The organism is Reichenbachiella sp. (assembly GCF_039944555.1).
Taxonomy (GTDB): Bacteria; Bacteroidota; Bacteroidia; order Cytophagales; family Cyclobacteriaceae; genus Reichenbachiella.
Genome location: NZ_JBDUYN010000001.1, coordinates 115,344 through 230,686, shown reverse-complemented (window position 1 = coordinate 230,686; position 115,343 = coordinate 115,344). Strand labels below are relative to the sequence as shown.

At 40.7% G+C, this 115,343-nt stretch carries 100 protein-coding genes (2 of these 100 cut by a window edge); 28 read left to right on the top strand and 72 right to left on the bottom strand.

The genetic code is table 11. The features are described 5' to 3' along the window. The 3 genes from ABJD64_RS00925 to ABJD64_RS00915 all read right to left on the bottom strand — a co-directional run. Nucleotides 1-91, bottom strand: partial view of a glycosyl hydrolase gene (locus ABJD64_RS00925; RefSeq protein ID WP_348182167.1) — the 5' end (the start) only. The gene continues 2,768 nt to the left of window position 1, outside the view; only the first 91 of its 2,859 coding nucleotides appear in the window; it begins with the start codon at nucleotides 89-91; the stop codon falls past the left edge of the window. A 98-nt stretch (nucleotides 92-189) separates the two neighbouring features. Continuing rightward, nucleotides 190-1,248, bottom strand: a complete 1,059-nt coding sequence (locus tag ABJD64_RS00920) for a branched-chain amino acid aminotransferase (RefSeq protein ID WP_348182166.1) — start codon at nucleotides 1,246-1,248, stop codon at nucleotides 190-192. Between the two features lie 103 nt (nucleotides 1,249-1,351). Further along, entirely contained in the window at nucleotides 1,352-1,894 is a 543-nt protein-coding gene (locus ABJD64_RS00915) for a cob(I)yrinic acid a,c-diamide adenosyltransferase (protein WP_348182165.1), read from the bottom strand. A gap of 103 nt (nucleotides 1,895-1,997) precedes the next feature. Here ABJD64_RS00915 and ABJD64_RS00910 point away from each other — a divergent pair, with 103 nt between their 5' ends. Both ABJD64_RS00910 and ABJD64_RS00905 read left to right on the top strand, forming a co-directional pair. After that, nucleotides 1,998-3,692, top strand: a complete 1,695-nt coding sequence (locus tag ABJD64_RS00910) for an amidohydrolase (RefSeq protein ID WP_348182164.1) — start codon at nucleotides 1,998-2,000, stop codon at nucleotides 3,690-3,692. Between the two features lie 35 nt (nucleotides 3,693-3,727). Beyond that, on the top strand, nucleotides 3,728-4,066 hold the full coding sequence (locus ABJD64_RS00905) for a hypothetical protein (protein WP_348182163.1): 339 nt from the start codon (nucleotides 3,728-3,730) through the stop codon (nucleotides 4,064-4,066). Nucleotides 4,067-4,150: 84 nt separating this feature from the next. Here the strand turns inward: ABJD64_RS00905 and ABJD64_RS00900 are convergent, their stop codons facing one another. After that, on the bottom strand, nucleotides 4,151-5,998 hold the full coding sequence (locus ABJD64_RS00900; protein WP_348182162.1) for a glycoside hydrolase family 13 protein: 1,848 nt from the start codon (nucleotides 5,996-5,998) through the stop codon (nucleotides 4,151-4,153). A gap of 237 nt (nucleotides 5,999-6,235) precedes the next feature. Here ABJD64_RS00900 and ABJD64_RS00895 point away from each other — a divergent pair, with 237 nt between their 5' ends. Next, a complete protein-coding gene (locus ABJD64_RS00895; protein WP_348182161.1) occupies nucleotides 6,236-7,048 on the top strand; it encodes a LytTR family DNA-binding domain-containing protein in 813 nt (270 codons plus the stop codon). A 188-nt stretch (nucleotides 7,049-7,236) separates the two neighbouring features. On the opposite strand, the gene ABJD64_RS00890 is transcribed toward ABJD64_RS00895, so the two are convergent. Genes ABJD64_RS00890 through ABJD64_RS00875 form a run of 4 tightly spaced genes read right to left on the bottom strand, consistent with a single transcriptional unit; the run spans nucleotide 7,237 to nucleotide 10,661 of the window. After that, the gene (locus ABJD64_RS00890) at nucleotides 7,237-8,493 is read right to left on the bottom strand and encodes a metallophosphoesterase (protein WP_348182160.1); all 1,257 of its coding nucleotides are present in this window, start codon (nucleotides 8,491-8,493) and stop codon (nucleotides 7,237-7,239) included. A 30-nt stretch (nucleotides 8,494-8,523) separates the two neighbouring features. Further along, nucleotides 8,524-9,582 carry a hypothetical protein gene (locus ABJD64_RS00885; protein ID WP_348182159.1) on the bottom strand — a complete coding sequence of 353 codons (1,059 nt, stop codon included), beginning with the start codon at nucleotides 9,580-9,582 and terminating at the stop codon, nucleotides 8,524-8,526. After that, complete coding sequence (locus ABJD64_RS00880) at nucleotides 9,563-10,117, bottom strand: hypothetical protein (protein ID WP_348182158.1); 555 nt, start codon at nucleotides 10,115-10,117, stop codon at nucleotides 9,563-9,565. Before ABJD64_RS00880 ends, ABJD64_RS00885 begins: the two co-directional genes overlap by 20 nt. Then, nucleotides 10,107-10,661, bottom strand: a complete 555-nt coding sequence (locus ABJD64_RS00875) for an RNA polymerase sigma factor (RefSeq protein ID WP_348182157.1) — start codon at nucleotides 10,659-10,661, stop codon at nucleotides 10,107-10,109. Before ABJD64_RS00875 ends, ABJD64_RS00880 begins: the two co-directional genes overlap by 11 nt. Nucleotides 10,662-10,811: 150 nt before the next feature. Between ABJD64_RS00875 and ABJD64_RS00870 the strand changes: the two genes are divergently transcribed. Then, nucleotides 10,812-12,332 (top strand): FMN-binding glutamate synthase family protein, encoded by a 1,521-nt coding sequence (locus ABJD64_RS00870; RefSeq protein ID WP_348182156.1) that lies wholly within the window; start codon nucleotides 10,812-10,814, stop codon nucleotides 12,330-12,332. Nucleotides 12,333-12,631: 299 nt separating this feature from the next. On the opposite strand, the gene ABJD64_RS00865 is transcribed toward ABJD64_RS00870, so the two are convergent. Then, nucleotides 12,632-13,852, bottom strand: coding sequence for a molybdopterin molybdotransferase MoeA (locus ABJD64_RS00865; protein WP_348182155.1), 1,221 nt, complete (start codon nucleotides 13,850-13,852; stop codon nucleotides 12,632-12,634). 171 nt (nucleotides 13,853-14,023) lie between these two features. On the opposite strand from ABJD64_RS00865, the gene moaC reads away from it, so the two are divergent. Next, complete coding sequence (gene moaC / locus ABJD64_RS00860) at nucleotides 14,024-14,506, top strand: cyclic pyranopterin monophosphate synthase MoaC (RefSeq protein WP_348182154.1); 483 nt, start codon at nucleotides 14,024-14,026, stop codon at nucleotides 14,504-14,506. Continuing rightward, nucleotides 14,499-15,641: an NTP transferase domain-containing protein gene (locus tag ABJD64_RS00855; protein WP_348182153.1), complete on the top strand. Its 1,143-nt coding sequence runs from the start codon at nucleotides 14,499-14,501 to the stop codon at nucleotides 15,639-15,641. The genes moaC and ABJD64_RS00855 overlap by 8 nt, the downstream gene beginning before the upstream one ends. On the opposite strand, the gene ABJD64_RS00850 is transcribed toward ABJD64_RS00855, so the two are convergent. Together ABJD64_RS00850 and ABJD64_RS00845 are read right to left on the bottom strand one after the other, a co-directional pair. Beyond that, nucleotides 15,638-16,048 carry a molybdenum cofactor biosynthesis protein MoaE gene (locus tag ABJD64_RS00850; RefSeq protein WP_348182152.1) on the bottom strand — a complete coding sequence of 137 codons (411 nt, stop codon included), beginning with the start codon at nucleotides 16,046-16,048 and terminating at the stop codon, nucleotides 15,638-15,640. The genes ABJD64_RS00855 and ABJD64_RS00850 overlap by 4 nt on opposite strands. A gap of 29 nt (nucleotides 16,049-16,077) precedes the next feature. Next, nucleotides 16,078-16,329 carry a MoaD/ThiS family protein gene (locus ABJD64_RS00845; protein WP_348182151.1) on the bottom strand — a complete coding sequence of 84 codons (252 nt, stop codon included), beginning with the start codon at nucleotides 16,327-16,329 and terminating at the stop codon, nucleotides 16,078-16,080. A 76-nt stretch (nucleotides 16,330-16,405) separates the two neighbouring features. Here ABJD64_RS00845 and fdhD point away from each other — a divergent pair, with 76 nt between their 5' ends. Continuing rightward, nucleotides 16,406-17,251 (top strand): formate dehydrogenase accessory sulfurtransferase FdhD, encoded by an 846-nt coding sequence (gene fdhD, locus ABJD64_RS00840; RefSeq protein WP_348182150.1) that lies wholly within the window; start codon nucleotides 16,406-16,408, stop codon nucleotides 17,249-17,251. Nucleotides 17,252-17,263: 12 nt separating this feature from the next. Beyond that, nucleotides 17,264-17,617, top strand: coding sequence for a hypothetical protein (locus ABJD64_RS00835; RefSeq protein ID WP_348182149.1), 354 nt, complete (start codon nucleotides 17,264-17,266; stop codon nucleotides 17,615-17,617). Here ABJD64_RS00835 and ABJD64_RS00830 read toward each other — a convergent pair whose 3' ends face one another. Together ABJD64_RS00830 and ABJD64_RS00825 are read right to left on the bottom strand one after the other, a co-directional pair. Then, nucleotides 17,618-17,998, bottom strand: a complete 381-nt coding sequence (locus ABJD64_RS00830) for a hypothetical protein (protein ID WP_348182148.1) — start codon at nucleotides 17,996-17,998, stop codon at nucleotides 17,618-17,620. A 354-nt stretch (nucleotides 17,999-18,352) separates the two neighbouring features. Beyond that, complete coding sequence (locus ABJD64_RS00825) at nucleotides 18,353-20,461, bottom strand: M3 family metallopeptidase (protein WP_348182147.1); 2,109 nt, start codon at nucleotides 20,459-20,461, stop codon at nucleotides 18,353-18,355. A 167-nt stretch (nucleotides 20,462-20,628) separates the two neighbouring features. On the opposite strand from ABJD64_RS00825, the gene ABJD64_RS00820 reads away from it, so the two are divergent. Continuing rightward, on the top strand, nucleotides 20,629-21,396 hold the full coding sequence (locus ABJD64_RS00820) for a hypothetical protein (protein WP_348182146.1): 768 nt from the start codon (nucleotides 20,629-20,631) through the stop codon (nucleotides 21,394-21,396). 94 nt (nucleotides 21,397-21,490) lie between these two features. On the opposite strand, the gene ABJD64_RS00815 is transcribed toward ABJD64_RS00820, so the two are convergent. Continuing rightward, the gene (locus ABJD64_RS00815) at nucleotides 21,491-23,125 is read right to left on the bottom strand and encodes a M28 family metallopeptidase (RefSeq protein WP_348182145.1); all 1,635 of its coding nucleotides are present in this window, start codon (nucleotides 23,123-23,125) and stop codon (nucleotides 21,491-21,493) included. Between the two features lie 98 nt (nucleotides 23,126-23,223). Further along, on the bottom strand, nucleotides 23,224-24,498 hold the full coding sequence (locus tag ABJD64_RS00810) for an acetyl-CoA hydrolase/transferase C-terminal domain-containing protein (RefSeq protein ID WP_348182144.1): 1,275 nt from the start codon (nucleotides 24,496-24,498) through the stop codon (nucleotides 23,224-23,226). 240 nt (nucleotides 24,499-24,738) lie between these two features. Between ABJD64_RS00810 and ABJD64_RS00805 the strand changes: the two genes are divergently transcribed. The 3 genes from ABJD64_RS00805 to ABJD64_RS00795 are packed head-to-tail and all read left to right on the top strand — an operon-like array spanning nucleotide 24,739 to nucleotide 27,575. Continuing rightward, entirely contained in the window at nucleotides 24,739-26,142 is a 1,404-nt protein-coding gene (locus tag ABJD64_RS00805; protein ID WP_348182143.1) for a pyridoxal-dependent decarboxylase, read from the top strand. An 18-nt stretch (nucleotides 26,143-26,160) separates the two neighbouring features. Next, nucleotides 26,161-26,853, top strand: coding sequence for an NAD-dependent deacylase (locus tag ABJD64_RS00800; protein WP_348182142.1), 693 nt, complete (start codon nucleotides 26,161-26,163; stop codon nucleotides 26,851-26,853). Beyond that, a complete protein-coding gene (locus ABJD64_RS00795) occupies nucleotides 26,850-27,575 on the top strand; it encodes a hypothetical protein (RefSeq protein WP_348182141.1) in 726 nt (241 codons plus the stop codon). Before ABJD64_RS00800 ends, ABJD64_RS00795 begins: the two co-directional genes overlap by 4 nt. A gap of 34 nt (nucleotides 27,576-27,609) precedes the next feature. On the opposite strand, the gene ABJD64_RS00790 is transcribed toward ABJD64_RS00795, so the two are convergent. Next, entirely contained in the window at nucleotides 27,610-28,872 is a 1,263-nt protein-coding gene (locus tag ABJD64_RS00790; protein ID WP_348182140.1) for a cystathionine gamma-synthase family protein, read from the bottom strand. Between the two features lie 131 nt (nucleotides 28,873-29,003). On the opposite strand from ABJD64_RS00790, the gene ABJD64_RS00785 reads away from it, so the two are divergent. Together ABJD64_RS00785 and ABJD64_RS00780 are read left to right on the top strand one after the other, a co-directional pair. Next, nucleotides 29,004-29,480 (top strand): Lrp/AsnC family transcriptional regulator, encoded by a 477-nt coding sequence (locus tag ABJD64_RS00785; protein ID WP_348182139.1) that lies wholly within the window; start codon nucleotides 29,004-29,006, stop codon nucleotides 29,478-29,480. A gap of 195 nt (nucleotides 29,481-29,675) precedes the next feature. Beyond that, on the top strand, nucleotides 29,676-30,431 hold the full coding sequence (locus tag ABJD64_RS00780) for a hypothetical protein (protein ID WP_348182138.1): 756 nt from the start codon (nucleotides 29,676-29,678) through the stop codon (nucleotides 30,429-30,431). Here ABJD64_RS00780 and moaA read toward each other — a convergent pair whose 3' ends face one another. Further along, on the bottom strand, nucleotides 30,432-31,442 hold the full coding sequence (gene moaA / locus ABJD64_RS00775; protein WP_348182137.1) for a GTP 3',8-cyclase MoaA: 1,011 nt from the start codon (nucleotides 31,440-31,442) through the stop codon (nucleotides 30,432-30,434). Between the two features lie 143 nt (nucleotides 31,443-31,585). On the opposite strand from moaA, the gene ABJD64_RS00770 reads away from it, so the two are divergent. Then, nucleotides 31,586-33,037: a tetratricopeptide repeat protein gene (locus tag ABJD64_RS00770; RefSeq protein ID WP_348182136.1), complete on the top strand. Its 1,452-nt coding sequence runs from the start codon at nucleotides 31,586-31,588 to the stop codon at nucleotides 33,035-33,037. Nucleotides 33,038-33,081: 44 nt separating this feature from the next. On the opposite strand, the gene ABJD64_RS00765 is transcribed toward ABJD64_RS00770, so the two are convergent. The 6 genes from ABJD64_RS00765 to ABJD64_RS00740 all read right to left on the bottom strand — a co-directional run bounded on the left by ABJD64_RS00765 (nucleotide 33,082) and on the right by ABJD64_RS00740 (nucleotide 40,075). Continuing rightward, entirely contained in the window at nucleotides 33,082-34,608 is a 1,527-nt protein-coding gene (locus ABJD64_RS00765) for a serine hydrolase (protein ID WP_348182135.1), read from the bottom strand. A 131-nt stretch (nucleotides 34,609-34,739) separates the two neighbouring features. After that, nucleotides 34,740-35,819, bottom strand: coding sequence for a glycosyl hydrolase (locus ABJD64_RS00760; protein WP_348182134.1), 1,080 nt, complete (start codon nucleotides 35,817-35,819; stop codon nucleotides 34,740-34,742). An 18-nt stretch (nucleotides 35,820-35,837) separates the two neighbouring features. After that, nucleotides 35,838-36,110: a MoaD/ThiS family protein gene (locus ABJD64_RS00755; RefSeq protein ID WP_348182133.1), complete on the bottom strand. Its 273-nt coding sequence runs from the start codon at nucleotides 36,108-36,110 to the stop codon at nucleotides 35,838-35,840. 118 nt (nucleotides 36,111-36,228) lie between these two features. Then, nucleotides 36,229-36,663, bottom strand: a complete 435-nt coding sequence (locus ABJD64_RS00750; protein WP_348182132.1) for a GNAT family N-acetyltransferase — start codon at nucleotides 36,661-36,663, stop codon at nucleotides 36,229-36,231. A 9-nt stretch (nucleotides 36,664-36,672) separates the two neighbouring features. Next, nucleotides 36,673-39,072: a TonB-dependent receptor gene (locus tag ABJD64_RS00745; RefSeq protein WP_348182131.1), complete on the bottom strand. Its 2,400-nt coding sequence runs from the start codon at nucleotides 39,070-39,072 to the stop codon at nucleotides 36,673-36,675. 52 nt (nucleotides 39,073-39,124) lie between these two features. Further along, nucleotides 39,125-40,075: an ROK family protein gene (locus ABJD64_RS00740; RefSeq protein WP_348182130.1), complete on the bottom strand. Its 951-nt coding sequence runs from the start codon at nucleotides 40,073-40,075 to the stop codon at nucleotides 39,125-39,127. A gap of 176 nt (nucleotides 40,076-40,251) precedes the next feature. Between ABJD64_RS00740 and ABJD64_RS00735 the strand changes: the two genes are divergently transcribed. Beyond that, on the top strand, nucleotides 40,252-41,226 hold the full coding sequence (locus ABJD64_RS00735) for an alpha/beta fold hydrolase (protein WP_348182129.1): 975 nt from the start codon (nucleotides 40,252-40,254) through the stop codon (nucleotides 41,224-41,226). Between the two features lie 470 nt (nucleotides 41,227-41,696). Here the strand turns inward: ABJD64_RS00735 and ABJD64_RS00730 are convergent, their stop codons facing one another. The 7 genes from ABJD64_RS00730 to ABJD64_RS00700 form a co-directional block, all read right to left on the bottom strand. Further along, entirely contained in the window at nucleotides 41,697-42,521 is an 825-nt protein-coding gene (locus ABJD64_RS00730; RefSeq protein WP_348182128.1) for a hypothetical protein, read from the bottom strand. A 636-nt stretch (nucleotides 42,522-43,157) separates the two neighbouring features. Then, a complete protein-coding gene (locus tag ABJD64_RS00725) occupies nucleotides 43,158-44,210 on the bottom strand; it encodes an alkane 1-monooxygenase (protein ID WP_348182127.1) in 1,053 nt (350 codons plus the stop codon). A 54-nt stretch (nucleotides 44,211-44,264) separates the two neighbouring features. Next, nucleotides 44,265-44,951 (bottom strand): porin family protein, encoded by a 687-nt coding sequence (locus ABJD64_RS00720; protein ID WP_348182126.1) that lies wholly within the window; start codon nucleotides 44,949-44,951, stop codon nucleotides 44,265-44,267. Nucleotides 44,952-45,031: 80 nt separating this feature from the next. Then, nucleotides 45,032-45,154 carry a 30S ribosomal protein THX gene (locus ABJD64_RS00715; protein ID WP_348182125.1) on the bottom strand — a complete coding sequence of 41 codons (123 nt, stop codon included), beginning with the start codon at nucleotides 45,152-45,154 and terminating at the stop codon, nucleotides 45,032-45,034. Nucleotides 45,155-45,203: 49 nt separating this feature from the next. Beyond that, nucleotides 45,204-47,270, bottom strand: coding sequence for a M13-type metalloendopeptidase (locus ABJD64_RS00710; RefSeq protein WP_348182124.1), 2,067 nt, complete (start codon nucleotides 47,268-47,270; stop codon nucleotides 45,204-45,206). A gap of 148 nt (nucleotides 47,271-47,418) precedes the next feature. Beyond that, nucleotides 47,419-49,479, bottom strand: coding sequence for a M13 family metallopeptidase (locus tag ABJD64_RS00705; RefSeq protein ID WP_348182123.1), 2,061 nt, complete (start codon nucleotides 49,477-49,479; stop codon nucleotides 47,419-47,421). 160 nt (nucleotides 49,480-49,639) lie between these two features. Continuing rightward, complete coding sequence (locus ABJD64_RS00700; RefSeq protein WP_348182122.1) at nucleotides 49,640-50,956, bottom strand: sugar MFS transporter; 1,317 nt, start codon at nucleotides 50,954-50,956, stop codon at nucleotides 49,640-49,642. A 231-nt stretch (nucleotides 50,957-51,187) separates the two neighbouring features. Between ABJD64_RS00700 and ABJD64_RS00695 the strand changes: the two genes are divergently transcribed. From ABJD64_RS00695 to ABJD64_RS00675, 5 genes are all read left to right on the top strand, one after another. Next, the gene (locus ABJD64_RS00695; protein ID WP_348182121.1) at nucleotides 51,188-51,682 is read left to right on the top strand and encodes an HAD-IIIA family hydrolase; all 495 of its coding nucleotides are present in this window, start codon (nucleotides 51,188-51,190) and stop codon (nucleotides 51,680-51,682) included. A 150-nt stretch (nucleotides 51,683-51,832) separates the two neighbouring features. Further along, a complete protein-coding gene (sucD, locus tag ABJD64_RS00690) occupies nucleotides 51,833-52,705 on the top strand; it encodes a succinate--CoA ligase subunit alpha (RefSeq protein WP_348182120.1) in 873 nt (290 codons plus the stop codon). Nucleotides 52,706-52,862: 157 nt separating this feature from the next. Then, complete coding sequence (locus ABJD64_RS00685; RefSeq protein ID WP_348182119.1) at nucleotides 52,863-53,438, top strand: hypothetical protein; 576 nt, start codon at nucleotides 52,863-52,865, stop codon at nucleotides 53,436-53,438. Nucleotides 53,439-53,778: 340 nt separating this feature from the next. Then, nucleotides 53,779-55,344, top strand: coding sequence for a PepSY domain-containing protein (locus ABJD64_RS00680; RefSeq protein ID WP_348182118.1), 1,566 nt, complete (start codon nucleotides 53,779-53,781; stop codon nucleotides 55,342-55,344). 272 nt (nucleotides 55,345-55,616) lie between these two features. Beyond that, nucleotides 55,617-56,138 (top strand): NAD(P)H-dependent oxidoreductase, encoded by a 522-nt coding sequence (locus ABJD64_RS00675; protein WP_348182117.1) that lies wholly within the window; start codon nucleotides 55,617-55,619, stop codon nucleotides 56,136-56,138. A 117-nt stretch (nucleotides 56,139-56,255) separates the two neighbouring features. Here the strand turns inward: ABJD64_RS00675 and ftsZ are convergent, their stop codons facing one another. The 21 genes from ftsZ to ABJD64_RS00570 all read right to left on the bottom strand — a co-directional run bounded on the left by ftsZ (nucleotide 56,256) and on the right by ABJD64_RS00570 (nucleotide 79,935). Further along, on the bottom strand, nucleotides 56,256-57,800 hold the full coding sequence (gene ftsZ / locus ABJD64_RS00670) for a cell division protein FtsZ (RefSeq protein WP_348182116.1): 1,545 nt from the start codon (nucleotides 57,798-57,800) through the stop codon (nucleotides 56,256-56,258). A gap of 82 nt (nucleotides 57,801-57,882) precedes the next feature. Further along, nucleotides 57,883-59,193, bottom strand: a complete 1,311-nt coding sequence (ftsA, locus tag ABJD64_RS00665) for a cell division protein FtsA (RefSeq protein WP_348182115.1) — start codon at nucleotides 59,191-59,193, stop codon at nucleotides 57,883-57,885. A gap of 8 nt (nucleotides 59,194-59,201) precedes the next feature. After that, a complete protein-coding gene (locus ABJD64_RS00660; RefSeq protein ID WP_348182114.1) occupies nucleotides 59,202-59,966 on the bottom strand; it encodes a cell division protein FtsQ in 765 nt (254 codons plus the stop codon). Next, on the bottom strand, nucleotides 59,963-61,345 hold the full coding sequence (gene murC / locus ABJD64_RS00655) for a UDP-N-acetylmuramate--L-alanine ligase (RefSeq protein ID WP_348182113.1): 1,383 nt from the start codon (nucleotides 61,343-61,345) through the stop codon (nucleotides 59,963-59,965). Before murC ends, ABJD64_RS00660 begins: the two co-directional genes overlap by 4 nt. Continuing rightward, on the bottom strand, nucleotides 61,342-62,466 hold the full coding sequence (gene murG / locus ABJD64_RS00650) for an undecaprenyldiphospho-muramoylpentapeptide beta-N-acetylglucosaminyltransferase (protein ID WP_348182112.1): 1,125 nt from the start codon (nucleotides 62,464-62,466) through the stop codon (nucleotides 61,342-61,344). Before murG ends, murC begins: the two co-directional genes overlap by 4 nt. Beyond that, entirely contained in the window at nucleotides 62,467-63,630 is a 1,164-nt protein-coding gene (locus ABJD64_RS00645) for an FtsW/RodA/SpoVE family cell cycle protein (RefSeq protein WP_348182111.1), read from the bottom strand. Then, complete coding sequence (gene murD, locus ABJD64_RS00640; RefSeq protein ID WP_348182110.1) at nucleotides 63,627-65,003, bottom strand: UDP-N-acetylmuramoyl-L-alanine--D-glutamate ligase; 1,377 nt, start codon at nucleotides 65,001-65,003, stop codon at nucleotides 63,627-63,629. Before murD ends, ABJD64_RS00645 begins: the two co-directional genes overlap by 4 nt. After that, entirely contained in the window at nucleotides 65,004-66,218 is a 1,215-nt protein-coding gene (gene mraY / locus ABJD64_RS00635) for a phospho-N-acetylmuramoyl-pentapeptide-transferase (protein ID WP_348182109.1), read from the bottom strand. It abuts the gene before it with no gap. Nucleotides 66,219-66,221: 3 nt separating this feature from the next. After that, the gene (locus ABJD64_RS00630) at nucleotides 66,222-67,682 is read right to left on the bottom strand and encodes a UDP-N-acetylmuramoyl-L-alanyl-D-glutamate--2,6-diaminopimelate ligase (protein WP_348182445.1); all 1,461 of its coding nucleotides are present in this window, start codon (nucleotides 67,680-67,682) and stop codon (nucleotides 66,222-66,224) included. Nucleotides 67,683-67,684: 2 nt separating this feature from the next. Then, entirely contained in the window at nucleotides 67,685-69,784 is a 2,100-nt protein-coding gene (locus ABJD64_RS00625) for a penicillin-binding protein (RefSeq protein ID WP_348182108.1), read from the bottom strand. Further along, the gene (locus ABJD64_RS00620) at nucleotides 69,771-70,145 is read right to left on the bottom strand and encodes an FtsL-like putative cell division protein (protein ID WP_348182107.1); all 375 of its coding nucleotides are present in this window, start codon (nucleotides 70,143-70,145) and stop codon (nucleotides 69,771-69,773) included. Before ABJD64_RS00620 ends, ABJD64_RS00625 begins: the two co-directional genes overlap by 14 nt. Nucleotides 70,146-70,147: 2 nt before the next feature. After that, entirely contained in the window at nucleotides 70,148-71,056 is a 909-nt protein-coding gene (gene rsmH, locus ABJD64_RS00615) for a 16S rRNA (cytosine(1402)-N(4))-methyltransferase RsmH (RefSeq protein WP_348182106.1), read from the bottom strand. After that, nucleotides 71,053-71,496 carry a division/cell wall cluster transcriptional repressor MraZ gene (gene mraZ, locus ABJD64_RS00610; RefSeq protein WP_348182105.1) on the bottom strand — a complete coding sequence of 148 codons (444 nt, stop codon included), beginning with the start codon at nucleotides 71,494-71,496 and terminating at the stop codon, nucleotides 71,053-71,055. Before mraZ ends, rsmH begins: the two co-directional genes overlap by 4 nt. A 446-nt stretch (nucleotides 71,497-71,942) precedes the next feature. Continuing rightward, entirely contained in the window at nucleotides 71,943-72,101 is a 159-nt protein-coding gene (locus ABJD64_RS00605) for a hypothetical protein (RefSeq protein WP_348182104.1), read from the bottom strand. A 216-nt stretch (nucleotides 72,102-72,317) separates the two neighbouring features. After that, nucleotides 72,318-72,977 (bottom strand): hypothetical protein, encoded by a 660-nt coding sequence (locus tag ABJD64_RS00600; protein ID WP_348182103.1) that lies wholly within the window; start codon nucleotides 72,975-72,977, stop codon nucleotides 72,318-72,320. Between the two features lie 22 nt (nucleotides 72,978-72,999). Further along, on the bottom strand, nucleotides 73,000-73,332 hold the full coding sequence (locus ABJD64_RS00595) for a hypothetical protein (RefSeq protein WP_348182102.1): 333 nt from the start codon (nucleotides 73,330-73,332) through the stop codon (nucleotides 73,000-73,002). Nucleotides 73,333-73,361: 29 nt separating this feature from the next. After that, the gene (locus ABJD64_RS00590) at nucleotides 73,362-73,604 is read right to left on the bottom strand and encodes a hypothetical protein (RefSeq protein WP_348182101.1); all 243 of its coding nucleotides are present in this window, start codon (nucleotides 73,602-73,604) and stop codon (nucleotides 73,362-73,364) included. Nucleotides 73,605-73,634: 30 nt separating this feature from the next. Continuing rightward, nucleotides 73,635-74,198, bottom strand: coding sequence for a hypothetical protein (locus ABJD64_RS00585; RefSeq protein WP_348182100.1), 564 nt, complete (start codon nucleotides 74,196-74,198; stop codon nucleotides 73,635-73,637). A gap of 219 nt (nucleotides 74,199-74,417) precedes the next feature. After that, on the bottom strand, nucleotides 74,418-77,486 hold the full coding sequence (locus ABJD64_RS00580; RefSeq protein ID WP_348182099.1) for an AAA family ATPase: 3,069 nt from the start codon (nucleotides 77,484-77,486) through the stop codon (nucleotides 74,418-74,420). A 2-nt stretch (nucleotides 77,487-77,488) separates the two neighbouring features. Next, nucleotides 77,489-79,228 carry a hypothetical protein gene (locus tag ABJD64_RS00575; RefSeq protein ID WP_348182098.1) on the bottom strand — a complete coding sequence of 580 codons (1,740 nt, stop codon included), beginning with the start codon at nucleotides 79,226-79,228 and terminating at the stop codon, nucleotides 77,489-77,491. A gap of 245 nt (nucleotides 79,229-79,473) precedes the next feature. After that, on the bottom strand, nucleotides 79,474-79,935 hold the full coding sequence (locus ABJD64_RS00570) for a recombinase family protein (RefSeq protein ID WP_348182097.1): 462 nt from the start codon (nucleotides 79,933-79,935) through the stop codon (nucleotides 79,474-79,476). Between the two features lie 314 nt (nucleotides 79,936-80,249). Here ABJD64_RS00570 and ABJD64_RS00565 point away from each other — a divergent pair, with 314 nt between their 5' ends. Next, entirely contained in the window at nucleotides 80,250-80,891 is a 642-nt protein-coding gene (locus ABJD64_RS00565; protein ID WP_348182096.1) for a hypothetical protein, read from the top strand. Between the two features lie 336 nt (nucleotides 80,892-81,227). Here ABJD64_RS00565 and ABJD64_RS00560 read toward each other — a convergent pair whose 3' ends face one another. From ABJD64_RS00560 to ABJD64_RS00550, 3 genes are all read right to left on the bottom strand, one after another. After that, nucleotides 81,228-81,977 carry a DUF2807 domain-containing protein gene (locus ABJD64_RS00560; protein ID WP_348182095.1) on the bottom strand — a complete coding sequence of 250 codons (750 nt, stop codon included), beginning with the start codon at nucleotides 81,975-81,977 and terminating at the stop codon, nucleotides 81,228-81,230. Between the two features lie 355 nt (nucleotides 81,978-82,332). Continuing rightward, complete coding sequence (pbpC, locus tag ABJD64_RS00555; protein ID WP_348182094.1) at nucleotides 82,333-84,768, bottom strand: penicillin-binding protein 1C; 2,436 nt, start codon at nucleotides 84,766-84,768, stop codon at nucleotides 82,333-82,335. After that, complete coding sequence (locus ABJD64_RS00550; RefSeq protein WP_348182093.1) at nucleotides 84,731-90,388, bottom strand: alpha-2-macroglobulin; 5,658 nt, start codon at nucleotides 90,386-90,388, stop codon at nucleotides 84,731-84,733. The genes pbpC and ABJD64_RS00550 overlap by 38 nt, the downstream gene beginning before the upstream one ends. 474 nt (nucleotides 90,389-90,862) lie before the next feature. Between ABJD64_RS00550 and ABJD64_RS00545 the strand changes: the two genes are divergently transcribed. Then, nucleotides 90,863-94,546, top strand: coding sequence for a caspase family protein (locus ABJD64_RS00545; protein WP_348182092.1), 3,684 nt, complete (start codon nucleotides 90,863-90,865; stop codon nucleotides 94,544-94,546). Here ABJD64_RS00545 and ABJD64_RS00540 read toward each other — a convergent pair. The 4 genes from ABJD64_RS00540 to ABJD64_RS00525 form a co-directional block, all read right to left on the bottom strand. Further along, nucleotides 94,543-95,085 (bottom strand): hypothetical protein, encoded by a 543-nt coding sequence (locus ABJD64_RS00540; protein ID WP_348182091.1) that lies wholly within the window; start codon nucleotides 95,083-95,085, stop codon nucleotides 94,543-94,545. The genes ABJD64_RS00545 and ABJD64_RS00540 overlap by 4 nt on opposite strands. A 79-nt stretch (nucleotides 95,086-95,164) precedes the next feature. Continuing rightward, a complete protein-coding gene (locus ABJD64_RS00535) occupies nucleotides 95,165-96,733 on the bottom strand; it encodes a hypothetical protein (protein ID WP_348182090.1) in 1,569 nt (522 codons plus the stop codon). After that, complete coding sequence (locus ABJD64_RS00530; protein ID WP_348182089.1) at nucleotides 96,730-97,176, bottom strand: hypothetical protein; 447 nt, start codon at nucleotides 97,174-97,176, stop codon at nucleotides 96,730-96,732. The genes ABJD64_RS00535 and ABJD64_RS00530 overlap by 4 nt, the downstream gene beginning before the upstream one ends. Before the next feature lie 372 nt (nucleotides 97,177-97,548). Then, entirely contained in the window at nucleotides 97,549-98,211 is a 663-nt protein-coding gene (locus ABJD64_RS00525; RefSeq protein ID WP_348182088.1) for an NAD-dependent epimerase/dehydratase family protein, read from the bottom strand. Between the two features lie 234 nt (nucleotides 98,212-98,445). Here ABJD64_RS00525 and ABJD64_RS00520 point away from each other — a divergent pair, with 234 nt between their 5' ends. Beyond that, complete coding sequence (locus ABJD64_RS00520; protein WP_348182087.1) at nucleotides 98,446-98,859, top strand: hypothetical protein; 414 nt, start codon at nucleotides 98,446-98,448, stop codon at nucleotides 98,857-98,859. A 19-nt stretch (nucleotides 98,860-98,878) separates the two neighbouring features. After that, entirely contained in the window at nucleotides 98,879-99,406 is a 528-nt protein-coding gene (locus ABJD64_RS00515) for a Crp/Fnr family transcriptional regulator (protein WP_348182086.1), read from the top strand. Between the two features lie 161 nt (nucleotides 99,407-99,567). Here the strand turns inward: ABJD64_RS00515 and ABJD64_RS00510 are convergent, their stop codons facing one another. The 8 genes from ABJD64_RS00510 to ABJD64_RS00475 form a co-directional block, all read right to left on the bottom strand. Continuing rightward, on the bottom strand, nucleotides 99,568-100,839 hold the full coding sequence (locus ABJD64_RS00510) for a PDZ domain-containing protein (protein WP_348182085.1): 1,272 nt from the start codon (nucleotides 100,837-100,839) through the stop codon (nucleotides 99,568-99,570). A 365-nt stretch (nucleotides 100,840-101,204) separates the two neighbouring features. Next, on the bottom strand, nucleotides 101,205-101,489 hold the full coding sequence (locus tag ABJD64_RS00505) for a hypothetical protein (protein ID WP_348182084.1): 285 nt from the start codon (nucleotides 101,487-101,489) through the stop codon (nucleotides 101,205-101,207). A gap of 22 nt (nucleotides 101,490-101,511) precedes the next feature. Beyond that, a complete protein-coding gene (locus ABJD64_RS00500) occupies nucleotides 101,512-102,363 on the bottom strand; it encodes a hypothetical protein (protein WP_348182083.1) in 852 nt (283 codons plus the stop codon). A 144-nt stretch (nucleotides 102,364-102,507) separates the two neighbouring features. Further along, nucleotides 102,508-103,896 carry an NAD-dependent epimerase/dehydratase family protein gene (locus ABJD64_RS00495; protein ID WP_348182082.1) on the bottom strand — a complete coding sequence of 463 codons (1,389 nt, stop codon included), beginning with the start codon at nucleotides 103,894-103,896 and terminating at the stop codon, nucleotides 102,508-102,510. Between the two features lie 585 nt (nucleotides 103,897-104,481). Further along, complete coding sequence (locus tag ABJD64_RS00490) at nucleotides 104,482-104,757, bottom strand: hypothetical protein (protein ID WP_348182081.1); 276 nt, start codon at nucleotides 104,755-104,757, stop codon at nucleotides 104,482-104,484. Nucleotides 104,758-105,089: 332 nt separating this feature from the next. After that, nucleotides 105,090-105,725, bottom strand: a complete 636-nt coding sequence (locus ABJD64_RS00485) for a zeta toxin family protein (RefSeq protein ID WP_348182080.1) — start codon at nucleotides 105,723-105,725, stop codon at nucleotides 105,090-105,092. Continuing rightward, nucleotides 105,722-105,871 (bottom strand): hypothetical protein, encoded by a 150-nt coding sequence (locus ABJD64_RS00480; RefSeq protein ID WP_348182079.1) that lies wholly within the window; start codon nucleotides 105,869-105,871, stop codon nucleotides 105,722-105,724. Before ABJD64_RS00480 ends, ABJD64_RS00485 begins: the two co-directional genes overlap by 4 nt. 69 nt (nucleotides 105,872-105,940) lie before the next feature. Continuing rightward, the gene (locus ABJD64_RS00475; RefSeq protein ID WP_348182078.1) at nucleotides 105,941-106,180 is read right to left on the bottom strand and encodes a hypothetical protein; all 240 of its coding nucleotides are present in this window, start codon (nucleotides 106,178-106,180) and stop codon (nucleotides 105,941-105,943) included. A 162-nt stretch (nucleotides 106,181-106,342) separates the two neighbouring features. On the opposite strand from ABJD64_RS00475, the gene ABJD64_RS00470 reads away from it, so the two are divergent. The 3 genes from ABJD64_RS00470 to ABJD64_RS00460 all read left to right on the top strand — a co-directional run bounded on the left by ABJD64_RS00470 (nucleotide 106,343) and on the right by ABJD64_RS00460 (nucleotide 109,042). Continuing rightward, nucleotides 106,343-106,873: a hypothetical protein gene (locus ABJD64_RS00470; RefSeq protein WP_348182077.1), complete on the top strand. Its 531-nt coding sequence runs from the start codon at nucleotides 106,343-106,345 to the stop codon at nucleotides 106,871-106,873. Nucleotides 106,874-107,445: 572 nt separating this feature from the next. Beyond that, nucleotides 107,446-108,327 (top strand): HEPN domain-containing protein, encoded by an 882-nt coding sequence (locus ABJD64_RS00465; protein WP_348182076.1) that lies wholly within the window; start codon nucleotides 107,446-107,448, stop codon nucleotides 108,325-108,327. Between the two features lie 34 nt (nucleotides 108,328-108,361). Next, nucleotides 108,362-109,042 (top strand): M15 family metallopeptidase, encoded by a 681-nt coding sequence (locus ABJD64_RS00460; RefSeq protein WP_348182075.1) that lies wholly within the window; start codon nucleotides 108,362-108,364, stop codon nucleotides 109,040-109,042. Nucleotides 109,043-109,089: 47 nt separating this feature from the next. Here ABJD64_RS00460 and ABJD64_RS00455 read toward each other — a convergent pair whose 3' ends face one another. The 6 genes from ABJD64_RS00455 to ABJD64_RS00430 all read right to left on the bottom strand — a co-directional run. Beyond that, the gene (locus ABJD64_RS00455; protein WP_348195282.1) at nucleotides 109,090-110,610 is read right to left on the bottom strand and encodes a serine hydrolase; all 1,521 of its coding nucleotides are present in this window, start codon (nucleotides 110,608-110,610) and stop codon (nucleotides 109,090-109,092) included. 297 nt (nucleotides 110,611-110,907) lie between these two features. Continuing rightward, nucleotides 110,908-111,762, bottom strand: a complete 855-nt coding sequence (locus tag ABJD64_RS00450) for a hypothetical protein (protein ID WP_348182073.1) — start codon at nucleotides 111,760-111,762, stop codon at nucleotides 110,908-110,910. 128 nt (nucleotides 111,763-111,890) lie between these two features. Continuing rightward, entirely contained in the window at nucleotides 111,891-112,754 is an 864-nt protein-coding gene (locus ABJD64_RS00445; protein ID WP_348182072.1) for a DUF5777 family beta-barrel protein, read from the bottom strand. Further along, nucleotides 112,751-113,305, bottom strand: a complete 555-nt coding sequence (locus ABJD64_RS00440; RefSeq protein WP_348182071.1) for a YceI family protein — start codon at nucleotides 113,303-113,305, stop codon at nucleotides 112,751-112,753. Before ABJD64_RS00440 ends, ABJD64_RS00445 begins: the two co-directional genes overlap by 4 nt. An 82-nt stretch (nucleotides 113,306-113,387) precedes the next feature. Beyond that, on the bottom strand, nucleotides 113,388-114,173 hold the full coding sequence (locus tag ABJD64_RS00435) for a cytochrome c (protein WP_348182070.1): 786 nt from the start codon (nucleotides 114,171-114,173) through the stop codon (nucleotides 113,388-113,390). Nucleotides 114,174-114,452: 279 nt separating this feature from the next. Beyond that, nucleotides 114,453-115,343, bottom strand: partial view of an alpha/beta fold hydrolase gene (locus tag ABJD64_RS00430; RefSeq protein WP_348182069.1) — the 3' portion only. Its footprint extends 780 nt past the window's final position; only the last 891 of its 1,671 coding nucleotides appear in the window; its start codon lies off the right edge, out of view; its stop codon occupies nucleotides 114,453-114,455.

Sequence of the window (115,343 nt, the reverse complement as noted above, 5' to 3'; positions counted from 1 at the left end):
TGGTCGCTTCAGGTGCCTGAAATTTAGTTTGTGAAAAACACGGCAGAGATGATAAAGAAAATAAGATAAGAAGTGCTGTAAATCTAATCATGTCGAAACCGGTTACTTATTTTTAATTGAAATGAGAAATTTAGGCATAAAAAAAGTCCCGATCAATCGGGACTTTGCATTTCGTATCGATAGAGGAAGCTATACCTTATAAACCCATCCATGCGTATCTTCGATCTCTCCAAGTTTGATTTTATCCAGTGTGTCGAAAAGTTTGTCAGCTAGTGGCTTTGCTTCTGGTAGCACGTAATCCGTACCGTTATATCCAATTTTATGAATTTTTGCAATTGTTGCAGCTGTACCAGCACCGAACGCTTCTTTTACTTCTCCTTTTTTTAGAGCCTCCTCAAGCTCTTTTACACTCAGTCGTTTTTCTTCAACCTTCATACCCCAATCTTTGGCGAGCGTAAGTACACTGTCCCTGGTAATACCATCCAGAATAGAGTCTCCAGTTGGGGCAGTAATCAGAGTGTCATTGATATAAAACATCAAGTTCATTGTGCCTGCCTCTTCAATAAATTCATGATTCTGACCATCGGTCCATATGAGCTGATGATATCCTTCTTTCTGCGCCTGCAGGGCAGGATATAGCGATGCTGCATAATTACCAGCGGTTTTCGCATAGCCTACTCCACCAGCCACGGCCCTTGTATATTTGGTTTCAATTTTCACATTCACGGGTTCAGAATAGTAAGCACCTACCGGAGCGGTAAAAATCAAAAATTTATAGGTTTCAGATGGCCTGATTCCAACATACGGATCGTCAGCAAATACGACAGGTCTGATATACAATGAGGTATTGGGTTCATTTGGTACCCAAGCACTATCCAATTTCAACAACTCTGTTAATGCGGACATGAAAAATTCTTCAGATATTGGAGGTATACACATCCGTTCTGCACTAATGATCATTCTTCTGGCATTGGCCTCAGGTCTGAAAACCAAAATCTCCCCCTCCTGGTTTTTATAGGCCTTCAAACCTTCAAATACGGATTGACCATAGTGTAAAGTGGCATTGGCCGGGCTAATAGCTAAATCTCCATAAGGCTCAATTCTCAAGTTTTTCCACTCACCATCTGCATAGTCAGCTACAAACATGTGATCTGAATACACCTTACCAAACGGGATATTACTAAAATCCACTTCACTGATTCTAGACCTTTCGGTCTTTTTTATTTCAAACTCTGCCGTCTCAATCATTATCAACTCTTTTATTTTGGGTAGTATTATATGTACAAATCTAATTAAAATAGGTGTTTAAAACTGCTTCAATGTCCTATTTGAAAAGGATTTTAGCAACTTTTTAAGGTTTCCATGGAACCTCGGTTGCTTCCAGTTTTAAAGTCATCCATCTACACAACACAAACAGGTAATCAGATAACCTATTTAAGTACTTGGTTATGTTGTCATTGACAGGTTCGTTTTCGGCCAATGCAATTACTAATCGCTCTGCCCTCCGACAAACACATCTTGCGATATGACCAGTCGAAACGGACACGTGCCCTCCCGGTAATACAAAATTCCTCATTTCTGGCAATTCTGTATCCATTCTATCTATAGCCAACTCAATTTGTTCGATCTGATCTTGCGTAATATCGGGAATAACAACCTTTGACTTATTCGGATCAGATGCCAGATGTGATCCAATTACAAACAATGTATTCTGGATAATAATTAGTTCGTCAGCAATTGTTTCATTTACTGGCTGATCACGCACCATACCAACATGACTATTAAGTTCATCTAGGGTGCCATAGGATTCAATTCTCAAATGAGCCTTTGATACTCTTGTTCCTCCTAATAGCCCTGTGGTCCCCTTGTCTCCTGTTTTCGTATATACCTTCATACCTGAGAATTACCGTTGCCAAATATTTTTTTGATAATTAGCTACAAAAATGGTAAACTTAATGTTCTAACCGGTTTGAATAGTTACATTTTTAAGCAGCAAAATGCGCTCTACGTTTTATTTCTTAGCCTTTTTGGCTATTTGTCTTGAGTTATCATGCATTGACAGACATCCAAAGGCAGATTTGGTTTTATTCAACGGGAATATCTATACACTAAATGAAACGCAACCAAAAGCAGAAGCACTGGCAGTTGCTGATGGTAAGATCGTATATGTTGGGAACAATGTAAATGCCAATCAGTGGGTGGCAGACACCACCTCGATTATAGACCTGGAAGGAAAAACCCTTACCCCAGGGTTCATTGAGGGCCACGGCCATTTAATGGGAATTGGTGAGAATCTCTTGAATTTAGATTTGTTGGAAACCAGGAGCTTCAACGAAATTGTAGAACTGGTAAAAGCTAAGGTTGACAGCGCCAAAGATGGAGAATGGATACTTGGAAGAGGGTGGCATCAGGACAAGTGGTTTGTTCTTCCAGAGAATATGATTGACGGCTTTCCTACCCATCATAAACTATCTGAAATATCACCGAATAACCCCGTGGTGTTGTCGCATGCAAGTGGTCATGCAGTATTGGCGAATGCCAAGGCCCTCGAACTCGCAGGGATTACAAGGGATACACCAAACCCCGAAGGAGGAACTATTTTTAAAGATTTAGGTGGTAATCCAACTGGAATTCTAAACGAAACAGCTGAGCTCCTGCTGGAAGGAGTGATTCCGGAAGATACTGACGAACGAAGGATTCAGATACTTAATATGGCTATAGAAGAGTGCCTGAAGAATGGCATCACCAGTTTTCATGATGCCGGAGCAAAACAAAATACTATTGACCTTTATGAGTCTTTCTTAAACAACAGATTATTGAAAATCCGACTTTATGTAATGCTAGACGGTATGGAAGAAGACTTGTTGAAAAATTGGTTTGCAACTGGACCGAAAATCGGACTGGGAGATGATTTCTTAACCATTCGTTCGATTAAGCTATATGCTGACGGTGCACTTGGTTCTCGGGGGGCATTACTTTTGGAGGACTACTCTGATGCTCCTGGTGTCCAAGGTCTGCGCATTACACCTGCAGATCAAATTATGAGAGTGGCTGAACAAGGAACAAAGAATGGATTCCAGATCGCGACGCACTGCATTGGAGACCGAGCGAACCATGAAGTGCTGGACATGTATGAGATTATTCTCAAATCAGACACAACCATGACCAATCCTAGATTTAGGATAGAGCATGCACAACATATTGCCGGTAATGATATCGCTAGGTTTGGTCAACTAGGAATAATACCTTCCATGCAAGCCATACACATGAGTTCTGATCGACCATGGGCTATTGATAGGTTAGGAGAAACCCGAATTGTAGAAGGAGCCTACATGTGGCAAGAACTTATATCCACAGGTGCCAATGTAATGAATGGAACGGATGCCCCAGTAGAACCTTTAACTCCCCTGGCAAGTTTTTATGCGTCAGTGACGAGACAGACATTAGCTGGCAAACCTGAATCAGGCTATGAACCCGATCAAAGAATGACAAGAGAGCAAGCATTGAGAGCTTATACTATTAACAATGCATACGGAGCTTTCGAAGAGGACATAAAAGGTACCATAGAAATTGGTAAGGTTGCTGACTTCACCGTTTTGTCAAAGGATATAATGAAAATAGCGGCTCAGGAAATTCTAAACACAGAGATAGAATACACTATTGTGGATGGCGAGGTGCTTTTTGAGAAATAACTGAACTTAATTAACTACATCGTTGTTCACAATGTATGAAACCTGCAATTCTAATTACCACGTTTACATTGCTCTTGGTTTCATGCCAGGAGCAAGAACCTTTCACACCGAATTCAAGCGATCCGCAAATGGAAGTCTTCGCCCAAATCCATAATTCCAACCCTGATTCTTATGTGATTTATAGAAAGCTGAGTTCTGACGGAAGATTCACCAGAGAAACAGTACTGAACTTCGGTGAAACAAAGGAATTGATTGGATTTACTTCATCAAGTAGTTACTTCGTAAGAGCTTCCAGGGAGGGCAACTCTGCTGATGACTTTGACTTCGAGTGGGAAATTCAACCCAACGAGAGCAACATTTACATTTCATTTTAACCAAAAAAGAGGCCTGGGCCTCTTCAATTGTTAAGCTTATTTAGCCATCATAGACCCAACTTCTTTTTTTAGATCTACATCACTCTATTTCTTTAGTTTTAAAATCAGCGCGGTGTTCGCCTCCATATCGATATGATCAAGTGTTTCATGATATCTTCCGGTAATAATATCAGTGGCCGAAGTATACCCTAACAATTCTTCTTGAAATCGAGCCAGGCCATATCTATTTAATGATTCATGGCTATTGTTAATAACTACCATTGTTTTTTCATTGTCTGCATATCGGAAATACACATATACATTATTTAATGGTTGAAAATGAATCAGCTTGCCAAAGTGAATCTCTTTTGCATCCTTGCGCCATGCGAGAATCGCATTTATGTATTCATACAGTTCGTTTTCTTCTGATGTCCTTTCTTCTTTTGAAAACGCATTGCGGTCATCAGATTTCCATCCACCGGGAAAATCTTTCCGCAGATTCCCGTCAGGTTTATCTCCGGCAATTAAAATTTCATCACCGTAGTATAATTGTGGAATACCTCTTGTTGTCAATGTAAAGGCCATACTCAATTTTACTTTAGCCAAATTTTCTCCTAGTAAAGTATATAAACGAGGGACATCATGATTTCCATTGAATACTTTATTGTTTGAGGCATCTCCGTATACAAAATCCTCGGCCAGTGTCTCATATAGTTTATAGGTATTGCCTTCCGTACCAAATGCGGACAACATAGCATAATAGAGCGGATAGTCACAAACGCTGTTGATATGTGGCTCATAACCATCTTTGTTAGCGTTTTTTCTATTCCAGTAGGATAATGAAGATGCTTTACTCTCCCAGGTTTCTGCAACTATATAGAAATCGGGATATTCTGTTGTAATTCGGTTTACCCAATCGGACATCACATACTTATCAGGGTAAGGGTAGGTATCCATTCTTATGCCATCTAATTTTGCAAATTCTATCCACCAAATAGAGTTTTGGATCAAGTAAGTGGCTAAGAATTTATTCGACAGGTTTAAATCTGGTAGATTAATATCAAACCAGCCTTTGGTAAACAAATCATAATCCGCCCGTGAGGCATGAGGATCCGAAGCGGCAATATTGGTAAAGCTACTTCGTGTAAAAGAATCCCATTGATTGAGCCAGTCAGCTGCCGGTAAGTCATTCATCCACCAATGTCCTGCACCACAATGGTTGAACACCTGGTCCATGATAATTTTCAGTCCCTTTTTGTGGCACGACTCGGCTAGGTTTTTAAAATCATTATTTGACCCATATCTGGAATCCGTCTTATAAAAATCCGAAATTCCATAGCCATGATACGAGTATTTGGGTTGATCATTTTCCAAAAATGGATTTAGCCAAAGTGTGGTTACTCCTAGTCTTTCTATGTAGTCAAGGTGGTCGGCTATACCTTTTATATCTCCGCCGTGTCTTCCATCCAGGTCGGAGCGATTTGCAGATTCTAAAGTATCATCGGTGCTATCATTCACTGAGTCGCCATTAGCGAAGCGATCAGGTGTAATCAGATATAGAACATCCGACCCGTCTACAGTCTGACCATTCGCAGGCCTATCAGATTTAATGTTCAAATGATATTTGTAAGTCAGTATTTGTTTGTTTCGTTTACTAAAATTGAGATCAAAGGAACCTGGCTTGGTATCAGGGGAAATCTCAAGGTCCACAAATAAATAGTTTGCACTTTCTAAAGTTGTAACACTCTTTATTTCAACTCCATAATAATCTATACTCGGCTTTGTGAGGCTTATGTTTTTGCCATAAACCAATAATTGAAGTGAAGAGTCCTCCATACCAACCCACCAATTTGGAGGCTCCACCTTATTTAATTCAATGGATTGTCCTTGGACAGCTAACGCCAAAGAATTAAGGAGACAACCAATGAGAAATACTTTGCTTCTTGTAATCATACCAATCAGATTTAAAAATTAAACATGATGCTAGATGCCATGAAAGCTATCAATTAACAACTCATTTATATAGTCGCCCTTTTTTCTATTCAGATGACATGCAATCACCAAACAGGCCATTTGAGCACGCCATCCCTGAATCAGTCATTTTTCATATATGAAATCGTGTTATTTATACCAGATTGCGGGTTGTTCGTAATAATTTGTTTTAATATTTACTCATTTTTAAAAACATTTGTGTCTGTACCAAAATCGAATTACACACTGAAAGCCAAAGTTCTTAATAGAATCGCAAAACACTTCATTTATTGGATTGCTCTGATTGTGTTTTTTGGAGTGGTTTGGGGAACGTCAGACGATAACTATTATCGCAATTTTGCAATACAACTATACAGTTTGCCCTCTCGATTAATTCTGGTTTATGCTACTCTATATGTGCTTATTCCTCATTTCTTTTTAAAGAAGCGATTTATATCCTTTACCATATTCTACTTTTTATTGCTCACAATTGTAAGTCTAGCCATTCAGAGACCAGTAATGTTGTATCATGTGCAGCCCACTTATTTACCGGACTGGAATGTTTCAAATTTCTTTACCGTTACCGAGCTCATGAACACCATCCTGGATGTGAATCTGGCTGCTGTGATTCCTCTAGGCGCATCATTTTATAGAATCTGGCTTTCATCGAATTCACAAGATCAAAAACTAGAAAAAGGAACTGCTGAAAGTAGTGAAGAAGAGAAGTTCATCTACCTCAAGGTAGAAAAGAGACTAGAAAAGATTTTTTTTAAAGACATCGTCTACATAGAAAGTCTCAAAAATTATATAAAAGTAAAAACGACTGAAAAGGAAATAGTAGCTTACAAAAGCTTGACAGCCATGCAAAATTCTTTACCTGAAAGCAAATTTTTAAGAGTGCATAGATCTTTTATAATATGCCTTGATTTCGTGGATTCATTTTCTCCAAATCAAATCACATTGCGCGATGAAAATATTCCGATTGGAAGATCCTACAAGAAAAAGGTCAAAAAAATGTTAGGGTACTTTTGATCAACAAAGTAAGACAAAAAAAGAGGCCGAAGCCTCTTTATGAATACTTGCTTAATATCCCTTCTTTGTGTCTATCAACTAAAACCGAAGAGGCATTTCCGTTACTAATGATCAATACTCAACTTAATTGCTTAGCAGTACTCAACAAAATAACAGTTGGTACATTGAATGCCCTTACAAATATTCTGTCAGGCTTTTTTAAGCTCCAAAATAGTAATCTCAGGTAATATCCCTACTCTGCCAGGATAACCCAAAAACCCAAATCCTCTATTCACATACAAATGCTGATTGCCTACTGAGTAAAGATCAGCCCATTGCTTATAAAGGTACTGGGAGGGGCTCCATCTGAAATTACCAATCTCAACACCAAACTGAAATCCATGAGTGTGGCCTGAAAGTGTTAGGTCAATATCCTTATGTTCTGGGCGAATTTGCGCATCCCAGTGACTTGGGTCATGGGACAGCAATATCTTAGTATCGGCCTCAACATTCTCGGACGCCTTATTCAAATCGCCATATTTCGTAAAGCCTCTGGCTCCCCAGTTTTCTACACCCATAATGGCCAGGCGCTCACCATCAACCTCTACATAGCGATGTTCGTTCAACAAAATATCCCAACCCATATCGCGATGGGATTTTACTAGTTGCTCCAAATTCCTTTTTTTCTCATCTTTAGATCGCCATGCTTTATAATAACCGTAGTCATGGTTTCCAAGTACGGAAAATTTACCGGCCGTGGCGTTTACTTTAGAGAAAATATCAAGGTATTCGCTTACCTCCTTCGATTCATTATTTACCAAATCACCAGTGAATAGAAATAGATCTGGTTTTTCCGCATTGAGCATGTCCACTCCACCACTTACTGCAGTCTTATTATAAAAACTGCCGCTATGTATGTCAGAAAGCTGGCCGATCCGGATGCCGTCAAACGCAGCTGGTAAATTTTTCAATGCGATTGTACGGTGTCTTACACGATAATCATATGCTCCCGATAAAATTCCATAGCTCATGGCAGCAACAGGAACTGCTCCAGCGATTAGGGCTGATTTCGACAAAAATTCTGAACGTGAAATTCCGTTTTCGGAGGTGGAGTTAGGAGTTCCATTTTGAAATAACCCCTGATAGGCATATTTACCAAATCTTAGAATATCATCAGCAAAAACAAAAAGACCAGCAGTCATTTTGGCTAGAATGTTCATGAAAACTGCGGTAGCCAGAAAGGTACGCAGATTGGCATACTTAGCAGTATCCACACTACCAAATGCTAGTACAGCAAAGAGAGATAGCACGGTAAGAGACCAATAGAGAATATAAATAACCAACTTTCCTGTTGGAGTAAAATTACCCACCACTACTTTGACTGCCTGAAAGACATAGTAGTCCAGAAAAGAATAGATGATTAATACAACGATAAAAAAACTCAATCTATGCATAAGAATCCTCATACGCAGATTGAGTCTTTGAGTTATACTTTCTTATCGGAAACGAATATCTCCGTAGCTGGTATCTATTCGAATATAGCCTCCCTTGCCAGAACCCATCTTCCCTTTATATCGAGCTTTAAAGTCTTCCTTTATTTTGTAATCGAAGTCAAGCGGCAATCCCGAATAGCTAAAATCGCTAAAGCTGAGTTCCGTATCGAAAGTAAAGTTTGAGCCCTCTTCAAAGGATATTCTGAAGTCGCCAAACTTACCGTCAATGATTATTTCGCTGAACCCTTTTGCTACTTCGTCTATAGTAAAGCCTCCACTGTAGGAAGTTTCCATATCCATTTCAACCTCCAGTCTGGCAATGGAAAATTCTGAGTACCCCACATAACCCTTGATGCCCTGAACCACACCTATCTCAACATCACCATACTTGCTTGTAAGGTCTAAGGTGCCTGCCCTTTCGATTTCAACATCCGAAAAACCTTGCTCAAATCTGGCCATGCCGATTTCTTCAAACTCAACGTCTGAATATTTGATTTCGATTTCTCCTTTCTTCATCGATCGAATGGAGCCGTCGCTGAAAGATATCTTAATGTCGGATTCACCTGACAGGTTTTCAAAGCGTAAGTCTCCATATGAAATATTGATCTCATTGTCTCCATCCAAATCCCCAAGATAGTTTCCTCCAAAACTATTCCTAAGTTTAAGGGGGTTTGATTTTGGCATATTTACCTTATAGTTTATTTCAAACTCTTCCTTGTCTCTGTTTTTCAAATTGCCAAGTCTAGTCTCAAAAGAAATCTCGGAGGACGATTCTTCGATGTCTATTCGGATTCGGTCCAGAAGGTCCTGTGCCCGACTTTCATTGTGCATCCTGGCAATAATCTCAATATCCACCGTAATTGTATTCTTGTCCCAGGTATTGATATGTACCCGTCCAAAAGTATTATTAATATCAAGTTTCACGTCTGAATCCACTTGATAGGTCTTTGAAATTTTCTTGTTTTTTTCAAAATCCAAACCCTTGTCCCTGGCCTCAGTGTTGCCAGCTAGCAACCCAACCAGGGCTACTAATAATATCAGACTATACGCTAATTTTTTCATTTTCCTCTTGTTTACTTATCCGTTCTAAAATCCTCAATTGTTTGTTTAGAATTTCGACTCTCAATTGCAGATTTTGAATCATGGCATTAATCAGCCTTTCATCATTCTGATTTCTTTTTAGGTCATTTTTGAGATTGGCATACATCTCGTCCAATTGCTCCATGTCTTCGAGCAGCTCAATGTCTACAAATCCTTTCTTGTCAATCACACTTTTTATTTCTCCTCTTTTTTGTGCAATGAGCTGAGTATAGTAGCTCTCAACTTCAGTTAATTCTGCAGATGGACTCTTAACCGTTGACAAACCAGATGCTTCAGCCACTTGCTGGACTTCAGTACCCGTAGTCCGCTCTATTGCCAGAGCAACAGATAAACACAAAAACACAACTGCCGCCACTTTCCATATCCAGGTATAATCCTTCTGCTGCATCTCGTGATTCAGTTCATTTTGAATCCTGGTCCAGGTATTTTTTCTCGGCTCCAGGTCATCAAACTCTTGTCGGTGCACTTTGATGAAATCTTCTAAGTTATCTTTCATACTGATATCTCTCTTTTAAAATCTCTCTCAACTTCTTTTTCGCCCGGTTGAACTGGGACTTTGAGGTCGATTCTGTAATTCCTAAAACTTCTCCTATTTCCTTGTGATCGTAGCCTTCGAGCAAGTAGAGCGTCAAGACAGCCCTAAACCCCTCAGGTAGTTCCATTATGGCAGATTTGATGACTGGCAGGCTCAATGATTCTTCTTCTGTTTCGAAGTCATCATCAATCATTCCTCCTGCCTCATCTACATCAACAAAATCCAGTCTTCTTTTTTTGAGCAAGTTGATAGAGGCATTGATCACAATACGTTTCACCCAAGCACCAAAAGTAGATTCACCTCGATATTTGTCTATATTTTTAAAAATATTGACAAATGCCTCCTGGATTACATCCTCAGCTTCGTCACGATCATTCACAATCCTGAAACTCACATTCAGCATGGCTTTAACATACAAGTTGTAAAGCTCAAATTGAGCCGATTGATCGTAGCGTTTAGCTGCCTCAATCAGATGATAATGAATGTCCTTATTTCCTATTTCCAATGATTATCAAAATTCTATACCAAAGACTAAAGATTACTAGCAGGGTTGCATGCACCTTGAAATTAACCGGATTATTTATAATTTTCTCACAATATGTGCATGAGAGGGATAATTTGACTAATTTGAGTCTGTTCATTTTAACCTCAACTTATGAGAAACCAATTCATAGGACTATCCATTGTCACCTGCCTCACGCTTATCGCGCTTTCCTTATATTGGCCATGGGTATGGTGGAGTTTTGTTGTTGTCGGCCCCATTCTTTTTGTTGGAATATCCGACATATTGGACAAAAAACATACACTTAAGAAAAATTTTCCTTTTCTCGGTATGTTTCGATACATCATGGAGGATCTCCGCCCCAAAATTTATCAGTATTTCATTGAATCTGAGACCGACGGAGCCCCGATCAACAGAATGTACCGATCCATAGTTTATCAAAGGGCCAAAGGTGCACTCTCCACTAACCCCTTTGGAACCAAAATCAATGTTTATCATGAAGGTTATGAATGGGCCAATCATTCTGTTCACCCTTTAGATCACCATGATTTGGACCCTCATCCCAGAGTGATGATTGGTGGTTCGGATTGTAAGCAACCCTATAGTTCGAGTATTTTCAATGTTTCGGCCATGAGCTATGGCGCATTAAGTGATCGCGCAATCGAAGCATTAAACGGAGGAGCAAAAAAGGGAGGCTTTGCGCATAATACCGGAGAGGGAAGTATAAGTGGCTACCATATAAAACAAGGTGGCGATCTGATTTGGCAGATAGGTACCGGTTACTTTGGTTGCAGAAATAAAGAGGGTGCCTTCGACGAAGAAATGTTCAGAGAGAAGTCCTCTCAACCCCAGGTCAAGATGATTGAAATCAAGTTGTCACAGGGTGCAAAACCAGGTCATGGCGGGATACTTCCGGCAGTAAAAAACACCAAGGAAATAGCTGCCATCCGTGCGGTCGAACCATACACCCGGGTGGATTCGCCACCCGCACATAGCTCCTTTCATAATCCGGTAGAGCTCATGCATTTCATTAAGAAACTGAGAGACTTGAGTGGTGGAAAACCTGTAGGATTTAAGCTCTGTGTGGGTAACAAGCTGGAATTTACTGATATGTGCATTGCCATGCAAAATACCAACATCACACCGGATTTTATTACGGTGGATGGAGGAGAAGGCGGTACTGGAGCCGCTCCACTGGAGTTTTCTAACAATATCGGTATGCCCTTACGTGATGGTTTGGCTTTTGTCTGTGATTCTCTTAGAGGTTACGGCCTGAAAAAGGAAGTTAAAATCCTGGCTTCGGGTAAAATCCTGACGGGCTTTCATATTTTTCGTGCGTTTGCTCTCGGTGCAGATGCATGCTATAGTGCTCGTGGTATGATGCTGGCGTTAGGTTGTATTCAAGCGCTTGAATGCAACAGCAATCATTGTCCAACCGGAATTGCCACACAGAAACAGCATTTAATCAAAGGCCTGAATGTAGAAGATAAAATTAGTCGTGTAGCCAAATTTCATAATGAGACAGTCAAGAGTTTTGTCGAATTTATGGGAGCTACAGGGGTTGACACTCCGACCAAGGTTAAAAGACATCACGTCTATCGAAGGATAAGCCAGGAGCACATTAAAACCTACGCAGAAATATATCCCAACATAAAAGTTGGTGAATATGCCTAAGCATTGTACATTTGTCATGTATCAGATTCATTTATACAATAATTAATTGAATACTAATACAATAGCAGCACATCTAGCAAGTATATCTTGAAGAAAAATTTATTATACTTTAAACCAATTAGAATTAATAGACTCTAAGTGAGGAAGCGTTGGTTACAGGATAATTATTTGGAAATGAAGAATTTAGTACGGTATAAAAGATTTGTATTCAGTCTGACTTTTTACATCTTTTTTCTTAGCTTATTGGGCTGTAAAGAAGAGCTAATCTCACTTAATCCATTTAAAAGTGTAGACTTGATCTATGCCAAATTGGATATATCAAACGAGTAGTACTCGTAAGGTTTTCCTGGCTCAAAATGATCTTGTTCCGCAGGAAGGAAGAGAAACGCATCACTTCTGGCGAGATTCGCCAAATCTCCTGATCCATTTCCGGTTTCAGGAAACACATCAACCACACCATTCTCTCGCTCTTCGGAGCGAACCTGAAGAAAATATCCTAAGGAAGGTTTGAAAGCAAAACTCTCGCGTAAAGTGGCCTTTCTACAAGTGATTGCTTTCCCTATATTCTTTAACAACCAAGGCACGAAGTAAACCCGAAAGCAAGCATAAGTGGAAATCGGATTACCAGGAAACGCAAAAACCCGAGCTCCGTTCGGCTGGGCACCAAACCAAAAAGGTTTGCCAGGCCGTTGAGCCACATGATGAAACAGCTTTTCGATCCCCAGCTCTTCAAGTACTTCTGGCAAATAATCCGCTTTACCTTTTGACACCCCTCCGCTCAAAAGAACTACATCATATGACTTCAGGATGCCTTCAATTTTAAGCATCAGTGCCTCCTTATCATCCAAAAGATGAAACAGCCTATTTGGCACTTTCAATTGATTCAAAGAAGCTTCGATAGCCAAGGAATTGGATTTTCTAATCTGATGGGGTAATGGGCTATCAGCCACCTCGACCAGCTCATCTCCAGTGGACACAATTGCAACCTTTGGTTTCTTAAGTACCATTACTTCATCATAGCCCACCGTAGCCATAATGGCAACTTCAGCTGCAGTAATTGTCACTCCACCCTCAATGAGTAGCTCATCACTTTTCTGGTCACTTGCCTGACGATGAACGTTTTTCCATCGCTCTGTTGTATCTAAATTGATCCTGACCCACCTTTCCTCTTCCTGTTCAAAGAATTCGAGATCTTCATATCTAATCACCAGATCGCAACCTTTACTTAAAATAGCTCCGGTCATTATCTCGATTGCATTGGTTTTACTTTTCAATGAGGATGCTGGTACTCCGGCAAACTGCGTTTCCTGTATTTTAAATTCTCTTATTCCTGAATTGAAAGCATCGAAACTCAAAGTAATTCCATCCATGGTGACCCTATCGAAAGGTGGAAAGTCGCGATCAGCGTAAACATTCTCTGCCAACACTTCTCCTATCGTCTGACCTAAACCAACTTTGTGTTGGCCCCAATCAACTTGTTGCGATTGAATAATATTTTTGGCCTCTTCTACAGATATCATATCAGATTTTCTAATTTTACATAGAATCCATGAGGTAATCCGCATGGAATGTACACGAACTTATTCGTTAAAAAAGACATATTGCAAGATGGCAATCTGTTGCCCAATCGAATCCGTATAACTCAAGTTTTGTAAATTAAAAACAACTCTTCTCCTAATCGTACTTCAAAGATGAAAAACGACAAATTTTCTCATATAGATTCCGGAAACAATCCTGCCATGGTCAACGTTTCTGACAAGAAGGTCACCTTACGTACGGCCACTGCACGTAGCACCGTTCGGCTGACTGATGAAATCATGTCTGGATTGGAGGGTGGAGAGATTCAATCGAAAAAAGGACCGGTTTTTCAAACTGCGATTATTGCCGGTACGATGGCAGCAAAAAAAACAGGAGAGCTGATTCCTCTTTGTCATCCCATCGGGCTTGACGGCTGTGATTTCTCAATAGAAGTTGACGGACTAAATGTAGTGATAGAATGCACGGCCAAAATATCAGCCAAAACAGGGGTCGAAATGGAAGCACTAACTGGAGCTTCATTGGCCGCTCTGACTATTTACGACATGTGTAAGGCCCTATCACATGAAATTGTGGTTACCGAAACCAGATTGATATCTAAAACAGGTGGTAAAAAAGACTATAAATACAATGGGTAAGAAGCATCAAAAACATGCCAAAATTGCCAGACCTAACTTAGGTAAGTTCGCAAGAAACGAATATGCAATTCTTGGAACACCCTGCGGAGAAATTAAAAATCTGGCACAGCTGATAAGCACGAAACTATCTGATAAATACAAAATAGCATATGTAGATGCGGATCACAAAAGCGCAGATGATGCCTCTAATATGGAGGGCAGTTCATTAAACACTGGTAACAAACTAGAATATATTGATAAGATCGACTTTCACCGTTTTGACGAAATGGGTGATATTAATGAATTTGGTCATAAGAGAAAATTTATCGACCAGGATTTGGTACTCATCAACGGCAATCACTTTGAAGGCAACCAACAGATTCTTGTCATTGACTCCAGGAAATCATTGGAAAAAAAGCTTAGTAAACTGACCAACGTATCGCTGATTCTATTCCACAAAGGTGAAAGCAAGGTTCCTGACTACCTTCGTTCACATTTAACAGACTTTGACGATATTCCTCAATATTCGATTACCGATACTACAGCAGTTGCTTCTTTTATCCAACAAAAATTGGGAAATTCCCTTCCTCCGGTCCATGGGCTTGTACTGGCCGGGGGCCAAAGCACACGTATGAAAAGAGACAAGAGCCAAATCAATTATTTTGGTAAAGGTCAGAAAGAGCATATGTTTGACTTGCTCAACGAGGTAACCGACCAGGCTTACTATTCGGTAAGAGAGGATCAGACAGATGAGTCAAATACGCTTCAAATCCCAGATACTTTTGTAGGACTTGGGCCGTACGGTGCCATTCTCTCTGCTTTCAGATCCAATCCCAACACCGCTTGGCTGGTAACGGCTTGCGACCAGCCATTTCTGACTAAAGAGACTCTGGAATTGCTAAAATCAAGACGAAACCCTTCTAAGGTCGCCACCGCATTCTACAACCCTGAGACAGATTTTCCTGAACCACTTATAACTTTATGGGAACCCAGGGCTTATGCTCATTTATTACATTTTTTAAGCCTGGGCTATTCATGTCCCAGAAAAGTACTGATTAATTCAGATGTTGAGATTGTACATCTGAATGACCCTGTGGTACTTAAAAATGTGAATACACCTGAGGAATATGAGGAAGCACTAAAAATGCTGAGTTAAGGATGTGCGGCCACCCAAACGTCGCCGTCTTCAAAGATTTCTTTTTTCCAGATAGGTACCGTTTTCTTCAGCTCGTCTATGATAAACTTACACGATTCAAAAGCGGCTTGTCTGTGAGCAGTAGATACGGCTATGACCACGGCTTCCTCACCAATTTCTACGACACCGGTCCTATGAGAAATAGCATACTTTAGGATGGGCCATTGACTTTTTGCACGGTCTACTATTTTTTGTAGTTCTTTGATCGCCATGGGCTCATAGGCCTCAAAATCTAACTTCACCACTGCCTTACCCTGGGTCTTGTTTCTCGTAGTGCCAATAAAAACATCTATCCCGCCGGCACCAGAGTCGGACACCGCAGCTATTATCCTGGCAACATCTATTCTATCTTTTGTAATTTCTATCATTGAAGAAATGATTAATGAAAATTGAATAATTAACCTCCACTGACAGGCGGAATGAGCACGAGTTCATCTCCTTCTTTTATTGGGTGGCTATCCGCAACATATTCCTCGTTGATAGCCAGTTGAAGCGAAGACAATTGATCAAAAGCAGGAAACTGTTTCTTCAAAATGGACATGGTTTCCGATGCTGAAATCCCTTCAGCAAGACTCAGCGCCATTTCTTTCCCTCCGATTATATCACGGGCAATGCCATAAGCCACCACTTTAATTCGTATATCACTCATATATTTTCAAAGATATCTATTCAAATCTTACATATTCGAAACCTCTGCTAACTTTATACTTTTAATCCATACGAGAATGAGCACAATAGGTATATCCACTTCAAAAATTTGGAAAGTAAGAGCTCTCGAAGCAAAGTCTTCCGATGACTTGGTGGTTCGAGAAGAGCCCTTGGAGATCAGAATAGGATTTGGTTCTGAAACTAAAAGGGAAGAGTTTTCTTTAGCGGTAACTATGCGGACACCGGGTGCTGACGAAGAATTGGCCAGAGGTTTTTTGCTCTCAGAAGGTATTGTTGGCCATTCCGAAGACATTTTGTCTGCCAAATACTGCATGCAAGCCAAACAACCTGAAAATACACTCAAAGTGGAATTGGTAAATGATCTTCCCTTTGACGCTGAAAAATTTAAAAGAAACTTCTACGCCAGTTCAAGTTGCGGAGTTTGTGGAAAGGCCGTGTTAGAATCCATTTCAGCTCAACTGCCCGAGTATGTCAATCCGGCTGCTCAAGTAAAACAAGAAATAGTACTACAACTCACCGATCAAATTCAGGAGCATCAAAATACTTTTAAATATACAGGAGGGCTTCACGCCGCAGCTCTATTCGATTTAAGCGGAAACCTCTTAATCATACGAGAAGATATTGGTCGCCACAATGCACTAGACAAGCTAATTGGAGTTTGTGGTATGCAACGAATAAACCTTTCAGATAAAATACTCTGGCTAAGTGGGAGACTCGGTTTTGAGATGGTGCAAAAATCCGCAATGGCCGGACTAACAGCCGTGGTCGGCCTAGGTGCTCCCTCCAGTCTCGCTGTTGAACTAGCACAGGAAAATCAAATGACCCTCATTGGGTTCTTAAAAAAAGAATCATTCAATATCTACTCAGGAAAAGAAAATGTAATTTTGAATAGTGGCAACTAAACCAATTGAAAAATGAAAATAAGAATCAATGGTAATTTCATCAGACTTCGCCTGAGCCAAAGCGAAGTAGATAAATTTGCAACAGCCGGACAGGTCGGAGACGCCATCAACTTTGGTGACCGGTCACTGACCTATCAACTGGCAAACACGCCTAAACTTGACCAAGTTTCAGTAGATTTCGATGGCACCAACATCACAGTGCAAATTCCTCAATCTACCGCTAAAAACTGGACCAATACAGACCTGGTCGGGTTCGAAAATGCCGACCAGTCCCATGTCAGAATCTTGGTTGAAAAAGATTTTCAATGTTTGCACAAGCGTCCCGGTGAGGACGAATCTGATAATTTTCCTAATCCACAGGCTTAATCAAGCACAAGAAATCGTAACACTGTGTGTATGACCGGATGAAGTTGATTCCACGGTTACACTTGATCCGTCTTTTAGCGTAGTAAAATGATCTGCCGTCACTGTAACGCTGTGCGCATGGCTTGAACTTCCTGTAATGTCATATGTTTTTGCGGTTCCTGTGGTAACGTCATCTTTGGATACAGTCAAAGTGTGTCCATGATTACTCCCTATACTACTTGAGGTACCATTATCCACACAACTAGCTGTACTGCCATCCGGATCCATATCATCAGGAGTTGGGTCGTCTTCAGAAGATGACGAGCAATTCCACAGAGACAACAAAGGAACGCCTATGATAAAGGCTGCACTTATTTTTTTGAGAAATGATTTTCTATCCATCGATATTATTTTTAGGTTTCTTACGGTTCTACAATAAACAAAAAAAAACGCAAAGCGGTTCATTGTACAGACAAATTCATCATTTGGAACCACTATCTGGAGTTAGATAAAATTTCCTGCAAAAGGTTACAAAAGTGCTCAAATAAATTACGAAGCTCCAACTTAAGATAAATCCTATAGCCTGTGTGCTTAGCTGTCAAATAAGTAATGGAATAGAATTCCGGTTGGCGCCATCATTTCGAGCGCAACAAAATGCACCCATAAATCTTGTCGTTGAGACCTCTCCACTTCGGCGAACCCAGTCGTTCCTCGTTTGAGGTGGCGACCGAGTTTTCTATTCCATTTCTTCTAATATTATTTAAAACCTTTCTTTTCCAATAAAGGTCCTATCTCTGGAGTCTTACCACGAAACTCTACGTACAAGTCCATCCCTGGAGCCGAACCACCTTTGCTTAGCATAGTGCGGTATTTTTTTGCAGTTTCCTGATCGAAAAGATCCGTTTCCTTGAAAGCCTGGAAACAATCTGCATCCAGCAATTCTGACCACAAATAGCTATAGTAACCTGCCGAATACCCTCCTGCAAAAATATGATTGAAGTAGCCACTTCTGTATCTGGGAATAATCTGATCAATCAGACCAATTTTACTCATCGCTTCTTTTTCGAAAGATCTTGCTTTTATACCATCAGCGCTAGTCAGTGTATGCCAAGACAAATCCAAATAGGCTGCAGCCATATATTCAACTGTTCTGAACCCCTCATTGAAGGCATTGGCATCGTTCATTTTTTGGACCAGTTCGTCAGGAATGACTTCTCCGGTCTGATAGTGCTTCGCATACAATTTCAGTACCTCGGGCTCACTCATCCAATTTTCCATCACCTGCGATGGGAACTCTACGAAGTCTCTAGGCACATTGGTACCTGATTGTGAAGGGTAAGTCACATTTGAAAATAGTCCATGTAAAGCATGACCAAATTCATGAAACAAAGTCTGTGATTCTGAAAAAGACAGTAATGACGGCCCGTCGGCTGTTGGTGCTGGGAAATTAAAGTTATTGGTCACAATTGGGGTTACACTACCATCCATTTTTGATTGCGACCTCAATGCATTCATCCATGCTCCTCCCCGCTTACTTTCTCTCGCAAAAAAGTCCATGTATAAAATACCAATGTGAGTTCCATCCGCTTCAAGCACTTCGAACACCTGCTGATCCTCGTGCCATTTGGGCATGTCCTGAAGTTCTCTTACCTCAAGACCAAATAGCTTTTTAGCCAATGCAAAGGCCCCGTCTCGAACAGCGGTAAATTCGAAATAAGGGCGCATGGCATCCTCATCGAAATTGTATTTGGCTTTTCTCACCTTCTCCACATAGTATCTCCAGTCCGAACCTTTGAGCTCACCTTCAATACCATCTTTTTTCATTTCAAGCGTGAGTGCGTCTCTTTCTTCTTTAGCCAAACTCAATGCCGCTGGCCATACCTGATCCATGAAATCGAAAACTGCCTTTGGAGTTTGTGCCACACTTGATGACAATTGAATGTCTGCGTGCGTTTTGTATCCCAATAGATTGGCTCGTTCAATACGAAGTGCCGCTATTTCTTCAATGATTTCCTTGTTGTCGTTTTCATTGCCGTTGTCAGCGCGCATGGCATATCCCTCAAATAGTTTTTCCCTCAATTCCCGATTAGGAGAATATTGCAAAAAGGGGTTGATGCTCGGCCGCTGCAGAGTAAAGGACCAGCCCTCTTCATGTCCACGTTTTTTTGCTTCAGCGGCAGCTAGAGAAACCAAACTACTGGTCAAAGTACCGTAGTCATCCGGGTTTGTGGTATGAGCCTCGAAATTATTGGTTTCTGCTAAAACATTCTGACCAAACTTTGTCGTGAGTTCTGACAAGCGTCCGTTAATCTCTTGTAATCTCTCTTTTTCTGCTCCCTCAAGGCCAACACCTGATCGAACAAAACTTTTATATGACTCGGAGACGAGTCTTTTTTGTTGAGCGTTCAATTCAGAGCCTTCCAATTGATTGTAAATCTCTTCTACTCTTTCAAACAGTCCCTTATTCAGATTGATATAATCATAATGCTTTGATAGCATAGGAGAAATAACGGTTCTAACCGAATCCAATATATCGTTGGTATGTGCACCTGCCACGGCGTAAAATACCCTGCTTGTGTTTTGCAGTTTAGCTCCTGACCTTTCCAGTGCTTCCATGGTATTAGCAAAAGTTGCCGCCTCATTGTTATTCACAATAGCATCTATTTCAGCTTTGTTTTCAGTCATCGCTTGCTCAAAGGCTGGCAAGTAGTGTTCATTTTTTATTTGATCGAATGGTGGCACACCAAATGGTGTATCCCATTCAGCCAATAGCGGGTTATCGTTCATTGTTTTACCTGAATCGGTAGGTTGACAGCCGACCACGGATAAAAAGACCGCAGTCGTACTTATTAATATTTTTCTCATTTTAATTGTTGTTTATATGCTTTGGAAAAAATCGAGTTTTTTCAGAAAGTCGAAAATACCAAATTTAAATGACGCTGGGAAAACTATTAAATAAGCGGTAATATCAAAAAATGGAAGGTCGACAAAACCAAAATCAGTTAATATTGTATGCGATCCAATCTTTCCATATGAAAACTTTGACCAAAGTCGTGCTTTTGACCTTCTCTCTGTACACTGTACAATTGTTTACCTATCCATGTAAAGCCGGCATGCCCCAAAGCAGAAAAGAGGCAAGGGCACAGTATGTCACTCCTGATAATTTACCAGATATGCGTGAATTTCAAAAAAAGTGGTATTTCGGAGCTCAAGGAGGAATATCCTATCGCGTAGGTGCAAATCCAGAAGGTCTTTCCGCTGTGGCTGAAGACTATTTAGACAAGCTTAGACTGGGTTTACAAATCGGAGCAGAAGCAGCTTACTTTCCCAAAGCACGAATGTTTGGATATGGTATAAAATACAGCTACTTCCGTTCGAGTAACAGTGGCGAGTTTTATATCACTGATGATCAAGGAAATTCAAGGTTAGCGAACATAAGTGATCAAATTGAAATGCATTTCGGTGGACCTGCCTTTTTTGTTCGATTTACGTCCAAGAAAAATTTGAATGCTATTATACTCAGTGGCTCTCTAGGTGTGATGACATACAAGCAGAAATCTCACTACTTCGAGGACTTTACGCTTTCTGGTGTTACTGCTGGAATCTGTGTAACGGGAGGTTATGATATAGCTACATCCGATCAGTCAGCAATTAGTATTCAGCTTGCCATTCTCAGCGGATTCCTGGATGAAATAAAAGAAAAAAGAGGGTCTCAGACCCGCACCATCACGTTGGCAGAAGATGAATATGAGAGCCTGGCCAGGATAGAGCTCTCGGTGGGTTTTCGGTTTATGAAATAAGAGGCTGCCTCAAAAGGCAAAAAGTAAAGTCTACACGACCCGGTCTTTTCGAGGCATCGAGAAATGACGACTTTTGAGACAACCTCTTACTGATTTATTGTTGTTCTCTTATCGCCTTAAACTCAGAACCCTCTTTCCACTTTGGAAAAGTAGACTCATTGGCCAATGTATATCCAATATCGAAAAGTACCTGCGCATCCAATCTTACGCCTTCGGCATTAAAATCTTCTGAATACTCGTCTGAGGGTTTGTGATAGTTTTCGCTTGTGTATTTCTTGTATTGCTCCTCACCCCATGCTTTGCCATTGGCTTCACTGTCTGTGGCTCCTTTTCCATAAAGGGCCGGAATACCAATGCTGGCAAAATTGAAATGGTCTGAACGGAAAAATCCACCAGATTCCGGGTGCGGATCCGGGGTAATGTAACGTCCCTGTTTTTCAACTGCACGCTTGGCGTAGTCGTCGAGTTCTGACTGACCATATCCAACGATTGAGAAGTCATTGACTCTGCCAATCGGCCGAATGGCATCCACGTTCAAATTGGCCACTGTTTTGGCGGGTTCATAAATGGGATTGACTGAGTAATGCGCTGACCCAAGCAGTCCTTGCTCTTCTGCAGTTACCGCCATAAAGACGACTGACCTTTTGGTCGGTTGATTCAGTTTGGTAAAGGCCTCTGCCACTTGAATGATTGCTGCAACACCTGTCCCATTGTCCACCGCTCCATTATAAATGGAATCTCCATCTACCGGATTCCCGACGCCAAAATGATCCCAATGGGCACTGTATACGATGGTCTCCTCTGGCCTTTCAGACCCTTCATATCTGGCCACCACATTGTTCGACTTAGACCGCTTGATTTTGTTTTTGAGTCCGACTGATAGCTGCTGATTCATTGGAAAAGATTTGAACTCGCGACTCTTCGCTTCTGGGTAGAAATCATAATCATCCATTCCCATATTGGTAAACATCCGATCCGCACTTTCCTCGGATATCCACCCTTCAATGATACAACGAGACATGTTATTGTCTGGGTTTTCCAGATAAAGGTTGGCTCCTGACCAACCGCCCTGAACGACTTCGAAGGGATAACTGGCATGTTCCGTCTCATGAACTATGATAATTCCGGCAGCACCTTGTCTGGCAGCTTCTTCATACTTATAAGTCCAGCGGCCATAGTAAGTCATTTCATTTCCTTTGAAAAAAGACTTGTCCTCGGAGCCAAATCCCGGATCGTTGATCAGCACCATTACGGTCTTGCCTTTTACATCCAGTCCTTCATAATCATTCCAGTCATATTCCGGTGCTATCGTTCCATAACCCACAAATATGATTTCAGAATTTTCGATGCGGACGGAATCTGTCACTCTACGGGTCAATGCCACGAAATCATCCCAGTAATTCAGATTGATCTCTGCATTACCCCCCGTAATTTTCATTTGAGTATCTACGGTAGCTGTGAGTTCGACCAGTGGAACTTCTTGAAAGTAGCTATCCCCGTTACCCGGCTTCAAACCCAATTTCTGAAACTCTTCTTTCAGATAGTTTATGGTTTTGGTCTCCCCTTCGGTAAAAGGCATTCTGCCTAAAAATTCGTCGGAAGCTAAAGTCTCAATTCTGGCTTTTAGTCCTTCTTCGTTGATGCTGTCGTAAGCTTCCTGAAAATTTTGCTGAGGGGTACAGGCCAAAAGACCTACCCCTAAAGTGAGCGCAATTAGTGTTTTGTTCATTGGATTAAATCTTTTTTTTAAAAACCCAATTTAAACTTTTTCACTCAGGCAGAAATATTTCAGCACTGAAATTCGATTGAATTACAAAGCTGTCAAGCTCAAACCATCCTTCCGAATCTTTGATAGGCAGCCTTTTCCAGAGGTTCCCTGTGGTCAGGATGGGCAATATTGATCAGGAGCCTCGCTCTTTCCTGCAAACTTTTGCCATATAAATCAGCAATACCGTATTCCGTAGCTATGTAGTGTACGTTAGCTCTGGTAGACACCACACCTGCTCCCTCCTTGAGGACAGGCACAATTTTGGACGCTCCCTTATTGGTAGCAGAAGAAAGTGCTATGATGGGCTTCCCTCCCTCCGAATATGATGCTCCGCGGATAAAATCGATCTGCCCTCCTACCCCGGAATACTGTTTTGTTCCTATGGAGTCTGCGCAAACCTGACCGGTAAGATCTATTTCTATTGCGCTGTTGATGGAAGTCACTTTTGGGTTTTTTCTAATAATGGATACGTCATTGGTGAAAGCCACATCCATCATCAGAACGCCAGGATTGTCGTGAACAAAATCATAAAGCTTCTGTGTACCCATGATAAAGGCGGAAACTATCCTTTCCGGGTACAATTTTTTCATTTCTCCAGTGATAATCCCCTTTTCAACCAGTGGAATTACGCCATCAGAAAACATCTCTGTATGAATACCTAATTTCTTATGATTAGTCAGACTGGCCAGGACGGCATTAGGTATGGCACCTATTCCCATCTGTAGGGTAGCTCCGTCTTCGACCATACCGGCCACATAGCTGCCAATTCGAAGCTCAACATTGGATGGCTCCGGAACAGTTACTGTATATATCGGACAATCATGCTCTACCAAGTAGTCAAAGTTATTGATGTGCATGAGACCATCCCCATAGGTTCTAGGCATATTTTTGTTGACCTGAGCAATGACTAACTTGGCACAATCTACGGCTGTATGTGTGGCATCTACCGATACACCTAATGAACAGTACCCATGTTTATCCGGTGGTGACACTTGTACCAAGGCCACATCTATGGGTAGCGTTTCTCTGATCAGTTTGGGTATTTCACTCAAAAACACCGGGATATAGTCCGCATCTCCTGATTGCGTGGCCTTTCGAACATTGGCGCCTACAAAGAATGACTTGACCTTAAAACTTTTTCTAAATTCCTCTTCCAAATATTTTGCATTACACTCTGTATGCAAATGAACGATCTCCACATTTTCCAGATCCGGTGCTCTTTCTGTGAGTGCATCGATCAAAATTTGGGGTGCCGCGGCTACGCTATGAATAAAAATCCGATCATTTGATTTTACGTATTCCAGGGCCTCACTGGCTGACAAGTACTGACTCATGACTGTTTTTTTGTGTAAAACTAAAGGGGGAAATCTATGAGAAATATGATGTAAATCATCTAAAATGACAGCTCTTGTCACGTTTGATTTTGGTTAGCATCCACTTTAAGAAGTAGAACAATATTCTATTAACAATAGAAACAGATGATTTTATTCTTAAGTCTTGATAAAAATTTAAATTAGGAAACTCTTTATTTTGGAGACAGTTTATCTAAGCTTTACGAGACTAAAAATCAATTCATGCTAGACAAAAAATCATTTAGAGAAGAGGCACATAAACTTGTAGATTGGATGGCGGATTTCTATGAGAACATCGAAGACTATCCGGTAAAATCTCAGGCTCAGCCAGGCGATATCATAGGCCAGTTGCCAACAATCCCTCCAGAAAAAGGAGAGTCTTTTACTCAGGTTTTCAAAGACTTTGAAAACATCATACTGCCAGGTATGACTCACTGGCAAAGCCCAAACTTTCATGCCTACTTTCCAGGCAACTCCAGTTATCCTTCTGTATTGGGTGAAATGCTGACCGCTACTTTGGGTGCGCAGTGCATGATTTGGGAAACCTCCCCGGCGGCAGCTGAGCTCGAAGAACTGATGATCAATTGGCTTAAACCTCTGATGAGCATCCCTGATTCATGGACTGGATGTATTCAGGATACCGCTTCTACCGCAACCCTGGCCGCTCTCATTTCGGCGCGAGAGCAAAAGACCAACTGGTCCATCAATCAAAGCGGGTTTGATACTCAAAAGCTTCGCTTTTATTGTTCATCAGAAACGCATTCATCAATAGACAAAGCCGTGAAGGTTTTGGGAGCTGGAGTGGACAACCTGGTGAAGGTAGCTGTCGATGACCATCTTGCAATCATTCCAGAAGAGCTGGAAAGAATGATCAAAGAGGATTTGGATAGTGGATATATTCCGTGTGCGGTGGTAGCCGCCGTGGGTACTACAGGTACTTTGGCTGTAGACCCGGTAGAGGCCATTGGTAAAATTTGCCAAAAGCATGATGTTTGGCTGCATGTAGATGCAGCCTATGCTGGAACGGCATTAATGCTACCAGAGTACCATTATCTTATTCAAGGTATCGATAAAGCTGACAGTCTGGTATTCAACCCACACAAATGGATGTTTACCAATTTCGATTGTACAGTATATTTTGTACATGACGCAGAATCACTAATCAAAACCTTCGAAATACTTCCAGAATATCTTAAAACCAGTACCAGAGGCAAAGTTAAGGACTATCGGGACTGGGGTGTACCTCTGGGAAGAAGATTTCGTGCTCTGAAATTGTGGTTTGTCATTAGGGATTTTGGCATAGAAGGTATCCAGACTCGACTCAGAGAACATATCGGCTACGCAGAATGGTTTGCTGAGCAAGTAGAATCATCCAAAGATTTCGAAATAGTTATTACTCCGATCCTTAATGTAGTTTGCTTTCGATTCAATCCTGGCCTACAGGAAGAAAGCAAGTTGGATGAACTCAACGCAAGTTTAGTTGCAGGTATTAATGCCTCAGGGGATGCCTATCTTACACATACGAAAATCAAAGGCAAATATGCGCTGAGAATGGTCATAGGCCAGACCTATGTGCAGAAAAAACATGTGGAAAAAGCCTGGAGTCTGATTAAAAACCTGGCCTAGCTATCTTTAGTTAAAAAAATGAAAAAAATTGTAGTGCTTACAGGAGCTGGCATCAGTGCCGAATCGGGGATTCAAACCTTTCGAGACGCCGATGGTTTGTGGGAAGGTCACGATGTCATGGAGGTCGCTTCTCCTCAAGGCTGGAACGCTGATCCCGAGTTAGTACTTGATTTCTATAACCAGAGAAGAAAACAGGCGCTTAGTGCCGAGCCGAATAAGGGTCACCAGGCATTGGTTGAATTAGAAAAGGATTTTGACGTGACCATTGTGACTCAAAACGTAGATAATCTCCACGAAAAGGCCGGTTCGACCAACGTCATCCATCTGCATGGTGAATTGTTCAAATCAAGAAGCACGTTAGACGAATCATTGGTGTATGAGATGGACAGTTGGGAATTAAATCTCGGAGACCTTTGTGAGCAAGGCGCCCAGCTTCGCCCGCACATTGTCTGGTTTGGTGAGATGGTTCCTATGATGGATTTGGCCATTGAGGTAACAAGATCTGCGGATGTTTTTCTGATAGTAGGTACTTCGCTTGCCGTATATCCAGCAGCGGGACTGATGCATCATACCAAACCGAATACACCTAAGTATATTATCGACCCAAATATGCCTGAGGTATTGCCAGAGCCAAATCTTTTCTTATTCGAGGAAAAGGGAGGCTCTGGGGTAGCAAAAGTAGCTTCCATTTTGAAAGAAAAATTTCTATGAGCCTTGACAAAATCATTTCAAAAAAAATTGCTGCTAACCTAACCGCCTCCGTCATTAGTGCAGACCCCAGTACTGACCTGGAGCAACAACTTTGGGCGATCAACTGGTTTGACCTCAAGAGAAAATGGGTATATGACCTGTATAACCAGTTAGTCTTTAGTCATGTAAAGAAAATTGGTGCTACACCCATCTTTAAAGGTCAATTGAAGAGGTCTTTAATTGACAGCGAACGGTTGAGAAGAGATATGCTACTCATAGTGCAGTACCCAAAAGGAATTGCCTTTTTAAATATGATCTCTTCCAAATTATTTCAACTCAAAGGATTGTTAAGAGCTTCATCCGTACGTCATTTCCAATTTGGCTTTATGCAGCGTAAATCTCCTGTTCAAGACCATCAAGTGGCAGGAACTATATATCAGGGGAAGCTTAGGTATCTGGTACATGTATGTGAAGGAAGTCAGGCAGCTGATTTCCAGTCTTTGATAGATTTCGCCGCCAGTCAGGACGTGTTTCCACATTTCGTTGGGAACAAGTCGGCTATGCTCGGACTCCAAAAAAGTAATTCCGGATTAAAAACATTGGACTTCATGCTGAATCATGTCCTAGTGTTCAGTGGCTTTGATGATGAATCACTAGAGCTTTTTGTTCAGTCGGGTCCGTATCAGGAATTTCTGGCTTCAAAAACTAACAATTATGTGGGCCTCTTTGATAGAAAAATATGACCCCCGAGCACAACCCGGGAGCCATCACTTTGGGTTATGCTAAGTCTAATTTCAAATCGAGCGCCTGCTTCAGATCCCAGATCAGGTCTTCCGGATTCTCCACACCTACAGATAATCGGATCAAATTCTCTTTGATCCCAATTCTTAACTTTTCTTCAGGATCGACTCCGGCATGAGTCATCGTGGCAGGATGCTGAATAAGCGATTCCGTGCTTCCCAGGCTTACTGCCAGCTTTACCAATTTCAGTTGATTCATGAACTTAAATGCTTCAGCTTCTCCTCCATCGATTTCAAAAGAAATCATGGCACCCGCAGATGTACACTGTCTATGGAATAATTCATACTGTTCAGGATTGTCAACATCAATAAAACCCATATAATGCACCTTGGAGATGGCAGAATGAGAACGAAGGTACTCAGCGACCTTAGCGGCATTCAGTGCCTGAAGTTCCATTCTTGCTTTTAAGGTTTCGAGACTACGCATGAGCAGCCAGCCGGTCCATGGCCCCGCCATGTTGCCTAAGAAGGTACGGAGTCCTTTTATCCGTGTCATATTTTCTTTCGAGCCTAAACAAGCTCCAGCGATTACATCGCTGTGCCCACCGATATATTTGGTGGCCGAATACAGTACAAAGTCTGCACCATGCTTTAGCGGATGCTGCCACAATGGTCCCATGTAGGTATTGTCCACAGCCAAATACACAGGTTGGTCTTTGGTGGCAAAATGATCTGCAATTTCTCGGCACATTCGCATGTCAATCAGACTGTTCGTCGGGTTAGCAGGTGTTTCAATATATACCATAGCCAGTCGATCTGAATGCCCGGAATCGATGATGATCGATTCAATTTCTTCTTTGGTACTGTCCGGGTAAAATCCGACCACATGTATACCGAATTTGGTTAATATGTGATTGATAAAATGATCGGTACCCCCGTACACCGGCGAGCTAAAAAGCAAGAGGTCTCCCGGTTTTAGAAACTCCATTAGACAAGTAGAGATCGCAGACATGCCACTTTCAAATACGGCACAGTCCTCGGCCTGATCCCACAGGCAAAGGCGATTTTCCAGGATCTCAAGATCCGGATTATTTAGTCTGCTATAGATCAACCCTAACTTCTCTTCTTTCTCCTGCTCCCTGAGCCCATAGGCTACTTCAAAGAAGGCCTTTCCTTCTTCCGCAGAGTTGAAAACAAAAGTAGACGTTTGGAAAATAGGACACTTGATTGCTCCTTCTGATAATTTAGGGTCATATCCATGACTCATCATCAGGCTTTCGGGACTAAACTGATTTTTCATTTTGGATTTTACTTTAAATCTGACGCAAAAATCTATCTCATGTTATATCAATAGAATAGTACTCTAAAAATTATCATATTTGCAGATACTGTTTCTAATTTGTTTTATTACTATATCCTGAAAAAGAAAAAATGATTGATCAAACAGACCTGAAAATTCTCGATTGTCTTCAAGAAGACAGCAAGATGAAGATGAAGCAAATTGCTGAGCACATTGGTATGACAATTACACCTACTTACGAGCGAATTAAGAAAATGGAACGCCTGGGAATAATAGAAAAATACACCATACAGATTGATCCCAAAAGTCTTGGCTACGATTTGATTGCCTACTGTAGCGTAACACTGAAGGAGCACTCTCAACAAAACCTGAAACAATTTGAAGAGGGTGTTCAAAAACTTACCCAGGTCTTAGAATGCAACCATATGTCCGGAAATTTTGATTATTTACTAAAAGTAGTTGTCAAAGACATGAAGCACTATCAGCTCTTCATTTCTGATCACCTTGCAGCGCTTGATAATATTGGTCAGGTACAGAGTTACTTCGTCATGAAGACCATAAAGGAAAGCTCCTTCTCTTGTGGTGACGCATCTCTCGATCATAGGTAATTACCCTACCGATTGCAGTACTTTTACCTAAGAATTTATCGGCATTCTGCTTAATCTTTATCACCCCATCATAACACGCTGATATTAAGGCCTTTCGGTTTGGATAATTAAATTAATTTTTACATCTTAGTGTACGAGAAAAAGTAATTTAATGCCAGCGTTATACAACGTAACCATTTTCAACCACGATCCACTATGTCAAGAAATTTAGAATTGCGTAGCACTTTCCAGTTTTCCGGAGAGGGGCTAGGCACACTAGCCCAACCGCAGGAAACCAGATTCTCCTCGACCTCACAATCACCAGCTGAAACCAAAGAATCAATAACCAAGAACAATTTTGGAATAGCCACCCTAATTAGCAAGGCCATCTTCAATTCCCTGGATGAGGAAATGAGAGTAATGGCTGAGTCCTATAGCTCGAAACGACTGGCCTCGATGATCAACAAGGGATTTCCCACCAAAGAAAGCCCTTTATCTATGGGTGATTCTAAAGAAGAGCTTGAGCACTTTGAGTTCAACACTGAAAACCCATTTGAGTCTGGCGTTACTTCCAAGTTCTGTTTGCGAGAAGGTGCTCATAAAGGACACATGATTCTACATGTACCTGCTTTCATTCCCGAAAAAGAACTGAAGATTCCTTCTGACGCTACGAATTTTAAAATATGCGCACGATTGATTTCCATTTCAAACTTTGAAAGAAATGGCAACCAAGTCTCTATATCAAACAAAGTGCAACATGCCAAAGTTGGAATTTATGAGACCACCATGTTACCGGTTCTTCGTATTCCGACTCAACCATTGACCGCTCAGTTGTCTATCCCTGGGGTTGCAGCTGTACACGATGATGTCTCTACTTTGCTTGTGATGGGTATTAAGTTTTACTCTTATAAGAATTCAAAATTTAGTTTTATGCCAGAAAGTGGCATGATGAAGATCATGGCTGTGCATTGATCATCCTCCAATTGTAGACATGGACTCGGAAATGGATTTGTCCAATTTTCTATTCTTTTCTGCAGCAAATCCATCTTTTTCTCTTTTTTGAACAGTTGAGATGAGCACCTGACGAATATCCTCGTCACTTCTGTCTGATCTCAGCAGCTCCTTGACATCAAGCACGCCTTCGTCATACAGACAATTTTTGATCGTTCCGGTAGCGGTCAACCTGATTCTATTACAGGCCCCACAAAATGTCCTTGAATAGGCTGGAATAATGCCCAAATTTCCAATATGGCCGGGCACCTTGTACAAGGTAGCAGGATTACTTGGATCTGAATTCAATTTCTGAAGTGTACCAAAATGTGAATTTAACTCAGACAAAATTCTGGTATGATTCCAGTTTTGTTTGGAGGTCGACAGATTGGATCCGTTGAACGGCATTTCCTCAATAAATCGAACACTTACTTTTTTATCAACGGCTAGTTCCGCCATGTCAATCACTTCATGGGTATTCTTACCATGCATCACAACCATGTTAATTTTGGCATTCATCCCTCGCTCGAGCAGACCATTCAACGTCTTCATCACGGTTTCAAACTCATCCCTTCGTGTAATCTTATGAAAGTTCTCTTTATCCAGGCTATCTAAACTTAGATTGACACCATCTATTCCGATGGCTTTCATCTGATCCAAATGCTGAAACGTGAGTACCCCGTTGGTAGTGATATGAAGAGCCTCAATACCCGTAATTCGCTTGATGCTTTCAAGTAAAGACATGAAGTCCTTTCTAAGGAAAGGCTCTCCCCCCGTCAGTCTTATTTTTTTAATCCCCAGTGAAGAAAAAATCTCAATCAATCTTATGATCTCTTCATAACTCAGCAACTCCTTTTTTGGTAAATAATCAATTCCTTCGGCGGGCATGCAATAGAAGCATCTCAAGTTACAACGATCTGTAACTGCTATCCTCAGGTAATCAATTGTTCGATTCCAGGGATCAATTAGTGCACTTTTTGAGGAGTCTCTCATTTTTGATTTTTGTTAATTGAAGGCTATTGCTCAACAACCCAAAGATAAGACGGAATATTTTCGTTTTTGGTTGAATAGCTAAACTTCAATGGTTATTTTTAAGGATGGCCCGAACCCTTTTCTTTCTGATTTTGAGTCTTTTGATGCATTCACTATCGGCTCAACAACAGAGAATAGACAGCCTTGAACAGGTCGTTAAATCTTACTCAAGAGAGGATTCTGTCAAGGTTGATCTTTACAATTTGATCGCATTTGAGATCATTAACACTGATCCTGACAAAGGAAGGAAATATGCTACTCTTGGCTATGAATTAGGAAAAAAAATAGATTATTTAAATGGATATGCCAGAGGGCTCAATCTGGTCGGCAGTTCTCTTCTTACTATTGGCGAATATGATGGCGCTCTCGATTTTTATCTAAAATCTCTTGAAGTTTATGAAAATACGGGATTCCAAATGGGAATTTTCATTACATACAATAACATCGGAGAACTGTATGAGAAAAAGCTCCAGTTTTCTGAAGCTCTGCGCTATCATAAGAAGTCTCTCGATTTGAAAAATAAGTATCTGAAGGGGCGGTATCCCATTATGTCACATGTGAATCTTGGCGAAATCTATTATCGACTTCAACACCTCGATTCCGCAATCACTCATTTCAGAATAGCTGAAAAAATGGCTAAGGAGGAAAACAGGCTGAAAGCGATTGCACACGCCCAAACAGGAATAGGCAAGGTGTATGCCAAACAAACCAACTATTCACCGGCTTTTATCTACCTCAACTTGGCCAACCGGATCTGGAATTCTCTTGAAGATTATGTTGGCATGTCCAAAGTTGCATTAGAAAAAGCCCAAATTTCATTTGAAACCAATGATTACATTGTCGCTCGAAAGCATATCATTGATGCTATATCAAATGCAAGAACTATCAATGCAAAAGATCTTGAACTTGAAGCAATGAAACTTAGGTATAAGATTGATTCGGCACGACAAGATTTTACTACTGCATTCGCCTCTATGCATGCGTACGACAAGTTAAAAGACGAAATTTTTGATCTGGCCAAAGAACGTCAACTACAAACCATTCAAGCAAAGTTTGAACTTGATGAAGAAGAAAGAGTTCACCAAGAATTGATCAAGGAAAAGGAGCTGAGTGAGAAAATCGTTAGATATCAACGAACTATCATCGCTGGTATTGGGCTTATTCTTTTACTCATTTCAGTCACAGCTGTTTTGTTTTACAATCAGGTCAAGAGGCAATCCCGCTTGAATCGCTTGCTCAAAGACAAGAACGGTGAAATAAAAGAAAAGGCTCTTGAATTGGAAATTTTGAATAACAACCTTGAACAAATGGTTGAAGAGCGAACAAGCGTAATCCAAAAGAAAAACGTGAAACTCAAGGAGTACTCGTTCCTGAACGCTCACATCGTCAGAGGTCCTCTGGCCAATATTCTTGGTCTAACCAAATTGCTTAAGAGTGGCGTGCAAGAAGAGGAGAAGGCAGAGATGATTGATCACCTGCACTACTCTGCCGATAAGCTGGATGATGTATTGACAGATATAAAAAAGAAGCTCGAAAAAGGCGAGTTAATTAATTAGAATTCTATCGTTCCGGGTCCCTGCCGTACAATCATTCGTTAAGACTATTTGATTTTTATCGGCTTCAATTCTTCAAAAAAGATATCATCGTTGGGCACATCAAAAGTCATTTTTTCAATCTTAAGATTATTATCCATATTGAATTGTACCGTACCGAAACTGAACCAGGCATGTTCTATATCCCAATCAATTTCCCATACGTCATAATGCCAATGACGGAGTGTTGCAGATAAGGCCTTGGCGTGCTCGAAGTTCAACCTGAGTTCGCCGTTCTTTAATGACACGCTAATATCTCCATAGATATCAGCAAGGTATGTTCCGCTGTATTTTTCCAAATCTAGAGAAGGTAGTGTTCCTTCTACCCTGCTGGTTTTACGTTCGGCAATCCGGGTATCTTCATTGTTGGCAGATTGATTCAGGAGGTTCTTAGACCAATCCTGCTCATCTACGCCTAAAAACTTATCCAACGCATAGTAGGTAGCTGCCATCATCGGGCTTTTCATACCGTTGGTCAGTACAATTACCCCGAGCTTCTGATCAGGAATCATATTGAATGCGCTGAGCATGCCATCATAGCCACCCGTATGGCCCACCCTTAAATTGCCTTGATAGTCACTCAATCCCCAGCCCAATCCATAGCCGCTAAAATGACGATTGAAATCATTGGGGCTCGTATGATCTACAGTAAAGTTATTGTGTGGTTTCCACATCATATTTCTCGAGCGCCGGCTAAAAAGTGTGTCTGAGCCATTTAATCCATGATTCATATTCATGATCATCCATTTCGACAGGTCCTCAACACTTGAGATCAAACCACCTAATGCTCCTATTTCTTCCCAGTCCTCCCAAACGATAGGAACGTTTTTCTCCTCGCTTCTGGCATGAGGAGTGGCATAATTGCCCTTACTCTCCAGCTCCTTGGGCGTGGTGATGGTTCTGTCCATGGCAAGTGGTTTCAACAGACGTTCTTTCACATTATCCGCCCAACTCTTACCGGTCACCTTTCGGATGACTTCACCTGCGGTGATATACATGACATTGGAATAACCCCAACCTGCACGAAAACCATAGGCAGGAGGAATATTTTTCACTTTTCTCACAATTTCTTCTGCAGTCAGATCAGCTTTGTACCAGATTACATCTCCGCTGAAGGTACCCAACCCTACTCTATGACTAAGTATATCACGAATGGTAGTATTGGCACTTACCCAGGAATCATACAGTTCAAAATAAGGCAAATGATCCCGGACTTTGTCATTCCAATCGAGCTTGCCTTCTTCAACCAGTTGCGCAATAATAGCAGAGGTAAAGGCTTTTGAATTAGAGGCAATGGCGTATAGTGTGTTCTTATCCGGCTTTCCTTTCTTACCAACTTCTTTCACACCATATCCTTTCGCAAAGACTAATTCACCATCTTTCACGATACCGATACTCATACTTGGCACATCCCAATCTTGAGTCATTTTTTCAAAATAGGTATCCAACGCCTTGAGGTCCACTTCAATTGATTGCGACCTTACGGTAAAAGAAAATGCCAACGAGACGACAAAAGGTATGAACAGCTTCTTCATGAGGTTAATTTTGTTTCCAGCAAATTAGGAACTATCATCCTTAAAAACCAAAACGGGCATGGAAGGAGGTCTGAGAAAAGGATAGACGGTTTGTTATTGAAAAACGAACTCACATAAACCCTAAACAGCCGTCAGGCCAGCTCTACTGAGTAGACCATGGGCAAATCTGAAGATAACAATTGCCAGTTTTCTCCTAAGTTGTTGGAATAATACACATTGCCGGTGGTCGTACCAAATACGAGTGAATCATCGTCGATTGCCAAGCAGTGTCGATATACGATGTCGAAGCAGTTTTCCTGTGGCAATCCGATTCTTTGCTCTTTCCAGGTCTTGCCGCCGTCATCCGTCCTGCATACAGCTAAAGCCTGATCTACGGCTACACGAATCTCATCGCTGATTCCAGGTACGACCCAGGCTTGGTCGGGATTGTCTTCTTTGACTGCTACGGCGAAGCCAAAATTGGCAGGCCCATTTTCCTGGCTCACTTCTTTCCAGTTTTCTGCGCCATCTGCGGTTACAAAAATTCCACAATGGTTTTGCTGCCAAAGCACATCCGGATTGGATGGGCATGCTACGAGTATATGTGGATCCTGACCAATTTCAGAATTGGGATCAGGAAGAAAATCGGCTTTAAGTCCTTTGTTTGCAGACTTCCAGGTTTCTCCTGCATCATATGATTCGAATACCCCTGCGCAACTCACGGCTATATAGAGATGATCTGAGTTTCTTGGGTCTACGACGATTGAGTGAATTCCGGGATTGTCTCGGCCTCCACCAAACCATTTTTCCCGTGAAGGGTGATTCCAAAGAGACTCTACCAATTGCCAGGAGTCTCCATTGTCGTCGGAGCGAAACAAGGCCCCCGGATCTGTACCCAGGTATAAAACACCAGGTTTATCTTCACCACCATGTGCAAATGCCCACAGATACTTGACAGCAGCGGGCACGCCTTCTTTTATTTCCATCCCTTCATCAAACTTCGGTGCTTCTATCTCCTGCCAGGTAGTACCCTGATCTGAAGATCGGTGCAGCTTGCATCCCCAATGCCCGTGATCCAGGCAGGCCCACCAGGTGTCTGTGCGTTCGTCGACCAATGTGAGTGAGACAGGAATGCCCAAAAAATGGGTAGACTGATGTTTCCAGCTATCATTTTCTCTGTGGTAGGTAATTAGTCCTTTTCTTGTTCCGAGTAATAGGTTCTTTTTTGGCATGTTGATTTGGGTTTGATTTTAGCCTCCTGATAGAGCTTGCATGATGTATATTTCGTCGTTCGGACCAATGGTATCGCTTAGTGTCTCACGGTCACGAATGAGCTCATCGCCAATAAAAATATTGACATGTTTGCGGAGCTGCCCCTGCTCATCGACTACATAATCTTTGAGCCCTTTGTACCTGTTTTCTAGTTCCGTAAGAATTTCATTGAGATCTAAAGAATCCAACTTAACCTCAGACAGATCCGGGTAAAATCGCTTAAGGTTTGCAGTAAATCTGACGGTAGGCATATAACAGCATTTATGTATTCAACGAGTCGTCCGCTTCGCGAGCCTCAGTAGGACAATGTTAAATTTAATAAATGACGAATGAAAGATGAAATTCAGGACAGCCGTCTGTATAATTATCTCAGTTTAGTTCTAAATGTAATAGAGGATAAGGCTCCCCTTGTCCATCTAGCGGGGATCTGCCTACAATCTGAAATCCCATATACAAATAGAAATCTACGGCTTGTTGATTTTGCTCGTTCACATCTACTTTGGTACACCTCAGGGCATTGACGGCATGAAGTAATAGTGCTTTGCCGACACCTTTTCCTCTGGATTCGGGGTGAATGAATAGCATTTCTATATTTGTTTCATGGATACCAAGAAAACCGAGGACTCTACCTTCTTCTCTAACTCCACACAATTGAACGGCATCAAAGTATTGATCAAGAATCAAAGGTTTGAGCTCCAAAATTCTGGACTCAGGCAGGAAATCGTGCGTAGCTCTGACGGAGGCTTCCCAAACTTCTATCAATTCCTGGTATTCCTGTTTTTCTATTTGACTGATTACATGCATAGCATCAATTTAAAAAGTATATCTGGCGCTAATGATACCATTGATCCCCGGAGCGCTAATGCCTGAAGAATATGGACGGTAATGTTTGTCCAAAATATTTTCTACTGAAGCTGTCAGGCTCAGTTCATCATTTAGTTGGTATAGAGATCTTAGATTTATGGTATACCATCCCAGTGCCCCATCAGATGTATACAAATAAGCCTTATTTTGTTCACTAGGTGCAAGATCTTCCCAGGCTCTTTTGGCCTGAAAATCGGAATAGGCTTCTATGGTCAACTTGTCTGACCGATAACTTAAGGATACATTTCCGAACATAGGATTGGTGTGTCGGAGTGGTACGTGTTCGATCTCATCCTCTCCATCATTGTTGTTGACTCTTCCTTTCAATATAAAGTGCTCAGATAATTTGGCTGAAAGGCCTATAGAATATCCCCAGATGTGCGCCTCCCCTACATTGACAAGAGCCTCCACATCGCTAACCTCTCCATCATATATGATAGTTGATTGTCCGTCGAACAGAAATGATCGTCGAACCATAGCATCTCTTAATTGAATGTAGTACACACTCCCATCTAAGGTAACGCGATTGGCAATTTTCCAATTGATGCCTGTTTCATAATTGAAGGTGTATTCTGAGGATAAATCTTCGTTGGGAACAACGACACTACCAGGCTCAGAGTCAAACACTTTTCCAACATCATCCACATTGGGAGACCTAAATCCTGTAGAGAATAAGAGGTTCCATCTTAGGTTTTTAATTGGGCTCACAACCACCCCAAGAGATCCACTGAGTGCGCCATTTGTCAACTCAATTTCATCATAAGGAAAGTTATAAAATGTTTTGTCCTCAAACTTCGATTTCAAATTTACATATGTGAATCTCACACCAGAAGACAGTACCACCTTCTCGTTAATTCTGTGTTTAAGACTACCATATGCGGCGGCTGACAGATATTCGCTTCCACCATCAGGATACCTTGTGGCTTCGGCAGTTATTTCTTCTGTATCAATATCCTTGCGCTGAGCACTTGACGAAACGGTATTGGCCAGTAGCTCAGTGCCATAAAAAAACTCACTCTTATCAGAAATCTTTTTATCCAGGTCAATATTTAGAGCATAGACGTATACCTCTTCTTTTCGAGTTCTAAGGCTGGCAGACTGGTACCTTCTGTCATTCCGACTTTCTTCTACATATTGGTTTGACAAAATGACTCTTATCCCGTCATAAAAAAAATTAGCACTGTAGTTAGAAAAGGTAAGTGCATTAAGTAAAAATCTCTGAGGGCCATAGTACCAGCCCGCATTTTTCAAAACATCTGCATCATCCCTTTCAGTCAATCGGTCGTAGCGGGGAATATCTGACGAAGTGGTATAATACAAGGTATGCGTCAGAGTAGAGCCATTAGACAACCTATGACTCAACTTGTTCATCAGGTTGTATTGCTCATATCCGGAAAACCTTTGTTTATTTATTTTATCATTGATGACGACCATGTCCTGATCATTCATTCTTTCTACATATTCCAATCTTTTTCCGAAGTCGGGATATTTTGACGGGCGATTGCCTCCAGCTCTTAAATCACTGTAATTACCAAATGTGAATCCGAAGGTATTGCTCCATTTGTGGTTTTGAACATTTACATGAAAGTGTGCCGTACGCTCCAAATTGGCAGTAGAAAATCTCATCATTCCTGCTCCATGTGATTCAAGTTGCTTTTGATCTGTATATGAAGGTCTGATGGTGTGAAAATCCATCACTCCTCCCAACGCATCACTTCCATAAACAGAGGAGCCAGGTCCAAAAATAACTTCCGATCCCGAAAGAAGATTAGGGTCCAGCATAATTACATTTTGCAAATTACCTCCGCGATAGATGGCGTTGTTTATTCTGATGCCATCCATCATGATCAATACGGAATTGGCTGAGAAACCTCGAATCATCGGACTTCCTCCTCCCATTTGGCTTTTCTGTACAAATACCTGTCCGGTCTGACCTAACATATCTGCAGCGGTCTGTGGGTTGTTCTGTTCAATTTGCCTGGCACTGATGTTTAAAATTTCATTAGGTACTTCAGCTCGATCTTGCTCCCATTTATTGGCTGAGATGACAACCTCATCTATTTCAATCACTTGCTCTGTCAGATAGACGGTGCTATCTGCAAACACACCCTGGAGTAGTAGAGACTTATAAGCGGGATGATCAATGATTAATCTTTCATTCGCTTCTGATTTTACAAAGTTCACCTGGCCACTTGCATCACTAAAGTGTATTTTTTTTGAGTTTTGAAGGAGAATTGAGGCTTTATTAATAGGGTCCTTGGTTTTCTGGTCGCGCAGCGTCAGCTTCTGGGCCTGAATAGATGAAGTGAGTAAACAAAGAAGAATAATCCGGAGTAACCTGGCAGTCATAATATCAAGTAATTCTCCACAGCTTAAAGCAAAAATTACGCCAGCATGGCTATCATTTATCACCTAATTCATCCCAGGCAAGAGCCGCTGCCCCAAGAACCGCAGCGTTTTTGTCCATTAAAGCAGATGGAAGTAGTTTAACCGATTTTTTGAATGGTTTGAACATGAATTTTTCCATGTAATAAACAGCCGGATCCAGTAAATAATCACCAGCATTAACCAGTCCTCCAAATAAGAATATGGCTTCAGGGCTGGTATGAACAACGGTATCTGCTAATTTCTGTCCGAAAATTTGTCCCGTATATTCAAATGCTTTGATAGCAATATAATCATGCTCCCGTGCGGCATTGGTAATCATCTCTGCCGTCATGTCATTGTAACTCACGTCTCGTAAAACACTGGGCCGTGCGTAGTCGGCCATCATCTTAAATACAGTCTTTTTGATGCCCGTGGCCGAAACATAGGTCTCTAAACAACCCCGACGACCGCAACCGCAAAATCTCCCGTCCGGATTAACACTCACATGGCCAATCTCACCCGCAAACCCGCTGTTGCCATAAACCAGTTCGCCGTTCACCACAAACCCACTTCCTAATCCAGTTCCTAAGGTAAAAACAACAAAATTCTTCATGCCCTGAGCCCCTCCATATTTCATTTCTCCCAGGGCGGCAGCATTTGCATCATTAGTCAGCGCAGTTGGAAGGTCAAATACTTGCTGAATCAGTTTTTTCAAGGGCACATCATCTCCCCATTGAATGTTAGCTGCCTGCTTGATGGTTCCATCAAAATGATTAACGTTTGGGGCACCTACTCCTACTCCAATGACAGATTTACCTTCGACTACGGGTGATATATTTTTTTTGAGCTCTTTTAAGAAAATCTCGATTTTTTCTTTAGCATGAGTATTGAAAGCGCCTTCGTCAACCACTTTACCTTTTTTGTCTACCAGACCATACTTGGTGTAAGTACCCCCTATATCAATACCGAGAACAAAATCTGCCATATTTTTTCCTTTTGTGCTTCCAAAAATAGAGTAAGACTAGATGAGAAATGGAATTAAAATATACTTTTTTACCTCAAAAGCATAAGATAATGGCTTCGCAATTCTGTATAGACAATTATACCCTAATGTTTTATGTGAGATACCTAAGTAACTTTTTATAAATTGTAGCTAGTATTATGTCTTTGATTAAAAATTCGTCATATAGTAGGCCCGGGGATTTTTGGAAAAATGGGTATCTCCAAACCATCATTCCCAGTCTGTTTAGAAAGGTTCGTGGAGTACGTTATTCGCGCGAACGAATTGACACTCCGGACGAGGACTTTCTGGATCTGGATTGGATTCAGTCCGGTCATGAGCGCCTGGTTATTATTTCTCATGGCCTGGAGGGCAATTCCTACCGACATTATGTAAAAAGTTGTGCTCGCCATTTTAACCAAAATGAATACGATGTACTGGCCTGGAACTACAGGTCTTGTAGCGGAGAAATAAACAAAAACCTAAGACTTTACCATCATGGAGATACAGATGATCTGGAGCAGGTGATTACTCATGCCATTGCGACCCGGAGATATAAGAAAGTGGTACTCGTCGGTTTCTCCATGGGAGGTAGTACCACACTTAAGTACCTAGGTGAAAATGGCCCAAATGTTCCCGCTCATATTGTTGCCGCGGCTACCTTTTCGGTACCCTGCAATCTTTGGGACAGTGCTCATCAATTGACCTTCAAAGAAAATTGGTTTTTTAAGCAGCGCTTTTTGAAGAAGATGATTAAAAAGGTCAAACAAAAGCACAAGCAATACCCTAATGAAATCAACATTCGCGGCATTGACGAAATCGTTTCTTTTGGACAATTTGATGAACGATATACGGCTCCACTGCATGGGTTCAAAAACAGCAGGCATTTCTATCGGACAGCCACTTCGGATCTTCACTACCCCGGTATCAGAATTCCATCACTCATTGTAAATGCCAAAAACGACCCGTTACTTGGTAAGGAGTGCTATCCATACAAAGCATGTAAGTATCATGACTTTTTGCATCTGGAAACACCAAGGGCCGGGGGGCATGTTGGTTTTTATAAGCCAGGAGCTAAGACTTCATGGATGGATGAGCGTGCACTGGAGTTTGTAAGGAAGTTTGCGAGGCTGTAATAGTAATTCTTCGCCGATGAATTTTCTCTTTCCAAGTGATCCAATTCATTGAGAACCTTAGGTTAAAAATGGCATCACGATCAAGGATTTGCCTCAATGGGCAATGTAATTGTAAATAATGTGTCATGATGAAGTATCCTATGTTCAGGACCTCGGCTTGCTTCGACATAAATTCACATGTATTTTATTCGATTATCAAAATGTGAAGGGCCACAAATAATATCGCAGTATTGGATTGAGCATTAAAGGAGGGAGATAAAAAGCCTTATTTGACCTCTTCAATTTCCTGGATCAGAGGTTCAAGATTCATGGTGAAAGAAAGGCCGACGAACCATCTGCTCGCCGGCCACAATCCACTCTATTTCAATTACTGTTGCTATAAATCACATTTGAATTGAGTGAATCTCTCTACTTGCTTGCTGTATCTTAAAATAAGAAGGAGTCTATCCACTCCTTCTTATCCATGGTAATTAATTAACTACTAATAGTTTCTGATAGCTCCTTTTCTTTCCCTGCACCATTTGCATGTGGTAGATGCCTGGCTTCAATGGTTCGTCAAAGCCGATCTTTACATTAAGATTATTTAAGGTCTCTGCACTAATTGATTGATTAGCTATCACCCTGTCCGTAGTATTCATGACCTGGATTCTGAGATCTTCCTCCAGATTATTGGTCAATACCGATAGCCTAAACTCTCTACCGTCAAATGGCATCGGGTAGGTATAGGTAACCAAAAGTGGAATTAGATTGTCAGTCTCCACGGCTACCGTTTTGGAGTAATATACAGTGGTATCTATTGTTTGTTTTAACCTATAGAAAACCACTTTACTGAAATTGACTTCATCCATATGACTATCGATGTTGCCATTGTACCTGGCTATTTCGGTAAAATTCAGGCCATCTCTTGAACGTTCGAGCATGGTTTCATCATAGCTCTCATAGGACGCCCAGTTTACGGCTACTTCTCCGGTTTCTATCCGCTCTGCTGCTATGTCTGTAAGCTGCCGCGCACCGGCAGGTGGAGCGTAATTCGGATACATGGTAAAGAATTCTGCAAAATTGTTGAGAGTTCCGCTTTGATACTCAACTTCCAGCTCGTTACCCACTTCATCTACCAATGCCCTTACCTCGACCATAAGTTTGGCGTTATAATAAACGGACTGCGGATCCTGAACAGTATAGAAGGCCCTGAGTGACTGCGATGGCCAGACTTGAAGATTGCTGCCACTTGCCACCACATCGTACAAACTGGCATCTATTACACTCCTGGTACCATCGGTTGCTTCATTTTTCAAAATGATCTTTGTTGAATCGCCCAGAGCAATGCTCTCATTAAACGTAAACCCAATGAAATAGTCGGAGGCTTCTATCAATCCTCACTGTGGACACACCTGACCGAATATTACCTATGGTAAACACCAGGCGTCTGTCCTTCGCAATTAAAATATTACCATTCTGATCCTGAAGGTTTTTGATATGCAGTGTCAGCGTGTCTCCAAAATGAGCACCATGACCGATCAATTTATCAAAGTCAATTCGGTAACTCACATAGGCCGTACCCAAGGCCCCTACAAATGCATCGGATACATCCGTACCTCCTTCCCAATTGATAAGACTGCTAAGATAAACAGCAACTTATAATAACCATTTCCTATTCGAGTGCTCACAAGATATCACCGGTTTATGTGATAATTTCCAAATAAACAAATCGGTTAGGTCTATCTGTCGGGCCAACTGCTTTAAAATACAAAAACCCCATTTTTTTCTACCTGTTTTTTTATATTATTTGTTGAATGGATTGATTTTACTTTTGACAAGAACAAAAAAACCATCAAATTATTGTTTCGAGGTCTTTTCCTGAATCAGTTCCAAGATGTTGTGGATAGACAGCTCACCCTGGAGCTTGTCTCAAAGTATGTGAGGCGGTAATTCTACTCCATATCCGTCGAGATACCGGCTATTTGTCTGTGCATGACCCAAAACCAAAGTGGCGGCACCAGAGACAAAAGCATCATACCCGGATACCCTGTGGGCATTTGTGGGCTTTGATCATGATGCTGTAGGATTTGATATTTTTTACTAGCTAAAAAATGATGATCTGAATGTCTGGATAGTTCGAATAGAAACAGTCTGCCTAATGTATGATTAGAGTTCCAGGAATGCCAGGGTTGAACGCGTTCATATTGACCTGAGTCTTTTTGAATTCTGCTGAGACCATAGTGCTCTATATAATTTACCGTTTCCAATTGGATAATGCCTATCAGAGCTGCGGCTATAAAACAAAGCATGGATATTAATCCAAAGCTCCAATAGATAGCTGCTATGAACGCCAGTTGAATGATTTGAAATTTCAGCATTTCGTTTTGTAGGGAAATGACACCAACACTCATCTTTTTCAGTCTTGCGGCCTCTATTTTCCATGAGGATATGTAGCCCATCACCATCGACCGAATCCAAAAGAAATGCACCCACTCACCTCGTCGGGCTGAAGATGGGTCCTTGTGGGTTGAAACATTCTTATGATGACCGCGGTTGTGCTCAATATTGAAATGCATATATAATGAAGTGAGCAATAAGGCTTTTGCTAGAAACTGTTCAAACTTGCCCTTGCGATGCCCCAACTCATGAGCTACGTTGATGCCTAATGCCCCACAGGTAATGCCCATGGAAAAAATACGGCCAGCCAGTTCTAGTCCGGTGCTCTCAATAGTGCCTATGACAGAAACAAAGTAGTATAGCAAGGCAAATTGCACGGGTACCACCAGGTAGAGCAGATAATCATATACCCTGTCCTCAGCGACTAATTCCTCTTCTGCTTTATCTAAGTTCTTTTCATTGGGCTTAAAAAGAAATTCCAACAGCGGCAGCAATGCGTAAACCAATATTACCGTACTAAAAGTCCACCATCCTGATGAACTGATGGAAAAGTAAGCCACCATGGGTATAATAAAAACAATGGAATACTTCAGGAATCTTATATTCATGGGAATGTCGTCATTCGAATCACCTATAAAGATAAGCTGATGGCAGGAGGATTCCTACAGCTCTCCAAACGAGAACATATAGGCCAAAGAAAATCCGATAACCATATTTTTCGATGTTGTTGGGATGTGATCAGTAGATGTATGGGAACTCAATTGGCCTGCATCCATCATGTCACTCAAGCTATAGGTAAAGCTGCTTTCAAGTAAGATGGTCCCAAAATTAAAGTCATAGAACGTTCCGATGCCTCCACGGAATCCATATCCGAATTTGTTGTCTCTGGACTCCTCAAACGGAGAAAATTCTTGTCCACTTACATCCGACGGAGTCGCACTCTGTTTTACGTTGACCAGATATTCGACAAAGCAGCCCCCATTGGCAAAAAAGTGCAATCGATCTTTGCCAGAATAGATATTGACCAACAGTGGCAATTCGACGTAGCTGAGTTCGGTTACAAAATCCGGTTCACCATTGCTGAATTTCTGCCTCCAGCCCTTTTGGGAATAAAGTAACTCGGCTTGCAGACCTACGTGATTCCTAAGATAGTTCATGGCTATAATCCCACCCTGAAAACCGCTTTCAAACCCGGTAACTATATCAGAACCAAAAAAAGAATGAAAAAAGTAGGCCTTCGACAGGTTGTATCCGCCTTTCACGCCCAAATAGGTTTTGCGCTGAGCATTAGCCCCATTTGAAAGGGTAATCCCAAGAAAAACCAGGAAAATAAAAATAGCTTTTTGCATGGATACTTAAACGAACCGCTAAATTATCAAATTGCCATCGATTTTATGAGCGGATAAAAAAATAGTCCTGAAATTCAGGACTATTTTTTCTTTTTGGTCTTTGGTTTTTCTTCAACCACGGCTTTCTTTTTATGTGGTCGACTGACTCCAAAAGAGCCCTTACTAATTTTCCCTTTTTTGGTTTTGATGTCTCCTTTTCCCATACGATTGTGGTTTTGATGTAAAAGGAAAATCTAACGCAAAATCAGCGATTTACCAAATCACTACCCTTTCTTCTTCCGGTCTCCATAAAGCATCGCCTTCTTTGACGTCAAATGCATCATAGAATTCAGGCATGTTCGAAATGGGTCCATTGGCTCTATACATGCCGGGAGAATGAGGGTCCGTATTGATCAGGGTTCTTAAGTTATCGTCCTTGTATTTAGCGCGCCAGATGGTGCCCCAGCTCAAAAAGAACCTTTGCTCTGGAGTAAATCCATCGATCAAGCCAGGTCTTCCATTTTCTTTCAGATACTTCTGAAGGCCATAATAGCAGGCTTTTAGTCCACTCAAATCTCCAATATTCTCCCCGAGAGTAAATTCACCATTCACAAAAACGCTATCCAGAGGTTCGTAAGCATCGAATTGGGCAACTAGTTTGTTGGTCCTTTCTTTGAAATTTTTAGCGTCAGATTCTGTCCACCAGTTACTCAGGTTACCATCGGCATCAAATCGACTTCCACTATCATCAAAACAATGGGAAATCTCATGTCCTATGGCTGCTCCAATACCACCATAGTTCACCGCCTCATCCGCCATATAGTTGTAGAAGGGTGGTTGCAAAATAGCGGCAGGGAACGTGATGGAGTTGTACAACGGGTGATAGCCTGCATTGACCGTCTGAGGAGTCATTCCCCATTCGGTATTATCTACTGGTTTACCCAATTTGTTCAGTTCATATTCAAAATCAAATTTTCTTGCCGCGAGCACATTGTCGTAGTAAGATGATTTTTCAGGGTCACTGTTAATTTCCATGGTTGAGTAATCGATCCATTTGTCCGGATACCCAATTTTCACTGACATCTTATCGAGCTTCTCTAATGCCCTCGTTTTCGTTGAGTCTGTCATCCAGTCCAACGATTTAATACTCTCAGCATAGACCTCCATGACATTGGCCACCATGGCAGTCGCCTTTTCTTTGGCTTCAGGCGGAAAGACTTCTTCCACGTAAAGTTTTCCAATAGCTTCACCTAATACACCGCTGGTCATACCAATCACTCTTTTCCATCTTGGTCTCATTTGTTCAACAGCTCTTAGCTCCTTGCTGTAGAAATCAAAATCGGCTTTGACAACTTCATAATTCAAATATTCTGAAGCACGCCCAATACAATGCCACCTCAGATATTCCTTACAAACTGAAAGAGGAACTTCTTTAGTGATCAATTCGAATTCTTCCATGAATTTAGGTTGCATCACGATAAGTGTGTCCACGTTGCGTACACCCAAATCTGACAAATATGTCGGCCAATCAATAGATGGCACTCTCTGGCCCAATTCATTTAATGACATTTTATTATACAGGGCAGGCGTATTTCTTCTTTCCACATTCGTCATTGAGGCCTCCGCCAGACGAGTCTCCAGCGCCATAATTCTTTCGGCCTGAGCCATAGCATCCTCTTCTGTGTCTCCCAAAAACTGCAACATTTTAGCCACGTGCTGTAGGTATTTGGCCCTGATATCGACTGACTTAGTATCAGTTTTTGTATAATAATCACGGTCTGGCAATCCTAATCCTCCCTGGCTCAGATAGGCAGCCATCTCCTTGCTATTCTTTAAATCAGGGATAACGAAAAAGTTAAAAAAGATGCCTCCACCTCCATAGGTCTCCAGCCTTGACAAATATTTTTGAATGTCTTCTACATTCTCAATGGCCGCGATCATGTCGAGCCTGGGTTTAATTGGGTCCAAACCGACTTTTTCAGCCAATAGCGAATCCATTCCCACACTATAGAAGTCAGCTGCTTTCATTTGGTCACTTCCAGGCTCATATTTCCCGCTCTTTGCAGCCTTCTCCAATACTTCCAATACCGTTTTGCTGTTTACATCTCTTACTTCATCAAAACTATTCCATCTTCCACGGTCGCTTGGAATTTCAGCATTTTTGAGCCAGTTGCCATTGGCATATTTGAAGAAATCATCACCTGGATTGACCGTAGTATCCATCAATGAAATATCGATACCAGGTGCATTTTTTGAGCTATGAGTTGTTGGTTCACAAGCTAATATGAACACTAAGAACAGTACTCCGGCGGCGTTAAGTAGGGCTTTGAGTTTTGTCATGGTTAATTATTGATTTGTTCAGCCAGACAATTTAATATAAAAGTCAGCATTACCTCAAAATATATATACGATCGGTTATTTATCGTTATGAACAAAAAAAGCCGACCCAATTTTCATCGAGACGGCCTTAAATTCAAATATCTAGAATCTACCAAATATCAACTCTTTGCTCTTTAGATCTCCACAATGGATCTCCTTCGTTTATGCCGAAGGCTTCATAAAATGCGGTCATGCTTGAAAGCGGGCCGTTTACTCTGAATTTACCTGGTGAATGTGTATCTCCGATCAAGAGTCTTTGCTCTAATTGTGGTCTGTATTTGCCTCTCCACAATGTTGCTTGTGACATAAAGAACCTTTGCTCGGGTGTCATCCCATTTATGTTTTCGGGGCGACCATTCTTCTCGTAAAACATCTGCAAGGCATCATAGGCAATAAGCATCCCTCCCAAGTCAGCTATGTTCTCTCCGAGTGTCAGCTTACCATTGACATTGAGCGTATCCTGAACGGTAAATGCATCGTACTGCTCTACCATCACCTCTGCTCGTTTGTCGAACTCAGCCGCGTCTTCTTCCGTCCACCAATCTTTCAGTTCGCCTTCATGGTTGTATTTTCTTCCCTGATCGTCGAATCCGTGTGTGATTTCATGGCCAATAACTGCACCAATACCACCATAATTCACCGCCTCATCAGCCTTATAATTGTAAAACGGAGGCTGAAGAATACCTGCCGGGAAAACGATTTCATTGGCAGGAGGATTGTAGTAGGCGTTTACTTGTGAAGCAGCCATAAACCATTCGTCCTGATCAATAGGTTGACCAAGCTTTCCAAAGTTCTCTTTGTTGGCAAAAACATTAGCATTCCATCTGTTTTGAACATAGTTGTCCTTCGATATCTCGAGGCTGCTATAGTCTTCCCATTCTTCCGGATACCCGATTTTCACTTTGAGCTTATCCAATTTCATATGAGCTTCTTGCTTGGTCTCCTCACTCATCCATGTCAATTGGTCAATTCTTTTGTGCATGGCTGCCTTGATGTTGTTTACCATCTCCAAGCACTTTTCTTTTGCCTCAGGAGGGAATACTTCATCCACATATAGTTTACTCAAAGCATCACCAAGATTACGGTTGGTAGCATTCACCATTCTTTTCGCTCTGGGTCGCATTTCCTGTTGTCCCGATAGTTGCTTGCTGTAAAAGTCAAATCCTGCCATGACAAAGTCATTGGATAGATAGCCTGTACTGCTGCTTACAAACCTCAATTTTAGATAGTCTTTAATACTAGCAAGGTCAGTGGTAGCAATTATTTCAGGCATATTGGATATGTACTCCAACTGATTGACGTTGATCTCGCTGATTTCATCAACTCCTATTCCAGCAAAGAATGATTTCCAGTCTATCCAAGCGCTTCTTTCCTGAAGATCAGCCAGGGAGATGTTGTTGTAAGTAGTCTCAGGGTTTCTTCTTTCCAATCTTGTCATGGACTGCTCGGCCATCTTAGATTCCAAGGCAAATATATTTTCGGCTTGTGCTGACGCCGCTATTGAATCCTCTCCTACGAGGACAAACAGTTTGGCTATATAAGCTTTGTAGCCAGCGATAATATCCTTGCCTGTATTATCCTCCCGAAAGTAATAGTCTCTGTCTGGCAGACCGAGTCCTGACTGAGTCAGGTTCATGATGTATTTGTCGGTTTGCTTGTCGTCTATCCCCACAAAAATATTGAAGAATGGGGTAATGCCTATCATTTGCAAGGCAGACAAAGTCGACTCCAGATCAGCCTTGCTTTGCAACTCATCAATTTGTGCAAGCATAGGTTTAAGTGGTTCGGCACCCATCTTTTCAATCCCCAGTGAGTCCATAGCCGAGGTATAAAAATTAGCTGCCTTTATTTCATTGGAGTTCTCGTCGTAAATTTCTCCTTTAGTAGCCTCTTCAAGCACAAAGCTCAAGACCTTTTCATTGTTCTCGAACAATTCATGGAAGCTTCCCCATGCTGATCTGTCCGCAGGAATTTCCGTCTTATCCAGCCAGCCGCCATTGGCATATCGATAGAAGTTCTGATTGGGCGCTACGGTGGTATCGCGTAGAGAAAGGTCCAGGCTGGCCACTTCAGGTGTTTCCATTCCTGCATCCTTGTTCGGCTCACAGCTTACCAAAGCCATCGTGCAAAGTGCTGCTATGCCTATTACACAGGTATTATATCTTATCATTTTTATGTTGTAATTAGTTCAAAACCTGCAAGGTAGGAAAAATGGGGTGTTTTCGAACAAAAAAATGTGAATGAAGGCATTTCCAAATGCAAACAAAAAAAGCCGCCCTAATCTTTATCAGGACGGCCATCTAACCCAAAGTCTTAATTTGTCTTACGTCTTAAGCCTTCTTTAGACCCATTTTGTGGCCCGCAAAGGCATAGTATAATATCATTGCATAGCAAGGCAGAAGAATCCAATAGCTACTGGTCGCGGCAGTGGCATCAGCTGTTGATTCTAACACACCAGAGGCCAATAGTGCAGATTTTTTTGACCCCACCAGTGCTCCATATAGCGGAGGGATAACTGCCCCTCCGGATATGCCCATAATCAACAAGGCAGATGCGGTTTTTGTAAACTTACCGAGGCCGTTGAGAGCAAGCGGCCAAATGGCAGGCCATACCAGTGCATTCGCAATACCCAGTGAGGCCACGAATAGCACAGAAATGAAACCTGTTGTAGTAAGAATTGCAAAAGACAGGACAATTCCTAAGCCTGCGCTGATCTTCAACGCAGTTTCCTGTGTAATGTATTTTGGTATCAAAAATACACCGAGCAAATAGGTAATGATCATGGCGATGAGTGTGAATGATCCAAAAAATTCAGAATTTTCAAGACCTAGTGCAATGCCATATTTGATGATGGAATCGCCGGCAATTACTTCAGCCCCTACGTAAGTGAAAAGAGTTAATACACCCAACCAAAGGTGCGGGAACTGGAAAATGCTGGTCTTTACGGCTTCGCCTTCCACGGTCTCTTCCGTTGTCTCTAAATCGGTAATCGGGGCTTTTCTGATAAGTAGTCCGAAAAGGGCTAAAACAATGGCCATACCAACATAAGGTGCCACTACTCCGCTGGCCATGCTGTCCAGCAAGGCTTCTTTCTCAGCACCAGATACTGAAGCCAGAAGCTCATTTTTTTCCTTCATGCCAGCCAAAAGCAGGGTTCCGAAAATTACTGAGCCGATCGCTCCAGCTGCCTTGTTACATATTCCCATGATAGCAATTCTTTTAGCACCACTTTCAATGGGACCGAGAATGGTAATATATGGATTGGCCGCAGTTTGAAGCAACGTCATACCAGTGCCCTGAATAAATATACCAGCCAGAAATAAAGGATAAATTCTTGTCCAGGCGGCCGGAACAAAAACCAAAGCACCTGCTGCCATCAAAAATAAGCCGAGTGACATTCCGCTCTTATATCCAATTTTCCTCAATACATAAGAGGCCGGCAATGCCATGACACAAAATGAAATGTAGGAAGCAGAAGCCACGAGAAATGAGGCGGCATCGGACAATTGGCAAATAGATTGCATGGCCGGAATAAGTGGTCCGTTGACCCAGGTGATAAAACCGAATATGGCGAATAGGCCACCAATTATCATCATAGGCACCAGATTACTCTGATTTTCCTGACTCACTGTATTTGCTGTAGACATATGCTTACTTTTATTCTTTTTTTAAGCAGCACTTGATTAAGACTGGCTGCACACTCTTTTGAGTTTGCCAATATAGCAATAATTGTAATCGGTAAAACTTTTCTAGTCCAGCTCCTTATATTTTTTCGCTAAAGCGTAATGGTTAGCCTCTTAAATGCAAAGCAGCTTTAGTTTGAATTGCCAATATTGATGGTTTCTTTGTAATGAATTTGTGAACCAAAAAAACAACTCATGATTTATACTGCCAAAATACGAATGCTCATACTTGACGTAGACGGGACAATGACAGATGGCCGCATCAACGTTACTGAAGAAGGGCATCAATTCAAACAATTTCACGCCAGAGATGGACTTGGTATTCGAATGCTGGTCAAGAAAGGAATTCGAGTGGGTATCGTCAGCCACAGTTTTGCTGCTGGAGCCATTGAAGCCCGAGGTAAAATGCTGGGTATCTCACATGTGTACACTGGCCTCGATGAAAAAGACGAAATTATAGCACGATGGTGTACTGAGCTAGGGTTGAACATGGATGAGATCGCTTTCATTGGCGATGATCTAAACGACATTCCGGCGATGAAAAAAGTAGGGATTTCTGCCTGCCCAGCTGACGCAGCTAACGAAGTCATATCCTATGTGGATCTTGTCCTGGAATCCAATGGCGGACATGGCTGTGTTCGCGAGTTCATCGACAAATATATGGATGTGGTATACACGAAAATAAAGTAATTTCTTAGTCCAGTGACGGTTGTCAATAGTCGATTGTTGCTGGCTGGATTTGAAGATCAAATTGATACCCATTTCTAAGTTCAATTAACTCTTCTTCTTGCCTTTGGTTATGCCATATATTATCCTATTTTTGCACAAAATTGAAATAGCATGAGCGTATTAGTAAATAAAGATTCAAAAATCATAGTTCAGGGCTTTACAGGCACTGAGGGTACCTTTCACGCAACGCAGATGATCGAGTACGGAAGCAACGTAGTAGGTGGAGTGACTCCTGGAAAAGGTGGACAAACGCATCTGGACAAACCAGTGTTTAACACTGTAAAAGAAGCTGTAGATCAGGCTGGTGCTAATGTTTCAATTATTTTCGTACCACCGGCGTTTGCTGCGGATGCAATTATGGAAGCTGCAGATGCGGGCATATCGGTAATTATTACCATCACCGAAGGGATTCCAGTGAAGGATATGGTTGCTGCAAAAAAATATCTTGAAAACAAAGAGGTAACACTTATCGGACCGAACTGTCCTGGTGTAATCACTCCTGAAGAAGCCAAAGTAGGCATCATGCCAGGATTTGTTTTCAAAAAAGGAAGAATTGGTATCGTGTCTAAATCAGGAACTTTGACCTACGAAGCTGCTGATCAGGTGGTAAAAGCAGGTTTGGGTATTTCCACAGCGATTGGAATTGGTGGAGATCCTATTATTGGGACCTCTACAAAAGCTGCTGTAGAATTGCTTATGAACGATCCAGAAACCGATGCCATAGTTATGATCGGTGAAATTGGTGGTAATTATGAGGCTGACGCAGCCAGATGGATTAAATCTCAAGGTAATCCAAAGCCTGTGGTTGGTTTTATTGCGGGGCAAACAGCTCCAAAAGGCAAAAGAATGGGACACGCCGGAGCCATCATTGGTGGAGCTGACGATACAGCCGAGGCTAAAATGAAGATTATGGCTGAATGCGGTCTGCATGTGGTAAAATCTCCTGCGGATATCGGAGAGACAATAGCTAAGGCCATTGCTTAAGAACTAAAAGAATAAGGACCCATGCTATCATAAGTGTGGGTCTTTTTGCTTTATTCATATGTATTTAGGCCAATTAGGTGTTTAGCTCCTCTATCTTTTTTCTTATTCACTCAAGAAACCATGGCTACAACCCAAAAGACCCATAATATAAGTACACATGAAAAAAAACTTAACCGCAACAGTCCTAATTCTAATTTCCGTAATCCATGTAAATGCACAAAAGTTTCAAACTGGAATTATTAAGCTGAAAAATGGAACAACAATAGACGCCAAAATTCAGATCTATAAGAGAGATGTTATTCTCTCAGCCAGGAAAATTACCTATCAAACTGGAAAACAAATCCTAAAATTAAAATTGTCGGAAATAGATCACATTTCACTGGGTGAAAGTATCTATTCACCCTTCACCTCTTCTAGCGGCTCTACAAAATTAGGAAAGAGAATGGCAACCGGGCAGGTTGAATTGTACAGAAAATATGGTACACGACCTAGTACGGTGATGACAGGAGCACCTGGTAGCGCGCCTACACTTACAGGCCAGGATATGTTTTTCATGGATTATGTTGTTAACGAGAAAGAGTCGGTATGGATAAAAAAATCCAACTTAAAGGCAACCATTCTGAAGTTTTTTCCGGATTGTAGCCAACTCAAAGCCAGATTACGCCGAAATACTTCACTGGAGAGCAAATTCCCTGCGAAGGCCATTGAGTTCGGAAACAAAAACTGCAACTAGGCCTTCATAATCAATCTGACCAAATAGGTGAACTAACCCGATCAAACATTCCGGGCTCATATCCTACCGGACCCGAACAAGGCTTTCTTTCTGCAACAAGCAAAGTCTTGTAAAAATTTTGAGTATTAATATCAACTTTCACTTCATATTCTTACTTTATAATCTACCCATTGCCTACCCAATTATTGAGAATCGGAATACCCTCTCCGACCAGGTAGGGTTATGATAGCACTCCTCTTTCTATTCTTAAGGAAAACAGCCATTCTCATTGTCCGAAAACCAAGACTGTCTTTCTAAAAACAGAAAAATATTTCAGTTAAAATCAAACAAAACACATGCTATGAAAAAATTAATTATTTCCGGACTATTTGTCTTCTGTCTATTTGGTTGCGACGAAGATGAACTGATGTCTGACAATCCTACGGATGATAATACCGATGAACCCATTGAAGGGACTGAATTTGAGGCCTATGAAGAAGAAGTTTTTGAGGACCTTACACTTACCGACTTTGAGGAAATTAACACTCCTTATGAAGAAGAATTGAGTGCGCTCAGTGGAGCGAGAGTTTTAAACAATATCGACAAATTAGCAGAAATGATCACTCAGCTTTTCGACGCTACGTTGATTGAAGCCTACGAAGATGAAGCCCGTGGACTTTCCGTCTACGTGATAAAAGTACTCTTTGCAGACGGTACAGCTGTCAATGTCACAGTGGTACAAGATATCTTCGAAATTCTTTCAATCGAGGCTATTGTTGGTAGTGAAATATCTGATGAAGTATCTACAGATGGTTTTATTTCATTATCCGATGCTATCGAGGCTGCAAAAGCCCAGGTCGACGGCGATATAGTCAGGTGGGAAATCTCCATAGAAGAGAACAATACTCTTGAATATGAATTGCATGTAGTAAGTGCTGATGGCACAAGGTATGAAGTTGAACTCAATGGCACTGATGGAGAAGTATTGGCCATAAAAGTCTTTGAAGCAGAAGATGCCGTTTTGTTCGAAGAAGAGGCTGCAGAAGAAATCCCAGAGGTCACATCAGACATCAGTGATGCTGTCGCCAACTTCATCACTGGCAATGTTATTTTTGCCGATACAGAAACAGATGCTGCTGGTACTGAATATTGGAATGTGCTTTTGCAAACCTCTTCTGAAGCACTTGTAAGTCTAAAAATTAACTCAGCCACTTTAGAACTAACTGAGGCTGAAGGTACAGTCGGGCCATTTGACTACGAGATGAACTTCTTAGAAAATGGTGTTTCGTTCTCTGATCAACTCGCCACAGTAGAAGGGCAAATGTCAGTTGAAGTGACCAGCTGGACTTATACTTACATACAGAATACAGAATTTTCATATTGGGCTCTATCCTTCTATGCTGAGGATGAAGCCGACAATATCACTACGGTTGTTATTCATGCTGCATCGGGAGAATGGGTAGAAAGCAGCACTACCCCATCAGAAGATTTCGTAGAGCATTTGGCTACCTTTATATCAGGAGAAATAGGATATGCCTATAGATATGACAATGATGGAAATCCGTTTTGGGAGATCCAGATTTTGACGGCCTCCGGAGAAGCATTCAAATTACTTGTTTTTGAAACTACTTATGAATTACTTAGTGCTGATCCGTTAGATAATGACGGCGATGGAATCATCACACTTGACCAAGAGCTTAGTTTTGGGGGCTCAGCCGCCCTAACATCAACGGAAGCCATCACCAAGGCAGAGGAGGAACTTGCCGATGTAGATGCTGAAGCTTATGATTGGACCTATCACCATAATGTCGAGGTAGATAACGAATCATATCGTATTGTGACCATATCACTTTCAGATCCGAATTTCGGATTCTACGTAGTCTGGATAGATGTGGACACCGGAGACATAGTAAAAACAGAGTCGTAGTGAAAACGGAGTCATTCTAAAACCAAAAACTACAAGGCATTGGCTAGGCTAACCAGTAATTATGCTTTTCCAAGCAATGAATTAAGGGTTTAAGATTAGACAACTGCTCGAGCTTTGGATAAATAATATTTTTCAAATACATAGATTAAAAATCCGCTCAATTAGTTTGTGCGGATTTTTTTATTTGCTTTTACTAATTACTGCAAAAGCATTAAGTCTGGCTTTTCATACTTTCTTTATCTTGCGGCACAATTGACTAATAGACAGTAAACATGATTACCATCATCAGCAGCACAAACAGAAAAGATTCTGTTTCTAAAAAACTGGCCCACATTTATCGTGATATCCTTATTGAAAAGAATATAGATACTGAAATCATTTACCTGGAAGACCTACCCGCTGACTTTACAGAAACAGCACTCTATGACCAGGCAGGAAAAAATGAAGTATTCAATACTTTCAGAAAGAAAATGGTGGAGGCGGAGAAGATGGTCTTTATTGTTCCGGAATACAACGGATCGTTTCCTGGTGTGTTAAAAGCATTTATTGATGGGCTGGTATTTCCTCACACCTTTAGAGACAAAAAGGCCGCACTGGTAGGAATATCGTCGGGTGTTCAAGGCGCAGGTTTGGCCTTGAGCCACCTAACAGATATTTTCAACTATTGCGGGACGCATGTGCTTGCTCAAAAGCCCAAGCTATCCCGCATAGAAGAAAATTTGACAGAAAATAATCTTTCAGAGTTGTATCACAGTTTGCTCGAAGAGCAAGTGGATAAATTACTTGCCTTTTAGCCTCAGACCAGTGGTCAACGAGTACTAACTCTTACCTGATCGTTGGGTATTAAAGTGTTTGGTATTAAGTGTTTAGAAGAACCTAACACTATACACTTTACACTAGATCACCTAACTTCAATCCGGTCTATCGTGCAAAAATTTATTGTTACCCAATTCATTATCATCGTTTAGGTTGTACTTGGATACCAAGCTTTCAGATGAAGCGGGTACATTTTTCAAGTTTACCTTTTTACGTTGGTATGCGGGAACATCGAATTTTTCTTTATAACTATTGGTATCCACTGTTTCTTCTCCATTGATTCCATCCAGTCGACGTCGGCGTTCCTCAGACTGCTCCATCAACAAAATTTTCTTCGAAGGAGGATGAGCCATTCCGTCCAATTCCTCTAAGGGCTCGTCGACTACTACATTTTTAGACTCTTCAAAAAGCTGTCTCATCTCCACTTCAAATGGATCTTCCTCATCCACTGCCCTTGGCTCTGGCTCAGGGGATCTTTCCGGCTTTTCGAATGAAAAGGACCGCATTTTCAATTGAAAATCCTCTTCAAAAGTATCCTCTTTTACCTCTTGTGGCTCGCTGGTAAATAAGCTTGTTTGAACATCCCGATCCAAATCGAATACCTTGCGGGTTGCCTCTTGCTGGGTCTGAGTGGTCTGATCGTTTTGTGACTGTGGTATTTTGTCCTCATTTTCGAATCCCGTTGCAATAATGGTGACTCTGATACTGTCTCTCAATTCACTATCAACGCCATGACCAAATATCACCTCGGCATCGTCTCCTGCTAGTTCCTGCATAAAATCAGTGATCTCAGTCAGTTCGTCCATTTGCAGTTCGGCTTGATCTCCGGAAATAATGGAAAGCAAAATCTTATCTGCACCTTCTATATTCTGATTGTTGAGCAATGGAGAATTTATAGCTTCTTCTGCGGCTCTTCTCGCCCTGCTTTCTCCTGAAGTTTCTGCAGATCCCATCACTGCCCCTCCGGAATCTTTCATGACCGTTTTGACATCTTCAAAATCCACGTTGACATAACCAGGCACAGTGATTATTTCAGCTATTCCCTTTGCGGCTGTGGTCAAAACGTTATCGGCTTGTGCAAAAGCTTCATTGACAGATAAACTACCGAAAGCTTCAGTCAATTTATCATTAAGAATCATGAGCACCGTATCACAATTAGCCTTCAGGGAATCAACTCCTTCCATGGCCTGGCGCATTTTTTTCTTCCCTTCAAATTTGAATGGAACGGTTACGATACCTACAGTGAGAATACCTAACTCCTTTGCCACTTGAGCAATGACCGGAGCTGCACCTGTACCTGTACCACCACCCATACCTGCAGTGACGAACACCATTTTGGTATCCTCGCTGAGCATGTTTCTGATCTCTTCTTTGTTTTCTAAAGCCGCATTTTTCCCTTGTTCGGGATTCGCTCCGGCACCCAGTCCTTCTGTCAGGTTCACTCCAATCTGGAGCTTGTTAGGAATGGGACTGGTATTCAAGGCCTGTGCATCCGTATTGCAGACAATGAATTCTACACCGGTAATACCTTGGTTGTACATGTGATTGACAGCATTGCTGCCACCTCCGCCTACACCGATCACCTTGATGATCGATTTATGATGTGTAGGCAAATCAAATTTAAAACTACTTTCTGTCATGACGTGTTTTGTTTAATTTGTTCGTATTGAAATAGTCGAATAACAACTACCTACTTGTTAAGTATTAATATTTCGGGTCATCTTATCTAGTTGAACCGTCTTCAAAATCATCTATTAAAATACCTTTGGTTTTCTCCAATATTTTCTTCAAAATATTGTCTGAACCACCAGCTGGTTTTTTCCTTTTGTCGTAATCCTTGACTACTGAATCTTCAAGGAAATATCTATTGTCTCTATCGTCCAGTGCCTTGAAACCACAAAGTACAAGGCCTACAGAGGTAGCAAACATTGGGCTTTTTATAGCCTCAACTTTGCTCTTGCCCAAATGCTCATTGGGGAATCCCACACGAGCGTCGAGGCCTGTCATATATTCGAATAGTTGCTTGATAGATACCAGTTGGGAGCCGCCGCCAGTGACGACGATACCCCCGGCCAACCTATTCTCATAGCCACTGGTTATTATTTTTGTATGAACCATCTCGATGATTTCTTCCATTCTGGCTTCGATCACTCTTGCCAGATTTTTCACTGAAATCTCTTTTGGATCCCGGTTTTTTAAACCAGGTATGGATACTACTTCATTTTCGTTGGCCATTTCGGCCAAAGCCTGGCCAAATTTTGTTTTCAAAATTTCCGCCTGATGATTCAACACATTGCATCCATCTTTAATATCCGATGTGATGATATTACCTCCGAATGGTATCACAGAGGTATGGCGGATTATGTTTTCATGGAATATGGCGATGTCTGTAGTACCGCCACCTATGTCTACCAAGCAAACACCGGCTTCTTTTTCTTCATCACTCAATACCGACAAACTTGAAGCTAATGGTTCTAGAATCAAATTGTCAATTTCCAACCCTGCTCTTCGCACACACTTATTGATGTTTTGAATCGCGTTCGTTTGCGCAGTAATCACATGAAAATCTGCCTCCAAACGAACTCCGGACATTCCTACAGGGTCTTTTATTCCTTCTTCATAGTCTACTAGATAGTCCTGCGGCATGACATGAATAATTTCGCTCCCCGGAGGGATGACAATTTTATACATATCATTAGTGAGCCTATTTACATCCTCGATGGTAATCTCATCATCTGAAGAATGTCTGATGATCGACCCATGATGCACCGAACTCTTAATATGCTGTCCTGCAATGCCGACATTCACTACGCGTATGTCGATGCCTGATTGCTCTTCGGCTTCAGCTACCGCTTTCTTGATGGCATTTATGGTTTTATCGATATTGGTGACAATCCCTCGGATCACGCCATCGGACACTGCCTTACCCATGCCCAGTACTTCGAGTTTACCGAATTCGTTTTTTCTCCCAACTATTGCACAAATCTTGGTTGTACCTATGTCGAGACCTACAATGATTTCATTTGTTTCCATACCATTTATCATTTACAGACTATTTGATTCTTGAATTTGAGATTGACCGATGTATAAGAATTCCAGCCTTTATAGGGCAAGATTTGCTTATAAAAGATCATTAGTTTTTTAAATTTATTGTCGATATCCTCTGGCTTACCGAACATGATTTCTTGCTTTGTCACTTGCGGTTCTAACACCACTTCCTGGTTATTCTCTATTCTTATGGCTGCTATCTGAGCACTCCAAAACTCATCCTGACTGATGAAATTCAGAAGCTCATAGACCTCCTGCCCTTGTTGTGAGTTTTTGATATTTTCTCCATCAATCCAGCTGTCATTGTCAATGTGCATCAAAACTACCCTTGCGGTATAGTGCTCTGATTCTGGTAAAACATCTCCATCGACACTGATATAATAATCAGGTGCGTTGTTCACTACCACTCGAGCAATCGGCCGATTTTGGGTGACTTCAATAGACATATTACCTTCGAGATCAATATATGCCTGTGCCTTGTTGACGAACTGGTGCGACTCAATGCGATTTTCCAGCTCTTTGAGGTTGAGACTACCAAAATCACTACTAAGCAAATAATCTTTTCCTCTATCGTTAATGAGCGCAAGGACATCATCTTGATTGATAAAGTAGTTCTCAAACTGATTATCGATGAGAATATGCACATCATTGATGTATCGATCATTCTGACGTGAATTGGTAAATCCAATGATGATTACCAATGCAAATAGCATCAGTCCAATCTTAAAAGTATTCCATATGTTAATCAGCCAATTCATTTATTTTCTAACCTTTTTTTAATTGGTGAAACCAGCGTATCTATATTGCCAGCACCTATAGTGAGTAAGACCTCGGGTGTATGATTATCAAAATATTCTAGCACATCATCTTTGATATAAGTCCTGATGCTCTTATTAGTCATTTTTTCTTTGATCATTTCGGAATTCACACCCGGTATTGGTAATTCTCTTGCTGGATAGATATCCAGTAAAATCACATGATCCGCCATCGATAAGCTCTCTGCGAAACCATCAACAAAATCTCGGGTCCGCGTGAATAAATGTGGCTGAAAAATCGCCGTAATTTTCTTATTGGGGTAGAGTGCTCGTACGGATTCCAGTAAAGCCTTGATCTCTTCGGGGTGATGCGCGTAGTCGTCGATAAATACGATATCATCACTCTTGATCACATATTCAAACCTTCTTTTAACACCCAAATAGGTGTTGATTCCATTCACCAATTGCTCGTCTTGTTTTATCAAAGAACCGACTGAAGCAATAGCGGCTAACGCATTGGATACATTGTGATATCCCGGCATGGCCAGTGCAAATCCTTTAGCATTTCCTTCATGACTTTTAAAAGTAAATTCAAATTTGGCATTGGCAATTTTGAGATCGCTGATTGTAATATCGCCGCCATTCAGTCCATAAGTATTGACGTTGATGTTCCCATTTGGATTGAGTACCAACTCGGCTGCTACTTTCTCTTCGATAAATAGCTGACCGTTGGCCTTTATATTTTTTATAAACTCATTGAAGGAATCTTTCAATGAGTCCTTCGATCCATAAATATCCAGGTGGTCTGCATCTGTTGCAGTGATGATGGCTACATCCGGATGCAAGGTCAGGAAGGATCTATCAAATTCGTCTGCCTCTACCACCATTACCTCATTATTTACCCCAATGAGCAAATTTGAATCGTAGTTGGTCATGATACCGCCCACAAACGCCGAACAATCCACTCCAGCCGACTTTAATAGGTGTGCGATCATCGAAGAAGTCGTGGTCTTACCATGTGTACCTGCTACTGCTATGGTGTAACTTGACTTGGTGAGCATGCCCAATACCTGTGATCTCTTGTAAAGTTCAAATCCTTCATTGATAAAGAATTGGTACTCATTCAAATCGACAGGAACGGCCGGGGTATAAATGATCAATGCACCGTCCCGGTCTTTCTTTACTTTTTCAGGAATGTTTCTGACATGGTCTTCGTAATGAACAGCAATGCCCTCCTCGACCAATTTTTCGGTGAGTGAGGTGGCCGTTTTATCATAGCCGGTGACGGCATACCCGTTAGCATGAAACCAGCGTGCCAGCGCACTCATACCAATGCCTCCTATACCTAGAAAATAGACGCTATGTAGATTTTCTAAATTCATTTGATCATTGTAAATATTTCGTGAGCAATATCTTTGGCAGCATTTGGCTTAGCGAGCTCTTTGATGTTAGCTCTTATTATTTTTTGTTGCTCTTCATTCTTTAGCAACTTCAGAGTTTCTGTGATCAAATGCTCTCCTGCCTCGTCATCGCGAATCATCTCTGCTGCTTCACGGCTTACGAGAGCCATAGCATTTTTTGTCTGATGATCTTCTGCCACATTAGGAGAGGGCACAAATAGTACCGGTTTGCCTACCAGACACAGTTCTGAAATAGACAAGGCACCAGCTCTTGAAATCACCACGTCGGCCGCACCATACGCCCGATCCATGTCTTTTATGAAAGGCACAATTCTTAGCTTTTCAGAATCAATATGGACCGTTCTTTCCTTCATTTCGTCGAAGTAGAACTTACCTGACTGCCACAGCACCTGAACATCCTCATCAATCAGTCGTTCGACGCCTTCAGCCAAGGTGTTATTAATAGTCCTTGCACCCAGGCTTCCGCCTAAAATCAATACTGTTTTCTTATCACTTCTAAACCCGAATTGGGATAAGCCCTCAAGTCGGACATTGTCCGAATTCATGATATCGGTTCGAACTGGATTACCTGTTTCAACTAGTTTTTCCTTTTGAAAGAACCGTTCCATGCCAGGATAGGCTACACATATTTTGTTGGCTTTGCCGGCCAATAATTTATTAGTAATTCCGGGATAGGAATTTTGCTCTTGTATCAAAGTCGGAATACCCTTTTTGTTGGCCGCATAAAGCAGCGGACCGCTGGCATAACCTCCTACTCCGATCACCACATCCGGTCTGAATTTTTTCAACAAGCTGAAAGACTTCCAAATACTTGAAATAACCTTAAATGGAAAAGAAAGATTGCCCAGCGTCAATCTGCGCTGTAATCCACTAATCCAAAGACCTACAATATCATATCCGGCCTCAGGTACTTTTTCCATTTCCATTCGCCCGTTTGCCCCCACAAAAAGGAATTTGATGTCCTTTTGAATATCATTTAGGGCATTAGCAATAGCTATCGCCGGATAGATATGTCCTCCAGTACCTCCCCCGCTAATCATTATCCGCAATGGATTTTGGCGATATGTCTTCTCGTCTATCATCTATGCGTATTCTACTGCGGTGTCTTTTCTGTATTCATTTGAACCTGCCGTTCCCATTTCTTCAATTTCTCCTCGGCTTACGCTGAGAATAATCCCAATAGCCACACCCACAAATAGCTGCGAAGTACCACCCATGCTCACCAAAGGCAAGGTCAAACCGGTGATTGGTACCAACCCAACGGCTACGGCCATATTTACCATGGCCTGCATGACTAAAGCAAAACTCAATCCTGCAGACAGCAATCCTCCATATGTTCGCTCACTGGTAGCCACCACTCTGGTACCCCGGTAGAGCAAGGCCAGATACAGGAAGAGCACTATGACACCTCCAACCAGGCCATATTCTTCGATAATGATGGCATAGATAAAATCGGAGTAAGGGTGAGGTAAAAAGTTTTTCTGCTGGCTCTTTCCCGGAGCGAATCTTATTGTTCCTCCGTTAGCGATAGCGATATATGACTGCTCTGCCTGAAATGGTAGCTCATCCTCTAAGAAAAATGATTCTATTCGGCTAAATGCTGTATCCGCTCTCTGACCAATCGCCAAGGCAGCTGCTCCGGCAATAACCCCTATAAGTACAAGCATGGCCAGATATTTGACGGGTACTCGACCAACGAACATAACCACCATACACGTCCCAAATATGAGCGCTGCGCTGGAAAGGTTAGTCATCGCGATTAGCCCGCAAATCACCCCGATCCACAAAAGCATCGGTATCAATGACTCTTTGATGTTATCAATGTTTTCCTGCCGTTTGGCCAGCATGGAGGCCAATGTCACAATCAAGGCAAAATTGGCCAGATCAGAAGGCTGAAACGCCTGGTTGATAAATGGTACTGTAATCCACCTTGAAGCTTCGTTGATGTTGACTCCAAACTTCCAAGTAATAAATAGCAAAGGCACGGACACCCATAAGGCTAGTTTGGACAACTTTGCATAATATCTATAATCAATTTTGTGTGCCACCCACATAGCAAACCAACTGAGAAGAACAAGGGCAGTATGCTTAAAAAGATAATGTTCTGTATTGCCTTCCATCTGATTGTATGCCAATGTACCCGTGGCACTATACACCACCAAAATACTTAGAGCAGACAGCGCAATTACGATGAACCAAATTACCGGATCTCCATGCAGGTTTCTATTTGTCCAGTTTCTTATCATGCTTTAACAGGTTCTTTGATTTTTTTCATCTTCAATACTTCTTCTCTAAATAAGTCTCCTCTTTGTTCATAATTGTCGAACAGATCAAAGCTGGCACACGCTGGAGATAAGAGAACCACTTCACCTGGTAGAGCCAAATCGAAAGCTCGGGCCACTGCATCTTTGGCACTATTTACTTGTATAAGCTGATTGACATCATTTTTGAATTCGTCGATTAGATGCTCGTTGTCGGACCCAAGGCAGATGATCGTGTTGACCTTATTCACAACCAAATTCTTGATCTGACTGTAATCATTGCCTTTGTTTACTCCACCAGCAATCCAGACGACAGGCTTGGTCATAGCATCTAAAGCATAGTATACCGCGTCCACGTTGGTCGCCTTAGAGTCGTTGATATAAGGAATATCCTGTATGTATCCGATCAACTCCATTCGATGCGGTGCATTTTTAAAGGATGCCAATGCTTTCATAATTTCAGCAAATGGCACCTCCAATTGAATGGCAGACAGGATTGCTGCCATTTGGTTATACTGATTATGTCTTCCTAAAAGGGGTAGATCTTCGATGGGAACAATTTGAATAATCTTCTCACAATCGAATATCAGGTAGCCTTCGAGAAAATAAGCTCCATTGTTAGTCTTAGATCTTGTAGTAATTTCCACTTTTTCGTAAGACGAGCTATCCTTCGAAACTCGGTCAGATATCATCTGATCGTCACCGTTGACAATTAGATAATCTCCCTCTGACATGTTTCTAACGAGTCGCCATTTAGCGTCTGCATATAGATCTATATCATAGGCATATCGATCCAGATGATCTGGAGTAATATTAAGTACAATAGCGATATCTGGTCGGAAATCGATTATCCCATCCAGTTGGAAACTGCTTAGCTCAAGTACAATTACATCCGGATTTTGATCAACCAGCAAGTCAGAAAAACTATTGCCTACGTTGCCAGCGCTAGCTACATTGATACCTGCTTCTTTTAAAATATGAGTGGTGAGTAATGTTGTTGTCGTCTTTCCGTTAGATCCGGTAATACCTATGATTTTAGCCTTTGTGAATCGGCTGGCAAATTCAATTTCAGAAATTACGGTTTTACCTGCTTTTACCAATTCGGAAATGATGGTAGCCGAATCCGGAATCCCAGGGCTTTTAATGATTTCGTCATACTTTACCAGTTCCTCAATGGTATGCGTACCTTCTTCGAAGCTCGCCCCTAACGACTCTATCAACCTTTGTTTGTGTACAGGAATCGTTTTGGAATCAGAAAGAAAAGCTTTAATACCATGCTTGGTAGCAAGACGCAGAGCTCCGATGCCGCTTTCACCGCTACCTAATATTGCAATACTATGGTTCTTAATCTTTTTCAATTATCTCAATTTCAAGGTTGCCAAAGTAAGAATGGCCAACAGGATTCCTGTGGTCCAAAACCGTGTTACAATCTTTGTTTCGTGGATACCTTTTTTCTGGTAATGATGATGAAGCGGAGACATCAGAAACACCCTTTTACCTTCACCATATTTCTTTTTTGTGTATTTGAAATAGCTGACCTGAATGATCACCGACAGGTTCTCTATCACGAATATTCCACATAATACAGGGATCAATAATTCTTTCCTGACTACCAGAGCCAAGACAGCAATCACACCGCCAATGGACAGGCTACCAGTGTCCCCCATAAAAACCTGAGCCGGATACGAATTGTACCAAAGGAACCCGATACATGCTCCGACGAAAGCTGTGCAGAATATTACTAACTCACCAGAGCCTGGGAGGTACATGATGTTGAGGTAGTCTGCAAAAATTATGTTGCCAGATACATAGGCGAGTATGGCCAGAGTAATTCCTATGATGGCCGACGTGCCGGCTGCCAATCCGTCTAATCCATCGGTAATGTTGGCACCGTTAGAAACTGCCGTAACAATGAAAATGACCGCAATCACATAAAGAATGTCGGTATAGTCTTCCATAAAGTCAGGAAGTAGCCATTTGTAGTTGAACTCGTTGTTCTTTACAAAGGGAATTGTGGTAATCGTGCTTTTTACATCTTGGTATTCCTGCGACCTTTCAACAGTTGTTTCGATTCTTTTGTCAGACTTGTTGAAATCTCTGACGAGTATATCGTCGTGAGTCACCATAGTTACCCCAACAATCAAACCTATTACTACCTGACCAACAATTTTGAATTTACCGGAGAGGCCTTCTTTGTTTTTCTTTTTAATCTTGAGATAATCATCCAAGAACCCGATCATTCCCATCCAAATCGTGGTGATTAATAAAAGGATAACATAAATATTGTCCAATTTGGCCACGAGCAATGTAGGAATTACGATCGCACTGATAATAATAACTCCCCCCATCGTAGGTGTTCCCTTTTTCTCCAACTGACCTTGCAGACCGAGGTCACGGATGGTTTCCCCCATTTGCTGCTTTTGAAGCATAGCTATGAATCGCTTGCCAAAGAATATGGTTATAAGAAGCGAAAGCACAATACCTACACCTGCGCGAAATGAGATGTATTGGAATACACCGGCTCCTGCGAGATCGAATTGTTGGTCCAGATATTCAAATAGGTAATACAGCATTTCTTAACTTCTAAATAGTTCTAACATTTCCTTCAATATCTTTCGATCATCGAATTCAATTCGGTTTCCTTTTATTTCCTGATAATCTTCATGCCCCTTCCCTGCCACTAATATGATGTCATGATCATTAGCCATAGAACAAGCGGTTTTTATGGCTTCTTTTCGATCTGGAATGACAAGGGTCTTTTTCACAAAAGACTTGCCTACACCCTTCATCATGTCATTTAAAATGTCTTTCGATTCTTCATCTCTTGGATTGTCATCAGTGAAAATCACTTTGTCGCTCCACTTCACGGCAATCGAAGCCATAACAGGTCGTTTGTCTTTGTCCCGATTGCCACCACATCCTACCACTGTAATCACTTGTTCGTTTCCAGAACGAAAGCCGTCTATGGTCTGCAGAACATTTTCAAGTGCATCCGGAGTATGTGCGTAGTCGACTAGGGCGATAATATCAGAACCTGCTTGTATGACCTCAAACCTGCCTGGTGCAGGCTCCAAGCCGGAGAGCATCATGAGTACTTCTTCCGTATCTTCATGAAGCAGCTCTGCAATGGCATAGGCCGCAAGCAAATTGTACGCATTGAACTTTCCAATCAAACGAAACCATACACTCTGTCCATTGATATCCAGTTCCAATCCTTGATAACTATTGGTTAACACTTTGGCTTTGTAGTCGGTCATAAATTTCAGACCGAAAGAATATTGTTTTGCCTTGGTGTTTTGAATCATGATCTGACCACGCTTGTCATCCAAATTGACTAATGCAAATGAGGAAGCGGATAGCCCGTCGAAAAGTTTCTTCTTAGAGTTAATGTAATTTTCAAAAGTAGAGTGGTAATCCAGATGATCATGACTGATATTCATGAATGCTGCGCCTACAAATGTCAATCCTGCAATTCTATTTTGGTCTATTGCATGTGAGCTTACTTCCATAAAGGCGAATTGGCATTTTTCCTTCACCATTTTTGCCAGAAGTTCATTGAGGCTTAGTGCATCCGGGGTGGTATGGGTTGAAGATATCACCTTGTCGTTGATCACATTCTCTACCGTAGAGAGCATGCCAACATGATATCCCAACGATCTAAAAAGCTTATAGAGCAAGGTAACAGTCGTTGTTTTACCGTTGGTCCCTGTGATACCTACAAGTTTTAGTTTTTCTGATGGATTGTCATGAAAATTGGATGCAATAATGCCTAAAGCATGGCTGGAACTTTTGGTTGCCACAAAGGTAATTTCACTCATTGGCTCAAAAGGCATTTCCTCACATACCACTGCCACTGCACCCTTTTTGATGGCCTGATCAATATATTTATGCCCATCGACCTGTGTGCCTTTGATCGCTACAAACAGGTTGCCTTTTTTGATTTGACGTGAGTCAAATTGCACACCATTAATCGCTAGCGCCATGTCACCAGCGACTGAAGTCAGATTCACCTTATACAATATGTCCTTTAATAGCATTTTCATCCCAGCGTCAAATTGATTTCATTGGCATTGTTGATATTCGATCCCGGCAAAACGGATTGTTGGGTCACTCGACCAGAACCTGAATAGCTTACTTTCAAATTTTTGTTTTCCAATAGATATAAGGCGTCACGTAAGGTCATTCCTCTCACGTCCGGCACTACTGTATCTTTGGTATCAAGCTTTGACCAGTCAATGGAATTATTGTTGATTTTGGCTTTAACCCACTCCGAGTCTTCGTCCAAATGGTTCGAAATTCCAATGGTATTGCAGATCAGCGATAAGTCTTCATGTTCTCCTGCTCTGATCACCGGGAACACACCTTCTACTACTTCTTGCCCTTCAAACGGATCATTGAGTTCCACATCAAGTGCATATATTTTGTCAGCGATGTTTTTGAATACAGGTGCAGAAACATCGCTTCCGTAGATTCTGAACTTTTTAGGATTGTCTATGACGACAATACAACTATACTTAGGATTGTCCGCAGGAAAATAACCGGCAAAGGAGGTATAATATTTATTGATGTATCGTCCATTTTTTACGTGCTTGGCGGTTCCGGTTTTACCGGCTATTTTGTAGTAGGAATCATTGATATTTTGAGCGGTTCCTCGTTCTACTACCCCTTCGAGCATTTCTCTTACCTTGTTGAGTGTAATCTGGGAGCATATCTTTTTATTAATCACTCGGGTTTCGAAAGTCTTGATCGTCTTATCTGTAGACATCACACTTTTCACCAGAATAGGTTGTATCATTCTGCCATTATTTGCTATGGCATTGTAGAGCGTAAGGGTGTGCAATGGGGTCATGGTTAGCTCATATCCATGAGACATCCACGGAAGGGATATGCCGCTCCAGGAAGAATCTGCAGGGCTTTTGATGTAAGGCTTACCTTCTCCAATCAACTGAAAGCCAAGTGGTTTGGTCAGTCCCATTTTTGTCATGTAGTCGATAAAGGTTTGGGGCTTATCTCCAAACTCTCCTTCTATCAATTTGGCTGTTCCTATATTCGAGGACTTCTCAAATACTTCTTGTACAGAAAGCATCCCATATCCACCAGGCTTGTGATCCTTCATCACCTGATCGTAAAATTGCATCGTGCCGTCGCCGGTATCTACAGAATCGTAGAGACTGGTGTTTACTTCTTCGAAAAGTGCAATCATACTGGCCAATTTGAAAGTGGAGCCTGGTTCTCTCGATCCCTGGCTACCTACTGCGTAGTTGTAGTTTTCATAATAGCCGCCCTGGTTTCTTTTACTGAGGTTTGAAATGGCTTTTATTTCGCCTGTTGCCACTTCCATTACCACAACACAGCCATAGTCAGCATCATTGTGCGTGAGGGCCTTAAGCAGTGCTGATTCTGCAACGTCTTGTAGATCAACATTGATGGTAGTTACGATATCTAATCCATTTTTTGGCTTGACCTCGGTTCCATCATATACAGGTTTCCAGCTTCCTCCAGATATTTTTTGATAGAGTGCCTTACCATTTCTACCCATAAGGTCTTTGTTGAAACTGTATTCCAATCCGACTACTCCCCTGTTGTCCTCATTGATCGTGCCGATGGTGCGGTAGCCTAAATAAGAAAAAGGTCGAAACCTTTTATCCACCTTTTCAAAAATTACCCCACCTTTCATTCGACCCTCTTCGAATATGGGCCATTGGGACATCTGTTTCTTAGTTTGGTAGTTGATTTCCTTTCGATTGAGCGTCAGATAACGCCTACCTGACTCCCGGGCATCTATGATACGACGTTTGTAATCTTTGGCTGAATAATCTTTGAATTGCCGGGCCAATCGCTCTGCCAACTCATTGATTCCGTTGTTAAACACCCTCTCATTGGACAAAGAGGGGTCAATGGCTACTTTATAAAAGGGTAATGAGGTGGCCAAGAGGCTTCCGTTGTCAGAATAAATATTTCCTCGAGTTGCTTTTACATTGCGGTACTGCAAGCCAATGCTTTCGGCCTTCTTTTTCCACTTGCCACCATCCAAATTCTGGATTTCTACTATTTTATAAACAATGGCAATAGAAAAAAGTAGCACTACCAAATAGGCTACCCGCACTCGGAGCAATATGTTGGACTTAAAGTTCATCATTGCTCTTTATGATTTTAGGAGGCTCTACACTTTCCTTCAGTCCGAGGGTCATGGCCTTTTTAGCGACTTCGGATTGCTTGCTGGTGTACATGTAATCCGCCTTGAGCGTAGTGTAATCGGCTCTGAGGTCTTCTACAGTCACTCTTAGTTTAGTTGCTTTCCTGATATTCTTTTCGGCGTAATGCAGATTGCCGATGTAGATGATGCAAAGGACGGTACTAAACAAAAAAGGCATTAAGAATTGCACAGGAAGGCCCTTGTCAAAGAATTTTTCGACATTAATGAGGTTTTCAAGAAGAGAAAAAAAGCTCCTTCGACTGTTGCCGGTGCCTTGGGATCGCTTATAGGTGTTAGTAGCCATGGTCAGATTTTTTCTGCTATTCTTAATTTTGCACTGCGTGCCCTGTTGTTTTCATTTATTTCTTTGTCACTTGCTGTAATTGGTTTCCTGGTAATGGCTTGTAGTGGTTTACTAACGTTTCCATACAAGTCCTTTTCCAGTTCGCCATAAAACTTTCCTTTGTTAATAAAATTCTTTACCGGTCTGTCTTCCAATGAATGGTAAGACATGATGACCAATCTTCCCTTTTCATTCAATATCTCTGCGCTCTGCACCAACATCTCCTCGAGCGCTTTCATTTCCTCATTCACTTCTATCCGTATGCCTTGAAATACCTGAGCGTAATATTTGTTCTCTCTGCCTCTTGGGACAAATTTCTTTAGTACTCCAAGCAACTGTCCAATGGTCTTAAAAGGCGACAAATGGCGTTCGGCACACAGTGCCGCTGCCAGGGTCTTGGCATTTCTGACCTCACCATACTGGCCGAGAATCCGATGCAATTCTCGTTCCTCGTATTCATTGAGCACATCAGCAGCAGAAATAGTTTGTTGCTGATTCATTCTCATATCCAACGGCCCATCGAATCGGGTAGAAAAACCCCTTTCGGCCGTATTGATTTGATAAGATGAAACACCCAGATCACCCAGGATGCCGTCTACTTTCTTTACGCCCTGAAGGCGTAAATATTTCTTCAGGTTCCTGAAATTGGTTTGAATAAATGTGAAAGAACGATTGTCTATAGTTTCAGCATTCAATCTGGCCTCATGATCCTGATCAAACGCGTACAACTTTCCTTTTTCCCCTAAATGCTTTAGAATCTCTTTGGAATGACCACCTCCTCCAAAGGTGATATCTACATAGATGCCGTCATTTTTGATCGCCAACCCTTCAATACATTCTCTCAGCATTACGGGGTTGTGATATTCACTCATTCATCTAAAAATTTCTTGGCCAAATCCGAATACTCGTCGTTGTCTTCGATCAGGTATTCATCATACAGATCCGGACTCCATATTTCTATCGTATTGCCTGCTCCTACTACCATGACGTTTTTTTTCAGTTTGGCATGGTCTATCCAGCCTTTGGGTATTAAAAAACGGCCTGCGCTATCTAATTCGACGGGTGCGACACTACGAAAAAAGTTTCTTTTCAATTTTCTTTGGGCGGCATCAAAATCACTCAATGAAGCGAACTTGTTGTGTATTTTCTTGTACTCCAGCATGGTATACAAGACCAGGTTGGGATCGAATCCCTTCATGACAACGAGCTCGTTACCAGACACTTCGGGCAGATTGGCTTTAATCTTTGCAGGTAAAACCAATCTCCCCTTAGCATCTAACTTACACTCATATTCGCTTGTAAAAAAAGCCATAGAGTTATAGAAAAATATAAACCACCGATACAAACTTAATGAAGTTTTGGAATTATTCACCACTTTCCTCCACTTTTTACCATAAATTGGAAAAAAATGTAAAAATGTGGGTTTTGCAGCTAAAAAAGGGCACAAAAAAACCACAGATGGGCAATGAATCAATGAGTCAGTGGGCCAGGGTCAATGAGTTAATGAGTTAATGAGTGAATGGATCAATGGGTTAATGAATCATTAAGTCATTGAATCACTGTATTTGTACCAGTTTTCTGGAATTGTTTACTTTTTGATTTAGAAATGTTGATTGTTTGGGATAAATGGCTAATATGGCGCGTATTGGCTATCTCATTGATATTGCTTTATGCCCAGAGCTGATAAAGCTTAGAAAAAGAAAATAGGTTACAAATAGCAAGAATAAGAGCGAAGAACACAAAATAGTGTGATTAAGGTTACTTTGTTTTAGGGCGATAGGTGTCAGTAAGTTTCCCGTATTTATCAACTATACCAGCATGCTGAAGCGTTTTTAGCGCAGTTTCTTTGGGCTGATTGGCCTCTTTCATGGCTTTCTCGAGCGCTTTGACCTGGCGATTGAAACTTACTTCGTCCACAACATGCATTTACGTGACCACTAAGTTATGACATTAGATCATCATATACGCCCACCCTTGGTAGGGGCTTGCGTCTGTATCCAAAAAACCTCAGGACAGCATAGAGTTGATCTTTCCTTTTGACTTTTCGCAGTGCCTTATTCATCTCTCTACTCATTTCAGCCATTTCTTTTGCCAGACCTGAGTTCGCCGAATCATTTCATTCGTTTTGTGAAATTAATCTCTTGAGTGCGGGTTTATTTTTCCATACCCTGGATGTTCTTCTAACGGTTGCGTCATTTTTCCATCAAAGCAATCTTTATTACAATCAAATATGTTATTAATCAAATGGAAGTTAGATGCCAAACACCTTATCTGATTAATTTCAAATTCATCAATTGAAATGATCCCTACACCTTTGGTTTCTGTCCTTATCTCCACATTTTCAATTACGTAGTTGTCCCCATCGCAGATCAAGTCACTCCACCTTTTTTTAACCACTTTTAATAGCAAGTTGAGTGACTCATCTACAATTTTGTCGAGTGCCTTAATTCCCAAATATGTTAAAGCAACATCATAGGCAATATCTGTTAGTGGTATGAAAACCTCAAGTCCTGTTTCATGAGGAAGTAAAATAAAACGAGGACCAAGCAACTTACCATTTTGCGTTGAATCAAATGTTTCAAGAAAGAACCCAACAGATGTAGCTCCTCCATCAATATTCTTTACCTTCTTACTAGCTATTCCATACCTCCAGGAATACTCAGCTTCTAATTCTCTAAACAGATTTGAATAATTATCTTTTGTCTTAACAGGAAATGAAGGAACGAACTTGACGGCTATCAAATAACCTTCATTATAAATTTCACGCTTGGACCCAAAGTTCTTGACATTCATAATTGATTCGTTTTATGAGAGGCTAATCTTTGATATTTCTTATCTCATCAGTATTTAATTCTGTCCAACAAAAATTGCCGCCAGCATCAGTTGACCAAGTTTTAGGTTTGGCCCAAGATGCGTTTAAAGTAACTATTCTGGGACCCATTATTTTACCAGCACGTGGGTGATCTGGAGGATTTTTAAATCCACCAAAATATGGTGGCTCTCCTTTTATCATTTTTCCTTCAATGACAAACTCGATCTCCAAAACTTTTGCATATTTCTCTCTTTCCCAAGAATCTCTTCTAACAAAGAATCCGAATCTGCATCCATTCCGAATATACATTTGATAAATGTTTAGTCTAGCAACCATTTAATTCGTTTTGTAAGACATAACATTCCTCAATTAGGAATCTGAAATGGTGGGTCGTCTAATGAATCACTGTTGTCGTTAAGTGCTTTCTGCATATTAACTAATAAGTCAGACCATGTTTCTGCATGACATCCAAAAGATGCTGTATTATCTTCTCCTCTATAGCAGGCAAATACCCGATCACTTCCCTCGATAGCTTCTAGATATTGGACTCCCGAAGATAAATGTCTTATTAATCCAGGAACATTTTTTCTAAATTCAAGCTTGGTCATATTATTCGTTCTATGAGAGCACTTTTTCAATCATAAAGCAGCAACTATATAAAAGTACGCAAGTATGGCGAATTGCGAAACAAACGAAATAACAGTTGAGAAAATAAGTATTCTACTCAACCTAGCTCGCCCTTCAATCTTAGTGTGAGTTTCTGCAAAATCATTTATTTCATCCCTTTTAAATGCTTTGAATTTGCTCATTTTACGCAAGAGAGATTTAATATTCTCAAAATCCCATTCCGCCATTATTTCCGGGTTATTCGTTACAATAAGATATTGCATCTCATATAATGTCATTTTTTGGAAGATGAATTTTAGTTGTTTTCGTGACAAAAGGTGAAACAGCGTTGAAGACAAAATTGAAATGGTAAAAAAGCCAATAAAGAGCAAGGACTCTATGAGACCGAATTGAACCAATTCTTTGGAATTTGACATCATTAGAATAAACCCGCCAGACGAGACACCTATAATCCAATTGACAAAATTCAGATCTGACAAAACAATCTTTTCCTCTTGCTGAATATCCTTCCTTAGTAAGTTTTGGATGGTATCCAATATGTTAATTTTTTGATCTGATTTGGCCTTGTTAAACATCACTTTCTTCGTTCTGTGAGACTAAATAAATGGTTGAGTGTCGAAAACCAGCAATATATTATTGATCTTGTTTTTAGAATTTACTTCAAAAGTTTGAACCATAGTAGTTGTATTTCCTGGTTTCCAAAAATGAGTAGATCAAAGATCTTCTTATCAAGAGATTTGAATTCTCTATCTGTCATGTGAATTTATCTAGGATGGCACTTTTAGGTTATTTTTTCACCTCTCAAAATGAAATTTCTTAAAATTATCATCACCAAAAAAAGCAAATTTTTTCTCGAATAATCCTGCTAGCTTTTGATTTGCTGTTGCAAATACTACCTGCCTGTTTTCGTGAATAATCATCTCTCGTAAATAATCAAGGAAAGACAAAATATTCAAATCATCTGTATACGTTACAGGATCATCAAACAAAATCAAATTTGGACCTTGTTTCAATTTTTTATTTAACGCTAAAAAGATGGAAAGAGCCAACGCACTGCGTTGACCAGTACTAATTTTGTTTATTGGAACACCTTCTCCATCCGTTCGCCTTTTAAGCAAAACGGAGTTTTGACCTTCACTAAACTTTATCTGAGAGAATTCTTTCGGTGAGTGTATGTTTTGAAATATTTCTTGAATTTCTCTCTCATTGTTTTTAATAAAATCACCTAAGACTTTTGATTCACCGTGGTTTTCTAGAATATCATCTATAACAGCTAATCCATCAGAAATTCTTTTACATTCTGGTTCTAAAGATTTTACTTTTACCTCTGATTTTAAGATTATTTGATTAGCTAAATTTAATTCTTTTTGACTCGATATAGAATTGCTAACATTAGAATACAACTTAAACAGTTGGTCTATTTTTTGAGAAATTTCTATTAAATCTTCATCCTCTGAAAAACTTAAATAGTCCTCTAAATCTTTGAAATAGCGAACTGCCTTTTGAGAAATTTCAATACGATAGGCTAATTCACTTTCATACTCAGAGAAGTTAATGCCTGGTGCTACTTTTTCAATAATTACTTTTCTGGAATTATTTAACTCAGTTGATTTTTCCTCTTCTTTCTTTATTTCTTCTAAAAGTGGGGCCCTTTTTTTCTCTACCCTCGAAAATAATTCTTCGTGCTTAGCTTTGTCGCCAGAAATAAACTTGATTTCAGAAATAGTATTTTCAAGTTCTTCTTTCACATTATTAAAGTCATCTTCATGAAATCCTTTCGCCTGAAGGCCTTCTTTTAGTCGCAAAAGTTCCGATCTGCCCTCTATATTTTTTTCTAATCCATCTTTAGATGAAGTAAATATTTTTTTAATTTCCAACATGCTCAGCTGAGAGTACTCAGATTCAGACAGTATTGAAACCCCTGATTCGATATGCTGTATGTTGGTTATTGATTCATTCGCCCTACTCAATTGATTGTCAAGTCGAATTAACTGAGTATTAAGATTGTCGATGATGACATTTTCATCAGCTTCTTTAGCAATGTTAGAAATCCTTGAAGACAATTCATCAAATGAAAACTGTGTCTCACATAAAGGGCAAAAATCAGCAGCTTTATTAGAAGCTAAATATTGTTTTCCATAAGATTTAATTTCAGAAACAATCTGCTCTAGCTTACTTAAATTTAGTTTTAAGCGCTCAATTTGTTTAGTAAGTTCCTTTCTCCTTTCAGTTAAGTTTTGACGCTCGCTTAATTGTTCGCTCTTAACAGACGCAAAGGTTCTTGGTTTCTGAAATATATCTTGATCAGTAAGCTTTTCAAAATATTCAAATGCCTTCGTGTCTTTTTTGATTTTCATTGAAAGCGTATTAATCCTATCATTCAGATTCCATAAATGAAAACTTGATTGATCGTTATAGAATTTTTTTGCACGTTCTAAGATTTGAAATTGACTGTTGACATCGGCAAATGTCTTCTTTTTAACATTTAGCCTTTCATTTAATGCTTCTAACTGTACTTTATATTCGTTGCACGCTTTTAATGCCTTCGCAAGTTTGGTCAATTCATTCTTAATAGCATGTAAGTTCCGTAACTTGACCGTAGCTAAAAGCTGATTTAAGGAATTGATGAATGATTGAGCCCTTTGGTAATTATCTGTAAAAACTGAAAAAGAATCTTTATGAACTTTAGGTAAGTTTTTCTTCCATTTTATTTCCTTAGAACACGAAATAAAGGCTTTGAAGCTCTCTTCTGGAGTCGAAGCCAATTTAGTGTTCTCTAAAATCTCCTTGCTTTTTTTGATTCTGTCTTTCTCCTCATCAATTCCTTTTAATCTACTTCTAAGCTCTGATCCGAGCCGTTCCCTGAAACCCAACAACCTATCTTGAATTCTATTAAATTCAGCTCCAAGCGCTATTGAGGAGAAGTATTTGTTCAAATCACCAGCGCTTGAGTCATGAGACAAATTATAGGCTGCATCTGAGTCGTAAAAATTATACTTATTGAATGCTCGAAAGAGCTCATTCCCCGTTTTATAGGCACTAGAGTACCACACCCTATCTCTTTCTCTATATTTTGCATTTTTTCCTGGAGTATAGGTATCTGTGAATTTATCATTATACAATGCCTCAATGCAGCCATACTCTTCATTAAAGGAAGGATTTCTATTGCTCTTTCCCGCAATTAGTAACTCAATGGCTTCCAAAAAGGAGGTTTTTCCGGTACCATTAACTCCTGTTACCAAATTTACCTTTCCTAAATTGAAATCTCTTTTAAGAGGATGCCTTCTAAAGGTATCGCTGAGGTTTAGAGATAAAATATTATTAATGATTAATTCCTTATCTTCTTCAGATTTATTGTTTTCAGTATCTATATCTTTTATTACCTCGTCTGATAAAAACCTTGGGATTGCCTGGGCGTAAGGTGCATCTGAATAAGATTCATCAAGATCAACTTGTCTTAATTTCTCTTTCCAAACACTAGTTATATCAGAATCAACCGTTTTTTCTGAGTGCTGATAACCAAAATAGTCGTTGAACTCATCAGGGGTAAATAAAAATTTTCGAGTATAAATTCCGTCTTTTTCTATCTTTTGTTTTTCTCCCTCCTCATATGAATCACGGAGAAAAATGAGATAATAATTCCACTGTAAGTATCCAGGAGCTTTATAGTATTCACTGGAAATATATTTTTCTTGGTATTCTCTAAGGTCGAATGAGAAATCATGATCTCCATAATCAATGAAATAAGTGCCTAATGCAAATTGATTGAAAACATGTTTCCCAATCAATAAATCAGTATTTTCTATAAAGTTGACGTCTTCTAATTTAGATGAGACAATTTCTCTTATGGCTTCTTTATTCATAATCAAACATTTGATATCGAAATTGGATCAACAGTAGAATCGTCATTTACACTTGGTGGCAAGACCTCACAAACTGGCTTTATATCAGTAGCGTTTTCTTTATACCAAACAACCACTAATTTTTTTGACTGATCTTCTTTATCAAACAAATTTTGTAATTGGCGCAAAATTTTTAAGGCTGACCCTTCATTATTTCGGCCAATATAGGCGACTGTTGCACGATGTTTGGCATCACTAGTGACGAGGTTATATTTATAGTTATATCCACCATCTTGATAAAACATTACTTCACCACAATTTCCTTTAAACGCTATTAAATTTTCGGGAAACAATTCTTCATCAGGGATAATAACGTCATTTAGACAATCTATACATTCAATATAAGCTCTCCGGATTTCTGCGCTTGACTCATCATGCACATAAGTCAGCCTATTAACGCCTTCATTTTCATCTTGAACAAACGTTTCAAGTTTATCTAGTCTGTACCATCTCTTATCATCCTTTTTAGCTGAAGCTTTGCCATAAGAAAGATTTACTAATCTTTCTTTGTCAATGAAACTAATCTGCATGTTTTGGAAAGTTGCATTAGCGCAATTTAAGCTTGACAAAAAATCTATAAATCCATCTTCTACTTGATCTATTTCAGTAAAACATACATTATCATCATTCCATGCAAAAACATTCCTGACCTCCGGTCCGGTTCTTCTAATTAATGCTCCATTTACTCCCGCAGATGATGGTTTCTGATTCGAAATCAGAAATACTTCCTCATAAGGGTTGAAATAATATGCATGAGTATTAGCCTTTTTGTTTAAATAATAAAGTCCCTTATTGTGATTATTGATAAACCTATTCTCATTCTCGAAATCCACATCAGAAGTTTTGAATACAATAGACGATTTACTTAAAGGGATTAGTGGTTCTTCCATTCCCGGTAAAGCTGTAGTTCCTGCCCAATTCAGGGAAATAATATCTTTATGTGAATAAGCTATAATAGTCCTTCTATAAGTTTTAAATACTTCATGAGTTGGCTTTGGATTCATTTGAGGACTTAATATAATATAAGGATGCTCGTCCCAACGAAATTCATCTCGAAGTGTATCCGTCACGTCAAAATTTTCGGCTTCAGAACAAATGTTTGTGAATAAATAGATTGAATGTGGAGAATTCCTAAGAACATAAACCTCCCTTCCTGGTATATATTTTTCTCGTTCAAGAGGTGAATCCCAAACCCCCATGTGCTGTGTTTTAAATTGTACTAGTACAACTAACTTTTCGACTTGACCCACTTTTGCTTTGAACACATAACAAATTGGATCGAGTAAAACTCCACCCCCTCCATGATTCAAAGCTTCCTCATCAAAATGAATCAAAACATTATCGTTAGCATGGGTTTGTTGAAATGCGCTTATTTCATCGGGCTTAATAGACTCGCAACAAAGCGCCCAAAGTTTCGAATTATTAGGCCATTTTTCTTGGTCTTCCACTACCGCCACAATCGAATCCCATGGGCATGAGTATTCTGGTGTAAGGGCCAGAGATACATTTTCGGTCTTTGCTAGTTCAATAAATGAAGAAAATTTGGATGAACAGTCTTTTTCATTTCCAAATTTATCATCATCGATGCTAAATACTCCCTTGTGTTGAAATAACAACATTGTATAATTATCTGCATCCTTTTCAAGAACCTCCAGACCTAATTGAATGTTATCTATGACATCATCAATAAATTTGAATTCCATTTATACCCTTTTACTTTTACTGCTTACCAATTCTTGACTAAGCATAACATTGACAATGATCATATATTAAAAAGATCTTCATTTGCGATATTCCAATAAGCTTGAAATGCTTGTTGACTCTACTGGAAAAATAGAATGGACGCATTTCAAATTAAGTTAAAACTCAAAATGCTGTACCCAATTAAGTGATTCTTAATATAAAATGCAATTAATTAACTATGAGTCTAATCAGATATGTCAGAATACTATTTTGCTCCCTCACTCCTCAAGTACTGATACAGTGTGGACCGACTTATCTTCAGCGTCTCAGTAATTTCACTAACTGGCAGCTCTCTCTGATATAAAGTTGTGGCAGCAGTCGCTTTGACTTTATCGTACGAACCTTTCGGCCGCCCGCCTTTCTTTCCCCTGGCACGTGTGGCAGTTAATCCATCTTTAGTCCTTTCACTGAGTACCTGTACTTCCATGGCCTTAAGAATCGCAATGATTTGAAACACCGCCTCTCCCATAGCAGATGTGGTATCAAACACTCCTTCCTGGAGGCTCTTAAATTGAATACCTCTCTCCTTGAATTTGGACAATAGGTTTATGAGCTCTTTAGATGTACGGCCGAGTCGATCCAAACTATAGACCAACACATCAACACAACTAAAATCATCTTTCCGTTTTTTAATGATTAAATAATTATTATTGTAAGACCGGATCATTTCGATCCACTCCTGTCAGTAAATTTTATTGGATCAATCCGCTTAGCGGGCTGCAACGATCACTTTCGATGCTGCAATGACTGCTTTCGGCTGTGCAACGACCATTTTCGGCAATGCAAGGACCATTTTAGGTGTTGCAATGAACACTTTAGGTAATGCATTGAGCATTTATGGCACTGCAATGACTACTTCAGATGCTGCAATGAACGCTTGCCCTAATGCAATGACCACCTTAGATGGTGCAATGACCGTGGTTCGCTTTGCACGGCACTGATCCTGATGTAATTATTTATTTCCAACTAAAAACAATGATTATGAATCAAAATCAAATCAATCAACTTGAAATGTTTCAATCTACTGATGATTATCTCAACACTTATACGGCTGTATGGAGTGTGGTCCCTATTGCCAGTCAGTACAAAACCAACCTGTCCCAGGTGATAGATGCCATTCGTAGCTCAGCACAGGATCAGGAGGCGGCACAGGTATTTATTGGCAGTTCGGTGCTACAAATGAAACACCAGATTGCAGAAAAACTAGACATACTAGACGATGTACTGGAGGCTTATGCAGATGACATAGAAGATGCCGCACTCTTGGTCAAAGCCAGCAACTCAAAATCGGATTACCTGCGCCTTTCCTATGAAGACTTTGAGGTAAAGTCCAAAAACACTATTGACCTGCTGGAAACCCACGTTGAGCAAATGAAGGACTATGGATTGAGTGCCGATCAAATTGACGATGTAAAACTGAGCCTGGGCATGTATCAGGACAAGCGTGGCAAACCTCGTTCTTATCGCATAGCGTCCAGAGTGGCCACCCAGAGCCTAAAAGACCAATTCAGCGAGGGCAAGATGGCTATCACGAGGCTCGACCGGGTCATGAAGCGATTCAAGCGCTCCAATGCATCATTTTATAACGGATATCTGGCCGCCAGAACAGTAGTGAATGACTAATACACCAGACTTCGACGGTCATGATTGACACCACTTAGCCAAAGTTTTTAAATTTTGGCTAAGTTTTAAAAACCCCGCCGTCTTCCCGCGCTGGTCTAAGTATGAAAAGGAAGATCTGGTTCAAGATTATTTCCTTTGGAAGGCCAATGGCCTATCACGGATCTTTTCTTTTGATTGGGTCAAAGTTGAATGGAGCTCAAGATCAGAATCCGCACGCGGTTCCGTTACTCTCAAACGTGTGCTATTGAGACTTATAAAGTCTTAGCGGACTCTACGACCAGAGGGAGCTCAAGACCAGAAGGGAGCACCCCTATCCCCATGGCTGACATACGAATGTCAGTCCTCTGCTTTTTTAACCGTGCCAGAACTAGTAGCATTCACTTTCAACGTCGGATCTCCCTTGTAATACACTTTTCCGCCACTGACTACATTGGCCACTAGCGATTCCGAAACCGAAACCTCGGCCCGGCCGTTGCCATGTGCTTGCGCTATCAAGGACTTGCACTGCAGACCAAAGCCCTTGTACACACCTGAAGTATTGGCATTTACCTTGAGAGACTCAACTTTGCCGGTGATATCCAATCTTCCTTTTCCGGATATGGTTGCGTCCAATTTAGTGGCTTCAATGGCCAATTGGGCTTTTGCCGACCTACCAATGGACACGACTGCAGATTGGGTTTTAGCGGTCATGTCCAGCTTCCCACCAGTGGTAACGACTATTTTCAAACTACTGGCAGTTGGCGCGTCCTTTACGCTGAGGGTTGCCTTATTGCTGACTGCAATTCCTTCTGTAGCACTCGTCGTATAAATTTTGGCGCCGACGGATACCCCTTCCAGCTTTTTTGTGTTCTTAAATGTCAGAAGTAGCTGACCTTCTACAATCTCAGAGGTCACTTTATCCTCCTTGGTTCCGCTGACGACCAGCACTACTTTATTCGAGGTGCCTTTGAGCAACTCTGCCTGAATGCCATAGTCCACAGACACGGCTTTAAAATCTCCTAATGGTCTCTCTACCTCCTGCTGAGCAAACAGTGGTGTACTGCTGGAAATGACGAAAATTGCGAATAATGCGGTTAGGTTTCTCATAAAAAAAATGTTGGTTGGACTAATTAACTCGGTTACGTAACGCCAATCGATTCAATATATTCTACAATACTTCAGTTCTTCCATGTCTAACTTACATGGTGTAATACCAAGCTTTTCTGATTAGATCGAGCGTTTACTTTACCATCTACGATTAGCCTATCAACAATCTTTAGGAAAGTATCTAGCATTTATTTTCTCGTTTCGTGAGGCTTTGTCCTTCAAGAAAATTAACCAAATAGGATAGCGCCTAAGCCAGAATTCGCACGCGTTACTGTTGCTCTCAAACGCGCCTTTAGATTACATCCACAATAAATAATTATATTTTCATAGTAAGTAAAACAGCAGAGGTGAACTATCAATTCATCGCCAAGCCTATTTTGACCTTTCGGGAGTTGGTTCGCCCTTTGTCGTCTACCACACCGATTTGGAATGTTCCTGGCCGTAATGACCAAAATTGCGTCTCATCCGGGGCAGATTTACCAATAAATTGTTGGTCGACAAACCAGTAAATTTCATTGACATCAGCATCAACGGTAGCTCTCAGCGGAAGATTGTTGAACATCGTTTCGCTTGGTGACATCAAATATTCTGTTTCAGACATGGGAGAGATAATTTTTGGGGCTAACCCTCGATTGGATTGCCCCAAAAGATAGTTATTACCTTCTTTTCCGGCAGGGTCGTAAATCGGAGGTGTTTTGCGCGGAACACCGGCCTTCCTGAAGATTTTCAATAAATCCGTCGGCCAAAATTCAAATACTTCGGTTTTAATATATTTTCCCGCAGCATAGGCACGATAACCGGTTTTGGTATTGATAAATACCTCTCTGCAGATGCTACATTTTACGATTGAGGATTTGCCCGGAATAAAATGCGTCGTCAATTTTCTTTTGCAATGTGGATGGGCAATTTGGCCCGAAGCAGCACAGACTTCGACTTCACGAATACCCGGAGGCATCCAATGCAGCTGGTGCGAAATCTCATAGTCAGGAGACTTGGCATTTTCACTCATGATATTTTTGGCGATTTCAAAAAGCAAGGGTGCAGCCAACTGGCGGCCGTTGAAAACAGGGTTGCCGTATCCATTGAAATTACCTAACCAAACTGCTAGAATGTACTTATCAAAAATGGCGATTGACCAGCAATCCTTGAATCCGATAGATGTTCCGGTTTTGTAACCGACGGACACCAAATCCACTTCTGAGTTGTAATTGTTGCCATAGGCCAACAAAGTATTACTGTTTGGTTGCGGGTTTTTCATCAATATTTGACGTGTAAGCCAGCAAGCCTGTGGAGTCAAATACTGTCGATCATGAGGCAGGTTGACATGGTTATCAGCCGTGAAGGTTTCGTTGGTTTTTTGATAGATACCATTGTTGGCCAAGATGCCATACATGGACACCAATTCTTTCATGCTAAACTCAGCGCTGCCCAACACGATCGACAACCCATAGTGATCTTTGGCTTTTAGATTGCCAAGGTCCAGCGTATGCAAAAAGTCATACAGATCAGGCTCTTTAATTCTTGAGGCCAGCGAAACTGCCGGAACATTTCTGCTGTTGATGAGTGCCTCCCATGTTTTGACTGGTCCTTTAAAATCTAATTCATAATTATCAGGTGCGTAATTGGAAAAACTCGTCGGTGCATCCTTCAACATGGTCATGGGATGAATTAGCCCTTGATCCATGGCCAGGGCATAAACCAAAGGTTTTAAGGTCGAACCTGGAGAACGTCGAGCACTTGTACCATCGACCTGACCCTGGATCTTCTCATTGAAAAAATCCACCGAACCCAACTTGGCCAAGACCTCCATATTGTTTTCATAGTCAACCAACAATACAGCAGCATTTTCAACCCCTAGCCGCTTTTTTCGCTGGACGTACCTTTGGGTCAACCTGGTGACCAGTTTTTGCATTTTCCAATCCAGTGTGGTGTAAATCCGATCTTCCTTTTTGTATTTCCTCAATACCGAGCCGGAAAAATGCGGTGCACGATAGGGTACAAAATAACTCGTACTCAACGGCATTTTGGAATGAGTGATTTGATCAGGTTCGGGCTTGGCGTCTGTTTTATCTTGCCATAAGTTGTATAGCCGTAATCGAGATTCGGTCAATTCAGACGGAATTTGTTGATTTCTGGGATTGTATTTCGAAGGGCTTTGTGGTAAGACACTCAAAAACAGAGCCTCTTGCAATGTAATTTCTGAGAGCTCTTTTTCGAATATGATGATTGATGCAGCACCAAATCCTTCAATGTTCCCTCCACAAGGGGCCAAATTGATGTAAGCCTCGAGAATGTCATCTTTTGAAAAGTACAATTCGAGGTACAAAGCGTAAAACATCTGTTTGAGCTTGCCCAAAACATTTCTCGTCTTCAATCCAAATTGTAAACGGGCGACCTGCATGGTGATTGTCGATCCACCCATTTTGACATCCCGCTTGATGTAGGTTTCATAAATTGCCCTTAATGTTGCAATCGGGTTGACACCAGGATGATAATAGAAGTATTGGTCCTCTTTGAGTAAAATGGCTTCTTTGATCAGCGGGCCAGCCGAATTGATATGCGAATACAGCCTGTATTTATCGTCTCCTGACAATGTAATGCGTAGCACGCTTTTGTCACGAGAATATACTATCCGTGAGTAATCTTTATCAGATAAAATACCCTCTGATGGTTTGAACCAAAAGTAGGCAATCATCAATCCCAGGAGTAAACTGATTCCCAAAAATCGTTTACTCCTGAGTCTGATCCGATAATTATTTAACTGTAAAACGTTCATTAGGAGAATAGCCATAAATCGTTCGATCATACATCGACTCACCATAAAGTGGAGGCACAATAAAGTCGCCTTTGTTGATAGCCCTCACCTTGTAAACCATCTCCTGAATTTGAGTATCAACTGTACCATAAAATACGACTCGATCTTCTCTCACATCCACATAGTCCGGAGTCCAGGTACCCGATAGTTCATTGCGCAAAGAAGCTGCATCAACTTCTAATCCGGCTGGCAGCAAATCAATGATCGCTACATCATGCAGTCGTCGGTTATTGATACTTCTGAATTTGAGGTGTACTTCAATCTCCTCGCCCAAAGTCGCCTCTTGCGTATTGTCACCAGACAATGTTTGATAGGTTTTCGAAACTTCTATTTCGGTCTTGACATTATTGTCTGGTAGCTCCAATTCAAAACCAGCCTGAACCACCTGATAGTAAGCCGTTCTGTCCTCTTCGCCAACAAAAAGTAACTTTTGGGTATTGGCAGCAAAATCCATTTCAGGAAATTTACCGGTAGGAATCTTCAACGGAATCGAATTCTTTTCAGAAATGATCTGACTGATGCTGACTTTGCCTGCTGAAGGTTCATTGGTGGCTCTTGAAAATTCACTAATGCCCATAATGCTAAATGATGAATTCAGGGTATTGTAGTTATCGCTTTCCAGGTATCCTACGATTTTTTGTAAGATTTCATCTGATACATTACCCAGCAAATCCGGTGCATGCTTCGCGCAGATGTACAAGACTTGTGCATTGTGCACCAAACCATCATGGTAATTCCAAGTAATGCTGCGCTTAAAGAAATTAGTTCCTAAAACATCGCTCAACAAGCTTCTTCCTTCATCTTCCTGTTGCATCATCAGGTAAGTACCGGCCATGTATCCGGCTGTCAGGTCTTTTTCCCAATCTTCAAACTTATCATCAAGTTCATCTCTCAACGAAGTGATGTAATTGGTAGTAACGATTTCATTCATGGTGAGTATGTAAATGGCATACGCCTGAATGCGATACTCGTACATGTGTTCCAAATCAGAGTTTCGGGCAATTCTCTTAAGTGCTTCAATGGTTCTGTCATACAAATTTTCCGAAACGGCATAACCTGAATTTTTGCACTGCGTGATGAAATGAGCGCCATACACCGTAATAAAATCTGAAGTATGCGAATTGGCTGCCCATATACCAAACTTACCTTCGCCATTTTGTCTGGCCTGAAGCACTTTTAGCGTATAGCTGATTTTGTCACGCAATTTCTTTTGGTCAATTTCATAACCGGACACATCCTTGAGCAGCAAGTAAGGGAATCCCTGGCTCACCAGCTGCTCAGTACAACCGTATGGGTATTTGTCTAGATACTGAACCAATCCATTGCTTAGTCCCAGAGGGAGGAACGAAACCGAGGTATTCAATTCACGGTATTCCTCATACATTCTCCTGGGTGTTTCAACTTCCACTTTTTCTTTGCGAACAGTACCCGTTTTGACTTCTGTACGATATGGGATCGCCGGCCTGACACTCAGATACGAAGCCAAAGAGGCTTTTTCCTTACTGGAACTGGCTTTGAACTTCAATGATGCACCGCCAAGTACTTTGTTGACGCTGACTTGAAAATGTATGGTTGTATCCTTGTCCTCACTAATTGTTAGTCTCCTGCTGGCAGGATGAACTGTTAAGTGCGGAGAGGAAACTACCTCAAGATTGACAGGTAATTTTTCTCCTGACCCAGACAGGGTGTTGGTCACCGTCACCGAAATCTGAAACGAATCCGAAGGCGCAGCATACAATGGCACATTCGGACTGATAACGAAAGGATTTTTGACAATTGACTTTTTCTCAACCGTACCGATGGCATCTGCAGAAACAGCCACTGCCATGACACGCAAGGTCCCATTGAAATAATCAGGCACAGTATATTCCAGTTTTCGCTCTCGTTGATCCGTTGTGACAATGCCAGACCAGAACACCACCGGTTTGTGTTGCTTCCTTTTGAATGGATTCAGATTCTTGCTAATCTCTTCCATTCCAGCGTCTCCACCCATGGCTGACAAATTTTGTGAAAGCGAATATTCCGGAAGAATCAAATCCAACAATTGGGAAGTTTTCACTTCCAAAGCACTTTTCTTAAAGAAATGAGCCAAAGGGTCTGGCGTTTGATAATTGGCAACTTGAAGGATGCCTTCATCTACAGCGAAAATAGCAATCTTAGCTGGTTTTTCGGTTTTGAATTTAATTGGAAACACCTCCCCAGACCGCGCTTTTGCAGGAACATCCAGCGTGATCGCATTTATCCTGTTTTTCTTGCTTATGGCAAAAGGTGCGATGCCATAGCTCAATGGCGTCATGTATATGTTTTTGGAATCTGCTGCTCTTACAAAAGCCACATTGACATACCCATTGCCTTCGAGGCCATTTGGCACTTTGATCTTTATCAAAAATGAATTGGTCTCGCTTTTAAACCATTTTGAATAGTAAACTTTGTCTTTTTCGATCGTGATGATCCCTGCACCTTTATATGGTGCTTTTACAAAGATTTCGATTTCTTCACCTGGGTTGAAATCCGATTTATTCAACTTGATATCGAGTTCGGCGGTTTTGTCCAGCGAACGCGTTATGTTACCGACACCCACAACTGAAAATCCTAATTTCGAGAGCTCAACACCATCAGTGTCTTTCGTGATGAGTTCATATTCTCCAGGCTCGTCCGTGGGCAAAGCAAAATCAAGTCCAGTGGCCTGGATATTCTTTGTGGTACTCGAAATCGGAATTCTTTTTGAGACGGATTTGTAAGCATAGATGCCATTTGGCATTTTAGTCAAAACTGATACCTGATCGATGCGATTGACAATGAACTGCAAATCAGAAACTGCTGTTTTTTCTGAATCTGCATTGATAGCGATGAATTTGACGGATCGCTCAGAATTCTTGTAGATGTATGACAAATCACCATTGGTCCGGGTCCCGATCATATAATTCAAAGAAGAAACCAAGACGCTGGATTGGGTCGTCACATTTCTGCCACTTTCTTTTTCAAAACCATCTGCAACAAATCTCAAATTGTAGGTAGCGGCATCAAATCGTTCCAGGTTAAGATCGAAGATAGCCTTTCCTTGCTCGTCAGTGGTTTGATCCGGAAGTGTTTCTGAATAGGAAATTCGAGCAGTCAGAGGATCATGGAACCTGAAGTCACGGTATGCAGGGAATCTCATTCTTCCGGGTGAGAAGGTAATTCTTGATGCAATGCGATTGCCACTCGCCGGTGAGCCGAACAAATTTCTTAAACTGACCTGTACATTGATATCTTTTGGCGAAATCCATGCCTTATCTCCCCTTCCTGTAAACACGCTCGAAATCGTGAGTCGATCTGGTTGGAATTCTTCTACTGAAACAGTCGTAGAACCAATGCTATGGTAACGTCGCTCGTTGTTGATGGTATAGAGGTTGATTTGATATACACCAGTCGGAGACGAGTTTTCAGTGATGTATTTGATTTCTTCAAAACCACTGCTATTTAATTTGAATTTCTTTTTAAAGATTTCCAAACCTCTTGGATCAACGATACTTGCCTCTAATGGTGTGTTTTCGAGCCTCTTTCTCCAATCACCAGCTTTGACAATCATGCCAATGTTGAATTCGTCCCCCGGACGATAAATTCCACGCTCAGAAAACAAGTACGCATTCAGTTTTTTTGGATCGGAAGCGCCATGGACACCACCTACATCGAATTTGGAGTAATTGAGCCAGCGTCCTGAGGCCTTTACCGGCAAAAAGGACAAATCATCTCCTTTGGTGACTACAAACGCCACAGGACTTTTTTCATATCTGAAACTATTGAGAGTAGGGAACGACACATGGCCGTCAATGTCAGTATATGCCGACAGGATAGGTATGCCATTCTTACCCAAAACCTGTACCCTGGCATTAGCAACCGACAATCCTGTTTTGATAGACTGGACAAACAAATCACGATTTTGATTGGCACTTTCTTTCACCAAAATCCCCAAATCACTGACAATGATCAGCCGCTTATCAGATCGATTGCCGCTTCGGTTGCCATAAGTACGTTCGGATTTGACTTTAAAAAAGAATATGCCGTTCTTTCTTTTACCTTGAGCGTCTCTATCCAGGTATTTGGAAAAATCAAAAGAGAAAAAGTCACTTTCGCTTGGATCGATGCTACCTAAATTTCTCCCTTCGTAGAAACTCTCAACAATATTGTCCTCGGAAAACAAACGGTTCCTGAAATTCAAATTGGTCAGATCTCCATTGGATTGGGTAATCAAATGATTGATTTGGTCTGGCAGTACTCTGCCAATTTCGAATCCCACGCGTTCGACGCCCTGGGACACGATGGAAATCTTTTTCTCACCTGTCGACGAGAGAATGATCCCATCATGCATGATCTCTAAGTCAACCGGAAAGTCTTTGAGTTTGACGATCGATTCATAATCCTTGGAAAGGAAATATTTTCCATAAAACTGGGTGCCCTTTTTGATTTTAACATAGATATGTCTTGCTGGTGGGGCCTTCATTTTGTAGCTATTGATAGCCCCATAATCATGCTCCGTCTGCATGGCTTTTAGCTCAATGGGTACCGATAACTTCCTTACCTCGGGCCCTATCTTGGTGACGTCATTCCAATAGTGATTTTTGCTTGCTTCGATACCCGGAGCTTCAGGACGATCGATCGGTAACATGAGCACTTCCATATTTTTCTGCAATTCCGAAGCGCTTATTTTTCCTTTTGTATCGACGACGATTACCTGTTCTGACACATACTTCTCGTTTCTCACTAGGGTTTGCTCAACTGATTGCACACGCACAAAATTGAACATGCCCGGAACCACCACATCAGTTGTTAATGGGGACGCGTGCGTATTGCCTTTCCAGGCACTTTGAATACCCTCTTCGATGGCAATCCTCATACTTACATCATCTTCAGGAATTGGCAATGATTCTGATACGATATAGGCCTGACTGTATACGTCATCATAGGTCACGGAAAACTCATATTCCTGATCCTGAAATGCTTGAACTTCATCATCGAGTTTATAAGGTTTGAGCGAAACTTTACCCTCAAATTCTTCCGGATTGACAGGATGAGAAAAGTTGATCGTAGCAATGACCTGCTTAACATTTTCATCCACCGGATCAATGTGAAATTGACTTGAGCCAATAGATATGCGGAATGATTGAGTCTTGAATGAGCCCTCATATTGTTTTAATAGAATATGATCCGGGAACAAATCCTTCTCCATCTTTATTTCATACTCAGTACCTGGTGACCAATGCTGGACAGGTTCAAAGCTGATTCTGTTGTCTGCGGCCCATCTCCAAACGCCTTCAACTTCCGGGGAAATGGAAATGCCCTGTGGAATCTGAGATTGCACGTCTTCAATTTTAGAAACTGAGCCATTGAACCGAATACCAATTGTGGGTATGTATTCCTGATTGGACAGATCCGGAGCTGATGGGCCGGATACGGTGAAGGTGATCTTCTTTTCTCTTTTTGCCGGTGCTTTGACAAAAAGAATGATCACAAAGACCAATAATAAGACACCGATGGTGATGCCTGCGATTTTGGTCGGTCTGGATTTAAAGAATTTGATGGCTTTTTCTTTGGTGGCTTGATCAAACTTTATCATGCTGACGTATTAGATTTTGGCGAATAGATTTGAACCTGTCAATTTAGGATCAAATGGATTAAATGAGGGTAAAGATTAGAAACTTTATTTGAATCATATGGGTGGACTTTTGAGCAATCGTAAATTCCAAAGAACATAACCCAAAAAGACAGTGCTCAATGAATCAATGAGTCATTGAATCAATGGGTTAATGAGTCATTGACTTAATTGGATGCGCCAGTTTTCTGGAATTGTTGGTTTATCGATTTAGAAGTGTTGATTATTTAGGGAAAACTAGTTCGTTAAAACAAGGTCTGATTTACCTATTATGCTTTTTAGCGTAGTAATTATTATTAATTATAACATATCATATAATTGAATACCTTTACCTCCCTTCGATTAGCAGCATTCACTGTATTTTTTAATTACCAATAAATACAATAATCAGACATTCAATAGTATATTTAATGTTATGAAATTGATCCATTTAGTGCAATGAATCACCTCGCCCGCCTACCCATTTTTGCCATCTTTTTCTTTTTTTGGTCATCAATGATTGCGCAGCAAAGCCAAGACCATAAAATCAAGGTGACCTTTGAACAGGGCATTGATTACAACAACAGCATTCTTGCAAATTCAAATGATGGTAAGTTTGCAGTATCCGCAGGCCATACCAATTTTATCATCAACTTGTGGGATCTCGAAGCAAAGCAATTCATTAGGTATTTTAAGGGACACAGGGCCTCTATTACCAGTCTCAATATTTCTGACAACAGTAGATATCTGCTGTCTGGCAGCAACGACGGTGAAATCATCTGTTGGAACCTTCAAAATGGCCATATAATTGCCCGCTACAAAGGGCACAAAGAACCGGTGAGTCAGGCTTTGTTTTCTCTAAGTTTTGACACCATATTCTCCAGTAGTTATGACCGAACGGTCAGGTATTGGCATAGGGAAACTGGTCAGCAACTCAAAAGACTCAGGGCGCATCAACAACGAAGTACGGCCCTCACGGCCGTCTCGCACAAACTAAACGATGAACTCGTCCATAAAGAAAGTTACCAATTAGGCGGAGTCACCTGCTTGGAAATATCTCCAGATGGAAAGTATTTATTATCAGGAGGATTCGATAAGCGCATAAGGAAATGGGAGATAAGAAGAGGTAAAAAGGTCAATGAATACAGAGGACATCTGGATACTGTCAACGGACTTGTATTTTTGAACAACGGTGATTCTTTTGTTTCTTCCAGCAAAGACGGTTCTATCAAAATCTGGCATGATGACTATAACGTTCCGGTTAGGGACTTCGTCTTTGCCCACCCCTATGGGGTTACGAGTTTGGATGTATCCCCCGATGGCAAGCGTATCATTTCTTCGGGCTTCAGACAACTAAAGCTATGGGATTTGGAAAGTTTGCTGGATGAAAAAACTTTTGACTTTAATTCTACTATCTTCACCAAATTTACGAACAATCAAGCGTTTATCTACACCGGATCACAGGGGTATGTATACCAGTCAGATGTTTCTTACAATGGCACGATTGCCAACCGTATAAGATTTCAGTTTAATTCTCCCACATCAAAAATAAAGAGTTTGAAACTCTCACCTTCCGGTAAAAGAATACTTATCGGGGGAGATATGATGACCAGGATGTGGGACTTGCATACCAATAAAATTTCCTGGCACCTCCTCGAGTCCAAAACAACGGACAAGATCGAACCGATATACAAAGAGTATTATTTCGCATCAAATAACAACGAATTGGACCTTGTAGATGCTAGTGAAGGAAAGCAATGGGACTTCATCCGACATAAAAGTGATATTGAGGCAGTAGCCGTATCTCCTGACCATAAATGGTTAGTAACAGGAGATTGGTCCGGCAACTTGGTCAGGTGGGATATTAAAAAAACCATAAATAATGGAGAAAATCAACGAATTCAACTGTCGGAACACACAGATGCCATACGAGCGGTGGATTTCTCAGATGATAGTAAACATTTGCTTTCGGCGGGCAATGACAATACTATCAACTTGTGGAATAACGCTACGGGTGAGTTGTTGCAGAGTTTCAAGTCAAAAATTAAGAAGAAACAGAGACAGCTAATAGGCGAACTCGACTATGAGATCGCCCCTATTGCCGGAATAAAAGATTTGCGCGGGATAAGTTCTATAGACTTTCTATCTGATAACAACCAATTTCTCACAGGTGACCATTACAAAAGAATACAGCTCTGGAACATCGACAATAAGAAGCCGGAAAGGACTTATTTAGGACATTATTCCCCCCTCAGTGTGGTGAAGGCAATTAATGATGGGGAGCATTTCTTGTCCGGAAGTTTTGACGGTGAATTGATCTATTGGAAGATGGACGATAGCCGTCCAAAACTCAGGTTGTTTGGACATGTAGGCAAAATCACATCTATCTGTCTACTGCCTGACACCACCAAAGTACTGACTTCCAGTGAAGATCACACCATTAGGCTTTGGGACCTGGAAGAAGGAAAGGAACTAGCCACTATGGTCTCCTACGTCTATCCAAACTATTGGATCGTAAAGTCCCCCGACGGTCACTATGATGCCTCGTCTGAACTTCTTTCTTCACTCTTTCTTCGCTCCGGGAGTACCATCGTCGACAATGATGACCTAACCCTACGCTATCATGAACCCAAATTGTTACAGAAGCTGCTCGGGTACAACAATGAAAGATTAAAAAATCTAAATGTCGCAGATAACCCGATAGTAAATGTGAATAAGTCACTGTTCAACAGTCAGGGAATTCTAGAAATGAAAGTGATCGACAGAGGTGGTGGGATTGGACCAATCAAAGTTTCGATAAACGACAGGGAGGTGAATGCTGATTTTAGGGATTATTTCCCTGACTTTAGCCCCACTGATGTCATGACCTACGACCTCAAGTGGCATCCTTATGTGAAGGACAATCAGGTGGATGAAATAAAAATCGAGACCTACAGTGAAATAAGATCGTTAGCCAATCCAACCGAACATAAGATGCACCTTCAGTATGAGCCTACCGGCAAACCTAAAGCCAAACTATATGCCATGGTCTGCGGCATATCAAATTATGATGAGAACAGTCTGGATCTGCAATTCGCCGCAAAAGATGCCCAGGCATTTGCCGAATCTTTGAAACTTACTAGCACTGAGCTATTTGGCCCCGAGAACGTTGAGGTCAGGTTACTGACTACAGATCACAACGGTGAAGATTATCCAAACAAATCAAATATGAGGCGTGTATTTGAAGAGTTTTCATCAAAATCCAATGCTAATGATGTGCTACTCATTTACCTCTCTGGTCATGGCACCGTCGGTCATGATAGAAATAGTTTTTATTACCTACTGCCAAACGTGAGGGTTGGAAACTCCAATCTTTACATTTCAGAAGAAGAGCGGATATCATACAGTGAAATTGCCACCTGGCTGAATATGGTACAAGCACTGAAGAAGGTTACTATCATAGATGCCTGCAACTCTGGCAACATGACAAAGATGCTTAGCCCATTTCGCAGAGGATCGGTGGCCAACGAAGAACAGGCTTTGGAAAAATTATTTTCTACTACAGGTTCTCATATTATTACTGGATCGGCCAAAGACAAGGTTAGCTACGAAGCTTCTGAGCACAAGATGGGTCTGCTTACCTATAGCCTGTTGCTTGGAATGAAAGGGGCGGCCTTGTCCGATCAGGAGGGTCAGATAGATGTAGCTCGTCTGTTCGAATTTTCCAGGAACCATGTTCCGAAACTGGCCCAAAAGATTGGAATATCACAGCTCCCCTTAGTGGTAGGAACCGAAAGCTTTCCTATTGGTATCGCTAGTAAAAAGGTTCGTCCTCAGATCCATCTTCCTCAGTATGACCCGGTCTTCGTACCATCGAAATTTCATATAAAGACTGAATGGAATGACCCTTTAGACGTGCAAACGGCCGTTGACCAATTATTAAAATCCAAGGCCTTTAATTACGAATTTTATGCCAATGGTGCAACCGAGAACTCCTACTTGATTGCCGGAGGTTATACCTATGACCAGAGCACCAAAAAGGTTAAGGTTAACTTCAATTTATTTTACGGAAAAGAAAAGCTAATGAGTCATGACCTAACGGCCGATCAATCCAACGTTGCTCAAAGGATTGTGTCCCATATTGCTCAATATCTAAATCATTAAAACCAGTAATGATGAGGCCCAATTCTGGGAAACCCTATGACCAGGCTGACATAGTTATAATCCGGAGTCAAATTGTACTTTAAATCAATTTGAAACATAGAACCAAATAAAACTCCCATGCCTACATTAGAGCCTATAGTACTCTTGCTCACTGCTTCAAATTCGTTTAAGACCTGGTAGTTATCATCATAATAGGTGATTGCAGCAACATAATGATACAAATACCCTGCACTCAATTTCAAGAATGGACGAATGTTTCGTACATAAGGACGATCATCATATTCCCTGAGAAAATAATGATAGGTTGCATATACATTAGCGTCCTGACTGTGTCCTCCAAGAATTTTGGCCGAGACCCCATTGAAATCCCTATATCCCCCTCTAGCGGCAAAACCTCCAGCACCAAAAGTGAGTCCAAACTCATGTTTATGGTTCAGGTCATATAAGAACTCTATTTCACCCGCACTCAAGAAAGGCACATAAGGTTTAGACGTCTCGGCCAACTTGAAGGCAGGAGCCCTAAAAGCAAACTTCATCATTCCACTAATTTGGCCGGTGACAGGCAAGGAAGATAAAAGACAAACAAACAAACAAAAGCCTTTCATTTTATTCTTGATCTCAATCCTCAAATATTTGGATACCATTCCTTTCCAGAACATCCTTTCTTAGCACCCTGAAATCAGAAACTTGTTCGTTTTCTTCTATCAAATCGTTGTACTCACTGAGCGCCTCAGCAATGAAGCCATTTTTCTCAAAATACGAGGCTAGGACAATCCTTCGCAAAGGGCTATTTGGTTGAAAACTTGCTTCAATTTTCTCAATGTCCTGTTTGTATTTTCCAACTTGATCCTCTCGCAATTTGCGCAAGCCAATCGTCTCTGATCTGACCTGCCCTGCGCCTTTGAGCTTTACAGTAAGGACAAACAAACTGTCATTTCCCAGTTGATCTTTAGTAAGATCCAAGGTGCAAGACCGCTCCCTCACCTCTTGGCTTATCATTTCTTCATCGAAATTATTTTTTAATGAAACGACATAGGTCTCGTCTCCCTGGGTCTCTTGACCCTCCCAGGATACTACGATACGTTCTCCCATCACCTGGTTCATTCTAGGCAAGAATACGTCAATCGGCTTACCTACTGACTTCGAGGTGACTTGCATGCTTACCCACTTTCGGTAACCCTCCTGCTCCTTTCTTTCCAGATTGTCAGTTAGAAATGAAGTATATTCCTTCAGGATTTCTGATCCGTCTACCCTTATCATGTCTGTTAGTTCTGCAACTGTCAGCTTCCCAGAAGATGTCAATTCCAGTGCTTGGCCAGAAGCACGTATCAGACCTAAGTATGATCCCTTAGATATCTTTAGTTCTTCGTTTTCATAAAGCTGTCGTCCTAAACTCATCTGCTCATACGATCCTTTTTTGGACTTAACTAAGTTTTTACCGGTACTGGCAATTACCGTAAACATGGCCTTCTGGTTATTTGATCGGACGTCATTCAATTGGCTTTTTTGCTCTTGAAATTCCTTAGTGAATTTTACATTCAACAGAAAGTCAAGGTCAAAAATCTCTTTGATAGCCACTCCCTGCCCCGTATTGGAAATGGTCTGAAGGTCAAACCAAAGTGAATTCATCAATTCATCATAATCCTTAATGCCGTTCTCATAATTATTAAATAGTGAACCTGCCTTGCCAGCAAAGCTTGATTTGGCCTGATCTAAGCCGTAGTCTTCAAGAATTTCAGATTTATAAGCTTCTGTTTTCGCAGCATTATTCAGACGAGCTTTTGTTTGCTTCTTATTAAGAACTTTCTTATTCTTATACAACATAAGATCTGAAGCTTTACCAATTCTCAATTGAATACTTTGATTGTCAACTTTCTGCAAAACCACCTCTCGTACACTTTCCTCATAACTTCTATCATCACATGAAATATAGAAGGTCCTAATGTTTTGGGCTACCTGATCTGTCGTAGAAAGGTTGTAGACACCTGCATTATTGGTACAATCTGACCCTAGTGAAAATCCTAAAGACTTACCTGGCCGATGGTCTTGGTGTAGAGCCAGATCAATACAAACTCCACTCACTCTATTTTTGTTTTCGTCAACAAGTACACCAGCCACAGAAACGAAGGAAGTTTGAGCATGTGCGTATTGAAAAAGGAATGGTAGGCAAAAAAGTACTCTTCTCATTGGTCTGGATAGCTAATTTCAATGCTTTTGGTCTCAAATGCCGGCTCACCTACCCGATCCAAGATAATCATTCTCACGTAGGCAACATCAAATTTTTCTACAATTAACGCATCTACTCTGTTGGATTGGTAGGCATAGTCGACCCTCACGTTAAGGATTTTTTCGTTGAACTCCTTATCACGTGCCGCTTGAATATAAAGAAGTTCATTACCTTCTAGTGGTATTCTAAGTGAGTAATCAGCAAATACGGCTACACCCTCATCAACCAACTGAGGATGAAGAACGTCGTGGGTAAAAGATAATTGGTAATCTCTTTCTGGTGTATTAGTCTGATGGTCGTTTGCTAAAAGGTTTGCTAGTACCAATCCACCAATAATTGTCACCACAATCGCAACAACTCCTTCCAATAATAATTTTTTTTTGTCAGACCACTTGTTACTCATTTCTAACGATTTTAGAATAAACAAATGGTCTCCCAATCAACCTCAAAAAAAATGTATAATGAAGGGTAAAGAGTTTAAAAAGGCAAGTATTCATTTCTGGTCTATTGGTTGGAAAATAAATATCAGAAATCTATGAGTAATTCGCAATAGCCTATCCGGATTATATTACAACACCTCCTGAAAACCATTTACAACACTTAATTCTGAACAGGACTGAAAATCACAAAGATTGCATTAAGGAAGCGAATTTTTTTTTCTTACTAAAGTCATCCGAGGGGGCTACACCCACATTCACTGCTCTTTCCCAAAATGCTTTAGCTTTATTTAAATTCATTCGTATTGTGAGGTAGTTTTCAATTTTTATTAATAGTATCAAGCCAATTCTAAAATGTCTGACGGTCTAATGATCTCTTTCTCATATCCATTGATTGTTACATTTATCATAGCCCTTCCAATTTGGATAGAATCTACAATAGATCTTGGCGATATCAACTTAATTAAATAAAACAACCAAATAAGCATATTGATCAGTACACGCGACAGTCTGCTACTGGGTTGAACACCTTTTTTAGGTATAATGGCGCCGGGCCTGAAAATAAAGGTTTTTCTAAAGCCAAGATTCAATATATCATTTTCTGTTTTCCCTTTTACCCTTGCCCACATGATCCAGGATTTTTCTGTAGAGTCAGTTCCTTCTCCCGAGACATAAACAAAGACCATATCGTTATTTACAGCGTGAAGTGTTTTCGCTAGTGAAATCGTAAAGTCATAGGTCAGTTTGGTGTACTGGGCTTCGCTCATTCCAGTGGCGCTCACACCCATGCACGCGTAACAAGCATCATATCCCTTTAAACGATCTGCTATACTTTCAAAATCAGAAAAATCTTCGTGAATCAATTCAACAAGTTTGGAATGCTCTATGCCGGTAGATCTTCTTGATATAGAAAGCACTTCGGCTATGTCCGTATGATCAAGGCATTCCAACAGCACTCCTTTCCCGACCATTCCTGTTGCACCTGTGATAATTACCTTCATGAGATTATTCGTTTTGCGAGACTTTATCTTCAATAAAATTAAACAATTGGAAATACTGGAATAGCATCCGCACGTTTGATGGGACTTTTTACTAAAGGGCAGGTACCAGTTAAAATTTAGATCCCATTAAACCACCTTTCTCAACATTTGTAAATGGAAAAGCGATAAGCGTAGCCCTTCTTTGCATAAAAGAAATGAATACAAAATAATATACAAACCCTAAAACAATAGGACATGATCAACCATTTTGATTTAACTGACAATGAATTCGAAATAGAATTTAAAAACTGTACCCTTTCTCCATCTATGTTTAACCACGAGGCACATTTAAGGTTGGCCTGGATTCATATTGAGAAATATGGCGTTGAAACGGCTATAAAAAACCTGTGTGATCAATTGTTAAGGTTTGTTGTCGCTTTGGGAGCTACCGATAAATACAATACCACATTGACCATTGCTTCTGTCAAGATGGTCAATTATTTTGTAGGCCAATCAAATTCCAGTAATTTTTCTGACTTTGTTTCAGAGTTTCCTCAACTTAAATCGAATTTCAAGGGCTTGATTAGTTCTCACTATGGAATTGATATCTTTAACTCAACAAAAGCGAAGAAGGAGTATATAGCACCTGATCTATTGCCTTTTGAATGAAGTTCATGACTAACTACAGATGAAGAGTCCGACACTTAACGAGTCCTTGCATAGCATTGAATTATTGAAAAACGGGGATTTTTTTCTTAAATATGGAAACCCTTGCTCCAAAATTGGCAAGTTGACCAAAGGCGTCATGCGAGGCTTTGTTTATGACAAGGACGAAGGTGAGATCACTACTCATTTTTATCAGGAGGGTGATATGATTGTAGGCAGCTTCATTCCCAATGTCAATCTATCAATGACGATTCAGGCTCTTGAAGATTGTGAAGTTTCGGTGGCCAACTATGCTGAGGTCATGTCGCAGGTGAACAAAGACCCTGGAATTACAGAGATTATTACCTGCGAATTTCAAAAGCTCAATCAGCAGTTGCAATCCCGATTGGTGTCGTTACTCAATTTGGATTCGGTGGAAAAGTATGGGCTTTTTCTAAATGATTATCCCGGATTATTGAATCGAATCCCTCATTATTATATCGCACAGTATTTGGGGATCACGCCCACACAGCTAAGCCGGGCACGTAAGCAGTTTGCTCAAAAAATATAGACTGCGTGAAGCATTAGAAAGGTTATGGTATCGTCTGACTAAACTATCTCGTTCTTTTTGCCATGGGAGGGTGAAAGAAAGAATACAGATGAAATACCGGAATAGCATCCGCACGCGTTTCCTTTGCACTCAAGCGGGCGCTATTTTGTGTGACAATAATTTTAAAGAATCATCAATATATCATTCATGATTGTGATGGCCATAAGTGCGGCTATAATATACCACCCTACTCTTTGAATGTTTTTGAAACTTTTATAAGCTATTTTATTTTTTGTTAGTACTTCCCAAATGATAGGAAAGCTTTTTAGGATAGCTGACTTTGGAAACGGCATTAAATCCCAAAAAGCAAGAATAGCCATAAATAATGCAGAAATCCTAAAAAACCTGGTAGCGCTGTTAGTGTACAAACTTGCAATTCTAATTGGGCCACTGACTTTTCTATTTACTTGATCTTCGCCTCCAAACAACTTACTTAGTCCCCTGATATTTAACATGACCAAAGTGAAGGGCATTGTAACTCCTTCTTTTAGCGAAACTCCAATACTCTTGCTTGAATGTGTAAATTCAACTAACGAAGTGGCAACAAAACCGATGGTCCCATCAGAAAGTACCTCGACCCTCAATGTGTCCAGATCTCCATTCCTATTGAATTTGACTTGTACTTCATCCCCGCTATATATTTTCAATTTTTCTTTAATCTCCTCAAGGCTGTTGACTTCGTTACCTTCAAGATGAGTAATTATATCACCACTGATTAAGCCTGCACTATTGGCTGGTTTACCGGGTAAGATGTAATTAACCTCACAAGGTGCATTGGGATATAGCATAAATTCAGCCCCTTCATTTTCACTGAAATTCAAGGCTATCTGAATATCCAAAGTGTCCTTATCTCGCAGGATTTGGTATGTAGGATCTCCTAGCAAAACATTTGGTGCTATTAACTCCTCATACTTGTAATTTGTCTCTCCATTTATCGAGATAATTTTATCACCTTTTTGAAAACCGGTACTTCTTGCAAATTGGGAGGGATAAATACCATATTTATTTAATTCTTCCTTTGAAACAAATTGATCTACCTCTTGATAGGCCAGTATTGAAAAAATTATCATTGATGCGAGTAATGAGCCAACAGTCCCTCCAAAAGTTACCAGTAATCGTTTGATCCAAGGTGCATCATATTCCCACTCTAACCTTATCCGATTTTTGACACCATTCTCATAGCTATAAAACTTTGCCAACCATGGCAATGGAATAAATAGGCCAAGATAAATCGTTAAATTCTTGACTCTAAATTTTAAGGCTTCATGCTTCCCGTAACCAAGAAATATTTGATTTTCATGAATTCCAAGCCATAGTGAAGCGATGAATTTACAAGAGAGATAAATCGTATTGATAAATAGGACCCCAGCAATCGGGTAAAAAATTTCTTCCATTTAGTAAAATGTAAAGATTCAACTTAAGGTTAAATATATTCCAAAATCAAAGCATAACGAACGATTCGTTTTGAGAGACTAGTTTATTTCTTTTCTGGCATTGTATCAAAGGCATCTCCATTGGACAAATGTCTAATAAGGTTTTAGTCGCATGACACATACGGTCGAGCGAAAGTCAAATCACATTCGTTTAATTAGAATTTTTCATTCTTAATATCAATATTGAAACAAACCATGAAATGACACCATAAATTAGCATATATAGTAGACTGCCTGATAGGTCAAAAATTAACATACCTGATATCCAAATCAGAGCAAATAAAAACCAACGTATTACTTTTTCTCTAGTCATTCGTTTTGTGAGGCTAATTGAGTTCGTCTTTAAGAGTTTCAGTTTCAATCATCAGTCCAACAATTGTCATAATAAATTTTAATTCAGCACCAAAATATTTAACATGTGGTGGTCCAACATACCATGTAAGTAAATCCTCTCTACCATCATATTCAAACTTGTGAATCCTTCCCTTAATTCTATACACAAGGATACCATTTCCAAAGCAATGAGGTTCAAAATGATATTCTTGAAGTTCAAACTTTGTGATGCTAGATATCTTATTCTCAAGGTCATTTCGGAAATTTTCAAAATTCATATCATTCGTTTCATGAGACTGACTACAATTGAATTTCCCAAATGAGATATTGCCCAAACAAATACCTGAAGACAATCTCATTGTAATTTCCATCAAGCTTAATTTTTGCTACATGCAAGGTAGCTTGGCCCACGGCCACTCTAATATTCTCTTCATACTGTAATGAATCCATTGGATCAACTCTACTAAGTATTTGACTCAATTCTTTTGTGAGAGAGAATATTCCGGAACCATCTTCATTAATTTCTTTCATCATTGAATTATGAAAATAATGGACAGAATCGTTTTTATATACTTCAATTCCAGGAGCAAGTATATCAGATATGAGTTGCTGATTGTCAGAATTAAGTATTTCTGAGTATTGCTTAAAATTAGGAATTTTCATTATGTCAGAAGCAGTGTAAAACTCTTGAGATTGATCAATGATTTTTATCCCCGCCAGCAATCCATTAGGACTTATTTCAAGAGAATAATTCGCATTGTCATAGATCCACTTGTCTCCATAATCTCCTGCGTCTTCAACAGTTGATGCTTCCCCCATTAGTGATTTTATTTCGGCCTCAGACATACCAAGTTTTAGTCCCTTAAACCCACAGTCAAAGTCTTTTTTTGTGCCGGTAAGTTGGATTGACCAAATTGTCTTGAGATCATAGTTGGCGTATTCAAATAACATGTACACCGATGTATCAGGTTCAACTAAGAAGATTTCATACTCAAAGCCATTATCAAATTTATCCTCTTGAATAATGGTATTTAATTCATTTTTTGGAACATCTCGAAATTGTCCCAACCTAAAACCATTAAGGTCTGTTACAAAATCTTGACAAAACGAATTTGTTGCTGTAAATAAGAGAAGGGTTAATACAATTTTCATAAATGTTCGATTTGTCAAGATTTAGTATTCGTTTTGTGAGACCCTTGGACTGCGTTTCCATGGCACTCAAACTCGAGCTATTGAGTCGTTATTGGACACAAGCTACAAGCTTGCGCCAGTGGGGGGGTAGGACTTAGATTGATGTTAAAACACCTGTTTTGATAGATACGTTACAATTATTCCACCAATAACACCCGCAATGATTCCACCAACAATTCCGAGAATGAAATTCTTGCTGGCTGATTTTTTCTTTCGAAGTTCCTCGCCTTCAACAATTATTTTATGAACCCGCCAAATTTCAGGTTTGTAGCCTGTAATTTCCTTTTGCATCTCCTCTAATTCCTCTATATGCTGGTCTAACACGGTCAATTCTTCACTGTCTTCTGATACTTCTATGTTGTACCCTTTCTTTTGCTCTATATCGATTTCAATTTCCTTTAGCCGAAGATTTAACTTTTGATAAAATTTTGGATAAGCAGTGCTGATTGCCTTTGGAGAAAGCCCCTCAAATGAAATGCGAATGGCTTCAATTAAGGATGTGATCTTTACAGAGTAGGTGTCAATGATCGAATCAGGATATTCTTCCTTAAGCTCATTAAAAATCCCATCGACCATGGATGAAAGATCAAATTGAGGTTTCCATCCCCAATCATTTCTGGCCTCCATGTCATCAATACTATCTGGCCATGTGTTGGCGATTATCTGACGAAAATCAGGGTGATAGGAGATCTCAAATCCCGGAACATTTTCTGATATTTTGTTGGCGAGTTCTTCTGGAGAAAAGCTCATACCTTGAATATTATAACTTGTCCTCACCTTGATCTTCTCTGCTGGAGCCTCCATGATTTGAATGGCAGCTTCTATGGCATCTGACATGTATAACATCGGAAGTGAGGTGTCTGGCTCTAAAAAACATTGGAATGATTTATCTCGAAGCGCATTGTGAAACATGTCCATTGCATAATCAGTGGTACCGCCGCCAGGTAAGGATAATGAATCGATAACACCTGGATATCGCACACTCCTAACATCTACTCCATACCTTGAAAAATAGTACTTTGCCCATTGCTCTCCAGACATTTTGCTCATTCCATAGATTGTAACTGGATCACGGATTCCATTTTGAGGAGTGTTAATCATTTCTGTTCCCTCACCAAAGACAGCAATGGAGCTGGGCCAAAATACTTTGGCTATATTCTCTTCACGGGCTAACTCTAACACATTGAGCAAGCTATTGGTGTTAAGATCCCAGGAAAACAGTGGGTTAGCTTCTCCTTTCGCAGACAATATGGCTGCCAATAGGTAGATTTGATTGACCTGGTATTTCTCTACCACTTGACGAAGGCGCTCTTTGTCGAAAACATTAAATTGCTCATAAATTCCTTTGTTGTCCTCTAATTTTTCCGGACTTACGATATCTGAGGAAATTACATTGTTTTCACCATACCGTAGTCTCAATTTTGTAGTCAATCCCCTTCCAAGAGCACCAAGTGAGCCGATAACAAGTATTCTGTCTTTTTTGATTTCCATCATTTAGGTTGGCTTGTTAAATGTTTCTCAAATAATAATTCGCTTAAATATAGTGGATAGGAACTATTTTGACTCTAGACGTTTGTTCGGAGTAACAATTAGAATACGCGCGGTTAATCAAAATCTTTTTCTCTTTTGGTGATTTGATGCTATCCCTTTAGTTGTTTGTTATAGAGCACCAGTTTTTTCTCAAGGTGAACCCTAAGCCACCGATTTAAAAGTCATTTTCATATTTTTTAATCAGTAATCTATCTCCCATCGACTTCAAAATACTGTCTATATACTTAACTATTTAGTTTTTTCAACAATTAAAAAGAACCCACTTAAAATGGGACTTCAAAGGATCGTTTTTCGAATAAGTTAAATCTCTCTCGGCGTAATTCTTATTAGCTTAATCACCTGCACAAAAAGACACCTACAATAGTTGACTTTCTTCTTCTATTAGTTCATCAGCTTTTGCCCAGGTTTTGAATCTAATGATGAGATATACGCGTCCAATTACATGGCAAATTAATTGAAATAGAGGATTCATATGATGGCAATATTTATTAAAAAACACTCCGATCATGCGCGTTTGCAACTCGTTTCTCAATGCAATAATTCGACAGCCAATAATCCCATTTTTCCTGCATAATCTCTTGCCGAGCTATACAAATACCATTCAGGCTCATCTGTGATTTCATTCTCGACTGGGTTTTGATGAATATAGTCTAGTTTTTCAACAATAAATTTATTGGATTCTAGCTGAATGGGGTGATTGCCATCTTGCCAGACTTTGTAAGTCTTAACTCTTTTGATCTTATCAGCCGAACTCCTAAATGCCTTACTTAGCCATTCTTTTCGACTCTCATTGATCAAATCCATTTCCAAGGTAATTTTCTTTGATGTAAATTTCTTGAAATCCTACATAATGTCAGAAAGTAAGTTACCGCTCACAACCATGTGTAAATGACTTGGCATCAATACCCAGGCATGAATTATCAACCCTCTCTCGTTTTGACAATATTTCAATGAATCAACTATGATGTGTTTAAATTCCTTCCGGGTGAATAGGTCAATCCAATGAATTATAGTACAGGTGACAAAATACAGCCCTTCGGGATCACGAAATTTGTACTTTTCAGACATTTGTTGTCAAATAAGTTAATATAGGTGGTTTGTGTTTCCTTCCAGAAATACTCATATTAAACGAACGTTTAAAAACTGAACCTAATCGACTTACTTTGCTCTAAACCTGTGATGTGACTCGTTAATCGAGGCAAGGATTTCATATAGCTTGGTTGCTTCACCAAATATCCTTTTTCTCCTTGTATTCCTATGCAGTTTTCAGATTTGAAATCAGGATAGCTTTCGGAGATGACTATATTATTATATCTGTCGAATGAATTATCAAGTAGCGTCAATCCATTTTTATAACGAGAATCTATTTCTTGATTAGGTACATTATGACCGTTTTTGCTCACTCTTAATGCTACCCTTTCTTTTGCCAGAGTAGCCGATTTTAGACCTATAAAGATCAAGTTTTTCTCATAACCGTACTGATCTGCCAAATCCAGATAGTTTAAAATATCTTTAGTATGATAATTCGTTTCAAAGCTAAAATTGGATTTGGTCTCAAATGCGGAAACAATTGATGTTTCAAATTTATCTGCTACATACTCCTTGCATCCTCTTTGAACAGCTGGATTGTATGAAAAACGAGCCCATTGTTGATAATATTCTTTGTCAAAATCAAATGCAGTGATGCCATATTTGGCTACAATATCACTGCTCAATGTTGACTTTCCTGCACCATTAGGACCAGCAATGATGATTAATTTTGGAGTAATCAAAAACTATACTCAGTTCTTTTGGCACGCTTGGGAGTCGTGACTTGTACTACGGTACCTTCATGCAATTTTTTTTCAATAGCTAGGCGCTTATTCATCACCTGATCTAGCTCTTGCATTTCTTTAAGAATCTTCTTATCTGATTTCATAACACAAATATACTGAAAAACGAATTATTGAAAACACACTTCCCATCGTGCACGTTTGCAGCGCGTTTCTCAATGCAACAGTTCGACAGCCAATAATCCCATTTTTCCTGCATAATCTCTTGCCGAGCTATACAAATACCATTCAGGCTCATCTGTGATTTCATTCTCGACTAGGTTTTGACAATATTTCAACGAATCAACTATGATGTGTTTAAATTCCTTCCGGGTAAATAGGCCAATCCAATGAACTATAGTACAGGTGACAAAATACAGCCCTTCGGGATCACGAAATTTGTACTTTTCAGACATTTGTCAAATATAGATACTGCGACGAAAAAAAACGTGTCGCATACGCGCACGATCGGAATCTCTTAAATGAATACTCATTTCTTCATGGTTTGCAGAAATACATTATAATTGTGACATTCAACTAATTCAGTTGAGGTGAATTACCATCAAAGAAAAATTAAAATGTCAAAGTGGGAGGATAGTCTAAAATTTCGAAATGAGACAATACGAACTGTACTTTTATATTTCCTAGGAGGAAGTATTGCCTATTTTATTGTCAATCCTTCAGAAAGAAAATCTGCATATCAAGCCGAGCTCGACAAAACAAAACTTGAGATTAAATCAAAGGTGATAGACGATTTCCTCTCTGCAAGTTATGAGTATACCAGCACTGCTTTTGACTTATGTAATACCAATCCTGTACTTTATAAAGAGGATTATGATAAATATGTAGAAAGAAATGACGTTGCTTACGGCATTTATAGAAATAGTCAAAATCGTTTGATCGTATACTTTGATGAAGATAGCTTGATATTAAAAAAAAGAGATGTAATTGAAAAGCTATCGAAGGATATGAAGAATTTTTTTGGAAAACCTACCGAAAAAACTAAATGGGATACTATAAGACTAAGATTGAAAAAAGAAAATAATGAAATTGCTCTTATAAGCCTTCGCAAAATAAAATTAATAGATTCAGCTTTTACTAATAAATGATGCATCTTTTGTTTTAAAAAAAAACCTCGTTTTGTGAGTCTCATATATAGTCTCACGATTTAGGTGATTTTCAATTCCGAACATTTCACCTCTGTAGTCAGATTAAATCTTAATTACAAATGGTAGTTCGATCAAACCAAGTTTTACCTACCTACCATTCAACCACCGTCCAAATCTCTCAGCTATGCTGCCGATCACGTTTTATGAACCCTGACAGGTCATTCCCGTCCGCGCGGCACCGCGAGAAGGAAAAAATAAAAATTCTCGGAGTTCTCCACATGACGAGAGCCAAAAAATAAATTTTCTGCAGTTATCCGTGCTGCGCGGACCAAAAAAGAAAATTCCTGCTGTTCTCCGCGTGACGAGAGCTGAAAAACACCATTTTGTATCGCCCCGAGAGTAAAAATTCATGTTTCCAGAATCAACTAGCAGTCAACTAATCCGATGTAGAGCTCTGAAAGTTGATTTTTTCAAGGGTAGGCACGGTTTGCCAAAGGCCTCCTCACCCACCCCACGCATCTTTTTTCGAAAATTCTTAAGTAGACTATATCGGTTATTTCTATCTTAACTTCGTGAAAGAACTTTTATCTCATTTACCACCGGAAAAACAAGAAGAACTCCAACTACTGACCGAATGCCTGGCCTCATTCAAAAACGTAGAAATGCTCATCCTCTTTGGCAGCTATGCCCGGGGCAACTTTGTAGAGGACAGCTATGTGGAAAAGGGTATCCACTACGAATACAAAAGTGACTATGACCTGCTGGTGGTGACCACACACGACGACCTGAAGGAAAAATTCAGAATAGAGGAGCAGATCGAAAAACAACTGGAGGCGACCGGAAAGGTCAGAACTACACCCAGCCTGATCTTCCACTCGATCAAACACCTGAACCAGGCCCTGACCGAAGGCAACTACTTTTTTCAAGATATCAAAAAAGAAGGCATTTTCCTGCACGATACGGGCCGATGCCAACTCCAAAATGCTAAAAAACTGACCCCTGAAGAGTCGCGGCAAAAAGCGCAAGGGTACTTCGATCAGTGGTTTAAGAGCGCCAACATGTTCTTTTCAAATTTTAAATCAAACTTTGATAAGGGAGCAAAAGACAAAGATTTCTACAATGTGGCAGCCTTCGAATTGCACCAAGCCACCGAGCGCTATTATACGGCTATCCTACTGGTATTTACTGACTATCGACCCAAGGAACACAACCTTGAGCGACTGGATCTGCGGGTGCGCAACTGTGATTCGCAGTTCGATGTCTTTCCCCGTGGCACAGAAGAGGAAAAACACCGGTTCGAATTGCTCCAAAAGGCTTACATCGACGCCCGCTACAAGATGGATGAATATGTCATCACCCAAAACGACCTGGAGTACCTGGCGGATCGAGTGAATCATCTTAAGGACCTTACCGAACAGATTTGTAAAGAGAAGATTGAGACAATTGGGGGATAGCTCGGAACTAAATTCATCAAACCGGAACTCACAAATGAGATTAAACCTATTTAAAATATTCATTGTCGGCATTCTTTTGTGCAGCTGCGAACGGGCAAAAAAACAAAAGTCAATTGAGCTTGTTCAAGAAGATACTAGTCAAGCGTATGTGCCCATGCCTCTTCCTGACAGTGCATTTGTAGTAATGAATAAATACTCGGATGGTTTCGTTTTTGACATGAAATACGCTACTGAAGATAATTTTCTAAAGAAAAAAGTATACGCATGTGATCATTGCCTGTTAAGAAAAGAAGTTGCCGATGAAATAATCAGAGCAAATCTTGAATTCAAGAAGTTGGGTTTCCGAATCAAATTTTTTGACTGTTACAGACCAGTGGATGTCCAAAAACAAATGTGGGAGATTTTTCCCCATGCCGGGTATGTGGCCAACCCAAATACTTCCGGATCAATTCACAATCGTGGTGGCGCCGTTGATATCACCTTAGTTGATTCTCTCGGTCAAGAACTTGATATGGGAACTCCTTTTGATTTTTTTGGCAAAGAAGCCAGTCATGCCTATTCATTGCTTCCTGATACTACACTGTCCAATAGAAAGCTCTTAAAATCTGTTATGGAATCCTATGCCTTTAAATCCATCTCATCGGAATGGTGGCATTATAATTTTAAAAGCGCTCATCAGTACAAGCTGTCCAATTTTTCTACAGAATGTGACTGACTCCTTCCGTGTATTTCACCAATTGCAGCGTGTTCGTTTAGTAAAATTTATTGGTTTTTTAGTTTTTTGAGCATCTCAACTCCATTGGTATTTTCAGGATCCAACGATATTGATTTCTCATAATTTTTAATGGCCAATTCGTTATTTCCATCTACCATATATGCTTCGCCGAGGCTATCATAAACATTTCCTGATTCCGGGTATTCTTCCACATTTAGTTTGAAGATTTCAATAGCTTCTTTGACTTTATTTGATCGAAGCAATTCATATCCGAAGTTGTTTAGTGCACCTTCTGAGAAGAAATAATCTTCACTTTTGGTTTCTTTCATCTTTTTATACCTGGCAATTGCTGCATCAATTCCTTCACGTCTAATAGCGTTGATCAATAGTGGAGTAATTGTCTTTATACATCTATTTCCCAGCGAAACACCCAATTTCCAGTTGATCCAATCACAGTAAGCCTGGCGATAGACATTGTGACCCGAACCTCCGTTGGTAATCATCGCAAATCCGTCACCCGTTTGTTGATTAACTCTGAGATAGGCATGCCATCCTGTATTTGCCCCACCATGCCCGACTAAAACTGCCTGACTGTTTTGAATCGAATCTATTCCATAGCCCAATCCGTATCGACCATTTGCAGCCGGTGCAGGAGATGTCATTAATTTAATGGTGCTTTGTTCTAAGATTGACTGGTCAGCTACTAATCCATTGGGAACATTTAGACTTGCCATAGCAAATAGCACAAAATCTTCGATAGTAGTATGTAAACCGGCAGCTGCTTCCGCGGTAAACAATTCAAAGGGAATTACTTCGCCATAACCATTATGTTCTAAAGAAGATGCGCTTAATATCTTGTCATCAATTGTATAACTACTATTTGTCATGCCAAGCGGATTTAGAATTTCAGCTTGCATGTAGTCAGCAAATTTTTGCCCGGTTACTTCTTCAATAATTAATTGTAGAATAGTATATCCACCGCCAGAATACTTCCACTTGGTTCCAGGTTCCATTATCATCCTAACGTCTCCGGGTCCATTATTTTTTCCTGACAAGGATTGTTCAATAGTTGGTAGCGTGTCACTGGGAGACCAACCAGGATAGCCATGTAGAGAAAGCCCTGCCGTATGACTAAGCAGTCTTCTAACCGTCACCTTGTTGACATCGTATTCCGATTCAGGTAAATGCCACCGGGTAAGGTAATTTTCTGCCGGGCTGTCTAATTCAATCTTACCTTCTTCTACTAATTTGAGAACTCCCCATGCGGCTACAGTCTTCGAAATGGAGCCAATATTAAACCCCGTTTTGCCGTTTACTGTCACCTTGTTTTTTATATCAGCATATCCATAGCCTTTTTGAAGGATTATTTTTCCATTGTCTATGAGCGCGAGGGCAGCTCCTGGTACGATGAACTCATCTAACCATGCTGAGACTTTCTTATCCAGTTCACTCACGTATTCGTCACTGGAAACGGGCTTTAGCTGGGCGTTGACGCTATGATCAAAAATCATGGTAGCCATCACCAAGCAGACAAATTTGCTTAGGCAATTAATTATTTTATTCTTCATCTTATGGACCTCATCTAGGTGTTAGTTGGACTTTCAAAACTGTATTTTAATCTAAAAACACATTCGAAAATAATCAATTGATCCGGAGAATGATTCGGTTTTGTGCAAAACCAGATGGTTTACAAAGCCGGATAAAAAAAATGCGGTTCTTTCGAACCGCATCAACCTTTGCCTGATTCACTATTAATCAGGAAAAAGAACACAGCTGGTAAAAAGGGTGGGGTCATTGCTGAAAAGTAAGAACGACAGACACGTTCTCAATAAAGGTTGTCTGTCGCCTTTGCATTCCGGTAAGGACTACTCCGCTCCTACTGTGTTTTTGTTTACGATTGGCCATACTCCAGGACCTGGCACACTTACTCCTTTAGTATCTCCTCTTTCCGTATCCTGGCCAAAGTAGTATAATGGCCATCCTTTGTATGTCACCTGACTCTCGCCAAATACATCGATCGTTCCGAAATCACTAGCATCTATGGTAGAGGCTACGGCATCTATACTTTTGGTATACACTGGCCAGATTGCATCATTCGAAAAATCACTAGCTGTATAGTTGTTTACATCTTTCGAGTCGTTGGTAAAAATGTAAAGTGTTCTTCCTTCTGCATTCACAAAATAGGCGGTCGCTTCTTCGCCTTCTTCATAGGCCGAAGTGTAATTTTTTCCGTCATTGCCTACCAACTGTGCATTGGCATACATGATAGAATAATTGGGCTTGGCGACAAACCATACCCCTCCAGCACCTTCGCCTGAAGTACTTCCAGCTGTTTCTACCACTCCGTCGCCTGCCGGTGCATAGTAGTAAAGCGGCCATCCTTTGTAAGTCGTCTGCTTCGCACCACTGGCATGTGTAATAGTTGCAAAATCAGCACTTTCCAATTCTGCATCTATCTCCGTTTCTGCAGCATAAAAGATGGGCCAGCTATTCAAACAGCCGTCAAGACATGTACTGTTTCCTGACACATCCGTTGAGAAAACATATAAAGTAACGCCATTAGCGTCCGTTAAGACATCGCCCAAAGTAGCGTCGCTTGCAAGTTTGATCATTGATCCTGCCTCTAGGGCGGCTTCTTCATTATCATCTCCACATGAGGAGATAGTAACTATTGCCGCCAATAGCAGCATTACATTTAATTGCTTAAATAGATTCTTCATTGATTCGTAGATTAATTATTGATTTTGATTAACTCATTTCCTTTTAGAACTTCTGATGCCGAGGAAGCAAAAAGGCCAACCGGCACCTGCTCGGAACAGGCACTGGTCTTCCTTTACATGTAGAGTATCTAATTCACTTGAAAAGTCCTCGATATATTGAATCCAAAGTGGATTTCTCCGTCGAAGAAGTCATTGGTTGTTTCTGTGATAAATCCTTTTGGCACCATGGATGTGGCATTGGTAAACTGAAGTTGAAATACGTGTCCGCCGGTTTCGATATCAAAGCCTATGGCAAACGCATTTTTTGCATTTTCATTGAGTTGTTGAAACTGATAGTAGTACTCTACACAAAGAGCTACTCGCTGCGAAAATTTGACACGTCCCCCTGCCCCAAGTGCAAACACGTCATTGTTCAACTGGTCTTCATCAATCAAATTTCTGTGCACCCATGTCGGCATCAATTGGAGTGATATTCCATTGTTAAATTTTCGTGCCAACAAGAGTTGGTGAGTAGTCGCCAACTTGTCTGTGAAGCTCAGGTCCAGGTCTGGATTTCTTAAAGTCCTGAGTGCCACTGAGCTAAACCATGTCGCTGAAACCGGTACCGCCTTTCCTCCGGTTGATTGACGAATCAGGCGATACTTTACAAAGCCATCGAAGGTTTTCTCAAAAGAACTTCTGCCTAAACCAAAATACAGACGATCGGTAACTGCGTATTCCAGCCCAATTCGAATGCTTGCCTGATCAAGTCCAAAAAGCTCATAGCCTCCTCCATCGATGGTACCGAAGCGATGAGAGATCATAAAATCCATCACTCCTTTTTTTCTGGTTTCTATAGAGTGACCATTGATCAGCCTGGTGCCTTTGAAGGTGGCTTCTACAAGGCCTGGTTCTTCTGACTGCTCCGCTTCAAGTGCAGCAAGAAGATCGTCCTGCGCTTTAACCGAAAGTGATATAGTCAGGAAAATAAATACTAAGAGGAATGGTCTCATCTTTCTTGTCGTTTGAAATTAAATGATGCTCTGACTTCGACTACCTCTGCGATATTCTTAATCACCAGCTTTGGTATCTCGATTTCATGATCGGCTACCGAAACTTCGAATTCGGTAGACACCCTTAATGTCTCAGGAGACACGTTAAACTTCACCACGGCAGTTAGAGGCCTAACAACGCCATGAATTTCCATTTCACCTTCTGCTTGCGCTTCAAAACTTCCCGCTTCCGTAAAGTTTATAGCTGCGAAATCTTTAATCACTCCTTTGAATGTAGCTTTCGGATATTTGTCAGATTCCAAATAGTTTTCATTGAAGTGCTCTTGCATCAGGCTTCTTTCAAAATTGAATTTTTTGATAAACATGGAAACGGCCAATGTGCCTTTCTCAAGGTCTATTGCTCCTAATACTTCTTCATTTATAGCTTCTATATCCTCGAGTGGAGCCTCGGAATAGAAAGAAGCCGTTCCTGTACGATCCAAAAGCGGTTGTGCCAAGGTAGATACCATTGCAAATGCCACTAGTAGAAATGTTAAAATTCCATTTTTCATATTATTAGATTTTTAGATTATACCTTCCCATGGTTGTCAAAAAAAACCAGGTGCGGATTGAACAATTAGTCTGATTGAAATATTAGTTGGAAAGTGCGCCATCATCCACCCAACAGGCAATTCTGTCAATTTCATCTTGAGAAATAGTGGCTCCTCTGGGCATTGATTTGTTTCCTGTCACCCTTTTGATAGAAGCAGCATGAGCTCTTATTTCATCATAAGAATCGAAACTCGGAGATGCACTTACACCATGACAACTAGTACAGTTGTTTTTAATTATTTTTTCTATGGAGCTGGAGTAACTAACTCCAGACAAAACCTGAACATTCCCGGTAACGCTGCATCCTTCCTGATCTGTGATACCTATAGTATGCGAACCACTGCTCAGGGCAGAAAATACGTTACTGGCCTGCTCACTGCCTCCGTTCAATGTATACAGATAGGGCTCCACACCACCGGTAGCGATCACTTCGATGCCTCCGTCATTAGATTGACACCCGGCAATTAATGTTTCAATTTTAGTGAGGTTTACCCCATTGGCGTTTTGAATCTCAACATTTAGCTCTTCGGAGCAGTCGTTGGCATCGGTAACTAACACCGTATAGTTTCCAGCCGGGACGTTTTCAAACACACCCTCTGAATTTGTTGCCGATTCAGAACTGATTGTATATGGAGGCTCGCCTCCTGAAGCCTGAACGGTAAAACTTCCATCCGATACTCCACATTCGGAGTCATTGCTGTCAATTAGTTCTAACTGAACCGGAGACACCGAGCAGTCGAACTGCGGAGTCATTTGTTCCCAGGTACATGACGTTGCACTTAAAAAAATCAAAGAGCACATGGCTCGAAAGGTGACTTTTATCCACATAATAAATAATGATTCGTAATGGCCAGCCTATCGTAGATTTAGGATAACAATGAGACTATTTTCATTGTCTTACTTAAAGGAAAAGACGCTATCAGGACGAACACAAAGCGATCTCACCATACTACTTCTACAATTATGCCAGCTCCTTTGCAATAATTATTCAGCAAAATTGCTCGACATTGAATAGTCTGTCTATCACAAATCCGGCGATCTTCTTAACATTTCCGACAGGGCTATGCTACAAAACCGACAGAAGGACATATTTCCGACAAATGGGGGCTAATCTTGGATTTGAAGAAGATCTGAAGGGCTTATGCTGAACTCCTTTTTGAAACATTTTGAGAAATAAGAAGGGCTAGAGAATCCAGTTTGAAAGGCGATTTCATTAATGTTGTACTCGCGGTCATGTAGCAGTTCCTTAGCCCGATGCAAGCGTACCGATGAAATCAACTGGTTTGGTGATTTGTTCGTTATGGCTTTGAGTTTGCGTTGCAACTGGCGCTCACTGATACCCATTTCCCTGCAAAGCATTTCGACTCCAAAGGACTCACTACTCAAATGATCGTCTATACATTGCAATACATTTTCCAGAAAAGAATCATTCTGCGCGAATTGTTTCTGTGAATAATTATCCAATGGAGCCGTTGATCTTGAATCATCTATCACCTGATAAAGAGAAAGCAGCTCTCCTGACATGGACTTGAATACGTCCTCCCTATGAACAAAAGTCAATCCGGTCCCCAACAACAGATGTTTTACTGTCTGTGTAATGAGGACTTGATTCGGTGTGGATATTTGAAGCATCGAATCTGTGAAAACTTGTGTTTCACCACTTATAAAGTGAGCCTTATCTATAGCACCTTCCCTGATGTGAACACCAATGGCTAATTGAATATTCAGACTTCGGATGGCATCCATGAGATCGATACTGCAATGAACGGCCTTACTGGGGCCTTCAAAGGTGGCGATAAAAGATTCATTATCGTATTGAACAATTTTCCCTCTATACTGAGTAACAAATTGACTAATCAGTCCTCGAGGGTCCATATGATCAGTACCTGAGGGCAGGATTCGGGCAGCAACGATGGTGTAAAGTCGTTCCTCATAAACTTTTGCCGGCTTCCCGTCTAAAATGAAAGCCTTCATTTCTTCCAATACCTCTTCTGTGTT

What these genes read in the sequence shown, in the direction of transcription:
- ABJD64_RS00675 (WP_348182117.1), top strand. Translation starts at nt 55,617, where the DNA reads ATGATTACCATCATCAGCAGCACAAACAGAAAAGATTCTGTTTCTAAA.
- ABJD64_RS00800 (WP_348182142.1), top strand. Translation starts at nt 26,161, where the DNA reads ATGAAAAAAATTGTAGTGCTTACAGGAGCTGGCATCAGTGCCGAATCG.
- ABJD64_RS00765 (WP_348182135.1), bottom strand. Translation starts at nt 34,608, where the DNA reads ATGAAGAAGCTGTTCATACCTTTTGTCGTCTCGTTGGCATTTTCTTTT.
- rsmH (WP_348182106.1), bottom strand. Translation starts at nt 71,056, where the DNA reads ATGAGTGAATATCACAACCCCGTAATGCTGAGAGAATGTATTGAAGGG.
- ABJD64_RS00580 (WP_348182099.1), bottom strand. Translation starts at nt 77,486, where the DNA reads ATGAATAAAGAAGCCATAAGAGAAATTGTCTCATCTAAATTAGAAGAC.
- ABJD64_RS00810 (WP_348182144.1), bottom strand. Translation starts at nt 24,498, where the DNA reads ATGAGTCAGTACTTGTCAGCCAGTGAGGCCCTGGAATACGTAAAATCA.
- ABJD64_RS00600 (WP_348182103.1), bottom strand. Translation starts at nt 72,977, where the DNA reads ATGAATGTCAAGAACTTTGGGTCCAAGCGTGAAATTTATAATGAAGGT.
- ABJD64_RS00855 (WP_348182153.1), top strand. Translation starts at nt 14,499, where the DNA reads ATGGGTAAGAAGCATCAAAAACATGCCAAAATTGCCAGACCTAACTTA.
- ABJD64_RS00815 (WP_348182145.1), bottom strand. Translation starts at nt 23,125, where the DNA reads ATGAACAAAACACTAATTGCGCTCACTTTAGGGGTAGGTCTTTTGGCC.
- ABJD64_RS00850 (WP_348182152.1), bottom strand. Translation starts at nt 16,048, where the DNA reads ATGATAGAAATTACAAAAGATAGAATAGATGTTGCCAGGATAATAGCT.
- ABJD64_RS00820 (WP_348182146.1), top strand. Translation starts at nt 20,629, where the DNA reads ATGAAAACTTTGACCAAAGTCGTGCTTTTGACCTTCTCTCTGTACACT.
- ABJD64_RS00575 (WP_348182098.1), bottom strand. Translation starts at nt 79,228, where the DNA reads ATGGAATTCAAATTTATTGATGATGTCATAGATAACATTCAATTAGGT.
- ABJD64_RS00495 (WP_348182082.1), bottom strand. Translation starts at nt 103,896, where the DNA reads ATGATGGAAATCAAAAAAGACAGAATACTTGTTATCGGCTCACTTGGT.
- ABJD64_RS00445 (WP_348182072.1), bottom strand. Translation starts at nt 112,754, where the DNA reads ATGAGACCATTCCTCTTAGTATTTATTTTCCTGACTATATCACTTTCG.
- ABJD64_RS00490 (WP_348182081.1), bottom strand. Translation starts at nt 104,757, where the DNA reads ATGGATTTGATCAATGAGAGTCGAAAAGAATGGCTAAGTAAGGCATTT.
- ftsA (WP_348182115.1), bottom strand. Translation starts at nt 59,193, where the DNA reads ATGGAAACAAATGAAATCATTGTAGGTCTCGACATAGGTACAACCAAG.
- ABJD64_RS00880 (WP_348182158.1), bottom strand. Translation starts at nt 10,117, where the DNA reads ATGAAAGATAACTTAGAAGATTTCATCAAAGTGCACCGACAAGAGTTT.
- pbpC (WP_348182094.1), bottom strand. Translation starts at nt 84,768, where the DNA reads ATGGCTATTCTCCTAATGAACGTTTTACAGTTAAATAATTATCGGATC.
- ABJD64_RS00540 (WP_348182091.1), bottom strand. Translation starts at nt 95,085, where the DNA reads ATGATGAAGTTTGCTTTTAGGGCTCCTGCCTTCAAGTTGGCCGAGACG.
- ABJD64_RS00440 (WP_348182071.1), bottom strand. Translation starts at nt 113,305, where the DNA reads ATGAAAAATGGAATTTTAACATTTCTACTAGTGGCATTTGCAATGGTA.
- ABJD64_RS00470 (WP_348182077.1), top strand. Translation starts at nt 106,343, where the DNA reads ATGTCAAAGTGGGAGGATAGTCTAAAATTTCGAAATGAGACAATACGA.
- ABJD64_RS00745 (WP_348182131.1), bottom strand. Translation starts at nt 39,072, where the DNA reads ATGACTGCCAGGTTACTCCGGATTATTCTTCTTTGTTTACTCACTTCA.
- ABJD64_RS00795 (WP_348182141.1), top strand. Translation starts at nt 26,850, where the DNA reads ATGAGCCTTGACAAAATCATTTCAAAAAAAATTGCTGCTAACCTAACC.
- ABJD64_RS00510 (WP_348182085.1), bottom strand. Translation starts at nt 100,839, where the DNA reads ATGGAAGAAATTTTTTACCCGATTGCTGGGGTCCTATTTATCAATACG.
- ftsZ (WP_348182116.1), bottom strand. Translation starts at nt 57,800, where the DNA reads ATGACAGAAAGTAGTTTTAAATTTGATTTGCCTACACATCATAAATCG.
- ABJD64_RS00435 (WP_348182070.1), bottom strand. Translation starts at nt 114,173, where the DNA reads ATGTGGATAAAAGTCACCTTTCGAGCCATGTGCTCTTTGATTTTTTTA.
- ABJD64_RS00475 (WP_348182078.1), bottom strand. Translation starts at nt 106,180, where the DNA reads ATGTCTGAAAAGTACAAATTTCGTGATCCCGAAGGGCTGTATTTTGTC.
- ABJD64_RS00710 (WP_348182124.1), bottom strand. Translation starts at nt 47,270, where the DNA reads ATGACAAAACTCAAAGCCCTACTTAACGCCGCCGGAGTACTGTTCTTA.
- mraY (WP_348182109.1), bottom strand. Translation starts at nt 66,218, where the DNA reads ATGCTGTATTACCTATTTGAATATCTGGACCAACAATTCGATCTCGCA.
- ABJD64_RS00545 (WP_348182092.1), top strand. Translation starts at nt 90,863, where the DNA reads ATGAATCACCTCGCCCGCCTACCCATTTTTGCCATCTTTTTCTTTTTT.
- ABJD64_RS00770 (WP_348182136.1), top strand. Translation starts at nt 31,586, where the DNA reads ATGCATTCACTATCGGCTCAACAACAGAGAATAGACAGCCTTGAACAG.
- ABJD64_RS00735 (WP_348182129.1), top strand. Translation starts at nt 40,252, where the DNA reads ATGTCTTTGATTAAAAATTCGTCATATAGTAGGCCCGGGGATTTTTGG.
- fdhD (WP_348182150.1), top strand. Translation starts at nt 16,406, where the DNA reads ATGAGCACAATAGGTATATCCACTTCAAAAATTTGGAAAGTAAGAGCT.
- ABJD64_RS00685 (WP_348182119.1), top strand. Translation starts at nt 52,863, where the DNA reads ATGAAAAAAAACTTAACCGCAACAGTCCTAATTCTAATTTCCGTAATC.
- ABJD64_RS00780 (WP_348182138.1), top strand. Translation starts at nt 29,676, where the DNA reads ATGTCAAGAAATTTAGAATTGCGTAGCACTTTCCAGTTTTCCGGAGAG.
- mraZ (WP_348182105.1), bottom strand. Translation starts at nt 71,496, where the DNA reads ATGGCTTTTTTTACAAGCGAATATGAGTGTAAGTTAGATGCTAAGGGG.
- ABJD64_RS00890 (WP_348182160.1), bottom strand. Translation starts at nt 8,493, where the DNA reads ATGAGGATTCTTATGCATAGATTGAGTTTTTTTATCGTTGTATTAATC.
- ABJD64_RS00705 (WP_348182123.1), bottom strand. Translation starts at nt 49,479, where the DNA reads ATGATAAGATATAATACCTGTGTAATAGGCATAGCAGCACTTTGCACG.
- ABJD64_RS00785 (WP_348182139.1), top strand. Translation starts at nt 29,004, where the DNA reads ATGATTGATCAAACAGACCTGAAAATTCTCGATTGTCTTCAAGAAGAC.
- ABJD64_RS00825 (WP_348182147.1), bottom strand. Translation starts at nt 20,461, where the DNA reads ATGAGAAAAATATTAATAAGTACGACTGCGGTCTTTTTATCCGTGGTC.
- ABJD64_RS00520 (WP_348182087.1), top strand. Translation starts at nt 98,446, where the DNA reads ATGATCAACCATTTTGATTTAACTGACAATGAATTCGAAATAGAATTT.
- ABJD64_RS00845 (WP_348182151.1), bottom strand. Translation starts at nt 16,329, where the DNA reads ATGAGTGATATACGAATTAAAGTGGTGGCTTATGGCATTGCCCGTGAT.
- ABJD64_RS00565 (WP_348182096.1), top strand. Translation starts at nt 80,250, where the DNA reads ATGAATCAAAATCAAATCAATCAACTTGAAATGTTTCAATCTACTGAT.
- ABJD64_RS00530 (WP_348182089.1), bottom strand. Translation starts at nt 97,176, where the DNA reads ATGAGTAACAAGTGGTCTGACAAAAAAAAATTATTATTGGAAGGAGTT.
- ABJD64_RS00505 (WP_348182084.1), bottom strand. Translation starts at nt 101,489, where the DNA reads ATGAATTTTGAAAATTTCCGAAATGACCTTGAGAATAAGATATCTAGC.
- ABJD64_RS00525 (WP_348182088.1), bottom strand. Translation starts at nt 98,211, where the DNA reads ATGAAGGTAATTATCACAGGTGCAACAGGAATGGTCGGGAAAGGAGTG.
- ABJD64_RS00560 (WP_348182095.1), bottom strand. Translation starts at nt 81,977, where the DNA reads ATGAGAAACCTAACCGCATTATTCGCAATTTTCGTCATTTCCAGCAGT.
- ABJD64_RS00740 (WP_348182130.1), bottom strand. Translation starts at nt 40,075, where the DNA reads ATGGCAGATTTTGTTCTCGGTATTGATATAGGGGGTACTTACACCAAG.
- ABJD64_RS00885 (WP_348182159.1), bottom strand. Translation starts at nt 9,582, where the DNA reads ATGAAAAAATTAGCGTATAGTCTGATATTATTAGTAGCCCTGGTTGGG.
- ABJD64_RS00460 (WP_348182075.1), top strand. Translation starts at nt 108,362, where the DNA reads ATGAGATTAAACCTATTTAAAATATTCATTGTCGGCATTCTTTTGTGC.
- ABJD64_RS00535 (WP_348182090.1), bottom strand. Translation starts at nt 96,733, where the DNA reads ATGAGAAGAGTACTTTTTTGCCTACCATTCCTTTTTCAATACGCACAT.
- ABJD64_RS00625 (WP_348182108.1), bottom strand. Translation starts at nt 69,784, where the DNA reads ATGATGAACTTTAAGTCCAACATATTGCTCCGAGTGCGGGTAGCCTAT.
- moaC (WP_348182154.1), top strand. Translation starts at nt 14,024, where the DNA reads ATGAAAAACGACAAATTTTCTCATATAGATTCCGGAAACAATCCTGCC.
- ABJD64_RS00660 (WP_348182114.1), bottom strand. Translation starts at nt 59,966, where the DNA reads ATGAATTGGCTGATTAACATATGGAATACTTTTAAGATTGGACTGATG.
- ABJD64_RS00700 (WP_348182122.1), bottom strand. Translation starts at nt 50,956, where the DNA reads ATGTCTACAGCAAATACAGTGAGTCAGGAAAATCAGAGTAATCTGGTG.
- ABJD64_RS00865 (WP_348182155.1), bottom strand. Translation starts at nt 13,852, where the DNA reads ATGATATCTGTAGAAGAGGCCAAAAATATTATTCAATCGCAACAAGTT.
- ABJD64_RS00790 (WP_348182140.1), bottom strand. Translation starts at nt 28,872, where the DNA reads ATGAAAAATCAGTTTAGTCCCGAAAGCCTGATGATGAGTCATGGATAT.
- ABJD64_RS00910 (WP_348182164.1), top strand. Translation starts at nt 1,998, where the DNA reads ATGCGCTCTACGTTTTATTTCTTAGCCTTTTTGGCTATTTGTCTTGAG.
- moaA (WP_348182137.1), bottom strand. Translation starts at nt 31,442, where the DNA reads ATGAGAGACTCCTCAAAAAGTGCACTAATTGATCCCTGGAATCGAACA.
- ABJD64_RS00760 (WP_348182134.1), bottom strand. Translation starts at nt 35,819, where the DNA reads ATGCCAAAAAAGAACCTATTACTCGGAACAAGAAAAGGACTAATTACC.
- ABJD64_RS00455 (WP_348195282.1), bottom strand. Translation starts at nt 110,610, where the DNA reads ATGAAGAATAAAATAATTAATTGCCTAAGCAAATTTGTCTGCTTGGTG.
- ABJD64_RS00515 (WP_348182086.1), top strand. Translation starts at nt 98,879, where the DNA reads ATGAAGAGTCCGACACTTAACGAGTCCTTGCATAGCATTGAATTATTG.
- ABJD64_RS00720 (WP_348182126.1), bottom strand. Translation starts at nt 44,951, where the DNA reads ATGCAAAAAGCTATTTTTATTTTCCTGGTTTTTCTTGGGATTACCCTT.
- ABJD64_RS00900 (WP_348182162.1), bottom strand. Translation starts at nt 5,998, where the DNA reads ATGATTACAAGAAGCAAAGTATTTCTCATTGGTTGTCTCCTTAATTCT.
- ABJD64_RS00630 (WP_348182445.1), bottom strand. Translation starts at nt 67,682, where the DNA reads ATGCTATTAAAGGACATATTGTATAAGGTGAATCTGACTTCAGTCGCT.
- ABJD64_RS00595 (WP_348182102.1), bottom strand. Translation starts at nt 73,332, where the DNA reads ATGGTTGCTAGACTAAACATTTATCAAATGTATATTCGGAATGGATGC.
- ABJD64_RS00715 (WP_348182125.1), bottom strand. Translation starts at nt 45,154, where the DNA reads ATGGGAAAAGGAGACATCAAAACCAAAAAAGGGAAAATTAGTAAGGGC.
- ABJD64_RS00725 (WP_348182127.1), bottom strand. Translation starts at nt 44,210, where the DNA reads ATGAATATAAGATTCCTGAAGTATTCCATTGTTTTTATTATACCCATG.
- ABJD64_RS00905 (WP_348182163.1), top strand. Translation starts at nt 3,728, where the DNA reads ATGAAACCTGCAATTCTAATTACCACGTTTACATTGCTCTTGGTTTCA.
- ABJD64_RS00830 (WP_348182148.1), bottom strand. Translation starts at nt 17,998, where the DNA reads ATGGATAGAAAATCATTTCTCAAAAAAATAAGTGCAGCCTTTATCATA.
- ABJD64_RS00915 (WP_348182165.1), bottom strand. Translation starts at nt 1,894, where the DNA reads ATGAAGGTATATACGAAAACAGGAGACAAGGGGACCACAGGGCTATTA.
- ABJD64_RS00870 (WP_348182156.1), top strand. Translation starts at nt 10,812, where the DNA reads ATGAGAAACCAATTCATAGGACTATCCATTGTCACCTGCCTCACGCTT.
- ABJD64_RS00835 (WP_348182149.1), top strand. Translation starts at nt 17,264, where the DNA reads ATGAAAATAAGAATCAATGGTAATTTCATCAGACTTCGCCTGAGCCAA.
- ABJD64_RS00805 (WP_348182143.1), top strand. Translation starts at nt 24,739, where the DNA reads ATGCTAGACAAAAAATCATTTAGAGAAGAGGCACATAAACTTGTAGAT.
- ABJD64_RS00620 (WP_348182107.1), bottom strand. Translation starts at nt 70,145, where the DNA reads ATGGCTACTAACACCTATAAGCGATCCCAAGGCACCGGCAACAGTCGA.
- ABJD64_RS00750 (WP_348182132.1), bottom strand. Translation starts at nt 36,663, where the DNA reads ATGCATGTAATCAGTCAAATAGAAAAACAGGAATACCAGGAATTGATA.
- ABJD64_RS00585 (WP_348182100.1), bottom strand. Translation starts at nt 74,198, where the DNA reads ATGTTTAACAAGGCCAAATCAGATCAAAAAATTAACATATTGGATACC.
- ABJD64_RS00920 (WP_348182166.1), bottom strand. Translation starts at nt 1,248, where the DNA reads ATGATTGAGACGGCAGAGTTTGAAATAAAAAAGACCGAAAGGTCTAGA.
- murG (WP_348182112.1), bottom strand. Translation starts at nt 62,466, where the DNA reads ATGATAGACGAGAAGACATATCGCCAAAATCCATTGCGGATAATGATT.
- ABJD64_RS00645 (WP_348182111.1), bottom strand. Translation starts at nt 63,630, where the DNA reads ATGATAAGAAACTGGACAAATAGAAACCTGCATGGAGATCCGGTAATT.
- ABJD64_RS00450 (WP_348182073.1), bottom strand. Translation starts at nt 111,762, where the DNA reads ATGAAGAATCTATTTAAGCAATTAAATGTAATGCTGCTATTGGCGGCA.
- ABJD64_RS00550 (WP_348182093.1), bottom strand. Translation starts at nt 90,388, where the DNA reads ATGATAAAGTTTGATCAAGCCACCAAAGAAAAAGCCATCAAATTCTTT.
- ABJD64_RS00590 (WP_348182101.1), bottom strand. Translation starts at nt 73,604, where the DNA reads ATGACCAAGCTTGAATTTAGAAAAAATGTTCCTGGATTAATAAGACAT.
- ABJD64_RS00480 (WP_348182079.1), bottom strand. Translation starts at nt 105,871, where the DNA reads ATGAAATCAGATAAGAAGATTCTTAAAGAAATGCAAGAGCTAGATCAG.
- ABJD64_RS00570 (WP_348182097.1), bottom strand. Translation starts at nt 79,935, where the DNA reads ATGATCCGGTCTTACAATAATAATTATTTAATCATTAAAAAACGGAAA.
- sucD (WP_348182120.1), top strand. Translation starts at nt 51,833, where the DNA reads ATGAGCGTATTAGTAAATAAAGATTCAAAAATCATAGTTCAGGGCTTT.
- ABJD64_RS00500 (WP_348182083.1), bottom strand. Translation starts at nt 102,363, where the DNA reads ATGAAAATTGTATTAACCCTTCTCTTATTTACAGCAACAAATTCGTTT.
- ABJD64_RS00680 (WP_348182118.1), top strand. Translation starts at nt 53,779, where the DNA reads ATGAAAAAATTAATTATTTCCGGACTATTTGTCTTCTGTCTATTTGGT.
- ABJD64_RS00755 (WP_348182133.1), bottom strand. Translation starts at nt 36,110, where the DNA reads ATGCCTACCGTCAGATTTACTGCAAACCTTAAGCGATTTTACCCGGAT.
- murC (WP_348182113.1), bottom strand. Translation starts at nt 61,345, where the DNA reads ATGAATTTAGAAAATCTACATAGCGTCTATTTTCTAGGTATAGGAGGC.
- ABJD64_RS00695 (WP_348182121.1), top strand. Translation starts at nt 51,188, where the DNA reads ATGATTTATACTGCCAAAATACGAATGCTCATACTTGACGTAGACGGG.